Source organism: Candidatus Hydrogenedentota bacterium (assembly GCA_019637335.1).
GTDB lineage: Bacteria > Hydrogenedentota > Hydrogenedentia > Hydrogenedentales > JAEUWI01 > JAEUWI01.
The window spans coordinates 115,343-230,685 of the sequence record JAHBVV010000004.1 but is presented as its reverse complement, the minus strand read 5'-3'; the positions used below and the strand labels follow the sequence as shown (position 1 = coordinate 230,685).

The following is a 115,343-nucleotide window of genomic DNA, read 5'->3' as shown; positions in this document are numbered from 1 at the left end:
GAAAATCCTGTTGACCACCGACAAGCCGCAGTACCAGCCCGGGCAGTTCATCGAAATGCGCGCTCTCTCGCTGAACGCGGGCGATCTGAAGCCCGCCGCGGAACTGCCGATGACCTTCGAGGTGCTGGACGGCAAGGGCAACAAGGTATTCAAGGAGTCGCTGGACACCGACCGCTACGGCATTGCCTCGGCGCGCTTTCAGCTCGCGACGGAGGTAAACCTGGGCAGCTACATCGTGCGGGCGATCCTGGGGGAGGACCAGAGCGAGAAGTCGGTGGTCGTGGACCGGTACGTTCTGCCGAAGTTCGAAATTAAGGTCAGCACGGATCGGGACGCCTACAAGCCCGGCGACACGCTGAAGGGGGAGATTCAGTCCGACTACTTCTTCGGCAAGCCCGTGGCCGGCGGCGCCGCAAAGGTGACGGCGTCCGCGTTCGCGGTGAACTTCGAGACCTTTGCGGAGGTCGAGGGCGCGCTGGATGACCAGGGCCACTGGTCCTTCTCGCTGCCGCTGCCGGCGCACTTCGTGGGCACAGAGTTGGAGCAGGGGCAGGCGTCGGTGCGGCTGGAGGTGGAGGTGACGGATACGGCGGACCACGCCGAAATGAAGACCGTGATGAAGCCGGTGGCGGCGGCCGACATGCAGGTCCACGCGATTGCGGAGGGCGGGCGGCTCGCGCCGGGGGTGGAGAACGCGGTGTACATCCTGGTGGCGGAACCCGACGGCAGCCCCGTGGCGAACGCGGCGGTAACGGTGGAGAGCGGACAGCTTGACGGCGCGATCCGGGCGGCCTCCAACGCGCTGGGCATCGCGACCCTGCGCTTCACGCCGCGCGCCGGCGATACGGAACTGCGGATCGCGGTTCAGGACCCGTCGGGGCGGCGCCACGCGCACACCGCCAAGCTCTCGTCCGAGTCGTCGGGCGACGCCATCCTGGTGCGGACGGACAAGACCCTCTACCAGGCCGGCGACACCCTGCGCGCGGACGTGGTGACCACCAAACAGCGGGGCAACGTGTATTTCGATCTTGTGCGTGAGGGCCAGACGGTGTTGACGCACGCGGGCACGATTGAGGACGGCCAGGCCTCGCTGGCGATCGATCTGGACCCGGCGATTATGGGCAGCGCGGTGCTGCACGCGTACATCTTTTCGCCCACGACCGACCTGATTCGCGACATGCGGCTGATCTACATCAATCCCGCGGACCAGCTTCACCTGGGCATCGCCCTCGATCGCGAAAGCTACCGCCCGGGCGAGGAGGCGCTGCTGAACTTCACGGTGACCGATCGCGAGGGACGCCCGGCGCCGTCCGCGCTGGGCATCGCGATTGTGGACGAGAGCGTGTTCGCGTTGCAGGAGCTGCACCCCGGCCTGGAGAAGATCTACTTCACGCTGGAACAGGAGATCATGAAGCCGCGCTACGAGATCCACGGGTATCACCTCGACACGATCATCCAGGATCCCGCGCCGCCGGTCCCCCTGCCGCGAAACGAGCCGCTGCGCTGGGATGACCAACAGCAGGAGGCGGCCCGCGTGCTCCTGGCGTCGGCGGAGGCGCCGCCCGCGCCCCCGATCCAGCAGAACAGCTTCACGGCGAAGCGCGGCGCGGCGGAGGCGGCCCTGGCCGAGCGTTTCGCGGGCGATTTCGACCGGATCACGAAGGCGGTGCAGCGCTATCTCGAACGGCACAACTGGAATGTGCCGGGCGACCTCGAAGCGGTGCTGCTGCGCCAGAAGTACGTGGCGCCGCGCGACCTGGAGGATCCGTGGGGCAACCGCTACCTGCTCGACTTCAGCGAGTTTAAGAACACCGGCTGGTTCCAGATGCGATCGGCGGGGCCCGACGGCATCGCCGAGACCGCGGATGATCTTACCCCGCAGACCCCGTGGATCCAGGCGCACCTGAACCGGGGCGGTTTTGGCGGCGGCGGCTTCGGCCGCGGCGGACTGGGCGGCGGCGGTTTTGGCGCGCCCCAGCCCTCTCGGCGCGGGATCGCGCTCTTCAAGGGCGCCCGCGAGGCGGGTGTGATGATGGACGCGATGCCGGAAGCGATGCCCGCGCCCGCGCCGATGGCGCTGGAGATGGCCGCGGCGGGCGTGGCGGATTCGGACGCCGGCGGCGGCGCGCCCCCGCGCATCCGCGAGTACTTCCCCGAGACACTGCTGTTCGAGCCCGCGCTGGTGACGGACGGCCAGGGCCGCGCATCACTGGCGGTGGGCCTGGCGGACAGCATCACGACGTGGCGCATGACGGCGATGGCGTCCAGCGCGACGGGCGCGCTCGGCAGCACGGAGACGCCGCTGCGGGTGTTCCAGGAGTTCTTCGTGGATATCGATCTGCCGGTGTACCTCACGCAGAACGATCGCGTGTCGATTCCGGTGGTGCTCTACAACTACCTGGACCACGCGCAGGACGTGCGGCTGGTCTTCGAGACGGCGGACTGGTTCGCGCTCGAGGGCGACGCCGAGGTGACGGTGACCATGGCGGCGGGCGAGGTGCGGTCGATGTACTTCCCGATCCAGGTGAAGGAACTCGGGATGCACAAGCTGACCGTGTTCGCGTACGGCGAGACCATGCAGGACGCGATCCGGCGCGAGGTGGAGGTGGCGCCCGACGGCGAGCGGGTGGAAGAAAGCATCAGCGACCGGCTCTCGGCGACCGTCGACCACACAATCATGATCCCGGACGGCAGCGTGCCGGGGGCGGAGAAGATCCTGGCGCGCGTGTATCCCGGCGTGTTCAGCCAGATCGTGGACGGGCTCGACAGCATGCTCCAGATGCCCTCGGGCTGTTTCGAGCAGACGAGCTCGATCACGTATCCCAACATTCTGATTGTGCAGTACCTGAAGGCGACGGAACAGATTAACCCCGAGATCCAGATGAAAGCCGAGGGCTTCATCAACGCCGGGTATCAGCGGCTGCTGACCTACGAGGTGGATGGCGGCGGCTACTCCTGGTTTGGCGACCCGCCTGCGAACAAGGTGCTCACGGCGTGGGGCCTCAAGGAGTTCTACGACATGGCGACGGTCCACGAGGTGGATCCGAATGTCCTGACGCGGACGCGCGCGTGGCTCCTGGCGCAGCAGGAGAGCGATGGCAGCTGGAAGCCCGACGCGAACTACCTGCACGCGGAGTCGTGGGGCAATATCCAGGGCAGCGACGTGCTGGTAACGGCGTATATCGCGGATGCCCTGGTCACGAGCGGGGAGCGCGATCCGGGGCTCGCGAAGGCGATGGAGTTTATCAAAGCCCGCTGGCGCGATGCCGGGGACGCCTACACGCTGGCGCTCGTCGCGAACGCGCTGGTGTCCTGGGATAAGAGCGATCCGGCGGCCGCGGCGGTCCTCGAAAAGCTGCACGGCATGCGCGTCACCGAGGGGGACACGGCCCACTGGAAGGGTACGGCGTCGGTGACGTTTACCCACGGCGACGCGGCGGATGTCGAAACGACGGCGCTGGCGCTGATCGCGTTTATGAAAGCCGGCCGCTACGGCGACACGACGACCCAGGGGCTCACCTGGCTCATTCAGAAGAAGCAGGCGAGCGGCCACTGGGGGTCCACGCAATCGACCATTCTCGCGTTGAAGGCGCTGATTCTGTCGCTGGAACATCAGTCGAAGGATGTGAACGCGAAGGTCCGGGTTATTGTGAACGACGCGGTGGTCAGCGAGTTTGCGGTCACGGCGGAGAACGCCGATGTTATGCGGCTCGTGGACGCGGGCGCCCAGACCCGGCGCGGCGCCAACCGGGTGCGCATCGAGTTCAGCGGCGAAGGGAGCATGCTCTACCAGGTGGTCGGGCGGCATTACGCGCCGTGGAGCCAGCGCCGTCCGACGGAGGAGCCGTTCAGCATCCGCGTGGACTATGACAAGACCGAGCTCGCGGTGAACGACGTGGTCACGGCGAAGGTGACCGTGAAGAACAACATGCCCGGCCAGACCGAGATGACCATCGTGGACCTGGGGATTCCCCCGGGCTTTGCGGTGGAGCGCGCGGACCTGGAGAAGCTGGTGGAATCGAAGCGGATCAGCCGCTTCGAGGTGGCCGGACGCCAGGTGATCCTCTACTTCGAGGAGATCGCGGGCAACGCCACCCTGGAGTTCGAATACGGCCTGCGCGCGAAGTTCCCGCTGAAGGTGCAGACGCCGGCCTCGCGGGTGTACGCGTATTACAACACCGAGCTGGAGGCGACCTCCGCCCCGGTGCTGCTTGAAGTGAAATAGACGGTCAAATGGAAGGGCCCCACCCGCCAAGATGGCGCGGGTGGGGCCTTTCCGTACTACTCTCCGCCATTTTCTCGTCTCTTTTTGGCGAGAAAATGAAAAACATCCATTATAGGTAAATGAAATAAAGGCGCCTCATTAGCCGTTTGGAGTAGTTCTACACATAACTAATATATATAGTAAACCACAATACAAGGAAGCGCGGCAAAGGATCGCGGACATTCCTGTCCGCGGCAGGACGAGCGCAAGACGTATCGTGATCGATGTGTATGTGAAGAGGCGCGGTTCTACAATGCTTTCCGCTCCTGGGAACGCCGGGATTCTATTCCAAACCTCTTACGCTGCTTTATTTCCCGAGCTCCCATTGCGCGGAATGTCCGCGATCCCTCGATTCACGAACTCTTGACCGAGACATGCTATCACACCGGGCGTGTCTCATTCCGCTAAAGTGTTATGGATTCCCAAAGCGAGACGGCCCTTTCTTCATTCGTGTTCATTCGCGTCTATTCGCGGTTCAACTTTGATTGGTTTCGGCCAGAAGCTGCCCCGCGCCCCTCGTGGTGATCATTACTTTGATTGCGCCCCGGCGCCTTCCAGGCGACCGTCGCGGCTCCGGCGTCATCCGCGAGGAAGACGCTACTCCTCGGCAATCTCGCCGGTGAGGAAGTAGTCGTAGTGGCTGCCATCCGGGCCTTCCGCGCCCTCGATGTAGCTCATGTTGCCGGTGACCACAACCGCCTGACGGCCCTTCGGCGGGCCTCACCTATGCGAGCCCGAGCACCTTGTCCATGCGCGCGGCGATATCCGCAAGCCGTTCCCGGCCGCCGCCGCCCACTTCGGCGGTGGCCCAGCCGGTGTAGTTGATGGCGGCGAGTTCGCGGCGGACGGCGGCCCAGTCGATGGAACCGTCGCCAATTTCGACCTCGAAGCCCTTCCAGAGGCCTTCGTTGAGCTGCTTGTCCCGGCTGTATTCCTTAACGTCGAGCTTCTTGATGCGGTGGCCGAGCACGGGGATCCAGTGTTCGGGCCAGGCGAAGCGGACAACGTTGCCGATGTCGAAGTAGGCTCCGACGATGGGGCTTTCGAGCTCGTCGAGGTAGCGCGCCATTTCTAGCGGGCTCAGGAGAAAGTTGTTCCAGACGTTCTCGACGAGGAGCATGATCTGCTTCTCTTCCGCATAGGGGATCGCGTCGCGGATGATGGCCTGGGTCTCGGTGTAGTTGTCGGCGTAGGACTTCTCCTCGCTGACGCGCCCCGCAACCAGCAACACCGAGTTGCTGCCATAGAGCAGGGCGCGATCGATGGCGCCGGGAATGTCGTTCACCGAGCCATTGACGACGCCGTGCACGGGCAGGCCGGTGGCCTCGCTGGCGGCGCGGATTTCCTCGGGGTCGGTCTTGTCGCCCACGGTGGGCTCCACGCCGTCGAACCCGAGTTCCTGCGCGAGCTTGAACTTGTCGAGCGCGGACATGCCGTCGCCCTGGATCATGGCGAACTTCACCGCCTTCTTGATCTTGCCGGTGAATTCGCCCGCCGAGGCGGGGGCGGCGGAGATCGCGGTCGCTCCCGCGGCGGCCAGGCCGGCGGCCTTCATAAAATCGCGTCGTGAAAACGAGGTGTTCATGGGTTTTTCCTCTTGTGGCCCTGAAGTGCGCGGCGCCCTGCGCCGTTTCGGGACCCATTCTAACAGCCGCGCCGGGCGCAATACAGCCCGGTCGGGGGCGCTTGCAGCGGGCTGCGCCCGCGCCCTACCATGGGCGGAGCTTCTTCAACCCCATTGAGGTGAATGCCATGCCGCGCGCCGTCCTTATCTTGTCACTTGTGGTCGCCGCCTTGATTGCCCCCGCCGAACCCGTGGCGATCGTGCTCGAAACGGGCGCCCCCGCCGCCGTGCTGGTCCTTCCGGACGCCGCCGAGCCGGTGGTGGCGTATGCGGCGGAGGAATTCGCCGATCACGTGGCGCGCGCGACGGGCGCAACACTTGCGACTCTATCGGAAACGGACGCGGGCCGTTCTTCGCTCAATCAGATTCATATCGGGCCGACCCGCGCCGCGGCGGACGCCGGAATCGACGTGGCCGCGTTGCCCGGGGAGGCCTTTGTGCTCCGCACGGCGCCGGGCCGCGTCTTTATTGCGGCGGAACAGGGCTCCGGCGATCCGTTGAGCACCGGCGCGGCGGGCGCGCTCTGGGGCGTGTACGAGGTGCTGGAACGGTCGCTCGGCGTGCGCTGGCTCTGGCCGGGGGAACTGGGCACGGTCGTGCCGCGCCGGGCCGCGCTGATTATCGGCCCTTTCGATGAGACTATACCCCCGCGCTACCAGCAGCGGCAGTTGCGTCCCAGCCTGGGGCTGCGGGGCTTCACGGAGGGCGATCCGCGCCTGGGCTTCTCGGAGGCGCAGCGCGCGGTGTACGCGCGGGAGCAGTCCGTGTTTCTGCGGCGCCACCGGATGGGCCGCACCGAGGGCACGTATTTCGCCTCGCGGAAGTTCGGGTCCGGCCACGCCTTCGAGGGCTGGTGGGAGGAGTATGGCGCGGAACACCCGGAATGGTTTCAGCAGAATCCCGACGGGTCACGGGGCCCCGAGGATCCGTCGCGCCCGAAGCGCGTGAGCATGTGCGTGAGCAACCCGGCGCTGGCCGAGAAGGTGGTGGAGCGCTGGGCGGCGGAACGCGCGGAGCGTCCCGGCGAGCCGCTGGGCCTGGGGATCGGCGAGAGCGACGGATCGGCCATGTGCGTGTGCGCGGAATGCCGGTCCTGGGACGATCCGATGCCGGATTCGACGGCTTATCCGGCGGGGCTGGAGCGCTCCTTTGAGCCGGTGCAGGCGGGCGCGCGGTATGCGCGATTCGCCGCGCGCGTGCACGAGCTGGCCGCCAGGATCGACCCCGAGGTGAAGGTGCATTTCTACGCGTACCTGAATTATTTCTGGGCGCCACAGGACGTCACGTTGCACCCCAACATCATTATCGGTTTCGTGCCGTGGTTCCGGTGGGCGGGGTGGTTTCCCCGGACGGACGAGGAGCAGGCGTGGATCAAGGCGCAGTGGGACGGGTGGCAGCGGACTGGGGTGTCGGCCTATTACCGCCCGAACTGGTTTCTGGACGGCTACAGCATGCCGCTGGTCTACACGCGCCAGTTCGCGGACGCCTTTCAGCACTACCACCGGAACGGGATGATGGGCACGGACTTCGACTCGCTGCAGGGGATGTGGGCCGCGCAGGGGCCGAACCTGTACACGCTCGCGCGCATTCACGTGCGCCCGGACGCGCCGCTGGAGTCGATTCTGGACGAATACTACGCCGCCTTCGGGCCGGCCGCGGATGCGGTGCGGGATTACTTCCAGTTCTGGGAGAACTACGCGACGCAGAACAGCCCCGTGGCGGCAGATGCGATCCGGTCCCGGCGCGGCGGCAACTTCCGGCGCTACGCGCTCTACGCGCTCGTGGCGGACGAGCTGTACCCGCCCTCGGTGTTTCCCTCGGGCTTCGGGATGCTCGATATCGCTGAAGCCGCCTGCGCGGGCGAGGGGGATCCGGTGTACGCCGGGCGCGTACGCTTTCTGCGGGCGGGCCTGGAGCACGCGCTGAAGTGTGTGGAGACGGCGGCGATCATGAACGACCCGTCCTCGACGGCGGAAGCGCGGGGCGCGGCGCTTTCCGCGCTGGCGGCCTACCGGCAGACGGTGGAAAGCCTCGGCATCGCCAACATGGATCGCGCCGCCATCATTGAGACGGATAGCTGGAAGGAGGTCGCGGGCTTCCGCGATCCGTGGGCGAGCGCGCCTTGAACCAATCGCCAACACCCAACCGGGAGACCATTATGCGGAGATTGAATCGAATCGGGACAGGCGTTGCCTTGATCGGCCTCGCGCTGCTGTCGCTTCTTGTGGCCGGGCTGGCGCGCGCGGAGGAACGGCCCAATATCCTCTTCATCATGACGGATGATCAGGGCCCGTGGGCCTGGGGCGGCGGCGGGCATCCCGACGCGATCACCCCGAACCTGGACCGCCTTCGCAGTGAGGGCGTGCACCTGGCCAATTACTTCGTCACGACGCCCGTGTGCAGCCCGGCGCGGGCGAGCATGCTTTCGAGCCGCTATTCCACCGAGCTCGGCATCACGGATTACATCCCGCCGGACGGCGAGAACGGGCTCGACCCCGCGCTTCCGGTCTGGCCGCGCGCGCTCGACGAGGCGGGCTACCGCACCGCGCATATCGGCAAGTGGCACGTCGGAGAGTTGGACCAGTACCTCCCGAAACATTTCGGGTACGACTACTTCGCGGGCTTCCGCCACGGCCCGGGCACATCGAAGGATCCGAAGGTTGAATTTGACGGAGAGATCCGCGAGATAAAGGGGTATACGCCGGATATCCTGACGGATCTGGCGATGGATTTCATTGCTCGGGACGATAGCGCGCCGTTTCTGGTGTCATTGCACTACTGGGCGCCACACGCGAACACGGCGGTCAAGACGCCCGACGGCGACCGGACGTGGCATCCGCTGAGCGACGCGGACTGGGACCTGTTCAAGGAGCGGGAGATTACGCTGCCCGAGCCGCGCCACCCGGAGTTGGATGTTCCCCGCGCCATCCGGATGACGCGCGAATACCTGGCGAGCGTGCACAGCGTGGACCGGAACCTGGGGCGCCTCTTCGCGGCGCTCGACGCGCGCGGGCTGCGGGACAACACGATCGTGGTGTTCACCTCGGACCACGGGTACAATATGGCGCACCACGGCATCTGGCACAAGGGCAACGGGCGATGGCTGCTCGTAAACAACCAGGGCAGCAGGCCGAACCTGTGGGACACGTCGCTGCGCGCCCCGGCGATTATACGGTGGCCGCGCGGTATTGAGGCCGGTTCAACGATCAATCAAACCACCTCCAATCTCGACTGGTTCCCATCGCTGCTCTCGCTGACGGGCGTGCCGATGCCGGCGGGCGCGTTGATACGGGGGCAGGATTTCGCGCCCCTGCTGCGCGGACAGGCGCCCGTGTGGAATGACGCGTTTTTCGTGCAGTACGACCAGCGCCTCTCGCTCGACGGCTCCGGGAACCTGCGGGCCTACCGCACCCCGCGCTGGAAGCTGGTTCGGGACTACCGGAACGCGGGCCAGGACGAGTTTTACGATCTGGCGTCGGATCCGGGTGAGCTGAACAACCTCATCGAATCGGCGGATCCCGAAGTCCAGGTGGCGATCGCGGGCCTGGAGCAGGCGCTCCGCGCGGCGATGGCGCGCGTGAACGATCCCGCGCTGATTCCTCCTCGGGCAGAGTGAAATCGGCAGGGGAATCGCATTTAAACTCGACCTCGGTATATGGGCGTAAACTTGAGTCGATTTGGAACCTTGAATCAACGATAGTGAGCGTTTTGGAGCGCCGGAATCTGTGCCGGCAAGGTCAGGGATTCGCCGCAGGCGAAATGCCAGCGCTCCAACACGCGCCCCTTTTTGACATTGAAGGTGGTTCATGTGGCGCTCGGCTCGAGTTGGAAGTTTAAATGCGATTGCCCTGGTGAAATCGGGCATCGCGCGCTTTTTTTCGGTACAATGGACGTTTGGCGCGGTTTCGGACCGCGCCCGAATCCGAGAACCGTTCGCGGCCCAAGCCCGGGCCGCGGCGCGACCCCTGGAGGATAGTGTTATGAAACGAATAGCAATCTTTGGTCCGGCTGTTGCCGCCGCCCTGGCGATGTACGGTTGCGGCGGCTCCGCGCCGGAGCCATCGCCGGATGCCGCGCCTTCGCCCGGCGTGGAAGTCACGCCCCCGGCCGCCGACACCGAAATCCCGTCAAGCGTGACGCCGATGCCCTCGCCGGTGGATCTCGAGCCCGTGCCCGCGCCGGCCGAGGAGGAGGCCCCGGCCGAGGAAGCCCCCGCGGAGGAGGCTCCCGCCGAGGAAATGCCGGCGGAGGAGTCGGAAACGCCGGCGGTGGAGCCTGGTGACAGCGAGGCGGCCGCGCCATCGGTCGATCTGGAGACACTCGCGCTCAAGATCGATCCGGTCTGCAAGATGACCCTCGAAGGCATCCCGATCGTGGGTACGGCGGAGCACGAGGGCAAAACGTATGGGTTCTGCGCGGCGCTCTGCAAGAAGAAGTTTGAGGAGGACCCGGCCGCCATGCTGGCGCGCCTGGCGCCGAAGCCCGAAGGCAGGCGGGACAAGTGAGCGCCGCGGGCCGGCGCGGCTGAACGCGTGTATACAAGGCCGCCCGGCGCCCTTCGGGCGGCCTTTTCCATCCGAAACGAACGAGGAGAACAACCGATGTTTCGCATTCCGCTTTTGCTTGCCCTGACGGCAATGCTTGCCGCGCCCGCGCTCGCCGAACCCACCTACGCCGAGCGGCTCGGCTGGAACGCCGGAGACCGGGTGCTGATTATCCATTCCGACGACGCCGGGATGTCGCTGGCGAACAACGAGGGCACGCGCGAGGCCATGGAATACGGCCTGGTGACTTCGGCGAGCGTGATGATGCCGTGCGCGTGGGTACCCGGCTGGCTGGCCTACACGAAGGAGCGCCCGGGCATCGATTCGGGCCTGCACCTGACGCTGACCTCGGAATACGACGAATACCGCTGGGGCCCGGTGGCCGGCAAGAGCCAGGTCCCCGGCCTCACCGACGAGCAGGGCTGCCTGCCGGACAATGTGCGGCTGGTGGTGGAAAACGCCACGCCGGATGAAGTGGAAACCGAGATCCGCGCGCAGATCGATCGCGCGGAGACAATGGGCCTGCCGATCACGCACCTCGACTCGCACATGGGCACACTGTTCCGCCCGGAATTCATCGATCGCTTCGTGAAAGTCGGGATCGAGAAGCAGATCCCCATCCTGATGGCGCCGCGGGCCGGCGACTTCGCGAAAAAAGTGTGGGAGGGCGGCCTGCCGGTGCTCGATCACATTCATACAGACAGCTACAACTGGAAGACCACCAATATAGATGAAAAGGTCGCGCATTTCGTGGACGCGATTCGCAACCTGAAGCCCGGCGTCACCTACATGATCATCCACTGCACGAAGCCGAACGACGTGATCGGGAAAATCAATGGCAACCGGGACTTCTTGTATGGCGATTACTTCGCGATGATTGACCCGCGCACCAGGCAGGCCATCGAGGACGAGGGCATCATCCTGACGACCATGAAGGAACTCAAGGCCCGCCGGGACAAGGTCGGGAAATAACGCAACCACACGAAAAGCGCGCGGTCCGGAGCGCCCGGGAGGGCCTCCGGGCCGCGTTTTTTTTGGAAGGGGAGGGGGTGCGGATGCGCTGGCACTTTTCCTCACCGCAACCAAAATGAGGATCACCACGAAGGGCACGAAGACCACAGCGCAGCTTCTGGCCGCAATGGAAAAAACTTGAACCGCGAATAAACACGAATGAACGCGAATTGTATGGTGGTTCAAGGCGTAGCGATGATGAATGTAGTGGACTCGGGATTCCCGCTCTTCCGGCCCGAAGGGCCAATGCAGCTTCGGGGCGTTTCCTCATAACAACGCCGACAGATTAGGCCGAATTTCGAACCTGCGTTCCGGCTGCGTAACCTGATTTGTATGAATGGATTACCGCGTGACTTTCCAATAAACTTGGTAAAAAACAAAAAATGACGGATAGTGGTACGAAGGAAAGACGTTGGAGAAGGATCGATATTCACGCGAAGCCGCCGGTACGCTCCAACGACCGGAATCAATTTCAATCCGTGTCATCAGTGTAATCCGTGGTCAAAATTCCTGACCCCGGCCAGCGGCTATTCCCGGTGCATTCGTGTGCATTGGTGTTCATTCGTGGTCAAAAATGCGCGCTCATTCAACCACCCACTCCATCCGCGTGCAAAGGAACACCCTGTGCGTACTCTGCGGTTGAAGCCCCTCTCCGTTTCTCTTCGCGGCCTTTCGTGGTGATCCCCTCTTCGGTTGCGGCCAGACGCTGCCCTGCGTTCTCCGTTTTCCCCGGGGCTTTTCCGGTGCGGCGGGTATGGTTTATGATACGTGGAGCAGCAGATCGTAAACCGGAAGTAGCAGCATGCCCCGTATTTCGCACATGGCCCAATTGCGATGCGCCGCCCTGGCCTTGCTGGCGGCGGGCGCTGTCTCCGCGCCGGCGGATCCGGTTTCCTATAACCGGGATGTGCGGCCGATTCTTTCGGAGAATTGCTTCCGCTGCCACGGGCCGGACGCGCGCACGCGGGAGGCGGGGCTCCGCCTGGACGCACGGGACGAGGCGCTGGCGGTCCTTGCGCCGGGCCGTCCAGAGGCGAGCGAACTGATCCGCCGGATTACCGCGACCGACCCGGCGGACCGCATGCCGCCTGAGGTGACGCACAAGGCCCTGGGCGCGGCGCAGATTGAACTGCTGACCCGCTGGGTGGCCCAGGGCGCGCCCTACGAGCGGCACTGGGCCTTCATTCCACCGGTGGCGCCCGAAGTTCCGGCGGTGCGCGACACGCGCTGGCCGAAGAACCCCATCGATAACTTCATTCTCGCGCGGCTGGAGGCGGAGGGGCTCGCGCCTTCGCCAAGGGCGGACCGGGCGACGCTCCTGCGGCGGGTTTCGCTGGATCTGACCGGCCTGCCCCCGACGCCCGGGGCGGTGCGCGCGTTTGATCGGGACACGGATCCCGACGCCTACGCGCGTGCGGTGGACCGTCTGCTGGCATCCGAGCGCTACGGCGAGCACATGGCGCTCGGGTGGCTGGAGGCCTCCCGCTACGCGGATACGGACGGGTACCAGAACGACCGGCTCCGCTACCAGCACGTGTGGCGCGACTGGGTGATCGAGGCGCTGAACGAGAACAAGCCATTTGATGCGTTCGTCATCGAGCAGCTCGCGGGCGATATGCTGCCGGACGCGACCTTGCGGCAGCAGATTGCGACGGGCTTCAACCGCAACCACCGGATCAACTCCGAGAACGGCTCCATTCCGGAGGAGTGGCATGTCGAGAACGTCGTGGACCGGGTGGACACGGTGGGGACCGTGTTCCTGGGGCTGACAATGGGCTGCGCGCGCTGCCACGATCACAAGTACGATCCGATTACCCAGCGGGAGTATTTCGAGCTCTTCGCGCAGTTCAACAACGTGCCCGAGTGGGGCGTCGGGCCCAACAACGGGAACAGCCCGCCCTTTATCCGGGTGCCGAACAGCTGGCCGGACCTGGCGCCGGCGGAGGATCGCCTGATCCCGCCGGAGCCTGTGAAGCTGAACCGGCGTCCGGGTTCGGTGGACCGCCCGCAGGCGGGCAACCCGCTGACGGTGATGGTAATGGCGGAAATGGAAACGCCGCGGCCGACGTATCTGCTGAACCGGGGGCTGTACAGCGATCCCGACACGAGCGAGGTGCTGGCGCCGGGCGCGCCCGCCGCTCTGCTGGGGCCGGGCCAGACGCCGCCCGCGAACCGGCTGGAACTGGCACGCTGGCTGGTGGAGCCATCGAATCCGCTGCTCGCGCGCGTGACCGTGAACCGCTTCTGGCAGCACTTCTTCGGGACGGGGATCGTGGCGACGCCGGAGAACTTCGGGTTGCAGGGCGCGTTTCCCTCGCACCCGGAACTGCTGGACTGGCTGGCCACCACCTTTATCGCCCTGGACTGGGACGTGAAGGCCTTTCACCGGATGCTGGTCACGAGCGCCGCGTACCAGCAGGATTCGCGCGTGCCGTCGGGGACCGCGGCGCGCGACCCGAAAAACAGGCTCCTGTCGCACATGCCGCGCGTTCGGCTGACCGGGCAGCAGCTGCGCGATCAGGCGCTGTTCGCGAGTGAATTGCTGGTGGAGCAGGTCGGGGGCGCGTCGGTGTTTCCGTATATGCCGCCCGGCCTCTGGGAGTCGGTGAGCAACGCCAAGTATTACCAGAGCTGCGGGGACGACCTGTACCGGCGCAGCCTGTACACCTACTGGCGCCGCACCACGCCGCCGCCGATGATGACGGGGTTCAACGCCGCGAACCGCGAGGTCTGCATCGTGCGGAATGAATTGACCAACACGCCGCTGCATGCCTTGACCGTCATGAACAACGTAGTCTTCGTGGAGGCGGCGCGCGTGATGGCGGAGCGGATGATCGAAGAGCACGCGGGGCTGGAAGCGCGCGTGGCGGCGGGATTCCAGCGCGTGCTGGCGCGGCGTCCCGACGCGGTGGAGCTGTCCCGGCTGTGCGACGCCCACGCCGAATTCCACCGGGCCTTTTCGCGCGACCCGGATCGGGCGCGCGCGCTGCTGCGCACCGGCGACCGGCCCTACCGAACGATCTTCGACGAGGTCGAACTCGCGAGCATGACGATGGTGGCTTCCGCGATTCTGAATCTGGACGAGGCCATCATGCGCAATTGAACCGGGCGGCGCGCCGCCCCGGGAGTACCTGGTATGCACACGGAATACACGCGGATGAGCCGGCGGGCCTTCTTTGGCCAGGCGGGCGCGGGCGCGATGGCGCTGGCGGCACTGCTGGACCGGGATTGCGCCGCCGCCGCGGCTTCCCACGCCGATCTCCCGCATTTCGCCCCGAAGGCCCGCCGCGTCATCTACCTGTTCCAGTCGGGCGGCCCGTCGCAAATGGACCTGTTCGACTACAAGCCCGGCCTGCGCGACCGGCGGGGCGAGGACGTGCCGGCGTCGGTGTATCCCGACGAGCGGAAGACGACGATGTCCTCCGGCCAGACGAACTTTCCCGTGGCGCCGAGTATTTACAACTTCCAGCGGCAGGGCGACGCGGGCATCTGGATGAGCGAACTGCTGCCGCATACGGCGAAAATCGCGGACGAGATGTGCCTGATCAAGTCGATGCACACGGAAGCGATCAACCACGATCCGGCGATCACGATGTTTCAGACGGGATCGCAGCTGCCGGGCCGCCCGAGCATCGGCGCCTGGCTGGCCTACGGGCTCGGATCGGAGAACGAGAACCTGCCCTCCTTCGTGGCCATGAATTCACGCGGCAAGGACCAGTCGGGCGGGCAACCGCTCTACGACCGACTCTGGGGCAGCGGATTCCTGCCGTCGGAGTACCAGGGCGTGAAATTCCGGAACCAGGGCGACCCCGTGCTGGACATTTACGATCCGCCGGGCGTGGACCGCGCGATGCGGCGGACGCTGCTGGACGCCGTGCGGGATTTGAACGCGCGCCGCCACCAGGTGGTGGGGGACGCGGATATCCACGCGCGCATCACACAGTACGAGATGGCGTTCCGGATGCAGGCCTCGGTGCCGGACCTTACGGATCTCTCGGACGAGCCGGAATCGACCTTCGCGCTCTATGGCGAGGAGGCGCGGCGTCCGGGGAGCTACGCCTACAACTGCCTGATCGCGCGGCGGCTGGCGGAGCGCGGGGTGCGCTTCGTGCAGTTGTTCCACCAGGGCTGGGACCAGCACGGGAGCCTCCCGAAACGGCTGCCGGAGCAGTGCCAGGACACCGACCAGGCGAGCGCGGCGCTGGTCGTCGATCTGAAGCGCCGCGGCCTGCTGGACGACACGCTGGTGGTCTGGGGCGGCGAGTTCGGGCGCACGGTGTACTGCCAGGGCGAGCTGACGGAGAAGAACTACGGGCGGGATCACCACCCCTCGTGCTTCAGCATGTGGCTCGCGGGCGGCGGCGTGAAATCGGGCTTGAGCTATGGCGAAACGGATGATTACAGTGTGAACGTGACGGAGAATCCGGTGCATGTGCACGATTTGCACGCCACGCTGCTGCACCTGCTCGGCATTGACCATACGCGCCTGACCTACAAGTATCAGGGCCGCGACTTCCGTCTGACGGATGTCCACGGGCGGCTGGTGCGTGATATTCTGGCGTAAGTGTGGGCTCGCCAAAGCTCCGGACCCCTGCGTGATACAATACCCCATGGTCCGCGAAAAAAGACGGCGCCGCGGACCGAAGAATGTCGACCGAACAAAGGGAAAACTCATGATCCATTGCGCGTATCGTATCCATGTTTGTTTGCTCGCGACCGTCGCCGTGCTGGCGGCCGGCATTGCGGCGGCGGCCGAGAAATCGGACGCGCAACGCGCGTGGGAGGCCCGCGTCGGCGAGAAGGCGAAGTCGAACCCCGCGTTTGCCTGGGTGGAGGACGATCCGGCGCTGCCGCGCGTGTTGTTGATCGGGGATTCCATCTCGATCGGGTATACCGTGGCGGTTCGCGAGGCGCTTGCGGGCGCGGCGAATGTGCACCGGATTCCGGTGAACGGGGGCGACACACGCCGGGGCCTGGAAAACCTCGACGCGTGGCTCGGCGAAGGGAAATGGGATGTCATCCATTTCAACTGGGGCCTGCACGATCTCAAGCGGCTCAAGGACGGCCAGCTGGATGCCTCGTCGGAGCGGGAAGTGGCGCTGGAGACCTATGCGGCCAACCTCCGGACGCTGGTGGAGCGCCTGAAGGCCACGGGCGCCACGTTGATCTGGTGCGCGACGACGCCGGTGCCCGAGGGGGCGGCGGGCCGGATTCCGGGCGACGAGGTGGAGTACAACGCGGCGGCGGCGGCGATCATGGCGGAAGAGGGCGTGCGCGTGAACGACCTGTATGGGCACGTGAAGCCCGTGCTGGACGCACACCAATCGCCGGCAAATGTGCACTTTACCCCGGAAGGATCCGCGTTCCTTGGGAAACGGGTGGCCGAGGTGATTCGCGAGGCGCTGGCGGGCCGCTAGTACGCTTCGGCGTCCACGGCGTGGTCGCGGAGGTCGGAGAGGTTGACGAACTCGAGCGCCGAGATGTGCGTGGCCTCCAGGACCACCGGCGGCGCCATGCCGGCGTCGAGGGCTTCCTTCCAGCGCATCGCGCAGAGGCACCACTGGTCGCCGGGCTTTACGCCGGCAAAGGCCATCTCGGGGCGCGGGGTGCTCAGGTCGTTGCCGCGGCGGCGGGAGAATTCGAGGAACTCTTCTGTCGCGCGTATACACACAATGTGCAGCCCCAGGTCTTCCGCGCCGGTGTTGCAGCATCCGTCCCGGTAAAAGCCGGTGAGGGGGTCAAAGGAGCACGGTTGCAGGTCCGTACCCAGCACATTCTTCGCTCCAGCCACAACAATTCTCCCAGCGGCGCCCCCGGACGCGCTGTGCCGCTTGAAAAGGTTTTCCGCCGCCGACAACAGCATAGCCCAGCGGGGCCACAAGCCGCAAACGCGGGCGGCGGCGCGTCAGTTCAGGGAGCGCTGGAGCGCCACCACCACGCCCTGCAGGCTTACGGCGCGGGCCGGGAACACCATGGTGTCCATCGCGGCGTTCGCCGGGCGCAACTCCACACTCGCGCCGCGCGGGTAGTAGTGCTTGACCGTGGCCTCATCCTCGACGAGCGCGACGACGACATCGCCGGCGCGTGGGCGGCGCTCCTGATCGACGATGATGATGTCGCCGTCGAGGATGCCGTCTTCTATCATGGAGTCGCCGCGCACGCGCAGACAGAAGGCGCGGCGCTGGGCGAGGCCCGCATCGACGGGCACATGGCCTTCAATGTTCTCCTCCGCCAGAATGGGCACGCCGGCCGCGACATTGCCCACCAGGGGCAGCACGCCGACTTCGCTCTGGTAGAGGCCGGCGGCGGCCTTCTGGGTGATGGTGATGCCGCGCGCCTTCGACGAGGACCGCTCGATGTAGCCCTTGCGTTCGAGCGCCACGAGGTGGTCGTTCACGCCGTTGGTGGAGGCGATCCCGAATTCCTCGCCGATCTCGGCGATGGTGGGGGGCATGCCGCGATCCCGTATACACTCGATAATGTAGTCGAGCACGTCGCGCTGCCGCCGTGTGAGCTCCTTGGCCATGGGGTGATTCCTTCCTGGGAACAAACTGAAATCATGTTCAGCCTTATTGAACCATGTTTGGCGCCCGGTGTCAAGTTATTGTCGCCTCAGGGCAATCGCATTTAAACTTCCAACTCGAGCCGAGCGCCACATGAACCACCTTCAATGTTAAAAAGGGCGCGTGTTGGAGCGCTGGCATCCTTGCCGGCACAGATGCCGGCGCTCCAAAACGCTCACTATCGTTGATTCAAGGTTCCAAATCGACTCAAGTTTACGCCCATATTCCGAGATCGAGTTTAAATGCGATTGCCCTGATTGTCGCCGGCAATCCATCGCGCGCCTGTATTCCGCGCACGAACCTGTTACGATACGGAAGTTGCCCGCCCCGTGGGGCCACGGGCCCAACCCGATGGAGACCGATAGAATGACCCGATTGCTATCCTGCTTCGCCGTATCGTTCCTCTTGCCGTGTCTCGCGCAGGAAACGCCCGCGCCCGCCGAGATCTGGAGCCCGGTCGTGCTGGGCGAGCGCACCGGCGGCGCCATTCTGTTGCCGGACGGCACGATGAAGCGGTTTGTCTCGGAAGGGCTGGGCGAGAACCTGTACCGGAATTATTCGCTCACGTCGTCGGACGGCGGCTTGACGTGGGGCGATAAGACGTTTGAGTTCGAGGGGAAGCGCGCGAACCTTCCGCTGCTGGCGCAGGATGGCGAATACCACCTCTTCCCGATGGAGGTGCGCCACGAGGGCGAGGGCCGGCGCGAGATCGCGGTCAATTACTTCATCGATGTGTGGCACGTGCGAACTTCGAATGGCGGCACGCAGTGGGAGCCGGCGCAGCGCATCTTCGAGGGCTATGTCGGGTCGATCAATTGCGTCCTGCAATTGAAGTCCGGCCGCATTCTGCTGCCCTTCGCGGAGTGGATCGGCGGGCGACCGCAGGGCCCGCCGTTCGGCGCGAATGTGAGCACGTGCATGTACTCCGACGATGGCGGGGTGACGTGGCATAAGTCGCCGGCGCAGCTGACGGCTCCGCGGCACACGGACTACAACGGCAGCGGTTACGGCGCGTGCGAGCCGGTGCTGATCGAGTTGAAAGACGGGCGCGTGTACATGCTCGCGCGCACGGAGACCGGGCGCCTCTACGAGTCATACTCGCACGACGGCGGCGTCAACTGGGAGCCGCTGCGGCCGTCGCGTTTTCTGGGGACCGATGCGCCCGCGGCCTTCCTGCGGCTGCCGGACGAGCGCATTCTACTGTTCTGGAATGGCTGCGAGAAGCCGGGGCGCGTCGGAAAGGACGGGGTCTACGGCGGGCGCGACATCGTGCACGCGGCGATATCCGACGACGAATGCCAGACGTGGCGGGGCTTCCGCGAGGTGTACCGCGATCCCACGCGGAACGATACGCCGCCGCGCACGGGCGACCGGGGCACGGCCTATCCAATGCCGTACCTGGCGCCGAATGGCAAGGTTATCGTGATGACGGGCCAGGGCCGCGCGGGCGCGACGTTCACCTTCGATCCCGACTGGCTGCTGGAGACGGACGCGCGAAATGCCTTCGAGAACGGTCTGGAGGACTGGTCGGTGTTCAAGCCCTTCGGGCCGGCGGAGCGCTGGTGGCGGGATCGCGTACAGGGCGCCGTGTTGGTGGATCACCCGGAGCGTGACGGCGCGAGGGCGCTCTGGATCCGGCGTCCGGACGAGAAGGATGGCGATGGCGCGGTCTGGAACTTCCCAATGGGCGTCGCGGGCGAGGTCTCGTTGCGCCTGAAACTCCACGAGGGCTTTGGCGGGGCGCGGATTGCGCTGATGGACCGCTTTTTCGATCCGGCGGATCCGGCGGGCGATATCGAGGCGCCGTTTACGCTGAACATTGAGCCGGATGGCCACATTTCGATCGCCGACAAACTGACGCCGGGCCAGTGGCACACCCTCAAGTTCGCGTGGAGCCTGCCCGAGCGTACCTGCGTGGTTTCGGTGGATGGCGAGGAGACTGTGTGGATCGGTCAGGCCTACCGCGAGCCGCTGGGGGTGAATTACATTCGTGTGCGGTCGCTGGCGGAGGGCGTGGACAACGCGGGGCTGCTGCTGATGTCGGTGGAGGCGAAGGTGGCGGAGTAGCGCTCAGAAACCACGCGACCGCAGCGACATGTGCCACGCGATTCCGCCTCAGGCGGATTCGTGTGCCCGTCGTCCAAAACGCACAGGCCAGCAAACCACGCGCAACTTCAGCGGCATCTCCACAATCCAAACCACAAACCGCGCGCGGATTCATACCTCGCAGGACGCGGGCTTCATCTTGCTCCAGGCACACGAACAGGCGTTGCCTGATCGCGTGGCACAGTTGCGTATCCCCAATACGGGAAAAAGGGATGTGCCACGCGATTCCGCCTCAGGCGGATTCGTGTGCCCGTCGTCCAGATCGCACAGGCCAGCAAAACCCACGCAACCTCAGCGGCATCTCCACAATCCAAACCACAAACCGCGCGCGGATTCATACCTCGCAGGACGCGGGCTTATCGTTGCTCCAGGCACACGAACAGGCGTTGCCTGATCGCGTGGCACAGTTGTGTGTCCCCAATACGGGAAAAAGGGATGTGCCACGCGATTCCGCCTCAGGCGGATTCGTGTGTCCGTCGTCCAGATCGCACAGGCCAGCAAAACCCACGCAACCTCAGCGGCATCTCCACAATCCAAACCACAAACCGCGCGCGGATTCATTCCTCGCAGGACGCGGGCTTCATCTTGCTCCAGGCACACGAACAGGCGTTGCCTGATCGCGCGGCACAGTTGTGTGTCCCCAATACGGGAAAAAGGGATGTGCCACGCGATTCCGCCTCAGGCGGATTCGTGTGTCCGTCGTCCAAAGCGCACAGGCCAGCAGAATCGGCGCGCCGTCAGCGGCTTGTCTCCAATTAGAACTCCAAACCGCGCGCGGATTCATTCCTTGGCGAACGCGGGCTTCATCTTGCTCCAGGCACACGAACAGGCGCTGCCTGATCGCGTGGCACGTTCGTCGGCCCGTCGTCCGGTGCGCGGGAGGCAATGGATCGCGTGGCGCGTGCGTGTGACTCTTCTCGCGATTGATGCGTCGAACCTGGGCTACCCCGTCAGGGACTGGACGAAAAGCTGTTTCTTGTTGACGCGATCCCGCGCTATTTCGACGAGATGCTGGTGGTGGGTGAAATAGATGACCTGGGTGTGGCGGGATACTTCGGCGAGAACCTCCAGAGCGGCGGCCGCGCGCTGGTCGTCGAAATTCACGAGGATATCGTCGAGTATAAAAGGTAGGGGCGCATGCCGTTCGAGGTGGCGCTCCAGGCTGGCGATGCGCAGCGCCAGGTAGAGCTGGTCCGCTGTCCCCTCGCTCATGCCCTCGACGCGGACGGGCGTCCCGGAATCCGCGCGCACGCCGCACAGCACGTGCTCATCCTTTTCCGTCACATCGGCGCGGAGTTCGGCGAAGGCGCCGAGGGTCAGTGTGTGGAAGATCTGGCCCGCGCGCGCGAGCATCGGCTCCTCGTTCGCGGCGCGGTATTGCTCGATCGCGGTGCGCAGCACGTGCGCGGCCAGCTTCAGGCGCGCGTAGGACGCAACGTCCTCTTCCAGCCCAGCGATAACGGACTGCGCCTCTTCCTCCAAGGCGGCGGCGGTGTCGCGCCCGTCCATCTGGCCGAGTTTCGCCTTGCGATCGCCGATGCTTTCCTGCAACGCAAGGCGCTCGCCGTCCAGATCGGCGATCGTATCGGCCAGTTCGGGCAGCTTCGCGCCAATGGCGTCGGCATCCGCGCCGTCGGCCATGGCGAGGAGCGCCTCCAGGCCCGCGCCCGCGGAGAGCGCGAGCAGGCGCGCCTCGATCTCCCGCAATTCGGACTCAAGTTGGCGTCGGGCCTCCGAGGCCTTCTCGGCTCCGGGCAGGTCCTCCGGATCCGTAACGCCGGCCTCCGCACAGAGCGCCTCCCGTTCAGCGTTTACCTGCGCCAGGGTGATCTCGGCCTCGCGCATGCGCCCCGCCTCCGATTCCCGCTGCTTTTCGAAGCCATCGCGCGTCTGGCGCGCGGCGCGGGCTTGCTTGAGGGCCGCGTACAGCGCCTGGACCGCCGCCACGGCGTCGCCGCCGGTGCGTTCCGGTGCGGCGGCCGCGAGCAGCTTCCGCACATCCTCCTCAAACGCCGCGCCGTCGCGCCTGATCCGCGCGATGCGCTCCCGGTATTCGTCCGCCTTCTCCGCTTTCCCGAGCAGGCCGTTGATGGCGTCCACCACGGCCAGGACCTCGCCCGGCGAGGCGGTTGCTGAGAGGCCCAGCGCCTCCGCGAGTGCGCCCCATTCGGTCTGCCATTCGGCCAGCCGCTCCTCCGCCCGGTTGCGGGCGTCTTCCGCCTCGGGAATCGTGTCGCTTTCAAGTTTCTCCAGCTGGCGCGCGGTCTGGTCGCGCGACTCGCGCGCGGCCCGCTGCGTTTCGACCCATTCCTCGGCGCGCGCGATGGCGTCCGCGATCGCGCATCCGCCGGGCAGGGGTGGCGCACCGGCCTCGGCGAGGGCGGCGTCAATCGCCCCACAGGCGGCCTCGGCGGTGGCGGCGAACGCGCGCGCGGCGCTTTCCGCGTCGCGGTGCGCCTGGATGTCATCCAACAGATCCGCGTGCGCCTGCTTCCACGCGGCCATTTCCTCGGGGGACCGCGGATCGATGGCCGCCGGGGTCCACGCCGCTTTCCACGCCACCTCGATCGCTTCGAGCGCTTGCGCCTCTTCGGATTCCGCCGCGCGCGCAGCATCCAGGCGCTCGCCCAGGCTTTCGATGGCCGACTCAAGCTGCGCCCGCGCGGCGACGCGATCGGCTTCGTTTCGCAGGCGGTCCGCCACCACATCGGCGCTTTCCACCAGGGCGGCGTAGGCGTCCGCGAGGGTGGCCGCATCGGGATGCGCCTCGCGCGCGCGCGCAAGCCAGTCGCGGGCTTCGGGGGAATCAGCCTTTTCCGGCGGTATACCGGCCTCCCACGCTTCGCGGGCGAGTTTCCACCCGGCCTGGCGTTCGCGGCGGACGCCTTCGAGGGCGTCGAGCGACGGCGCGTCGTGGGCCCGGCGCAGCGCCGCAAGCTCGGACTCCGCCTGCCGTAACTCCGACGCCAGGGCTTCCGACGCTTCGCGGCGGGCGTCGCACAGCTTTCGCGCGTCCCCCAGATCGATACGGAACCGCTCGATGGTGGCGGCGGACGGAACCGGCAGCGCCTCCAGCGACGCGCGGTCGCCGGACCACAGGCCGAGCCGCGCGATCGCCGCGTCGATGGCGGCCGCGAGGTCGCGGGCTTCCCGCGCCCGCGCATCCCGATCCCGTTCCGCGGCGGCGTCGCGCGCGGCCTGCTTCAGGGCGCGCTCGGCGGCGGCGGTATCCAAAACCGGCCCGTGCTTCTCGAGGGCTTCCGCCGCGCGATCGCGCTCCCGCCGCCACTTCTTCAGGGCGTCATCGGCGGCGGCGAACTGCGCCTTCAGGGCTTCACCGGCGCGCGAGAGTTCGTTGATGCGCTGCGCCTGGCCCGGGGCGAGCCGCAACTCCTCCACCTGATCGAGGGTCCAGTGGGGGCGCAGTTGTTGCAACTCGCGCGCAGCCTCGGCTTCCAGGCGCGCAAGCGCGGGCGCCAGCTCGCGCTCCACGTCGGCCAGCGCCTTCTGGACCTGCGCGCGGCGTTCGTTCAGTTCCTCGATGGGCTCCTCATGCGCCAGCAACACCGCATCCACAGCGATCCCCGCCAACTCGCGGTCAAGCTCTTCGAGCGCCTTCCGGGCGGCATCGTGGCTGGCCTGCGCGTGCGCGGCCTCGGTCTGGCAGCGCTGGCGGCGCTCGGAAAAATCCTCGGGCAGCAGGACAGCCCCGGCGAGTTCACCGAGACGCGCCCGGCCGTCCGCGCGCCGTGCGACAAGCGGCAGGGCGTCGTGGAGCCGTTTCAGGCGGGCCTCCTCCGCGCGCGCGGCCGCCAGGGCCGCGCCGATCTCGTCGCGGCGCGATTCCAGGTCGCGGAGTTCGGCGTCGAGCGCCTTCCAGTCTTTCGTGGACAGCTGCGCCGCCTTGATCTCGCTCCGTAGGTTTTTTAACGCGCCCAAGGCGTGGTTGACGCGGGGTTTCTTCCCCAGGGGGCTGAAGAGATCGGCGGCGTCGCTCTCCAGGCGGCCGAGCAGCTCCCGCAGGTGGCCGAGGCCCGCCGCGGCGGAGAACAGCGCCTGGCCCACGTCGCCGTGGCCCTGCACCAGCGCTTCCCCGCCGCCCACGAGCTGGGCGTGGGACAGGCCGAAGAAATTCTCGAATGCCGCCTGGTCCACGCTGCCGAGGAAAGCGTCCAGCGCGCCATCGGGCAGCGCGTCGCGTTCGTCCGCAGACAGCAGCGTATTCTTGTTACCCTTGCGGCGGACGAAGGCCAGGGTGTCCTTTCCGTTGTCCAGCGTCGCGCCGATCCGGAGGTTGGCCATGGGATGCTGAAAGTCGTCGCCGGTCCGGGCGGGAATTCCGTAGAGCAGCTGCGTGATGGCGCGGAGCGCGGTGCTTTTTCCAGCCTCGTTTGGGCCGTAGATCAGGTGGAGGCCTTCCTGGCCACCCGACAGGTCGATCGTACGCCCGGTGAAGGCCCCGAAGGCCTGGAGGTGGAGCTCGCGGATCCTCATGCGCCGCGATCCATCGCGAGCCACGCGGCCCGCACCAGGGACTCCGCCTCATCGAGCCACGCGGCGACGCAATCCGGATCGTCCAGCGGCGCCTCCGCGCTCCATTCGCGGGGCAGCTTATCCCGGAGCGGCGCCAGGACCGCCGCCGCCCGCGCGAGGGCCTCGGGATCGGCTTTCATCGCCGCCACAACCCCGGCCAACTCCGCGAGGGGACCGCCATCGAAGGCCGAGGTATCCACCGCCCGTTCGGGGCGCGTCCGCACCCGGACCTTCTCGATCCAGACCCGGTCGCCGCCGTAAACGTTGGCGATGCTCTGGATGTCGTACACCAGTTGCGGGGTATCCGCCGCGAGTTCGCCGTGCGCCGGGCTTTCCCCCGTGAAGATCACGCGGGCGGCCAGGAGGCGATCGTCGCACTCCGCCAGCGCGGCTTCGAGGCGTTCCTGAAACAGGTCGAGGCAAGCGGTGGAATCGGGGCATTTGGAGACGTCCACCGCCAGCTCGGCCCACCGGAGGACGTCGAGCGCGCGGAAGTCGACTTCGTGTTGGCCGCCGTCGTGCACGGTCACCAGAAGGCAGCCTTTCTTGTCCGTTTCGCGGATGTGGCGGCCCTGGATATTGCCGGGATACCAGATCGCGGGATCCGCCGCGCGCACGCACTGGAGCTGGTGGATGTGGCCGAGCGCCCAGTAGTCGTAGCCGAGGTGCTGGAGCCCCTCCACGGTGCAGGGCGCATACGTATCGTGGCCCTCGTAGCCCGTGAGGCTGGTGTGGAGCAGGCCGATGTTGTAGCAGCTCGGGATCGCCGCGGGGTAGGCGGCGGTCAGGTCCTGCGTCACCGCCTTCGTGGCGAAGCCCTGGCCGTGCAGCGCCACACCGAGGTCGTCCAGGCGGATGGTCTTCGGCTTCCGCACCGGAAAAACGTGGACGTTCTCCGGCAGCCGGACCCCTTTCGTCATCACGCTTTCCGCGTCGTGGTTTCCCGCAATGAGAAAGACGGGGATATTCGCTTCGCGGAGGCGTCCCATCTGTTTTGCGAAGAAGAGCCCGGTGTTGTGGTCCTTCCAGTCGCCATCGTAGACGTCGCCGGCGATCAGGAGGAAGTCGACTTCCTCTTCCAGCGCCACGTGCACCAGGTTTTCCAGGGCGCGCCGGGTCGCCCCGCGGATCGCTTCGGCCGGGGCGCCCTCATAGCGTCCGAGCCCGCGCAGAGGGCTGTCCAGGTGGATATCCGCCGCATGGATAAAGGTGAACATGCCGGTTACTTTACACGGCGCGGCTTCGCGCCGCAACCGGAAATGCGGGAACTCGGATAGCCTTACGCGGCGGCGCCAGGCCATCTCACCGGCTCAACACCCGTTCCCAGCCCCGAATATCATGCGTTCAGCGCAAACACCCTGTTCTTCGCCGGCCGGCTGAAAGGCTTTGAATAGTGGTAGATTTCGGTGGCGTCGGGCCCGTCCGGGTTCACCCGGGTGGGCTGTTCGACCACCCAATCGGCGAAGTGCGGCGCGTTAAACGCCACATACGCGAGTTGCAGCCGATCGATGGGCGCGGGGTAGTCCCGCGTGAAGTCCGGGTAGGCCACGGGGCCCGTGTCGACCTGGTAGCGCTTTCCGTCCAGATCCACGTTCATCGTCTTGGTCGGACACTCAATCACGGCGCGCCATTTTTCGTCCGCGCTCCAGATTTCCGTCTGCGTCACGATCGGGATGGCCGCCGCGGTCGCGTCGCGAATCGCCTCCCACGAGTCGAGCTCAACCGCGTTCGGGACCTCCCGCAGCTTCAGTTCGGGCGCGCCCCAGTAGGCGTCCACCGGGCTCACGGTCCGGTAGCGATCGCTGAGCCGCACGGGACGCCGGAACACCAGCCACTCACCGTCGCCGAGAATCGGAAGGAAGTCGTAGTTGTCCTCGTGGAAGAGGTCTTTTTCCGCAAAGGTGTGCTCGCTCTTGCAGGAACCGCACTGCAGAAAATCCGTGAAGGCCCCGGTTTCGGTGTTTATCACGCGCGTCCGGCTTTCCACCCAGAAGCGAACCGCGTTGAAGGACGCTGTATTGCAAATGAACGAGCGCCCGTAGTCCAGCGGCGTCATCGCGTCCGGCGCGGAAGCCGCCGCCGCGCTTGCCGGTTTGCCGGCCAACGATAGGACGCCAGCGGTGAGGGCCGATTGCATCATCTCTCTGCGCGATGGTTTCACGGTCAATTCCCTCAGTTGATTGCCTTGCTTTCGCCCGATGAGCTTACTCACATTTATCGACAGGCGTCGGGGCTACACAAGGTGACGATGTACGATGGAAGATACGGTCTACCTGCGGATATCGTAGCAATTTCCCGGGATTGGTACAATGACTCCAACGGCGCTGATGGTCGGCTGCGTGATGAGCATTCACAATGCGGCAATTTCCCCGACTCGTTTAACCCGCCATTGACAACTACAAATATTTTCAGTATCCTATCGCTAAGGAGAAAGCTTGTGGCACAGGACTCAACGATTGAGTGGACAGATGCAACTTGGAATCCGGTGACTGGCTGCACAAAAGTTAGCGCCGGGTGCAAGTTTTGCTACGCTGAAAGAATGGCAAAGCGCCTTCAGGCTATGGGCAAGCCTCAGTATGCAGCGGGTTTTCAACTGACGCTCCAACCGCACGCTCTCAAACTCCCATACAAGTGGGTGAAACCGCGGTTCATATTCGTCAACTCAATGAGCGACCTTTTTCACAGAGACGTCCCTCTCGACTACATCCGCCAAGTCTTTAAGGTTATGAATGATTGCGCGCAACACCAATTTCAGGTGCTGACGAAGCGCCCCGAACGGGTAGCAGAATGTGCGGATTCACTTGAGTGGACGCCAAATATATGGATGGGTACAAGTGTAGAGGACGAGCGCGTCGTTGGAAGAATAGACCACTTGCGATCAGTACCCGCACAAGTACGCTTTCTTTCAATCGAGCCGCTAATAGGTCCGCTCCCTACGCTCCTACTAGATGGAATTGACTGGGTAATCGTTGGCGGTGAATCGGGACCGGGCGCAAGGCCTATGGCGGAGGACTGGGTCATCGCCATTCAAGAGATGTGCATGGAAAGTGGCGTACCGTTTTTTTTCAAGCAGTGGGGTGGGCAGAATAAGAAAAAAACTGGTCGACTTCTGCTTGGCAGAACCTGGGACGAGATGCCGGTCCAATTGACGTACTAGAAAAGCACCGGGGAGAAATCAATGGCTGATGACTTCGACACAATTTGGGAGGCGAAGCGGCACACACTCGCGAAACACCAGATTCTACAGTCATACTTAGGCGCTTGGGTAGCGATACTCGGTCGCGAAGTATCAAATCGTAGTCCTTCAACGAAGGAGCTACGGGTTTTTGATGCATTCGCAGGGCCGGGAGTATACGAGAACGGTGAAGCAGGAAGCCCCGTGTTGGCGATAAATACAATCTTGAACCACGAGGCCGAATTGAAACGTCCAGTCCGTTTGACGTTCATAGAGGAGGACGCTAAACGATGCGCCACGTTGCGACTTCAGATCGCAGCCCTACAAGAAAAGATTGACGCGTGCAGCTCCATCCAGTCGGTAAAGTGTTTCGATGGCGATTGCATTTCACTGCTTGATGAATGGATTGACAAGATAGATAGTGAATCAAAGGAGTTGGGACCCGCCTTTTTCTTTCTCGATCAATTCGGATACTCAAAGGTTCCGATGTCGATGATCCAAAAGATAATGCGACACAACATGTGCGAATGCCTGCTATTTCTGAATTGGTCGCGATTTGGAGTGTATCTAAGCGACAAAACAAAGTGGCCAACATTCGATAAGGCTTTTGGAGGCGATGAGTGGAGAGCCGCGTTAGAAGTTCCATCGCAGGATTCCGCCCGTACGATGCAAGCTTCATTCAAGAAGGCCCTACAAGACAAGGCCAAAGTTAAGTACGTGTGGCATTTCGCGATGTGTGACGATCGGAACCAACTTACGCATTGGCTATTCTTCTGCACAAATCACATCCGTGGTCTCGAAGAAATGAAGAAAGCGATGCGAAAAACAGACGCGACAGGCGCCTTTTCGTTTTCGGACCGCGTAGACCCTGCCCAGTTTCAGTTACTCGACTACTATGACGAAACTGCCTTGCGCGAAGATATTCGGAAGCGTTTCCGCGGCGAGACCGTATCAGTAAGTGAAATTAGACACTTTGTAACACTTTAGCGGACTGAAGTGGACTTTGCGGGTAGCGGTGGCAGCGAGCCCGTCTCGAGGAATTGTTTGAGGGCATGGCTGATGGCGTCGACGGGATTGTGCCCGCGCTTTTTGAGGGTGAAGAAGACGCTCATGAGCAGGGCCTGTATGTCGGCGCCCGTACCGCTTCGGTTTCCGTAGCTGTTCTTGCGCAGGAGGACGGCGGGGCGAATGGAGCGCTCGGCGAGGTTGTTTTCGAAGGGGACGCCGGGCCGGTCCAGAAAGGTGAAGAGTTCGTCGCAGTGGCGTTTGAGGCGTTTGACAAGGCGCCGCGCCTGCGCGTCTTCCCAGGGCATGGCGTTGAGTTCATCGAGGCGCTTGGATAGCAGCGCGCGTCGCGAAGCGTAGGCTTCGGGCGTGTGTTCATCCTCGCGCCGGGAAAGGCGGATGGCGTCTCCGAGCAGGCGCCGCAGCTTTTTAGCGAAGGCCGCCCAGTCCTCGCCGGGCGACTTGTAGCGCTCGACGTGTTCGAGATCGCGCAGCAGGTGCACCAGACACTTCTGCGCATGGGCGCACGCCACGGCGTTGTAGGGCCCCCAGAAGTCGGCCACCAGCGTGCCCGCGAACTCCTCTATGAAAAACTTCTTCAACGCGGGCTGACCGCGCGACTGGTCGATCAGAAAATAGCTCAGGTCGCTGCTGGCGAAGCACCAGAGCCAGTGGGTCTTTCCATCCACGCGCCAGCCGGTTTCGTCGGCGTTCAGCACCGAGGACCTGAGCGCTTCGCGCTGGATTTCCTCGTGCCAGGGCAGGAGTATTTCCGCCAGGCGCCGCCACATGTGCAACAGGCCCCCGGGGGTGACCTTGAAGTAAAGGTGGAAGTTGAAAACGTCCGCGATCTGCGCGAGCGAGTTGCCAAGGCAGTAATGGAGCCAGGCGCTCAGCACCAGCGCGCGATTGCCCACGGTGGCGCCCGGCAGGGCCGCGCTTACCGGGGCTTCAACCTTCTTCTTGCACCTGGGACACCAGTCCCGGTGGATGACATGCTCGGTCACTTCCGGCCTGGTTTCGGGGATATCCTCGGTGTAGCGCGTCCGCGTTTCCTCGCAGCGGTTGAGGGAGCCGCCGCAATCCGGGCAGCAGGCCGCGCGGTGCGCCTCGCTGCGATCGATCTCCTCCGGGGCCGGTCGCCGGCTGCCCGCGTGGCCCGCTTTGCGACCGGGCTTCTTCTTGCCGCGACCGGAGGACTGGGGCTTGGTGTACACCGGCTTCGCGCCCGAAGGCGTCGAGGGCGTGTTGTGGGCGATCGCGGGCAGGGCGGCCTGGTGCTCGGCCAGCATCTTCGCCTGCGCAAGCAGCGCGAAGATTACAGATTCTTCGCCGCGAAGGAAAATCGCACGCGCCGCCTCTTCCGTCAGCGAGGCCCCAAGGGGAATATCTTGCAACAGCGAGTTCGCCATGCGCACACTATCGCATACCACATGCTGTGCGTACAACACGCGACAAAACTACATATAGATGCTTCAGACGGCTAAAGTGTTACTTTTTTTTTCTTCGTGCCCTTCGTGCCCTTCGTGGTGATCAATGCCTTGGTTGCGGCCCAAGGCTGCCCAGTGCCCTTCGTGGTGATCATTTCTTTGGTCGCGGCCAGGGGCTGCCCCGTGTTCGTTCGTGGTTGAAAAACCTCTTCGCTTCCGACGGCTAAACTGTCACGAAATGTAAATGCGATTACCCTGCCCCCGCATACAAACCGGGCGCCCGCGGTGGGGCGCCCGGCAATGCATGACGTTTCCAGTGGCCGATTATTCGGTCTCTTCGATGAAACCGTAGTACAGCCCCATGTAGTAGGGGAGCAGAAAGACCGTGCCGCTTCCCAGGCTTCGCCCGTTGCCGCCGTAATCGAGGTTCCACGGGTCGGTGTTCCAGTGGTGGAAGAAGCGCTCGGACACCGGGAGCACCTTGCCGTTGTTCCGGTAGCCCCGGTTGATGGGCCGCGCGGCCTCGGCGGGCTCGAAGGCCGCCTGACGGTTCAGCCGGACGATGTCGAGCCGGTGGCTGTTCTTGTGCGCCCAGTTGAAGCGGTCCAGCGGGAAGTCGTAGAGCGTCGCCATGCTGTCTTCCAGCCAGCCGTCCCACGGCGGAATCGGGTGGATGCCGTAGGGATTCCGGTAGAGCACATCGCGCCCGAAGGCGGCGTAGGCGAAGTTGAAGAAGGGATTCATCTCCGGCTCGGTCAGGATGTACTGCGAGTAGAAGGAGTAGAGCATGTCGTGCTTCAGCTCTTCGTTCTTCGTGTACTTGACCAGGTTGTAGTAGCACATCACCGCCATTTCGTCGTCCGACTGGTTGCCGGAGCCGACGCCGCGCTGGATCTTCGTGACCATCGCGTTGGTGTCGTAGGCGTGCTCTTCCATGAGCTTGTTGATGTGATCCGTGTATTTCTGGTCCCCAAGCATGTGCTCCGCCACGGTGAGGTACGAGAGCATGCTGAGGGACTTGAGCCCGCGCTCGGACCACCAAACCCAGTGATGGTTAAGGGCCTCCGGGCTATAATCCGACCAGCGGGTCGGCGTGCCGTCGTGATCGGTGAGCGTGTAGTTGTGCGCAATAATGTGATCGGTGAGGTCGCGCACCACCTCGCGCACCCGTTCCTTCTCCTCTTCGGTATCCGCAACCAGGTCGTAGTAAAGCGGGTAAAAGTAGTAATGCCCGTCAAGCTCGTCGGAACTCGTGTCGCTTTTCCAATACCACTTGCCGTCGCCGCTCTTCGGCCAGCGCGGCTCGTAGACCTTCCAGGCGGAGTCCTGGGTCTGCTGGTGCTGGCGATCGCGCTCGATGCGCCCCTCGTTCGGATCCGGAAGGTCGGTCGACAGGATGGTGCGGGCCACATAGCCCTTCGGCGGGCGGATATCGCCGGTCTGGGTGACTTTCTGCAGGAAGCGCAGGGCCTCAAAGGCGCGTTTGGCGCGGTCCTTCGCCTTGGGATCGCCGGTTGCGGCGTAGGCATAGCACTCGCCCGCGCCATACATCGCCGTCCAGAGGCCGTCGTTGTCGCTGTCGTGGTAGTGAATGACGCTCGTGTCGCCCGGTGTATCCGTGCTCACCTCCGAAACATACCCGAAGGGCGTGCGGCGGATATACTTCTCCATCGCCTCTTCGTAGATCTCGGCCTTCTCGGCGAGCGTCATGGGGACGCGGCGGATCGCGCCGACGCCGTTCGCGGTGGCGAACCAGGCCGTGCCATCGGCGTCCACGGCGACATCGCGCACGTCGTCGTTCGGCAGCCAGCGCTGGCCCTGGCGGTAGGACCACTTTCCGTCCTCCAGGCGGATGGCGCCGATTCGCGTGCCGAACCACATGGCGCCGTTCGGGGCGGCGGCCACGCTGGTGAAGTCATTGTAGGGGAGACCCTCCTGGCCCGTGTAGAAGGTCCAGGAATCGCCGTCCTGGCGACCAATGCCCGCGAGCGTGGCGAACCAGAGGCGGCCCTGGCTGTCGAAGGCCGCGCCGCGCACGTCGTGGGTGGCCCAGGTGCGGCCCAGGCCGTCCGTCACGGATATCGCCTCGAAGCCATTTCCGGTCTCGCGGTAAAGTCCCGTTTCTGTCGCCGCAACCAGATAGCCTTCGGGAGACTCGGCCAGCTGCCGCGCGGCTCCGGGGACCAGTTCGACGGCTTCGGCGCCCTCGACGCGCCGGAAGAGCCCCCGATCCGAGGCGACGACACGGTGATCGTCGCGCCAGACCGCGTCGTTGAAGAGGTGCTCCTGGGTGGAGTACGGGTCCGCCTTCCAGGCGCCATCCTCGAAGCGCGCGGCCCCCTGATCGGTAACGGCGACAACCGCGCCCTCGACAATGGCCAGGTGGGCCACATTATTGGAGGGCAACCCGTGCTCCGTGGTGTACTTCTCGGCAACGTCCTGGCCGAACCGACCGGACTTGGCCGGAGGATTGTCGGCGTGGACCGCCGCCGACACCAGCAGGGCCGCCAGCGCGGCGGCGCCCGCGATTCGCGTGCGTATCATGGCGTATGAACTCCTTTCGCTATGAGGGAACCCCGCACGGAACCGGCGGAAACGAAATTCAGCCGGTACCATTGCGCCCAGGGTGGACGCGCGGGCCTGTCGTTTATAGCATATTCACGAGAGCCTGGGAAAGACGGTCAACACATGAAAATAGCCCGCCGGGGACGTTTGCGGGGTCCACCGGCGGGCTTTCTCGTACAGGATAACTGGCCTACAGCGCGGACAAGGGCACGATCCAGCAGCGCACGCGCTCGCGCTGGTAAGTATACGTAATCACAACATCGCCCGAAGTCGTCTGGATGATGGCCGGGTAGGAAAACTCGCTCCGGAGGTCGGGATCCGCCTCCAGGTGCGCGACCGTCTTCCAGGTCTTGCCATTGTCCTCCGACATCGCAAGATCCAGCGGCGTGCGTGCGGCCCAGTTGCCGGCGACGGGGTTGTAGACCAGCAGGATGCGCCCATCCTCCAGGCGCACGGCGTCGAAGCCGCTGTTGTTGTTGGGGAGGCCCGAATCGTAGACCGGCGTCCACGTCTTACCGCCGTCCGAGGAATCGGTTCGCCAGGCGTGGCCGCTCGTGGAGCGCATCAGGGCGTGGACCTGCCCCGGTTCGGATTCCCAGAAGGTCGGCTGAATGATGCCTTTGCCCGTCAACTTCGCGGGATCGAACTCGAAGTTTGCGGAACGTTCCCAGGTCTTGCCCTGATCGCCTGATCGGTCCGCGAAGGCGTTCCAGCCCTGGTGCTCCGTCGACGCGGGGGCCAGCCAGGTCCCATCTGAAAGGATGATGGCCTTATTCTTGACCGGGCCGCGGCCACCCTTATCACCCGGGACCAGCTCCACCGGGTCGCTCCAGTCCCTGCCGTTCTCGCTCTGCATCCAGTAGGTTTGCCAGAAGGGGATTTCGGGGCCCACCTTGAAGAACAGATGGATCGTCCCCGCGTCATCGCGGAAAAGCACCGGGTTCCAGTGCGGCGTGTCGTTGATCTTCGCGGCGCGCTGCGGATCGGTCCATTTTTTGCCATCCCAGTTGGCGTACCAGATGCCCACGTCGTCGTCCTTCTCCGCCGTGCCGCCGAACCAGGCGGCCACGAGGCCGTCCTTCGTCTCGGCGACCGTGGAGGCGTGGCACTGCGGGAAGGGGCGTTTCGCGCCGAAGACGAAATTTACGGCGCCGCCCGCGTCGCGCACCTTGTTCGCGAATTCCAGCGGCCACAGCCCTTCCGCGCCCGCCGGATGCGTCCACCCCGCCATCATACCCCCCGCCGCAAGCGCCAGCGCGCCGCGCCGGACCAAATCAAACATGCGCATACTCCTGTTTCCTCTCTCATTCTCGTTTAATGCCTTTCCGGGCGGGAGTCGCCCGGCCCGGGACCAATCCGTATAATACGCACCGCCCGCGCGGGATGTAAACGCGCCTGCGGGGTGCAACAAGATACAGGCGGGAGGCGCCAGCCCATGGACCACGAACCGAAGTTGCCGCGCATTCGCGTTGCCGCGATCATCGTCGAAGATGGCCGGATCCTGCTGGTGCGGCATCAGAAGGACGGCCAGTCGTACTGGATGTTGCCCGGGGGCGGCGTGGACTACGGCGAGACGCTGGCGGAAGCGCTCCGGCGCGAGTTGCGGGAAGAACTGAACATCGAGACCGCGATCGGCGCCCTGATGCTGGCCAACGACAGCATCCCCGAGGATCGCCACCGGCATATCGTGAACCTGTACTTCGCCGCGCGGATCACCAGCGGCGAACTGCGGACCGGGGGAGACGCGCGTGTCGTCGAGGCGGCGTTCCACCCGCTGGACGGCCTGGAGGACCTGCCGGTGCGCCCGGTCTTCCAGACACTTCTCAAGACAGCCATCGCCGAGGCCAGCGAATCGGCGCTGGATCCCTACCTCGGAAATCTCTGGGTGGATTGAGTACCGTTACTCGGGGATGAGCCCGATTTCATGGATGACCCAATCGCTTTCCGGGGCGTCCGCGGTCTGCTCGATCCGGAGCATGCGCCCGGAGAAGGGCCGCGCGAAATCGATAGGGGTCACGCCCGGCGCGCCGACGCCCTCGGCAACGGGCTCGCCTGGAGGGGCGCCCGCCTCGTACAGGTAGACCCGGAACCCTCTCGGGAAGGCGTCCGGCGTGCGCGCCGTGTCCAGGACAATTCCCCGGAGCGCAATGGAACGGTACAGGTCAATCTCAATCCACTGTCCGGGGGTTTGCCCGCCCGGAACCTGCCAGAAGGTGTCGGTCCGCCCGTCGGCGGCGCGGCGGGCCTCATCGGCGGCGGCGGACGCCGTTGCGCGGAAAAACTGCCGCCGGATCGCCAGGGCCGCGACGTTCGCCTCCGCGCGCACCTCGGCGTTCGCGCGCAGCCGCTCCGCGAGGTCCAGGGCCGCGCTGCTTCTCAATTCGCCCAGGCCCGCCAGGACCGCGCGCTTGATCCCCGGCGTGTCGGACAGCGCGAGCGCACGCTCGAATCCGGCCACGCGATCATCCACCGGCGCCCCGGTGTCCAGCCGCAGCATGCGGATGAAGCCCTCAAGCGCGGCGTGGCGCCTGTCGGAGTCGCTCTCGTCCGCCGCGATCGCGTAAACCGCTTCCCGGGGCGCGGGCGTCCGCCAGCCGCAGAGCGCCCGCACGGCGGCTTCGCGCACGGGCGCCTCCGGCGACCGCACCGCGTCCCGCACCAGCGAAAGCAGGCGATCATCGCCCAACTCGGCAACAATTGCCAGCAACGAGGCCCGAGCATCCGGATCCGGCGCGGCGCGGAACACGTCATGAAGCGTATCGGCCCGGGCGCCGGTTGCGGGAATGCGCCGAAGCACGTGAAGGAGCGCGCGCCCTCCCTCGGAGCGGGATTCCTCCTCCCGCGCTTCGAAAAACAGCGCGACCATGCGGGGGAGGGCGTCCGCGCGGGCCAGCGCGCCCACAGCTTCCCAGGCGCCGCGCCGCACCTCGTCCGTTTCGTACGCGACGGTATCCAGCAGGATCGGGACAGCCTCGACGGCTTGCCGCGCCGCGAGCAGGGATGAAATCAGCGCCTTCTGCTCGGGCGTTGCTTCGTTGAAGGCTCTCAGAAGCGCGCCGTTGGAGCCGGCGTCCGGCAGGCGCGCCAGGCTGGATCGCGCGCGGTCCCCGGCCTCCTTGTCCGCGCCCGCGGCAATAGCCAGAAGCGCGGGAACCACCGTCTCATTGCCCAGCGCCCCGAGGGCGTCGATGGTGGCGAGGCGCACGTCCTCGTTGTCACTGCGCAGGCCGCCAGCGACCACATCGAGCGCGGCGGGGTCGCCGCGATCCGCCAGGGCGCCCAGCAGCGGGACCTGCGCCTCCGGCGGGACCGCCGCGAGCAGGCTGACAAAGCGCGCGGTGGACGGCGCGCCCCCCGCGTTCCGGATGGCGCCGCGCGCGGCCGCCATCCACACCGGCTCCGCGGAAAGGTACGCCTCCGCGATCATCGGCGCGGCGTCATCCTCCAGAAGTCGTGCGCGCCCGGCAAAGGCCCCCAGGCGCACGGGCAGGGGACGTTCGGTAGTGAGCAGTTTGCTGTACAGGCGGTCCGCATCCAGGACGCGATCCCGCGCGGCGTACCACTCCGCGCAGGCGAGCAGCGCGTCATAAGCCGCCGGGCGGAGCGTGTCGGGCAGCGAAGTCGCCGCCTCCCGTAATGCCGTTTCCGCCTCCGGTCCGCCGATACGTCCCAATCCGGCGATAGCCGCGCGCACGGTGTCGGGATCCTCCCGCGCGAGCAAGAGCACGAGCCTGGTGATTGCGTCGCGACCGCCCCGGGCGGCCAGGGTCCCGGTGAGCCCCGCGGCGGCAGGGCCCTCCGCCGATTCCAGGGCGGCCCAGATAGCGTCGTTGATTTCGGCGCCGGGAATCTTCTCCAGCGCATAGCGCGCGGCGGTCCCGACCTCGGGGTCGCCAAGCCAGGCGATCAGCGCGCCGGCCTGCTCCGTGCCGCCGATCAGGTAGAGCTGGCGGCAAGCGAAGACTTTGCCGGCATAGGTCCTCGATTCGTCGGAAAGTAGCCCGGCCAGCGCGCTGGCCAGGTCGTCCCGCGACACGGGGTCGCCCTGCGCCGCCAGCACACGTTCCCTCAGATATTCCAGTGGGGCGGGATCATCGCCGTAGTCCCACGCCCGCGCCTGCGCAAGCGCGGCGTCGAGCGAGAGGGCGGGCGGTTCCGGGGACTCCTGCGCGGCGGCGCCCGCGACGAACAACAACACAATCAACACTTGGCCTGTGAAGTATGCGCGGGGAATCATGTGAGCACCCACGGGCCGCGCATCGGGCGGCTCAGGAGGCGGTTGGCCTCGGGATCGTTTACGAAATGCTCGCCTTCCGGATTCCACTCCAGGCGGCGTTTCAGCCAGTAGGCGATGTTGCCAAGGTGGCAAACGGTGGCGGTATGGTGGCCGATTTCGGCGTTGCAGACGCAATCGCGGCGGGTTCGTATGCCCTCCAGCCAGTTCTCGTGGTGGTCCCGGCTCCGGTAGAGCCGCACCTCGCCGGCGCCGATCAAGTCGTATTTCAGTGACGCGGGATCCGTTTCCAGGTACTGCTCCCGGTTGACGCGCACCGCCCCGCGATCGCCGATCCATTCCACGGCCCCGCCCGGTCCGCTTCCCCCGGCGCCCCCGTGGTACATGCGGACGCCATTGGCGTAGCGGTACGTCAGCCGCTCCGCGCCGTTTACCCCGGGGGGCGTGATTTCAACCGGGCCGGTGTGATCCGTCCCAAGCCCCCATTGGGCAATATCAAAATGGTGCGCGCCCACATCGGTCATGCCGCCGCCCGCGTATTCCCGGTAGTGGCGCCAGCGCGGCCAGCCGTCGTAGGTCGCCGGCGGGCAGAGCACCGCGCTGTAGGGACGCCAGGGGCAGGGGCCCAGCCAGAAGTCCCAGTCGAGCCCTTCCGGTTGCGGGTCGGCGGGGAGGTAATCCTCCGCGGGCGGCCCGCCCACGTTCACATGCACGGAGTGGACCTGCCCGATCCGCCCGTTGCGCACCAGTTCGCAGGCGAAGCGAAAGTTGGCGTCCGAACGCTGCTGGCTGCCCACCTGAAGAATTCGCCCGTAACGGCGCACCGCGCGCACGATGGCCTGGCCCTCGGCAATCGTGCGGGCGAGGGGCTTCTCCAGGTAGATGTCCTTCCCATTGCGCGCCGCTTCCACCGCGTTGAGCGCGTGCCACTGGTTGGGCGTGGTAATCACCACCGCGTCGATATCCGGGCGCGCGCAGAGTTCGCGGAAGTCGTTGTAGTGTTCGCAGGACTGGTACGCCGTCTCGGCGAAGCGCGCGGCGTAGAAATCGTTCGTTTCGGCGGCGGCCCGCTCCCGGCGGCCTCGCTCCACATCGGCCACGGCAAGCACCTGGACCGTGTCGCGCCCGCGGAAACTTTCAAGGAGCGTGCGGGCCATCTTTCCCATGCCGATGAAACCGAGGGCAATGCGGTTCGACGGGGCCACCGCCCCGTCCAGACCCAGCGCGCGTCCGGGGACAATGGCCGGAAAGGCGCAGGCCGTGGCGGCCAGGCTGCGCTTCAGGAAGTGTCGGCGCGAGGGCGGCGTATACTCGGGCATGCGTGGGGTACTCCGTTGTTTTCGGCGAACGGATTCGTTGCGTCGATGCACCATTCGACCACGGAACACGGGAAAAGTTCAACGCGCCGCGTATTTTGTTTGACATGCCGCGCGGGCGCCCGTATACTCGCCCTTGCCGGTCGCCCCTGTGCGGCCGGTCCCGTGCGGGCGCAGGGAAGACGGTGTGAATCCGTCGCAGTCGCGCTGCTGTAACCGGGGACGAACGCCGCAATAGCCACTTTCCGCAAGGAGGGGAAGGCGCGGCGTGTAGGCCGATCCGGAAGCCAGAATATCTGACCCGCAACGGGGGTTTTGCAACAATTCGCGGGAAAGTTGTTGCGGGACAGGTCTCATGTGCGGTTCCTGCCCCTGATCCACTTCCCACACCCCTGGTACAGGTGTATTGCACCTGGAGCATTCGGGGGTGTCGTGTCTCCATGGGGAGGCGGGCCGCCGCGCGCGGGCCCTTTTCCCGTGGCGGCGCGATGGCCCCCCGAGAGAAAGGAACCTCCCATGCGCACCCTTCTGACCACCCTTTGCTTCCCCCTGGCCCTCGCGGCCGCCCTCCTGGCCCGGCCCTGCGCCGCGCGGGAATTCGTCGCCTACGAGAATTTCCCGCAGGCTGCGGAATTCGCGTTCGGCGTGACGGGGACGGCCTTGCCCGACGGGCGATTGCTCGTCTGGAATGGCGACGCCATTTTTGTTCAGGCGGACATCGATGCGGACGCCTTCACGCCAATCGCATCGGGCTACGCCGGCGATCCGGGCTTCATCACGCTGGCCCCCGACGGCGCCACGGCCCTGCTGGGCGCGGGTTTCAGCGGAAATCTGTACACCTTCGACACCCAGGCGCCGGCCGACTTCGAAGAAGGCGCCATGGTGGCGAACGCGGCGCATTACGACGGACTTTTTCTAACCGACCGGCTGGTCTTGCTGGACGCCGGGGTCTTTGGCGAGCCGAGCGAACTCGTCATACTGGACTTGCAGGCCGGCAAATCGCGGATGACTCCCGTGGTGCGGAAATCCGAGAAGTACCGCGCAGAGAAGGACACCGTGGTCGTGAAGCCAGAGGGCAGCTATTCCGCGACGCTGGCGAAATCGCCCGTGGACACGGACGCGCTGCTCGCGATGGACGGCAACACGGGCGAGTTGCGGCAATTCAGCATCGCGGCCCTGATCGCGGCCCATGAGGGATCGGCTACGCTCGACTGGGAAGCGGACGGCGCGCTGCTGTCGGCGGAAACGCCCTTCCTAACGGGCGGCATCGCGGGCGTGACCGATGCCGGGGCGCTGGTGAACCCGGGCGCCGGGGCGGTCCGCCTCTACAGCCCCAAGGCCGCGAAGCAGGATTTCACCCACACCCTCGACGCCACACTCCAGCCCGTGGCGCTGGAGAGCGCGTATTACACCGTGATCTTCAACGCGGCCACCAGCGGTATCAATATCCGGGTGGGCGACTTCACGCCGGGCTCCGAAATCAACGGCGCGGTGTTTCGGTACGACGCTGGCGGCATGGGTGGCGAAGGCGAAGGTGAAGGCGAAGGTGAAGGCGAGGGTGAAGGCGAGGGTGAAGGCGAAGGTGAGGGAGAAGGAGAAGGCGAGGGCGAAGGTGAAGGCGAAGGTGAAGGTGAAGGCGAAGGTGAGGGTGAGGGTGAACTCCCGGGCCTGGAGGAAATTGCGCGGGAACTGCGCGACGCCTTCGCGAGCGCGGACGCCAATGCGGACGGCTTCCTGTCGATCGCGGAGGCGCGCTCGGTGATTGCTGGACTCAATGACGCCGTCTTCGAGGTGCTCGATACCAATAACGATGGACTGCTCAGTGAATCCGAGCTCGATGCGCGCATCCCCCTGGCGCCGGGCGGCTGCCAGTTCCTGCGCGGGAAGTCTCTGGACGACCTGCGGAAACACATCGCGGACGTCTTCCTGTTCGGCGTGATCGCGATGGTCCTGGGCTGCTGGGGAAGCGCCCGCCGCGGCGTTCCCGTGGAATAAGATCTGACGTCCAAAACCACGCTGTTGCCCGCTGGAGTGCGGGCAACAGCGTGGGGCGGGCGGACAAGGGACGGACTCGCGCTGGTGACCCTGATCTCGTATCGCCAGACAGGCGTCCAGGGGTCGGCGCGCGTGTTGTCCACGCGAGCCAGAAGGCGCGTGCCCGTCCCGGTAGGGGTAGCACGCATTGGCCTGATGCTACCGCGCGAAATTGCGCTGTGCCGGCCCAGTCTCTCGTGGAACCTGAAGGAAATGTATGAATTCGCCCGGCATTGGCGCCATCCTTCCGCAGGGGCTATAATCCCCGCACGCCATGGAAAACCCGACACCAACAGCACCGCCCCGGACGCCACCCGGCCCGCGTTTTTATGCGGGCGCGATGGCGATCTACCTGGGGACCGTATACGGGCTGAGCCTGTGGGCCGCGGGATGGCGAGGGGCGGTGGAGGCGCTCGGCGCGCACCCGGAAATCCCGGGTTTTACGCGCACGGTGCTCGACGCGCTGGGCGCGCTGACCGGAACCTCGCTGCTGGCCCACGCCATGGTGGCCGTTCCCCTGATCTACGCGTGCATGCTGGCGATCTTCCACGTGACTCGCCTGCTCGTGAAGGGACCGATCTGGCTCGGGTCGCTCGCGGGGACCTCCTTCATGGCGCACCCGGTGAAAACCGAGGCGTTGTTTGAAGCCAACGGCGTCTATTACCTCGCCGCGGCCCTGATGGCGCTCCTTTCCGTATTCGCCTATCTCCGGGTGATCGAGCGCCCATCCCCGGCACGTATCGCCGCCGCGCTCGCGATCTTCGCGTTGGCCGCGTTTCCGTTCGCAATCAACGCCCCGCTATTTGGTGTGCTCCTGCTGCTGGAGTTCTACCCCGCCCGCCCGGAATCGCGAAACTGGCTCCGGCTGGCGCCCTTTCTGGCCGTGGCGACGCTGGCGAATGGCCTTCACATCGAGGCGGTGTACAGCACCCTGCCATCCCCCGTTGCAATGGCCGCGCCGCTGATTCTGTTGATCTACCCCATCGGCCTGCTGCCCGAGACCGTGGCGCACCTGCACGCGCACCCGATGATCGCGTGGAGTTGGGGCCTGTTTGCGCTGGCGCTCGCGATCATCGCGTTTGCCTGCGTGAAAAACGGCCCGTTTCGGCTCTGTCTACTCGCGATCCTGGCGTTTCGCTTCTTTCCTGGCGCCGAGCCCATCGACTACACGACGCTGGCGGGCGGCGCCCAGCTGCTGATTCCGCTCGCACTGGCTTGCATAGGGCTTGCGGGATTTTCCCGCTGGCTGATGCGCTTCGAGCCATGGGGCGCGCCGGTGGTCGCGCTGACCACCATGCTGTGCGTCGTGCTGTTCGTGCTACAGATCATTGCCCACCGGGATTGGCCGCATCTGCGCGACGCCCAACTGCCCAGCGTCGAGCGGCCCGCCGCGAACGGGTCCGCCCTATGAGCCGGGTACGCTTCACGGTAGCGCTCGTCGCGCTTGGCCTGCTGTTGTGCCCGCTCGAATCGCGTGCCCAGGAAAACCTGGCCCCCATCCTCGAGCGCGGCTATATCGCGCACTGGCTCGTCTGCGGGCCCTTCCCGCCCGATGTCCCCGGCGGCATTCTGGGGGCGGTCGCTTCCGGCGCGCCCGTGTTGGGCGACACGGACCACATGGCGCCGCTCGGGGGTATCGCCCGCACGCGTCCGGACCATCTGCTGCGCGTGACGGCGCCGGATGGGGGAGAGGCCATCTGGCAGCGCGCCGGAACCACGGGTCCCGAGCTCGACCTGAAACCCTTCTTCCCCGCGCGGCAGGACGGCATCGCGTACGCCGCGTTCTACACCGTCGCCGACCGGGCGACCGCCATCTTTCTCGACGTGCAGTCGCCGCTGGGCGTGCGGATGTGGGTAAACGGCTTCCCGGCGCGCGCGTACGAGCCGGCGCCCCCGGACGCCGCGGGCGTCACGCAGGTCGCGGTGCGGCTGCGCGCGGGAAACAACCTGGTGGTGATGGAGGTTCCGGGGGCGGATAGCGACGCGATCGCGCGGGCGCTGAACGTAACGTCGCGGGAACTGGCGGCGACAACCTTCGCGAACCGGCCCCGCCTGCGCAACACAAGCGGCTTCGCTATCTCGGCGCGCGTCCGGCCCGCGGAACCGCTCGGCAGCCTGTATTACGTCCCGGAACTGGAAGAGGCGGGCACGTTCTCGGGCGGCGCGGGCGACGCGCGCCAGGACACGTGGCTCACCCTGCACAACCCTGTGGATTCCCAATCCGAACCAGTGGACCTGATCGTGTCCACGCCCGCGTCGGCCATTCCGGACCTGATCGAGGTCGCGCCGATCGATGCGCTGGGAACCGTCCGCGTACCGGTTCCCGTTCCCGTGCGGGGCCTGGCGGACGGCGCCGCCGCGCAGGTGACGGTCCGCATGCACAGCGGCGGCGCGGAGGCTTCGTTCCGCGACGCCATCACCGTGCGTTCCGGCGCGGACCAGCCGGGAATCGTGCGGATCATCACCGGGCACACGCTGCACCGACCGGAAGGAGAAGCGGCGTCGGAAAGCACGGCGCGCTCGCTCGAAACCTATCGGAATCAGGTGCTTTTCCTGCGCGAGGGGACGGGATACGGGTTCGACCTGGGTCACCCGTCCGCGTGGCACGCGCCGTACACCGCGCATCCCGAATTGCGGGCGGACCTGCTGGCGGCGGCGCAGCGGGGGGCCGTGACGGTGCGCGCGCGCTACGCGCCGGTCGACGAGCGTATCGCGGGCGGCCTGTTGCTGTGGCGCAACCTGCAAATCGGGCTCTCGATGAATCAGGGCATGCTCAAAAGCGCCACCCCACATTTTCTGGCGTGGAACGCGCCGGGATTGGCCCCGCAAACACCACAACTCCTGCAACACACGCCGATCCTGGGCCTTATCGGCAACGCCGGACGGGCGGGCCTCCCGCCGCTCGCGCGCTACCTCGACCTGCACGGCGGCGCGCGTTATCTCCGGCACAAACAGCCTTCCCCGGGCCCCGCAAACGTCGAGGATTTGCAGGACCTGGCCGCCGTGCAGCGGCGGGAATTGCTCGCCCTCGGCAGCCCGGGCGATGTACTCGTCGTGGATAGCGCCGTGAATCCGCCCGAGCCCTTCTACCGGGGCGCGGTGGCCAACCTGGCGCGCTCCTTTCCCCGCATCGTGCTGGACGGAGGCGGGGGCGCCGCATTTTTCGATGAAATCGCCGCGGGCGGCCCGGCGCTGGAAACGGCCATTCCGCCGGCCTCGGCCTACCTGAACACCGGCTATACGGGCGACCTGCTGTCCTGGCCCATGCTCAAGCGCGCGCAGGCGCGGTCGGAACGGCAACTCGCAACCGCCGAGACCCTGGCCACCTTCGCAAGCCTGGAGGGCGCCGTGTGGCCCCACGCGGCCCTTGACGTCGCGGCGCGGCAACTGGCGTTTTACAGCACTCCCGCCTACCTGAGCGCGCCGGCAACGCGGGACGACGCGCTCGATGCGCTCGCCGGCTTTCGCGAGGTCGCGGAAATCGCGGGGGAGACTGCGGGCCGCAGCCTGGCGTACATCGCGGAGAAGATTGACACCGCCGGCGCGGTTCCCCTGAATGCCGGCCAATTTGAGGCCATCGTCGCCTTCAACCCCACGAGCCAGATCGCCACGCTGCCGGTACGGGTGCGACTGCCCGCCACGCCCAACGCCGGGGTGATCGTACTGGATGGCGAGGGAACGCCCGTGCCCGCCGCCGTGCGCCCGTACCAGGAAACCGCGATGCTGGAGTTCATGGGACAGAACCTGCCCGCGCTGGGCCACGCCACCTACTTCATGAAGGTGGAAGGGCCACCGTCCGCGCCGGCGTCAGGCCGTGAACTCCAGATCGAGAACGAGTACCTGGCGCTCTTCGTGGCCCCCGCCACGGGAGCCATCGCGCGGATCGAGGACAAGCGCACGGGTGCGCGCCTGGAGGCCGGGCCGCTGAATGACATCGCGTTCCTGGCGTCCAACGACCTCGAAAACAATGGCGGGCGCGACCTCCATACGACCGGCCCCGCCAGCGAGACCTTGCCGCCGCCGCTTTCGATTACCTCCGAACACACCGCGTTCCGCGAGACCATCGTGGTGACTACCCCCATGCGCGGCGGCCTCCTGGAGCGGCGCTACACGCTTGCGCTCGGCCAGCCATGGGTGCATTGCTACACGCGGCTGCGCGACGTCGACCTGCGCGGGCGCGCGGCCTTTGCGGCCTTCACATTGCCGCACGCGGGACGCGGACTGATCGCCGGCGAACGCTTCGGCGCGATCAGCGGCGCAAGGGGGCACACGGACGGGGTCATCCAGACGGACCGCACCGACAACCGTACCGGCAGCGTGGTGTATCCCGCGCACCGGTGGGCCGCTGTCGCGCCGGGCGACGCCATCCAAGTTGGGCCGGACCGCGTCTTCCCGCTGGAGCCCGCCGTGTTGGTGTACGGCGACGATCCCGTGCTGCGCGGAGCGGCGGAGGGGCTCCAGGCCGCTTTGATCCGCCGCGCTATCCCCGCCATACTGCACCAGGCGCCGCCCGAGAAACCCGACTTTCTGTGGACGGACGCCACGAAAAAGCAGGACCTCAACGCCTACCTTCACGACGGCTACCGCATGCGCGTCGTGATCGGCAGCCCGGAGCAAAACCCGGCGGTGCGGGGGTTGCTGGCGCAGGCCGATCCCGAGATGGTGGCCGCCTTCGCCGAACGCATCCCGCAGGGCGCGCGGCTCTTCCTGCGCGATGCGGAGGTTCCCAATGGTTTTGAGCCCGCGCCGTCAATGATCCTCGCCGGGATCACGCCCGCCCAGACCGCGACACTGGTGAACGCGCTCGCGGACGCCGTGAAGGACGGACGGCGCTACCTGCTTCCGCCATCGGCCTGGGCCGGATTGCCCGCCCCGCGCGAACCCGAGGGCGGGTGCGCCATCCTCTTTCCGGGCAGCGCCGGTGTAACCTGGCAGCGCGACGGGCGTCTGCTCGTCGGCCTGGCGCACCGCACCGCGCTCGAACGGACGCCGAGCGGGGGGCAGCTCGCCGCGCTGATGCCGGAATTGCAGTTTGAGTATGCTATCCATCCCTTCAGCGGGGACTGGCGTCGCGCACAGCTCCATACCGCCGCGGAAGCCGCCTTCACGGCGGCCCCCGCCGTCCTGACCGGTATTCACCCCGGGCCCCTGCCCGTGCGCCGCTCCTGGTTTGGCGTGTCCGCGCCCGGGCTGCACCTCACCGGTTTCAAGCCCGCGGGTTTTCCCCACGCAACCCAAACGCGCGATCCGTTTCATCCGCGCAACGGATTCGCCCTGCTCGCATGGGAAACCGCGGGCGAGCCGTGGCAGGGCGAGATCACGAGCGCCTTCCCAATGCTCGAAGCCCGGCGCGCGGACGCCTTCGACATGCAACGGGAGCCCCTGACCGCGGCGGGCCACGCGGTAACGCTCGAAAGCCGGGGCTTTCAGGTCCACCCGATCTGGCTGCTTCCGGGAAATGCCGCGCCGCCGGACGGGCTGGCCGCGACGGGGCGCACGGAAGACCCGCATGGGCCGATACCCACGCGCTACTGGGATGAACACCGGGGCGCCGCGCCGATCCAGCACATGCCGCTGAGCGTGCTCTTGCGCGGATCGCTCGATGGCGATCACCCGATCATTGAGGCCGTGATCAGTAACCACCTCAACGACAAGACCATCGAGGGCAGCGCGCGTCTGATGTCGTCGGCCGGCATCAGCTTCGGCCCCCGGGAATTCCCGTTTTCCCTGGCGCCCGGCCGCCAGCATGTTGAGCCGATACACGTCGCGTTTACGCCGGAGGCAGGGACGGACCGCGCGCTCGCCCTGGAGGCGACGTACGAGCGCCAGACCGCGCGCGATGTGCTCGCCGCCACGGACACGCCCGCGGTGCTGACCCTGAGCCGCAGCGGCGCACAGTTGCGCGCGGAGATTCGAAACAATGGCGGACTTGCGGTGCAGGGCGTGCTCGACGCGATTGTCTCGCCTGCGCATTGGCCCGAGACCGGCCGTTTCCCCGAGGTTTCCGTTCAACCCCGGCGCCAGGCGGTGAATGTGCCGCCCTACAAGTCGCAAACGCTGCTGTTCACCCTGTCCGACCCCGCCGCGCAACCGGAAGTCTGCGCGCGTCTTTCGGCGAACGGCGCGGCGCAGTACCAGTTTTTCCCGGCGGGCCGGGCCGAGACCAACGCCCCCGCGTCAACCACGCCGCCCCCGCCGCGCGGCAGATAGGGCGTGCGGCGCTTCGCGCGTTCGGCGGCGGGTTTGCGCGGCCGGCATGCCCCCCGCTAGGATCGGACCTTTGGCAGGCGGCGCGCCCGCACAATCGGCTTCACGCACCCAACAACACACCGCTACCCGCGACCTCACGGGAGTTTCCAGGAATCCAATGAATCTCAAGGGAATCGCTGTCTACCTGTCGCTCAGCTACCTGCTGGTCTTCCTCTTCGTCTTCATTGGCCACGCCGAGGGCGCGCTCTCGATGGCCTCGCCGAACCTGTTCCAGTTTCTGCTGCTCGCCGCGCTCATGGGCATACCCGCGCTCTGCGCCGCAATCGCGCGGCACTTCTGCCCCGACAACGCCCCGGCGCCGCACCCCATCTGGCCGGTCCGCTTCGACACGGTCGCGCGCGCCACGCTGCTGCCGATCGCCGCCTTCGCGATCACCTACCTGATCGCAACCCTCGCTGGCCTGACCTATCCCCAGTGGAATCTGGCGGGCCTGCTCAACCGCGTTTCCGATCAAATGCCCGCGCCCCTGCCGCCCGAGGCCGAAGCGGTGGCGCCCGTGGCCGCGCTGGTTTTCTACCCCTTGATCAGCATCGCCGTCGGCGCGACGCTATTCGCCCTGCTGGCGCTGGGCAGCGAAATCGGGTGGCGCGGCTACCTGCTCCCCCGGCTGATGCCCGCCGGGCGCATTCCGGCCTATGTCCTCACCGGTCTCCTCTGGGGGATCTGGTTTGTCCCTTTCCTGCTCGCCTGGTATCGGGAGACGGAAACGGCAGGCGGCCTGGAACCCCTGCTCCGGGCGCTCGCGCTGGCCATCGTGCTCGGCGCGGTGCTCGGGCAGATCGCCGATCGCGCGCGCAGCCTCGGCGCCGCCGCGCTCTGTCTCGGCGCCTTTGCGGGCCAGGCCAGCGGCATCTGGGGCCATCTCTTCCAGCAGTCAAGCCCGCCGTGGACCGGCGCGGCCGGCTGGATTGCGATCGGCGTCTGGGGGCTGCTCGCGTGCATGCCGGGCCTGTATACGCCCCGAAAACCAACCACCGAACCGGCTGCGGAATCCGGCGCCGCGTTGTAATTTCAGGCCCCAGCCCCTAGAATACCCGTTTGACCACACGCAGACCCCACCGTACGGGAGCACACCTTCATGAAAAAGAACCACCTCACACGGCGGCAATTCCTCGGCAAGTCCGCCGCCATCGGCGCCGCCTTTGCCGCGCCGGCGATCATTCCCTCCTCGGCCCTTGGGCTCGGGGGCAGCACCGCGCCCAGCGAGCGCATCACCATGGGCGTCATCGGCAGCGGCCTCCAGGGCACGTCCAACATGACCGGCTTTCTCGCCTTCAAGGACGTGCAAATGATCGCCATCGCCGATGTCGACAAAGCCCACCGCGAAGCCGCCGCCGCGATCGTGAATAGGAAGTATGGTAACAGCGATTGCGCGCTCTACAACGACTTCCGCGAATTGAATGATCGCGACGACATCGACGCCGTGATTATCGCAACGCCCGACCACTGGCACGCCCTGAATGCGCTGGACGCCGTCAGGAAAGGGAAGGACGCGTATGTTCAGAAGCCGCTCGCGTGGTCCGTACAGGAGGGACGCGCGCTGGCCGATGCCGTGAAACAGCATGGGCGAATCCTCCAGACCGGGAGCCAGCAGCGCTCCGAGGGCGGATTCCGCCGCGCCTGCGAGCTGGTGCGCAATGGGCGTATCGGCGCGCTCAAATATGTCAACATCGGTATTCCGGGGAACAACCGCGAATGCGGGCCGACCTGGACGCCGGAGCCGGTTCCGGAGGGCTTCGACTACGATTTCTGGCTCGGGCCCGCGCCGTGGGCGGAATACCACCACCAGCGCTGCCACTACGAGTTCCGTTTCATCCTCGATTACTCCGGCGGACAGGTCACCAACTTCGGCGCGCACAACCTCGATATCGCGCAGTGGGGCCTCGGCATGGACGACTCCGGGCCGGTGGAAGTCTATGGCAACGGCGTCTTCCCGGAGTCGGGCCTGTTCACCACCGCGACCAAGACCTATTTCGAGTGCCGCTACGCCAACGGCGTGGAGCTGGTCTGCAAGACGGGCAAATTCGGGATGACCTTCGAGGGTACGGAAGGCACGATTTATGTCGACCGCAAAACGATCAAAGCCTGGCCCGAGGAAATCCTCAAGGAAAAGATCGGGAAGGACGAGGTCCAGCTCTACAAGAGCGACGATCATTACCGGAACTTCGCGGACTGCGTAAAGAGCCGCCAGGATCCCATCTGCACGGCGGAAATCGGCCACCGATCCGCGACGGTCTGCAACATCGGCAATATCGCGATGCGCCTCGGCCGCAGGCTCGCGTGGGACCCCGTTGCCGAGCGTTTTCCGAACGACGAGGACGCCAACGCGCTGCTCGGCCGCGACATGCGCGGCGAATGGGCCCTGTAGGGGACTGGCTCGGTTTGCAGTTCGCGCGCGTACGGCGCATGCCGCCACGCGATCGCGGACCAATCCGTGCCTGCTCCGAAAATAAGCGACACAGCATTACCACAACCGCCTCACACAAACCAGAGGACGCCAAGATCAAACAAGGAAGCGTCAAAGGCTGGGAGCGCAGGCGTCCCCGCCTGCCAGGCGGCGAAGCCGCCGTCTGTTTTTATCCTTAAAGGCTGACGCAATGCGTCATAAAAGGCTGTACCCCGAAAAATTCTAAAGCATACCGCCACACCCGTCTCGCGGCGGGCGACCCAACAAACGAAAACCTCATAAGGCAACGATACAATGGCAGAACCCATCTGGCAAGACCTCTTCGACGGCAAGACCCTGAATGGCTGGACCCAGCGGAACGGCAAAGCCCAATACACCATCGAGGACGGCGCCATTGTCGGAACAACCGTACTCGGGGAGCCGAACAGCTTCCTCTGCACCGACACGATTTACGGCGATTTCGTCCTGGAACTCGAGTTTCTCGTGCACCCCAAAATGAATTCCGGCGTCCAGATCCGGTCGAACAGCTACGCGGAGTACAAGGACCACCGCGTCCACGGCTACCAGGTCGAGATCGATCCCTCCGACCGGGCGTGGACCGGCGGCATCTACGACGAAGCCCGCCGTGGCTGGCTGTACAACCTGGAGAACAAGCCGGAAGCCCAGAAGGCATTCAAGCAGGACGGGTGGAACCACTTCCGCATTGAATGCCGGGGAACCTCCATCAAGACCTGGGTCAACGGCGTGCCCGCCGCGGACCTGGAAGACGGCATGACCGCCCGCGGCTTCATCGCGTTGCAGGTCCACAGCACGAAAGAAAAGGATCCCATGCAGATCAAATGGCGCAACATCCGCCTGCAGGATCTGGATCGCGCCTTTCCCGAAGCGAAACCCGAAAGCGAACAGCGCAAGGGATAAGGCCCACGTACGGCGATAGAAGAATCAGCCAGTATCGTCGAGTATCGCATTCCGATATACTTTATCCGTCTGAAGCAAGGCGTTCGCCGATATGAGATGCCTTATTTACAATGGCCGTATTCGTCATTTCCGCGAAGGGGATGTCGATTTAACGTGTGCGGTGAGCGCATTTTCTGCAATTCTGTGCTAACGCCCTATGGCGTCATTCCCGCGAAGGCGGGAATCCAGTGGAATTCGGAGGTTTGTGCGTTCGCGTCGCTGGATCCCCGCGTTCGCGGGGATGACGGATCTGCTCATTCCTTCCATAGTGTAGGGTGAGTTAAGTAAGCCGACAGCCCCTTTCGTGGGGATGACGGTGTTCGATCACCGAGAGCCGCCGCCGTCGGGTGCGACGAGGGTGACTTCTTCAGACGGCTAAAGAATAATCGCATTCCCAGTCTTCGACAGGATTAGCAGAGTTTCTTCCAATCGTGTCAATCATCTAAATCGTGTCCAATTCAAAACTCGCTGGAGCTTTCCGCTATGCAACGCGCTCGCAGAACACTTCGGGTGGCTTTGATTGCCGCCGCAACACTCGGATGCGTACCGGCGCTCGCCGAACCCGCCCAGCCCATCGATATCGGCGATCGCCGGGAACTCTTCATAGACGATCATCTCATCGACGCCATGGAGAACGTCCAGCTCCTGGTGCACGCGCCCGAACCGCAAGAGATCGCGGTGCACTGCGACGCCCCCTGGGACGGCAACGGCGGCGGCTACTTCACCGTGCTGCACGACGCGCGAGAATCCGTCTACCGCATGTATTACCACGCCTGGCAGATTCCCACCGGTATCGAGCCGGGCGGCCCGCTGACGATCGCCTACTTCGAGAGCGAGGACGGCATCACGTGGACGCGCCCCAACCTGGGCCTGGTCGAGTTCAACGGCTCCAAAGAGAACAACATCATACTGGACACGATGGCGGATGGCGGCGGCTGTCACGATTTCTCGCCGTTCATCGACGCGAACCCCGCCGCGACGCCCGAGGGGCGCTACAAGGCCACGGGCGCCGGCGCAAAGACGGATGCTGGCGTCTTTGCATACCAGTCCCCCGACGGCATTCACTGGTCGCCGATGTCGGACACGCCGGTGTTCGACAAGGGCGCCTTCGACTCGCAGAATGTGTCGTTCTGGTCCGAGACCGAGCAGCAGTACGTGCTCTACTACCGCGTCTTTTCCGGAGGCGGCTACAAAGGCACCCGCCTGATCAACCGAGCCGTATCCCCGGACTTCCTCACTTGGACCGACGAGGGAACGATTGCCTTTCCCGAAGGGGAGGGCCCGCAGCCGCTCGCCCAGTTCTACGTCAACCAGATCATGCCCTACTACCGGGCGCCGCACCTCTACATCGGTTTTCCCGCCCGCTACGTGGACCACGGACTCACCGAATCAACCCCGCTCCTTCCCGAATGGGACCTCCGCGAGAAGCGCATGACCGTCTCCCCGCGTTACGGCACCGCAACGACCGACTCGGTCTACATCACGAGCCGGGACGGCCGGAACTTTCGCCAGAGCAACGATGTCTTCCTGCGCCCGGGACTCAAGACCCGCCACAACTGGTCCTACGGCGACAACTACATCGCCTGGCACGTGGTGGAGACCGCGTCCACCCGCGACGACAGCCCCCGGGAGCTTTCGCTCTACGCAACGGAATCCTACTTCACCGGGCGCGATTCCCGGCTGCGCCGCTACACCCTGCGCATCGACGGCTTCGCTTCCGTCCACGCAAAATCGCGGGAAGGTGAATTCACGACGAAGCCGTTCACCTTTTCGGGCAGCGAACTTTCGCTCAACGTCGCCACGAGCGCGGCGGGCATGGTGCGCGTCGAAATTCGTGACGCCGAAGGGAAACCGATACCCGGCTTCGCGCTGGACGAGTGCGACCTCGTCTACGGCGACAGCCTCGACCGCCGCGTGAGCTGGAAAGGCAACCGCGACGTGTCCCGCATCGCCGGCCAGCCGGTGTCCCTGCGCTTTGTAATGCGCGAGGCGGATGTCTACGCGCTGAAGTTCGAATAGGCGCCGCCAACCAGGATCGCGGTCGTTCCCCCCGGCAAAAGCCGCCGCGGACAAGGGACGTACCCGCGCACACACGCCCGCTCCTGGAATGCGCACCCCGGCGTCAACCATATCCCCGCCATCCAATCGGCAAGCGCGCCAGAGCGGGGGTACGTCCCGGCCGGGGTAGCCCCAGCACGCGCCCTTCCTCACATTGCAGGTTCGTATGGCGCTCGCCGCGTGCTGGAAGTTGAGTAATTCGTAATACGTTAGCCGTATGAAGCAATGAGCAGGAATGATTCCAGGCGCTTCGGTAATCTACGAGATAGCACGGCTAAGGGATCGCGGGCATTCTTGCCTGCGGCAACGCCTGCGTTGACTTTCAACGGGCACGGCTGATCTGAAATAGAATCGCGGCGTCCCCGGCAATGGAATCCAATGGGCACCGGGGGCGATACAAAAGCGCGGTGATCGCATAAAGTGGTTCATCCGGTCTTGGCGTACTTGGACCGATCATTAATGTCTGGCCGAACGAAGATAACCCCAGTGTCTACATGGGCGGCCAACGTGGGTTAGCCTTCCAGGCTGACGCAGCGCGTGCGGCGCCTTCGAACGGCCCATCAACGCCACAAGACGCGGCCCCGGACTCCCAAGGCGATACGATACTTCCTTCATTCGTGACCAATCGCGGTTGAACTCATCAAACTCCTTCTCTATCCGTGCAATCCGTGTAATCCGTGGTCAAAACTTCAGATCGCGGCCAAAGGCCGCGCTGAGTCCATTCGCGTTCATTCGCGGTTCAATCAAATCTTTTGTGTTCTCTGTGCTCTTTGTGGCCCCCGATCCAATCCCTCCCGCGCATCGACCCCGCATCCCGACTCGGCTCCATTCCAAACTCATTGGCATGCCCCCCTTCAAAAACTTCCTCTCTTCGTGACCTTCGCGCCCTTCGTGGTGATCATTTCTTTGGTTGCGGCCAGAGGCTGCCCTGTGCAAATCTGTAGGAAAGCCCTGCTCTTCAAGAAATCAAAGGCCGACCTGCTATCGTTCCGTTTGAGTCTTCGAACCCGGTCAATAGTCTCTCTTATTCGTGTGAATTCGTGTTCATTCGTGGTTGAAAAACTTCTTTGCTTCAGACGGCTAAACGGTTACGAAGTTGAAATGCGATTGCACCGCGCCCGTAGCCTTTTCGTGAAGGCGAACGCGCCGGCGTAGTTTTTCCCGGGGGATGGGAGTGTGAACCATGCCTGTTTCGTTTCTCGCGCGTTGCGCGATCGTCGCCGCCCTGCTCTGCCCGCTTTCATGCCCCGCCGAGGCGACCGGCGCCACCGGCCCCGATCCCGCCACTTTCCGGGATCCCCCGGTCGACTGCCGCCCGCACACGCGCTGGTGGTGGATGGGCAACGCGCTGTCGAAGGAGGACATCACCTTCCAGCTCGAACAGATGCGCGCGCAGGGCATTGGCGGGGTCGAGCAGATTACCATGGGGCCGGTCTATGAAAAGGGCAACGTGGACTATCTCTCGCCCGAATACCTGGATCTCGTCCGCCACGCCGTCTCCGAAGCCAAACGCCTCGGGATGGAGTTCTCCCTCAATTTTGGCGGCCCCGGCTGGGTCATCGGGAACGACTGGGCGCCGCAGGAGGACCGGAGCCAGAACATGGTTCCCACGGCGATCGAATTGCGCGGGCCGGGACGTTTCGCGGGGCCGCTGCCGGTTGAGGTGGAGGCCCGGAGTGGGGGATTCGGCGTTTCCGGTAAGGAAATCACCGCCGCGGACCGGCTGATTGCCGTGGTTGCGGGGCGGATTGCGGACGGGAGCCTGGATCCCGATTCCCTCGTGGACCTCACCGCGCAGGCGGAAGGCCATAGCCTCGCGTGGGAGATTCCCGAGGGCGACTGGCGGCTCATGGCCTTCTGGCTCACCTACACGGGGGATGGAAACGCCATCGACCACTTCAACACCGGCGCCATGGAGCGGCACTGCGCCGTGGTGGGCGGGAAGTACAAGGAGGCCCTCGGCGCGGACTTCGGGACCACCGTGGAGTCCGTCTTCTGCGACAGCTTCGAAGTGGCGCTGCTCCCGGGCGGCATCTACTGGAGCGGCGGCCTGCTGGACGAGTTCGAGGCATTGCACGGCTACGACCTTCGCCCCTGGCTGCCCGCGATCTGGTGGGAAGTGGGGGACCTGGCGCCGCGCATCCGTTACGACGTAAACGCCTTTCTCCACCACGCCGGCATCGAGCACTTCTTCAAGCCCTTCCTGGCCTGGTGCGAGGCGAATGGCGTGAAGGGGCGCATCCAGCCCTATGGCTTTCCCACCGACATCCTCGAAGGCGCGGGCATGACCCACCTGCCCGAAATGGAAATCACGGCGGGGGAGAAGGACACCGTGCCGTGGTTCGACACGCGCATCGGCCCGAGGGAATACACGGCGTCCGGCGCGCATCTCTACGGGCGCAATGTCATCACGGTGGAGGCCTACACCTACATCCACTGGGAACCCTACCGCGCCACGCTGGAGGAGCTCAAGATCGCCAGCGACACCTTCTTCCGGGCGGGCGCGAACAAATTCTACAACCACGGCTACGTCGCCACGCCGGAACGCGACATCGCGCCGTCGCGTGGGTTCTTCTCCGGCGCGCGCATCAATCACGAAAACACCTGGTGGAAGTATTACCACCACCTCGCGGACTACGTGGCGCGCACGTCATACCTCATGCGACAGGGGCATCCCGTGGCGGATATCGCGATCTATTCGCCACTCGCCAGCCAGTGGACGAAGGACGTCCTCAACGCCCGCAAGTGGACCCGCGGCTTCGAGTGGGGCGCGCTCGGGGGCCTCCTGCACGCCAACGGCTACGACTTCGACCTCATCAACGACGATGTCCTGCAGGGCCGCGCCGTATTCGATGGGCAAGCCATTCGCGTCGGGGATCTTGCCTACCGGATGCTGCTCCTCCCCAATATCGAGGCGATGCCGTTGGATTCGCTGGAGCGCATCCGTGTCTACGTCGAAGGCGGCGGCGTGGCGATCGCCCTCGAACGCGCGCCCGAATTCGCCACCGGACTGCGGGATCACGCCGCAAACGACGCCCGGGTTCGGTCCATCGCCGCCGAACTGTTTGATACGCCGCGCGGCCGGGACGCCACCGCGCCCCGGCGCGTGGGGGACGGCCAAACCTACCACATCCGCGAGGTCATCGACCGCTCCGACCTCCTGAGCCTCCGGGCCAGCGTGTTCGACCCCTTCGTCAATACGCTGCGGCGGCATGTGACGCCGGACTTCGGCATCGACTTCGTCCGCGAGGATCTTCGCGAAAACAACGGGCTGGTCTACGAACACCGCCGCGCTGGCGAGACGGATATCTATTTCGTCGCCAATATTCAGGACCGTCCGGTGGATATGCGCGTTGCGTTTCGGGTTTCCGGAAAGGAACCGGCGGAATGGGACCCGTTCCGCGGCGCCGTCACGCCCCTGCTTGAATTTGAGCGCCAGCACGAGACGACGGTGCTGCCGTTGCGGCTCGGCGCCTGGGGCTCGACCGCCATCCGCTTCACGCCCGACACCGGGAAGCCCCACCTCGCGCGGAGCGACCTGGCGCGCGTTACGGCGGTCGGCGAACAGCGGGTCGAGGGCCTGGCCGACCACAACGGCGTGGTCAGCGCGACATGGCCCGACGGACGAACCGCGCAAACATTGGTTGAGGGCATCCCGGCGCCACTTGCCCTGGGCGGCGCGTGGCGGTTGGTATTGGAGAGCCCGACGTTCTCCCGCTACGAAGCCACCCTGGAGCACCTGGAATGCTGGACGAAGCGCGCCGAAACGAAGCACTTCAGTGGCACGGGCGTGTACGAGCTCGACTTTACGCTCCCGGATCGCTATCTGGATGAACGTCTCATTCTGGAACTGGATCTGGGCGCTGTGGGCGGCGTCGCGGAGGTCGAATGGAACGACAAGCCCGCCGGCGTCGTCTGGATCCGGGATCAGCGACTGGATGTGACGCCGCATGTCCGTTCCGGTTTGAATCAGCTTCGGGTTCGCGTAACCAACACCCAAATCAACCGAATTGCCGGCCTTGATCGCCTGCCCCCGGTTCCCGAACCGCTTCAAGCGCGCTACGGCGCCGGAAAAAACGACGACGGGGACGGCGCCAGCACCCTCCTGGGCTTCGCGCCGCTTCCCCGCTCCGGAATGCTGGGTCCGGTGCGTCTGATCCCCGGCCAGCGGATTCATTTCAACACGAAATAATCCGAAGATCCGGCGCCGCAAGCCTTTATAAATTCCTTCGAGTTGAACATAATATTATCGATACGCGCGGTATACGCGATATGAATCTACGGAATTATTGTTTTACCAGCTATAATGACTGTTTTTATTTTTTTTATTGACGAATAGGGACTTCCCTGCTATATTGGAAATCACGAAGACGGTGGCTGCGACGGAAGCGGGAAGTTGGGTCAGCTTCCCAAAGGTCGAGCTCAACGGCGTGGGTGCTGTCCTCGTGCGTAGAGAGTCAGTTTCCTTGTGTTTCATACCCCTTTTAATTTAACGAGGAGAGAGCAATGCGTAGAAAAGGTTTTACTTTGATCGAACTGCTGGTGGTTATCGCGATCATCGGCATCCTGGCGGCGATTCTGCTGCCGGCGCTGGCCCGCGCCCGCGAGGCCGCACGGCGCGCAAGCTGCCAGAACAACCTGAAACAGTGGGGCCTCGTGTACAAGATGTACGCGAACGAGTCCCAGGGCGAGAAGTTCCCGCGGATGTCCACGGGCGTGGAGCGCCTGCCCTGTCAGAGCGCGGGTGATCCGGGCGCCGTTGGCAGCGCCTGCGGCCCTCACAAGATGTTGAGCGCGCCCCAGGGTGTGTTGATCTATCCGGAATACATTGCCGACCTGAACATCTACTGGTGTCCTTCCGGTGTGGATTCCCACCAGAACCCCGACAACTTCATGTGTCCCTCGGGCGGATGGTGCCGCTCGCCGATTGATCAGACACTGGGCTGGGGCCTGAATGCGACGCTGTTCGACGACCGCAATTACATCTACGTCAACTGGCTGGCGGATAACACCCACACCTTGGATACCATGCGTTACGTTTGGTCGACGTGGCGCAGCGCTTTCCCGGGAACGGTGGATGCCGCATCCCGTGCGGCGTGGGTGAATCTTGCGAGCAACGACATCCGTTTCGGTTCCGGCCACCCCTACGGCAATACGGCGACCCTGGCGGCCGCCCAAGCCTACTTTGACAGCGTCGAAGCACAGTACAACGCGGTCGGGGTCAGCAAGACGCTCGTTCAGGGCAGTGGCGGAAGTCGCGATTCGATCCTGGTGCTCCGTGAAGGCGTCGAGCGCTTCCTGATAACCGACATCAACAACCCGGGCGCGAGCGCCAAGGCCCAGAGCGAAGTCTTCGTCATGTGGGACCGGATTGGTGTGAGCGGCCGCAGCAAGGATGGCTTCGCCCACATCCCCGGCGGCATCAACGTACTCTACATGGACGGCCACGTGTCGTTTGTGAAGTACGAGGCGCCGGACGGCGACATCGGCGACGGCCGCACCGCAATCATCGGTCGCGCGACCTGATGCTGGCTGGTTAGTTTGACCGTGAACTGGAGTAGTTGAGCGTGGCGCGCGCCCGGGCTGGGCGCGCGCCCGTTTTTTTCACCGAAGTGCGGCTCCCCGCGGGGATGCCGGGCCGAGCTTGGCTCAGGGAACTGGAGGCGCAATGAAAACGCGTTGGACGTGGGTAATCGTACTGGCCGCCGTGGCCGCGGGGTGCAATAATCTGAACGAAAAAAGCGCTCCGGCGGTTTACCAGCCAATGGACGATATCTATCAGGCCGCCGCCGCCGGCGACCTGGAAGCCGTGCAATACTTCATCGCGGCGGGTGACTGGGACCACAACCTGATCAACCACGAGGGCATGACGCCGTTGCACGCCGCCGTAAAGGGCGGAAACGTCGACATTGTGGTGCTGATGGTGCAGCAGGGCGCATTTATCGAGATGACGGACACCTCGCGCAGGACACCGCTGAAATACGCCCAGGAGCTTGGTAAGACAGAAGTCGCGCAAGTGCTACAGCAGCTCGGGGCGACCCAGTGAGGGCGCCATCGCCGGGATTGACGCCAGCGATCCACCCACTTATACTTGAGGGCGCTTGCCTTGGCGGCGCCCAAATGCAGGGCGTGGGTTGATGTTTCGTCAACCGGGCCACCTGGCCCGATGAAAGAGTCCGTGTTACCATCGCATGGTAAGCAAGGCAAGTGCGGCGCCGGCTTCGGCCGGCGCCGCCTTTTCACGGCTTTCGGACGGGAGATTCTCGCGACATGGCATTCTGGTCCTGGCTGACCGGCGGCGGGCGCGCCCCCGGGGAACTGGCCGAACGCATTGGCCTGCCCCTCGCCGATCTGGAGGCGGTGAAGGTCGCCTACCACACCTTTACCCTGCCCAAGCGCGGCGGCGGGACCCGAACGATCAGCGCGCCCGATCCCGAACTGAAGGCCGCGCAGCGCCAGATCTATCAGCGCCTCCTCAAGCGTCTCCCGGTGCACCCGTGCGTCACCGGATTTCGCCCGGGCTATTCGATCGCCAGCAACGCGGCCTGCCACGCGGGACGCGCCGCCGTCATCCGGATGGACATCCGCGATTTCTTCGGCAGTACCGATGCAAAGCGCGTCCGGCGCTATCTCCAGCGGATGGGCTGGAACCGCGCGGCGGCCAAATTGCTGGCCCGGATCTGCACCCACGAAGGCGGCCTCCCCCAGGGCGCGCCGACGAGCCCCGCGCTCAGCAACGCCGTGAATTACCGACTCGACGCGCGCCTGGACGGCCTCGCGCGGAAGCATGGCGCGGTGTATACCCGCTACGCCGACGATCTGACCTTTTCGCTCGCGGAGGACCGCCACAACGACATCCAGGCTATCCTCTACCACACCAAGCGGATTGTGGCGGAGGAGGGCGGCTACAAACTGCACCAGAAGAAGAAGCTCCGCATCCGGCGGCGCCACCAGCAACAGCAGGTGACCGGGCTGGTCGTCAATGAACGCGTTGCGTTGCCCCGGGCCACCCGCCGCTGGCTGCGCGCCGTCGACCACCGGCTGCGCGCGGGTAGCGGGGCAACCCTGACCCCCCAACAACGCCAGGGATGGGCCGCGCTGGAGCAGATGGTCGCCGCGCACCAGCCACCCCGGTCGGATCCCGCGTAGCCCCCCGGCAGCGTTATTCTGCGCCGCGCACGGGCTGGGCGAGGCAGGCGCGGAGCACGTCCGCAAACGCGCGCTTCTCCACAAAGTTGTTCATGGTCAGCCGGTTGATGACTTCGTGTACCGATTCTTTCGAGTCGCGGTAGAGGTTTGGCGTGCCCGGCCACGGGTACGCGTATTGGTAGACGCCCCAGATGGAACCTTCCTCGTCGTCGTTGACGTATTTCCAGGTCCAGGGCGACCAGTGCCAGCCGTTCTCGTTGAACATGGTCAGGAAGTGGCGCATTCCCTCGATATCGTTTTCCGAATCGCCCATCGTGCTGAATTCGCCGAGATAAATGGGAACATTGCAGCGATCCTGCTCCATTTTCCCGAGCCGGAGCACTTCCTTCGCGCGCTTGACGTGATCCGCCGCACCGGCGTTCGTCGTGAATAGGGGATCGGCCCCGGAGTAGAAGTGAAACGAGTAGACCACATTCGCCCAGCCCAGATCCGATGGTTTCGGGAAGAATCCGGTGGGGGACCACTGCTCGAACTCCAGCTTGTAGCCATCTTCCATTACGATAATCGTATCCGCGTCAACCTCGCGAATGGCGTCGTAGATAAGGTCGTGGGCCTTGGTCCAATCCTCGACGCCCTCCGCGCTGAACGGCTCATTGAGCGCGTCGTAGGCGAACACCGTCGCATTGCCGGCATAGCGCGCCGCGATGTGCTTCCAGAGCGCCGCGGTACGCTTTTGAAATTCCGCGTTCTTGAAAAACTCGCCCCGGCTCAGTTCCCCGGTGTGGTCCCAGGGGCTCTGGCCGCCCACCGCGCCGTGAAAATCGAGCATGGCGTAGAGGCCGTGCTTTTCCGCCCAGGCAACGGCCTTGTCAAGGTAATGAAAGCCGTAATCGTGGTACTGGTAGGGCGTGGCGTCGTTCTCAAACCAGCGGTACCAGAAAGGTATGCGGACAAAGTTGAAGCCCATGGCCCGCGCTATCTGGAAATCGGTCTCGGTGATCCAGGTGTCGTGAAAGTGGTTCCAGATGGCCGCCGCGCCGAAATCGCCAAAGCGTTTCCGCAGGAGTTCATCCATTTCGTGCGCGGCGAACACGCTCGGCTCTTTCTCGAATAGCGCCAGATAGCGTTTTACCCCTTCGGCTTCGGCGTGCTTTGGCAATTCGGCGTGAAGTTGGGCGATGTAATCGTTAATATTGTGCTCATCGTCGAGAAACTCGCCCACCACGGCCATGGCCGACTTCAAGCCGTCCAGAATACCCGCCTCCTCCGCCAGGCGCGGCAGATGATCGTGCCACTCCATCTCGATGCTGGGGATCCACGTTTCCATCATAAGCCAGCCGCCGAAGTTTGTGCCCCGCAGCGACACCACGTCGCCCCCGCGCGTGACGATGTCTTTCCCGCGCACCGTCAGCGGTTCGAGCGTAAGAGCGGGAATGGCCACGAGGAGGGAGAGCAGGAAAAGCAATTTGCGTCGCATGAGGGTCTACTCCTGTTTGAACGGCCCCGAGGGGCGAAACACAAACGTTACGCCAGGCGGCGTGAGCTGCGCGGCGCCTCAGAATCATAGCAACGGCGGCCTTGTCTCATTCAATGGGCAGGGCTGGCAAACCTATTTCCAAAGCTATCATCCCGAATCCGTCATCAAAGTCTGGCATATAGCGCCGGTAGTCTGGCGGATTGTTCCCCGTTTTACACGTCTCCATATCGAACAAGTCATGTGCTAGAATTGCCTTGTAAGACTCGGAGGAGAATCATGCAATACGACGGACACGTGGAAAACGGAGTCATTGTGCTGGATGTGCCCGCGAAACTCGAGAATGGCACACGGGTGCGGATTGAATTACTTCCGACCGTCTTGGAAGGAAATTCGTCGCGTGCGCTGCGGGGGACGGCCTATCGCTATGATGCCCCATTTGAGCCCGCCGAAGAGGTCGATGCCTGGGACTCGGTTCGGTGATATTGCTCGACACGCACGTGTGGGTCTGGTGGGTCCAAGGCGATAGCCAACTTTCACGTGGGGCGATCGGGGCCTTGGATGCTGCACAGGACACGGGCATTGGGGTTCATATCATTTCCTGTTGGGAAGTTGCCATGCTCCACGCGGGAAACACGGTTGACTCTGCCCTGCCCCTTGGACGAATGGCTCGACCAGGCCTTGCAGTATCCCGGCGTGCAACTAATACCGTAACAGTTTAGCCGTCTGAAGCAAATAAGATTTTCCTAATTCTTTAGCCGAACGAAGTACAGTGGCCAAACCATAGCGACTTGCTGAATAAAGGCTACGTGCAACTATGGAGCGCCGGCGGCCCGCCGGCAGATTGCGCCCCCGGCGCAATACAGCGTTCTGGAAACGCTACCGTTGCATCAGAAGCCGCGTGTCCTCGGAGGACTCCGGCAACGTGTTCTTGCACCTTCGGTGCAATGCAGGCGAACCACTGGCGCTCCTGCAAAACGGCTCCAATAGTAAGATCACATCCTGTTCCGCACTTCATTCCGCTAAAGTGTTACAGATTTTCAACCACGAATGAACACAAATTCACACGAATAAGAGAGACTATTGACCGGGTTCGAAGATTCGTAATTCTTTCGCGGAATGAAGCACCCACCGTTTTGTAGGCGAATCTCCGTCAAGACGGGCGTGAATAGCAGGATCGTGGACATTCCTGTCCGCGGCAAAGTGAGCCCGGGAAATAAAGTGACGTACGTGGTTTGGAATAGAATTCCGGCGTCCCCGGGAGCGGAAAGCATTGTGAACCCGCGCCTCTTTACATACACATCGAGCACGATATGTCTTGCGCTCGTCCTGCCGCGGACACGAATGTCCGCGATCCTTTGCCGAGCTTCCTCGTTATTAACGGTCCGTTCGTGCTGTTTACACGCGTTGCTGCTTCAGGCGGCTAAAATGTTACCTGATTCCATTGAGTCGGTCGGTAGCCGTAAACGCAAGTCGCTTGCCCGGCGAGATACACCGCGATCCGGCGGATCGAATGCTTGTTGCCGCCGCTATCGATCTCGCATGCCCCCTGGTGACCGCGGACAGGAAGATTCTAGACTACAAGCATGTTCGGTCCCTCCATCCCGTGGAGTTCGAAGCCCGATCAAGGTAGCGTTCTGGGTCCATATAAACCCATCCACAAACCTGTGGACGAGATCCTGCGTGCTGATACTGGTGAAATGGCCTCCGCAAGTGACGATTGAAAGCGTTTTGGTCGACTATCCGTTCTATTGGTAACTTGCCCGACATGATAGTCTGGCATATAGCACCGGTAGTCTGGCGGATTGTTCCCCCCAGGTTATGTCCCTATACTGTCTTCGGGCGGCGATTAGGGTGTACGCCGCACAGGGTGACGAGGTGCAGTATGACGAGAATGCTTGAGCGGCGCGCGTCCGTGCTGGCCGCCCTTCTTCTGCTATTCGGAGTGGCCCTGGCCGCTCGCGCACAGACGGCGCAAAAAGGGGCCAGCACCGAACTCGCGCCCGACCAGAAGCTACGCATCGACCGCATCGAGTACCGCCCCGCGCGCTGGGAGACGGAGGCGCTGCGGGAAATCGAGCAGGACACCCCGAATCAGGGCGGCCTGATACACATTTACCTTACGAACACGAGCGACGAATCGCGGCGGCTGCGCTATTACCGGCTGAACGGCAAGGACGAGTCCCACTGGCTGCTCGGGCGTTTCCTGGCGTGGCACCGCTGGTACGACACCAACCTGCGGCCCGGCCAGAGCACCGTGCTGGAGGTAAACGCGGTCAGCGCGGAATTCGCGGAGGGAAATCCGCTGTCCGTGGCGATTGTCGACGGCACGTGGGAGCCCGTGGGATTCGGCGAAACGGCGCTGCGGCCCGATCCGGTCCGGGTGGCGTCGATCGTCATGCCGGACAACCTCTCGGAGATGACCTTCCACGTTCGCTACACGGGGACCGGCAGTATCCGGTTCACGTCGGCGGAGGTATTGAACCACACGGTCAAAAACGTGACGTGGACCGCCGCGGAGGGTCAGGGGCCGGCGCACACCATCGGGACGCTCGCGCTCGATAAGCCCATGGCCCCTTCCGAGCTGCTGATCCTGCGCATCGGGGTGGAGGAGAACGGCGAGACGCGCCAGGTGTATGCTCACCGGCGCGCGCATACGAGCCGCTTCCCGATTGGCGCGTGGAGCGGCGATGAATCGACCTATGCGTTCCAGCGCCGCATCCACATCGACACCCTGGTCCAGGGTGGGCGCAAGGAAGATCCGTTCTACGCCGAGCTCGTCCCCAAATATGGCCTGCACACCATGGTCCACGCGAGCGGCGTGGGGGCGGCGGTCGACACGCTGCGCAGCCTGGGCGGCCACCCGGCGGTCACCTGCTGGATGCTGTACGATGAGCCCGACTGGTCGATTCTCCCGTCGGACATGCTGCTCAAGGATCAGAGCACCAAAAGCATCGATGCCAGCATCCCAACCATGATCACGCTCTGCCGGAACGTGAAGTTCTTCGAGTATGCCTCTATCCCGGATATACCCTGCCACGATCACTACTGCGTCGGCGCACCGACCAGCAGTGTGTGGCCGCATATCTACGGCACGCGGCTGGAGGAGACCGGGTACTACACCCGGGATCTGAAGGAGGCGTCGGAACCGAAACCCATCTGGGTCTGGTCGCAGGCCATCGCCGACTGGGATCAGCGCCCGAAACGCTACTGCCCGACGCCGGACGAGATCGCGGCCCAGCTCATGTTCAACCTGGGGCGCGGCGCGAAGGGGATCCTCTGGTTCAACTTCAGCCAGAAGGAAGCCGATCGTTTCCCCGACGCCGTGGAGGCCATGCGCGACTGGGGCCGCGTGATGCGCGTGGTGCGCGACGACCTGCTGCTTGCCGATCCGGTGGCGCTGCGCACCACCGCGCCGGACCAGGTCGACGTGGCGCCCCTGGTCGCGCCGGACAAACTGCTCCTCTGCGTGACCAACCAGAACTACGAAATTCACCCGGAGTCGTATCCCTTCACGCCCCACGAGAATGTCACCATCGAAACGTCGCTGCCCGCGTGGATTGATCCCGCCCGTGTCGTCGCGGTGACACCAGAGGGCGTCACGCCCGTCGAGTTCGAGCGGACGGATACCGGACTGCGCATCGCGCTCGGCGAACTGCGGGTCTGCACGCTCCTCGCGGTGTTGAACGATGCCGCGGATGAATCGGCCTACCAGAAGGCGTACGAGGTTGCTATCACCGGTGAGTCCGCCACCTTTGAATGATCGGCGCCGCCAGAGACTCCCAATGCAATCCACTTCTTCGAAAATACATAGGCGGGACGCCTGTGCCACATCCCTTCGAGGGTACTCTTACGAACCAACGTGAAGCGTCCAAGGAACGTGGCACAGCCGTCCCGGCTGTGTACCGGTTGCGAAGCAACCGGCTTTTCATCCTTAACGAGTGACGCAACGCGTCACGAACGGCTGCTCTGAAAAAACACGCCTCAGCATCACCACAACTGCCTCATACAAAACAGATTACAGCATCCAAAAAAAGGAAGCGTCAAAGGCTGGGAGCGCAGGCGTCCCCGCCTGCCAGGCGGCGAAGCCGCCGTCCATTTTCATCCTTAACGAGTGACGCAACGCGTCACGAAACACGGTACCGAATCGAGGAGAGGAAAATTGAAAACCCGACATCATGCAATCTTGCAAACGGGCGCGGTTGCGCCGCTGCTTCTCGTCTGCTTCACGCTGCACGGCGCCTCCCCCTCGGACGCAATCGAGAGCTGGGTCAGCACCCCCGACCTGCGACATGCCCTGGCGCCGCAGCCGCCCCTGGAGGCCGGTGGCGAAGCGGACGTGGGCGCGCAGACGATCCGGATACACCCGAACACCACCTACCAGCGCATACTCGGGCTGGGCGCGTCCCTGGAGCACACCACCTGCGCCAACCTGTGGCGTTTGTCCCCAGAAAAGCGCGCCGAGGTCATGGAACGCCTGGTGTCCCGCGAGAACGGCATCGGCATGAACACCATGCGCATCTGCATGGGGACGCCGGATTTCACGGGGGACCCCTGGTACACCTACAACGACATGCCGCCGGGGGAGAAGGACCCGGAACTGGCGCATTTCTCGATTGAGAAGGATCGCGCCTACATTCTGCCCGTGCTCCAGCTCGCGCGGGAGAAGAACCCCGAGTTGTTGTTCTACGCCTCGCCCTGGAGCCCGCCGGGCTGGATGAAGACGGGCGACGACCACATCGGCGGGCATCTGTACCCGCGCTATTACGATGCCTACGCGCGGTATTTCGTGAAGTTCATCCGCGCCTACGCGGCGGAAGGCATCCCCATCTACGCCGTCACGGTGCAGAACGAGCCCGGCGTCAACAAGCGCGACGATGTCCGCAGCTGGTGGTATCCCTCGTGCCAGTGGTCCCTCGTGGAGGACGAGGATACCTGGTGGCCGGTGAACCGCGACATCATGGGCCTGCCCGAGCGCGACTTCATCCGCGAACACCTCGGCCCCACCTTTGACCAGGCCGGTATCAGCACAAAGATCTGGTGCTTCGACCACAACTTCAACAACCTCTGGTACCCGCGCAACATTCTGAGCGATCCCGAGGCCGCGAAATTCGTTGACGGCACGGCGTTTCACCCCTACGTCGGGGAGCCCGAGGCGATGGGAGAATTCCTGAAGGAATTCCCGGATAAGCCGGTCTACCTTACCGAAGGCTCGACTTTCGGCCTGAAAGGCGCCGCCGACATTATCGCGTTCTTCCGCAACGGCGCCAGCTCCTACAACGCCTGGGTGACCATGATCGATTCCAACGGCGGGCCGAACAATGGGCCGTTCGTAGCCACGGAGACCTGTATTGTGCTGGACGCGGAGACGTTGGAGGTGCGCTACAATTTCGATTACTACATGTACGGCCAATTCATGAAGTTCATCGAACGGAGCGCGGTGCGCATTGACTCCGGCGAGAACCTGCCGGACATACAGCACGTCGCGTTTCGCAATCCCGGCGGCGCCATCGTGTTGATCGCGGTGAACCAGTCCGAGCGCGATATCCCCCTGACGGTATCGAGCGGCGGAACGCAATTCAACGCCACGGCCGCCGCCCGGTCGGTAACGACGTACCGCGCGCCCGCGAACTAATCAGTGCCCGGCGGCCACCTCGGCGGCCTGCGCGCGCAAATAGGCGCTCACCGAACGGTAGAGGCCGTCCGAGTGCAGGTCGTGCGCTTCCAGCTGCTCGCTTCGGGTCGCCTGCTCGCTGAATACGTCCGGAATGCCGATGCGGTGAATGCGCAACTCCTGGAGGCGGCCGGCATTCGCGAAATGCTCCAGCACGGCGGATCCGAATCCACCGTCGAGCGTGTTCTCTTCCACCGTAATGATGGGGCGATCGATCAGGCTGTCCAGCAGGGCCGCATCGAGCGGCTTGACGAAGCGCGCATCGGCGACGCCCACGGAATAACCTTCCCCGGCGAGGCGCTCCGCGGCCTCGATACAGGACTTCAGGCACGGCCCCAGGGCCAGGAAGGTGGCGTCGGTTCCCTCCCGCAACACCTCGCCCCGCGCGATGTCGCGCCCGTCCGCCGCTCCGATGGTGGGGGCGCTGCCGCGCGCATAACGAATCGCGATCGGGCCGTCCTGCTGGAGCGCCCAGCGCAGCATCAGGCGCGTATCCACGTCGTCGCGCGGCGCGAGCACCTGGAGGTCCGGAATGCACCGGAGGAAGGAGATATCGAAGGTGCCGTTCTGCGTGGGGCTGTCCTCGCCCACAAGCCCGGCGCGGTCAATCGCGAAGACAACCGGCAGCTTCTGAATACACACATCGTGGATGAGCTGGTCGTAGCCGCGCTGGAGGAATGTCGAGTAGATGGCCGCCACCGGGCGAAGGCCCTTCGCCGCCATGCCCGCCGCCATCGTAACCGCGTGCTGCTCGCAGATTCCCACGTCGAAAAAGCGATCGGGGTAGGCCTCCTCGAAGCGTGACAGGCCCGTGCCCGTCGGCATCGCCGCCGTAATGCCCACCACGCGCTCGTCCGCGGCCCCGGCCTCCAGCATGCCCTCCACAAACGCGTCCGTGAAGCTGCGGGCCGGCGGCGCCTGGCTTTCGCGCTCGTTGGGAAGGGGCTCGCCCTCTTCCTCCGCCGGCTTGATGGCGCGCGGGGAGACGCCGTGGTACTTGAGGGGGTCTTCTTCGGCGGCTTTGAGGCCCTTGCCCTTTTCCGTCCGGCAATGCAGGAGGATCGGCCCGTGCATGCTCTTGATACTCGTGAGGCATTCGATCAGCAGGGGCAGGTCGTGCCCGTCCACCGGCCCCAGATAATTCACCCCGAGCTCCTGAAAAAGCGCGCCCTTGGTGATGTAGCCCTTCACCGACTTCTCGATGTCCTGAATCGCGCGGGTCATGCGGTTGCCGATAACCTTCTTTACGAAGCTACCGGCGTCTTCCTTCGCCCGCTTGTACGGCTCCGCCATGATAAGGCGATTGAAATACTTGTTCAGCGCGCTCGCGTTCGGCGAAATGGACATCTCGTTGTCGTTCAGGATCACCAGCATGTCCAGACCCAGGTGCCCGGCGTGGCTGAGGCCTTCGAGCGCCATCCCGCCCGTTATCGCGCCATCCCCAATCAGCGCGATCACCGAATAGTCCTCGTTCAGCCGGTCCCGCGCGACCGCCATGCCGACCGCCGCCGATATCGAGGTCGAAGAGTGGCCCGTCCCAAAGCAGTCGTAGGGGCTTTCCGAGATTTTGGGGTAGCCGCTGATGCCATCCTTCTTGCGGATCGTGTCGAACACGTCGCGCCGACCGGTCAGTAGCTTGTGCGGGTAGCACTGGTGCCCCACGTCCCAAATCAACTGGTCGCGCCCGACATCGAACACGTAATGAAGCGCCAGCGTCAGCTCCACCACCCCCAGGGGGGCTGAAAGGTGACCCCCGTTGTGGTTCACTACGTCCAAAACGCGCGCGCGCAACTCCCGCGCCAGCTCTTCGAGCTCGGCAATGGAGAATGCTTTAAAATCGGCGGGGCTGTTGATCGAGTCGAGTAGGGACATGGTCGGTCTATATGGTTCCGTTGGTTATCGGCTACCTGCAACGAATTCATATCCGGCCCGCGAAAAAGGTTCCGAACAAAGGCGTTCTGGTGTCCCGGGAACCCGGTTTGGCCTCGTCCGAAAGCACGCGCCGCAGGCCCGGCGCAAAGCGCGAGTATACCACAGCGCAATCCAGCGGGACCACAGCCGCGCGATTCCGGAGCCGCGCCGCGCCGGAAAACCCAGGTCCAGCGCGAAGCCGTTGACCTTCCCATCCTGCTCCCGTAGACTGCGTGTGGCGGGGGCCTTATGGGCGTCTTTGCGGGAGAATTCACTTGAATCCGGCTTCCGCGCGCATTATAATGTATTTGGAATGCATGTTAAAGCCGCATGCCGGTCGGGAACACCAACCAGATACGGGGAGATTCGCCGCCATGAAACGCATCCTGTGCACCGCCGCCCTGGTACTCGCCTCAACCGCGCTCGCAGAACTCCAGTCGGTCCAGGCCGGCGGGGAGATCCGCATCCGTGGCCGCTTCTGGAACGACAACTACAGCAACGCCATCGCCGGCCCGGCCACGCCCCGGTATGTTGGATACAGCTTCGCCAACCGCCCGCTCGGCCCTTTTGGACTGAACAGCCGCTTCGATTTCGACAGCGCGGGCAATGATCTGGCCTTCGTCGAGCACCGCACCCGCCTGAACGTCAAGGCGGATTTCACCTCGGACGTTTCCGCGTTCGCCGAATTCGAGAGCTACGATCTATGGGGGCAATCCTTCCGTAGCAACGTTATCAGCGGCGCGGACCGGGCCGCAGCCAACGGATCGGCCGACCTGTACCAGGCCTACATTGAGACGCGCAAAACGTTCGGACTTCCGCTCCGCGCGCGCCTGGGACGCCAGGAAATGCGGCTCGGGAAGGGCTGGCTGGTCGACGACATCGCCACCGCCATCATCGGGCGCTCCTTCGATGGCGTCCGCCTGACATGGACGCCAGCGGACTTCGAGGTGGACGCGTGGTGGATGAAGCTGAACGAGACCATCGCGGGCGATGAGGATCTGGACTTCTACGGCGTCTACGGAACCTGGAAGGGCCTCGATAGTGTCAAGCTCTCGCTGTACTGGATGCTGGTCCGCGACGGAAACGAACCCGTGGACACAACCCTGGGGCCGGCGGGCGAGTGGTTCGAAAGCCTGCTCGGCCTCGACGACTACCGGGCCTCCTGGCAGCACACCGCCGGCGCGCGGATCTGGGGCAGCCACGGCGCCTTCGACTACGACTGGGAGATCGCCTACCAGTTTGGCAATGCGGACCACGTGGGCGGGCTCTTCACGCCGGTAACCTACGGGGATACGGACGCCGACTACGGAAACTTCGCCACAGACCTCGAAGTGGGGTATACGCTGGACATGGCGTGGAATCCGCGGATCTATGTGGGCGGCGCCTGGTTCCAGGGCGAGGACAACCGCGAATTTCGGTGGGAAGACGTCCTATTCCCCGGCGAGGGCCGCGCGAGCGTGAGCTTCAACCGGCTGTTTCCGGGAACGCCCTACAGCCTGAACCTCGGCATCACCCAGGAACTCTCCAATTTCTGGCAGATTCGCGCCGGCGCGACCGCGAAACCGACCGAGAAGATTACGCTGGGCGCGAAAGTCGCCTATTTCGAAATCGATGAACCCTTCGAAACCCCCGTGCTCTTCTTCTACCCGGCCTGGACGCGTCCAAACGACAAGGAGCTTGGCTGGACCACCTTCCTGATGGCGAAGTACCAGTATAGCGCCGATCTTTCGCTCGCGCTGGTCTGGGAGCACCTCTTCGTCGGTGATGGACTCGAACAGGGCCATTTCTTCGCGCGGAACGGCCTTGAACTGGTGGCCGGCACGGACAACGACGACGCGGACTATATCCACTTCGATCTGCAGCTGAAATTCTAGCGCACGGCTCATTCGGTTTGAAGGTATATCGGCAACGATGACGGAAGATATGAGTCGATCGCCCGGATCTCGTTTCCGGACGGCGATGTTATGAGCGGATAGAAGATTCCTTGGAGCTTGTCTGTAGCGCAGACGGTATACTCGGCAGCAGAACTGGATGCCAACGCATTCTTTCGGCCCGAAGGGCCAATGCAGTTTTCAGCCCTGGGCATCGCCCAGGGATTGAGCGGTAGGTTTCTTATACGCCCTGAAAGGGCAGCGCAGTTGAATTTCGGAAGCGCTGCACTGACTCACCACTGCGCTGCCCTTTCAGGGCGGGGAAGGCGGTGTCCCCGTGTTCCCCGGGCGTTGCCCGGGGCTGGGAGCTGCACTGGCCCTTCGGGCCGAAAGACCAGTCGAAACGATTTCGCCAACAGAGGCTCCAACCGGCATACATTGGGGGTTCCGGATAATTCGGGCACAAAAAACGCCTGTGAATAATCCCGTGCGCTCAAAACGGATGAATCTAAAGCACGATACGCATCCCACCCGCAATGTAGGTTACCCCTCCCGCCTGTCCAGCCTACCCCTCTCGCCGCGCGCGGGTAAGCTGAATTGCGCCGGGAATCAGCACAACCGTCGCCGGTAGATAGCCTACGAATTCCCCGTCGATTTCCACCTCGACCGCTTCATCGGCGCTGGCCTCGACGCGGGTCGCGCGCAGGTATGTCACCACGTCGCGCCGCTCGCTCAACCGCCCGGTGTAGAGCTTCGGCAGCGTGCGCAGGGCGTCCAGAAATCCGATCGGACCCACGTGGAAGCAATCGAACTGGCCGTTGTCCAGGCGGGCGTGGGGGGCGAGGTGCAATCCGCCCGCGTCGTAGCACCCTTTCGCCACGGAAAAATCCAGCGCGGGGCCGTCCAAGCGAATGGAGCCGTCCAGCGTGATGTGCATTGCCTTCGCGCGATAGCGCGCCAGCATAACCAGGATCGCGCGCAGATACGACAGGAAACCGCCCAGGGCCTTGCTGTGCTCGTTCACGTAGCGGCACGCGGCCCCGCCAATACCGAAATGCGCGATGTTCAGGAAGTAGAAGGTGCGCGCCGGCCCGCCCGGGTCCGTGGCGCAGGTCAGGCAACCGGCATCCGCCAGAACGGCCTCCGCGTCCCGCAGCGCCGCGATCCCGCGAAGTCCGGGAGCAATCCCCAGCACTTTGGCCAGGTCCGATCCCGTGCCCATCGGGAGCACCGTGAGGCGCGCGGCGGGGTTGATAGCCTGGCCATGCTCGAACCAGCCGTTCACCACTTCAAAGTGCGTCCCGTCGCCACCCGCCGAAATCAAGTGGTCGTAACCCGCGCGCAACAACTCCCGCGCGAGAATGCTGCCGTGGCCCGGATACTCGGTCGGACAATACTTCAATGGACCCACCGCGTCCCGCAGCGCGCCCTGGCAGGCGGCCCAGCGGCGCTCACAGCGGCCGTGCCCCGCGCGGGGGTTCACGATGGCGGCGGTCTTCATGGGTCGAGGCTCAGACCCGCACGTCGGAGGTAATCCCCGCGCGGCCGGCGTTGCGCGCCAGGATGGGATCGATCTCGCCCGCGATAAACTCCACCACCTGCATCGGCGCGCGGCCGACGAGCTCCTCGAGATCGATGCAGTCCTGAATCTCTTCCAGGGTCATGCCGATGGCGGGATCGCCGGCCAGGCGTTCGAGCAGGTCGTTGTCCTTGCCCTCCTGCTTGACCACCGCGCCGGCCGCGTGGCTGTGGGTGCGGATGACCTCGTGAAGCTCCTGGCGATCGCCGCCCTTCTTCACCCCGGCCATGATGATGTTTTCGGTGACCATGAAGGGCAATTCCGCCCAGAGATGCTTCTCGATGACCTTCGGATAAACCGCCGGGTTCTCCATGACGTTCAGGTAGAGATTGAGCACGCCGTCGGCCGCCAGGAAGGACTCCGGCAGGCTCAGGCGGCGTATCGCGGAGTCGTCCAGCGTCCGCTCGAACCACTGGGTGGCCGTGGTGAACTCGCTGTGCAGCGGCTGCACCATCAGAAAGCGGGAGAGGGCGCACGCCCGCTCGCAGCGCATGGGATTGCGCTTGTAGGCCATGGCCGAGCTGCCCACCTGGGTCTTTTCGAAGGGCTCCTCGATTTCCTTGAGGTTCTGCAGCAGGCGCATGTCCGTGGCGAACTTATGGGTGCTCTCGCCGATGCCCGCGAGGACGCGCAACACGAGCGTGTCCACCTTGCGCGGGTAGGTCTGGCCCGTGACGCCGTAGGAGCTTTTGAAACCCAGTTTCTCCGCCACGAGCTGGTCCAGCTTGCGCACCTTTTCCGAATCGCCGTCGAACAGCGCCATGAAGGAGGCCTGGGTGCCCGTCGTGCCCTTCACGCCCCGGCAGCGCAGCCGCGCCAGGATGTCCTCCAGATCTTCCACGTCCATAGCCAGGTCCTGCGCCCAGAGGCACGCGCGCTTGCCCACCGTGACCACCTGCGCCGGCTGGTAGTGGGTGAAGCCCAGCGTGGGGAGGTCCTTCCACTGAAGCGCGAAGTCCTTGAGACGCGCCAGCACCGCCACCGCCTTCGCCAGAATAATCTCCAGCGACTCGCGGATCTGGATTAGATCGGTGTTGTCCCCCACAAAGCAGCTCGTGGCGCCCAGGTGGATAATGGGCTTCGCCTTCGGCGCGATCTCGCCCAGCGCGTGAATGTGCGCCATCACATCGTGGCGCGTCTCCCGCTCGTAGGCCGCCGCCTTCTCGAAATCGATGTCCTCCAGATGCGCCTTCAACTCCGCAATCTGCTCATCCGTAATATCGAGGCCCAGTTCCTGCTCCGCTTCCGCCAGCGCCAGCCAGCAGCGGCGCCACGTGGAGAATTTCTTCTGCGCGCTCCAGATCTCGGCCATTTCGCGCGTCGCAAAGCGCTCCACAAGGGGGGAGGTGTATACGTCGTTCATGAGAAACCTTTTTAAAATGAATTGCATCTATCTTGGACTTCGTCAAGTGGCTGAACGCTTGAAAGCTGTGTATCCGAGTCCACGCCGTCCACTCTGTCCACTCCGTCCACTCTGTCCACTCTGTCCACTCTGTCCACTCTGTCCTTGCTGTCCTTGCTGTCCTTGCTGTCCCTGTGCCTCAGCCTTGCGCCGCGTCCATCGCGTGCAAGTCAAAGCCCGCACCGTTGTCCAGCGCCGCCACCGCCGTCACGGGGTTCGTCCGCTCGGCAAAAACGCCCTGACCCAGGATAAACTCGCAGGCCCCGGACGCGCTGGCCGCGTCATACGCGCCGGACTGCGCCAGGGAAATGCTGTTTTCCTCATAGGTCGCCACATAAAAGAACCTGCCCGGCTCCAGCGGCAACCGGCGCACTTCGACGCCGTCGTGCCGGACCACCGCCAGCCAGCCCGAACCGTCGCGCTTGTCGGCCACCGCGCTGATTCGCGGGGTGTTGTAGTCGTCCTTCTCAAAGTCCAACGCCAGGCTCGTCAAGGCCAGCGCATCACGCACCGGCATGCCCTGGGCAATCTTCTCGGCGATGGGGTCGGTCTGCGATCCGTTGGTCACGACCGCCACCTGGCCGCCGCACACGACCTGAACGCAGTTATACGCAATATACGGATTCTTGTGGATGTCGCCCTCGTGGCCCGCCTTCGGCACAATGGCCACCTTGTTTTCGCCGGCCACCGCCGTGCGGTTGGGAAAGGAACGGCTGGAGACGCGATATACCGCGCCCAGCTGGCCCGCGGGCGTCTGCACAACACTCACAATGCGTCCGATATACATGGAATAAGGGCTCCTCTTCGGAAAAATGGGGGAAATGAGCCGGTAGTATAACGAATGGCGCGCCGGGCGCGCTAGCTGGCGCATGAGGGCAACCGCATGTAAACTCGATCTCGGAATATGGGCGTAAGCTTGAATCGATTTGGAACCTTGAATCAAGGAAAGTGAGCGCTTTGGAGCGCCGGCATCTCTGGCAAGGTCAGGGATTCGCCGCGCTCAACCCCACCGCTTCAGCGGATGGGTGCGCGCCGCCAGCGGCAGCGTCACCCGCCCGCCCTGGACGCAGGCATCAAAGGCCGCCTGGATCATCTCCCAGGACGCCAGGCCGTCGTGCACGCTGTATGCGGGCCGGCGGTCTTCCTCGATCGCGGCGATGAGGTCGTCCGTGATGATCCGGTTGCGCGCGGCGGGCGGTATGGCCGGTTCGACCGCCGGGCTGTCCGGCAAGGGCCGCCACGTCGCTTCCTTCCCGACCGGCGCCCAGGACGATTCGTCCAGCCAGCCCACACGCACCGTCTCATCCCCCTTGGGAATGCGAATCGAGAGCACGCCACGGCTCCCATAGAGGTCGATGCCGAAGCGCCCGCCATTCCCGTCTGGATTCTTCATGGAATCGAAGTATCCGACCGCCCCGCCCGGGAAGCCGTACATGGCGTGGACGCGGTCGCCCACAATCGGCCCGAGGGGCTCGGTGGCGTCGCGGACATCCGCGGGGGTGGCGGCGCGGCCATCGACGGTGATATCGGCGGCGCACCACTCCGGTGAAGCGCCCATGAAGAAACGCATCAGGTCGAGCACGTGCGTGCCGAGGACAATCAGGTCCTCGCCGCCGGCGCGATGGTCTTCCTTGCCGCGCCCGCGGGCCTCCAGTACGGTTCCGATGAGTCCTTCGGAAACCAGATTCTTCGCGCGCTGGACCAGTGGCATGCCGCGAAAGTTATACGCGATGGCCCACTTCAGGTTTTTCGCGTCGGCCGCGGCTATCATTTCGTCGCCGGCGTCCAGGCGGTCGCAAAGGGGTTTCTCAATAAACCCGTGGGCGCCGACCTCCGCGCAGGCCAGCAGGTAGTCCCGGTGCTTCACCGTGGTACGGGGCCCGATGGCGACGAGGTCGGGCCGCTCCTTGTCGAGCATCTCGCGATAGTCCGCGTAAGCGCGCGCCGCGCCCACTTCGTTGCCGTAGCGCGCCCGGCCCTTCTCGTCGGGATCCGCCAGCCCCACAATAGCCACATCCTCCCGAAAAGCAAAAGCGTTATGAATCTGGTGCCCGTAACCGCCCAGGGTGCTGTCGCCGATGATACAGGCCTTGTATTTCTTCTCTGGTGGCCCGCCCGCCGTCGCGGCTGCCGCAAGACCAGAGGACGCCGCAAGAAATCCCCGCCGGCTGAGATGCATCTCGATACCTCCCCGTTGTTCAAGGTCGATGGCGCCAGCATACCCGGGACGCCGCGACGCGTCAAGGCGTTCGGGAGTGCTCGGGAGGCGCAAGGGCGTATGCCGTGCGTCGATGTTCTCGGATCGGACAGCAAGCGCCAAAGAAAATATTCTCTCACCCCCTACGACTCCGGGGGGCGCCACCCTCAAGCGGGCCGCTTCAAGCGGACATCAGCTTGTGGGTGACGGGTCGTCAACTCGTATCGCTGCGTTTCCTCCTGCGCCCCCGCCGCCAAAAGCAGTCAAGCCTTGTGAGAGCGCCGCATTCCTGAAAGGTATGGGATTCGCCAGAGGCAAAAATAACGGCGCTCCCAAAATCTTGTGAGCGAGTGCTATCCGGTCCCATAAATTCCGAAACTGACTTGACGGCATTTCTCTCACCCTTCACTCTTCACCCTTCTCAATTCACCCCCGTCGGCGGCTTCTCGCCCCGCAGCACGGCAATAATATTCTCCGCCGCCAGGTTGGCCATGGCCGATCGCGTTTCCAGCGTGGAGCTGCCGATGTGGGGGAGGAGCACGATGTTCTCCACCGTCAGCAGGTCGGGGTGTACTTTCGGCTCGTCCTCATAGACATCCAGCCCGGCCGCGAAAATCTCGCCCGCGTGAAGCGCCGACGCCAGCGCCGCTTCGTCCACCACGGGACCGCGGGTCGTGTTGACGAACACCGCGCTTTTCTTCATGGCCTTGAACGCCTCGGCATTGAAAACGTGCCGTGTTTCGTCCGTCAGCGGGCAGTGGGGAGATACGATATCCGATTCCGCCAGCAGCGTGGGGAAGTCCACATAGGCGACACCGAGTTCCCGCTCCTCGGCCTCGGGCAGCCGCGTCTGGTTGTTATAGATCACCTTCATGTTAAACGCTGCCGCGCGCCGGGCTACCGCCTGGCCGATGCGCCCCATGCCGTAGATGCCCAGGGTTTTGCCGTAGACGTCCACGCCAAGCATGAACGTGGGGGACCAGCTGGACCACGCTCCGGACCGGAGAAAGCGTTCCGACTCGCTCAAGCGCCGCGCGGTCGCGAGGATCAGCGCAAAGGCCAGGTCCGCCGTTGTCTCCGTGAGCACATCCGGCGTATTCGACACCGCGATGCCCCGCGCCGTGGCCGCCGGCACGTCGATGTTGTTGTAGCCGACCGCCATGTTCGCCACGATCTTAAGCTGCGGCCCCGCCGCGTCGAACACTTCCGCGTTCATCGCCTCCGTGAGCATGGAAAGCACCGCGTCCGCCCCCTTCACCTCCCGCAGCAGGACCGCCCGCGGGATCGGTTGATCCTCGGGGTAAACAGTCACATTCTCGGCCCCAAAGGCCCCATTCAACTGGGCGATGGCGCTCTCCGGCGGACGGCGGGTGACGAAAATCCTGGGCATGGAGACCTCCGGGGGCTTGTGTCTTGAGGGTAACGCCGCGTAGCGTCGCACAGGCCGCCCGGACAGTTCAAGGCGCGCCCGCCCAGGGGCGATCGCGTTTAAACCCGCTCGTGGCGGATGGGCGTAAACTCGTGTCGACTCGAAACCTGGATTCAAGGAAAGCAAGCGTGTTGGAGCGCCGGCATCTCTGCCGGCAAGGTCAGAGATTCGCCGCGGGCGAAATGCCAGCGTTCCAGCACGAGTCCTATTCTAAGTTCGAAATTCTTCAAACGGCCATCGGCTTGTGCGCAAGATTTGAAGTGCGATTGCCCTGGCGGGACGCCCTTTGAAGCGCCCGCGCGCGGACGCGTATACTACGGGCCGGGGCGCGGGACGCAATATCCGGCTGCATGTGGTAGTTCGCCGCGCCCCCGCGGGCTGCGTGGCGCTGGCCCGGCTCTCGCGGTATACAAGCAACCCAACACGGAACCCATGGACGAACCGGCGCATTCGGAACAGACTGTCGCGCGGCGCGTGCGCGTGCGCACCGAGGCCGCGCCCATACTCCAGCGAATGGTCGAAGCGCAGCTCATCGATCCGAAGGATCGCCTCCTGGTCTTCGGGTGCGGGCGCGGGGTGGACGTGTCCTGGCTGCAACGCCGCAAGTTCGACGCCCAAGGCTACGACCCCCACGTCCCCTTCGGCTTCAGCCAACTCCCGGCCACCCGCTATGACCTCGTCATGATGGTCTACCTCATGACACGCCTCAAAAGCGACGAGGCGCGCCGCGCCGCCATCGCGCAGGCCTTCTCCTACGTGCGTCCCGGGGGCAGCCTGCTCGTCGCAAGCCGATACTGGACCCGCCTGCCCACAGGCGGCGCGCCAACGCGGGAAGACGCGCTCGCCTACTTCAAGGAACTCTTCTCCGCGTGTGATTGTGATCGCGTCGAATTGCTCGACGTCACCTCGGAGGACAACGCCATCGCGGTAACCGCGCGCCGCGCCGGGATCTACCAGCCCCGATTCCCGATTGCCTGGGTGGATAGCTACGACGAGATGACCGCCCTCTGCGCGCGACTCGCCGCGGAGCCCATGGTCGCGCTGGACGTCGAGACGACCCTGGAGGAACCCCGAACCCTCTGCACCATTCAACTCGGCATCCCCGACCAATCCTGGATTATTGACGCCCTGGCCATGCCCGACCTGGCCCCCGTAAAGGCGCTGATGGAGAACGAGGGGGTGGAGAAGGTGATTCACAACGCCTTCTTCGAGGAACAGATGCTCGGAAAGCACGGCATACGGATCCACAATGTGTTCGACACGCTCCACTCCTCCCGGAGCAAACACAAAAAATCCGTGGGACTGAGCCACAAGCTGGGCGATGTCTGCGAGCGGGAGTTGGGAATCTACCTGGACAAAACGAATCAGACGTCCGATTGGACGCTGCGACCGCTGGCGGAGGATCAAATTCTATACGCCGCGATTGACGTGGAGGTATTGGTGGATCTGTATCCAATATTCAAGCCGCCGAAGCCCCCGGAAAACCTCGAACTCTTCGGCTGAACAACGATAATTCAGGCGCTGAGCGGCTGCTTCTCGTCCGCGCGCGCGCGCTCCGCGCGAATGTCCGCCCGGCAGGCATCCAGGCAATGCGGACAATACGTGTGGCTGGCGTCGGCGCGGCCTCCCTTCCCGTCAAAACGCCACCCGTTGCCCCACTTGACCATCTTGCATACACAACATTGAATTATCATGGCCTGGACCTCCGTGTCCTCGTGTTCATTCCAATAAACTCTATCGGCGCTTCCCGACAATACTTGAGCAACGGCCCCGCAAAAGGACGAACATGGAATCGCTACCCCACATCGACAACACCCCCGAATCCGAACGGGAGTGGCACCAGGCGCTCATTAACCTCGCCCGCTACCTCCGCAGCCCCGAGGGATGCCCTTGGGACCAGAAACAGACCGCCCTCTCGTTCGCCCGCTATCACGTCGAGGAAGGCCGGGAGTACGTCGAGGCCCTGGAGCACGGGGACGCCGCCCACGCCCGCGAGGAATGCGGAGACGCACTCTTCACCCTGCTCGCCAGCGTCGCCGCCGCCGAGGCGGAAGGCCTCTTCACCTTCGAAAGCGTGCTCCAATGCGCCCACGAAAAAATGGTGCGGCGCCACGACCACGTCTTCGGCGAAACCCGCGCCACCACCCCCGAAGAGGCGATCGAAGCCTGGAACCAGGCCAAAGCGCGCGAACGCCGCCCACGTGAGGACTGAACGCCGCGCCGAGTCGCCAGAAGCGCGAAATCTCACGCCGGTGAATGCTATACTGCACCTCGGGAGAGCGAAACACGGGAGTGTACCTGGCCGGAATCCACGTTTTCCCGGTTTTACGGCAAATCGTGTCCAGCAAAGCATAGAATTCCCGGCACAGATACAATACAAGCTCGAAATTCGCGAAAAAATGGTGTATGATACCGTCAAGAGGCGCTGGGCGCGCGCTCCGCGCGTGGTCGTGTCTGAACTGAGGAAAGGGCAGTGTATGAGATTTAAGGTCGAAGGAATCATCTCCGCCATGGTCACGCCGTTTACGGCGGGCGGAGAGTACGTGGACTACGACAAAGTCGGGCCAATCGCGGAGCACCTGGCGTCCCGCGGCGCCGAGGGACTGTTCCCCTGCGGCACCACCGGCGAAGGCCACCTGTGCACCACCGAGGAGCGAAAGACCATCCTCGAAGAAGTGATCGCGGCGGTTACGAAGAAGACCAAGGTCATCGCGCATACCGGCGCCATGGACACCGCCACCACGGTGGAGTTGACGCTCCACGCGCAGAAGTCGGGCGCCGCCGCCGCCGCCGTGGTTGCGCCATGCTTCTACGGCTACGACGACAGCGCGCTGTTCACCTTCTACAGGACTGTGGCGGACGCGGCATCGGGCTTCCCGATTCTGCTCTACAACATTCCCAGCTGCGCGAAGAACGCCCTCTCCGCCGAACTCATCAGCAAGCTGGCGGACGCCTGCGAGAACATCGTTGGCATTAAGGACAGTTCCGGGAGCATGCCCTTCATAACCCGCCTCATCGGACAGAGCAAGAACGGCTTCGCCGTCATCAACGGATCCGACGAGCAGGGCTACCAAGCCATCCTCGCCGGTTCGAAGGCCGTGGTTTCCGGTTCCTCCAACGGCTACATCGATCTCTACGCCGAGATCTACAAGCAGCTGCAAAAAGGCAACCTCAAAAAGGCCTGGCAGGCACAGGTTCGCCTTGAGCGGGCGTGTCGGCTGTTTATCTACGGCGGCGGCCTGGCCGGGCTCAAGGAAATTATGCGCCACCGCACTGTCGACGGCGGCTGCGTCCGCCCGCCCCAGCGCGAGCTCACGGCGGTCGAGAAGAAGAACATCGCCAAAGGCCTCGAAGAACAGGGCCTGATCTAGCGCAACAACCGCACAATCAATTGAACGACGTCCAATCCCCCAGAGTCACTCTCCCGGGGGATTTTTTTCACCCGCCAACCACGCGCCGCCCGCCACACCCACCTCGAAAGAAAAGTGGCACAGCTCCATGACGCGCCACGCGATCGCGCCCCGGCGCGTTCGTGTGCCCGGATCTGCGCGTTCCGAAACCCACCGGCCTCGAACCCGCGTTTCACGCCACCGTCTGTACGCCCTTGACCCGGGCGTACACGAGCTTCCCGGGGGCCAGCGCGAGCGCGTCGCGGGACTTGGCGGTGATCAGGGCGACCAGACCGGGGCCTCGGGGATCGCCGGGCGGGCCGAGGTGCACGAGCATTTGTCCGGGGCCCGCCGCCTGGATTTCGCGCACCTCGGCGGGCCATTGATTGAGTACACTGCTTTCCGGATCGTGGTGGAGGCCGATGGAGACATCCCGGGCGCGAATCTGCACCCGCACGGTTCCCCGGGAAGCGCCCGGCATCCACAGCGGACCAAAGGGCGACTGGCCTTCGCTCAGGTGGTAACCGGCATCGTGGCGCACCTGCGTGACTTCCAGGAGGGCCATGGCGTCGCCGCCCTCCTCCGGCCGGTGAGCCAGCCGCTCCAGGAAGGGCCCGGTCGCGCCGGCGTCCGTCGCGTGGCCCGCCTCCACGCGCACCACGGTATGCGCCAGGCGGGCGAGCTCGCGGACGTTGTGGCTCACGTACATCACCGGCACACCGAGCGCATCGTGGAGCCGCGCGACGTAGGGCAGGACCGCGGCGCGGCTCGACTCGTCCAGGCTGGCGACGGGCTCGTCCATCAGCAGAAGCCGCGGGCTCGTCAGGATGGCTCGCGCCATGGCGACGCGCTGCCGCTCGCCGCCCGAGAGCGCAGCCGTGCTTCGGGAAAGGAGCGCCGCGATGCCCAGGCAATCCACCGCGTCGTCGAAGGCAACTTGGCGCGCGCCCGGCGGTACGCGCCGCAGCCCGTACTCCAGGTTGCCGCGTACGTCGAGATGCGGAAAGAGACTGGGTTCCTGAAACACATAGCCGGCGCGCCGCTTGTGCGCCGGCACGCACACGCCCGCGCGCGAATCGAGCCAGGTTTCCCCGCGCATCCGGATGTGCCCGCGCGCGCGGCGCTCCAGTCCGGCCACGGCCCGGAGCAGGGTGGTCTTGCCGGATCCCGAGGGGCCGAACACCCCGATCACGCGCACCTCGGGCACGTCAAAGCGCGCCGCCAGTTTGAAGCCGGGCAGCTCCAGGTTAATGTCGACGGTGAGCCCGCTCATGGCGCGGGCCTGGCGTTGCGGTTCAATGCGTACACGAAGAAAAGCACCGTAAAGGAAAAGGCCACCAGCAGGCCGGCCATACCGTGCGCGGCGGCGAAGTCGAGGGCCTCCACGCGCTCGTATACCGCGATGGACACCACCTTGGTCTCCCCTGGAATGCTTCCGCCGAGCATCAGCACGACGCCGAACTCGCCCACGGTATGCGCAAAGCCGAGCACCGCCGCCGTGAGCAGTCCGCGGCGGGCGAGAGGCAGGGAGACCGTCAGGAAACGGTCCAGGGGCGAAGCGCCGAGGGTGGCCGCCACTTCGAGCGGGCGCGGCCCGATCGCGGCGAAGGCATTCTGGATCGGCTGCACCACAAAGGGCAGTGAATAGACGACCGACCCGATGACGAGCCCGGGAAAGGAGAAGACGAGCCGCTGCCCTCCGAGCGATTCCCAGGCCCCTCCGATCCAGCCCTTCGGTCCGAGCAGCACGAGAAGGTAAAAGCCGAGCACCGTGGGCGGAAGCACCAGCGGCATCGCCACCAGGGTCTCCACCACCGTCCGCGCCCAGGTGCGGCGCCGTTCGAGCCACCACGCCAGGGGCGTGGCGATCAGCAGCAGCAGCACGGTCGTGACCGCGGCCAGTTTCAGGGTGACGCCAATTGCCTGCCAGTCCATCGTTGCTACCGCGCCGGTTCGGGGACGCGATAGCCCGCCGCCTCGATAATCCCGCGCGCCTCCGGCGATTGGAGGAACACCAGGTAGCGCCGCGCCCCGTCCGATCCGGCGCCCGCGCGCAACAGCACCGCGTCCTGGCGGATCGGATCGTACAGATCGTCCGGCACGCGCCAGTAGTGCGATGCCGGCCGGTCGAGCACCTGCGACAGGGCCACGAAGCCCAGCTCCGCGCTGCCCGTGGCGACAAACTGATACGTCTGGGTCACATTGTCCCCCAGCACGAGTTTCGGCGCCACGGCATCCCAGCCAACCAGCCGCTCCAGGGCCTGGCGCGCCGCGGCGCCGTAGGGAGCCAGTTCCGGCTTGCAGATCGCCAGGCGTGTAAATGCGCCCGCGCGCAAGGCCCCCGCGCCGCCTTCCATCCCGTCGGGACCGAACAGCACCAGGGCGCCCAGTGCATAGGTGAACCGGCTGCCGGCGACCGCCGCGCCCTCGGTCTCCAGCCGAGCGGGGCGTTCCGCGTCCGCCGCCAGCAAAATGGCGAAGGGCGCGCCATGCGCTATCTGGCTGTACAGCGCGCCGGTTGCCCCGTAGCTTGATTCCACCGGAATACCTGTCTCCGCGGTAAACCGCGCGGCCAGCGTTTCCTGAACCGACGTGAAATTTGAGGCCACCGCCACACGCACAACCTCATTGCCGCCGGACGCCGCGCACCCCCCCTCAACAACCCCCAGCAGGACGAAAATGACGCAGGCGCCCGTCGCGGTCGCTGCCGCGCGGCGAAGCGTGTGTATGTGTTTTGGAAGTATCACGTTTCGTCCAATTCAACAAAGTGCCTGGCATAGCTGTAAGTCAACGAGAGCCCCCGGGGACTCCCGAGAACCCGCCCCGAAATCTCAAGAGGAACCACGGGCGCATCCTCCCGCAGCGTATCTCCGGCCCTCAAGCTCCGCCGCGAAGGCTTGCGGGCGCGGCGATTCACTTGAACCCCGGCAGTCAGGGGCGCCATTTGATCCTTACATGCGTCATGAACGGCCGCACACACCGGGCGCGCCCATGGACTCGGCTGAACTCTATCACTCCTTCGCAGGCGAAGGCTACCGGGAGGCCCGCACGCACAAAACGTCGGGCCGGTTGACTCACAACCCATGGAGCCAGAGAAGCCGCCGCGCGCGGCGCGCCGGCCCGCGCAAGCAGCCTGGACGGCGGGGCGGCTCCCTGGCGAGTTGGGAATGCGCCGGCGGCTGTTGTACACTTTCCCGGACGCGCCGGCGGGGCGTGTATGCATGGCCCCGGGACGCGCCCCGGCATGGAGGCGTGGGGGCGGCCAGGTCACTTGCAGCGGGAAAGGATCGATCGGTTGGAGAAGCGGCCAGGCGCTAAGACGATCATCGGTTGGTCGGAGTATATCTCCTTTCCGGATTGGGACATTCACGCGCTGAAGGCGAAAGTGGACACGGGTGCGCGAACGAGCGCGCTGCATGTGGAGGATCTGAAGGTCTGCGCGCCGGGTTGGGTGGAGTTTTATGTCGTGCTGACGACGAAGGGCGCGAGGCACCGGCGCCGGGTCCGGGCGGAGGTGGTGAAATGGGCCCGGGTGCGCTCGAGCACGGGGGACTACCGGCGGCGCTGTTTCGTGAAAACCCACGTCAAAATCGGGACGACGCTCAAGGAAATCGAGATCTCGCTGGTTTCCAGGGAAAAAATGCTGTTTCGGATGTTGCTCGGGCGGAAGGCCCTGGAGAAGGATTTTGTTGTTGATGTCAGCAAGCGAAGTATGTTGGGCAAGCCGCGGCCGCGCCACGATGCCGGGCATGGCGGCCACGTTGCCCTCGGGGCGCATGAGCCGGAGTAAGGGCGGCGCCGCGCGGATTCCGGCCGCATGACCAGGCGCCGGGCTTTCGTTATCGCGGGCCAGCGGGTCCCGCTGGGGGAGTCCCGCACGATCTCGCTCAAATTCAGCGAGTCCTACCTCGGTTCGCCAGCGGTGGTGCCAATCCACGTGATTCGCGCGAAAAAGCCAGGACCGCGCCTGCTGCTGACCGGCTGCGTGCACGGCGACGAACTCAACGGTATGGGAATTATCCGGGAACTCCTGTACGACCAGCCCCCGAAGCTGATGTGCGGGTCGCTGGTCTGCATTCCCGTGGTCAATGTCTACGGACTGGAACACCACACGCGCTACCTGCCCGACCGCCGCGATCTGAACCGCGATTTCCCGGGAGCGGAGCGCGGAAGCATCTCAAGCCGGTTGGCCCACGTGATTTTCAACAAGGTCGTGCGCCAGTGCGACCTGCTCGTGGATTTTCACAGTGCGGCCGTCCGGCGCACCAACTACCCCAATATCCGCGCGGACCTCACCGTCCCCAAGGTGCGCGCCCTCGCGCGCTCCTTCGGCTGCGAATTGATCGTGAACGGCAAAGGCCCCGTGGGTTCCCTGCGCCGCGCGGCCACGGCGGCCGGCATCCCCTGCATCATCCTCGAGGCGGGCGAGGTCTGGAAGATCGAGTCCAGTGTCGTCGAGGTGGGGGTGCGCGGCGTAATGAACGTCCTGAAAAACCTCGGGATGGTGCGGGGGAAGGTCACCCCGCCGCGCTACCAGACGCGCGTCGACCGTACAACATGGGTGCGCGCGGAGCGGGGGGGCACACTCAGTTTTCACGTGAACCCGGGCGACCTGGTGGAAAAGGGCCAGTTGCTCGCGTCGAACTACAACATCTTTGGCGATGAGCGGAACCAACTGGTGTCGCCGGGGGACGGGATCATCCTCGGCATGACCACAATGCCCGTGGTCAAGCCGGGTGACGCCGCATTTCACATCGCGCTCATTTCCCGGAGCCGGCTGCTGCGGATCCGCAAGAAGATCCAGGAAAGCTCCTCGCGTGACTTGTTCAATCGGGTCCACGCGGACCTCGCCACGAACGTGCACCAGGTGTAGGCGTCGCGGCCCCGATCAGGCGCCCACGTGCAGCGCGCGAAAGGCGTCCCGAGGATGCGCGTGGCCGATGGCCGCGAGCGGAGCCGTATTGATCCGCTCGGCGACGTCGCGGGGCGCGAGACGCTGGGTTTCGAGATAGTGCGCCGCGAGTTCCGCAAGATCGGCAATCGTGCCGCGAAGAACGGGGTTGAGGGGCCGCGAGTATTGAATTTCGCCACCTTGGATATCGATCAGGCGGCGGTACAGGAACTCGAAGCCATCGCCGATTATCTGGTCCCGGAGATGCCCAAAAAGCGCCGATTCAAACGTGTTTTTCCGGTTTATACGCTGGCCGGAAAAAAGCACCGCGTACAGGGATGCGGTGTTCAGCGCCACGATATGGGGCGATCGCGCGGCCGGGAAAACATGGCAGGACCAGTCCGCAAACGGATTGGCGTTCAGGGGATGCATCTCCGCCGGCGAAACGCCTATTCGCTTGCCCAGTTCCGGTGTCAGCCGTACGATCATCGCGCTCTATCCTCTCCCGCCGCCACTGTAACGCATGGCCGCGCCCCGGTTCGACCCGAAATCATGATAGATCGCTTGTATGGCGCGGTTCCGCGCGCTACACTTGCGGGATGATTACACCGGGATCGGGCGCGCTGGCCGCCCTGATGTTGATAGCGGCCCCCACCCTGCTCGTGGGAGACGGCCTCGTCGATGAGCGCTTTCCCGATTCGGGGGAGCCGGGCGGAACCGTGCGCGTGGCCGCCGCGCGCGGCGAGTCGGAATCTATCCAGCTCTGGATAGCCAACGATGGCGAAGACCGTGTGCTGACCGGCTGCGAGCTCGTATGGCGCAACGAATTCTCGCCCGAAGCGAGGTTCTACCGACGGCCAACCGGCCCCGAACAAGGCCTGGCGCCGCTGGACGAGACCCCGCTTGCGCCCGATGCCACGCTGCGCCTCCTCGCGCGGTTTACCGTTCCAACGGACGCCCCCCCGGGCCCGCGAAGCGGTTCCGCCATCGCGACCTTTTCGGACGGACGCGAACTTCGCGCCGAAATCCTGCTGGATGTGTTCGACTTCGCCATTCCGGAGCAGCCGGTAATGCCCGTGCTGATCGGATTGGATCGGGCGGCCTTTCAGCGCGCGTGCGGCGTGGATGAATCGCTGGAGCGCTGGGCGCCCGCATACGCCGCGCTGGCGGAGGCGCGCGCCGGGTTTCAGGTATGGCCGGAACCGGAACCGCCCGCCGCTCAATTCTACGATTACGCCAATATCGGCGCGATCAAAACCCATCTCGGACACGTTTCGGCCCTGAATGGCGTACCGGCGATTGAACTGGGCGGGCAGGCGGGCGATCTCCTGCGCAACTGGCCGTCCCCCGTGCTGGATTCGCCCCAGGACCCCCTGCAACTGCTCTTGTTCAGCCTCATGGGCGCACTCGGCCAGGCCGGCTGGAGCGGGGAAACCCTCCTGTTGCCCGCCGCGCTCCCGCCGCGAGACGCCTGGCAGGACGTGCGCAGCGCAAACGCGCGTGTTCGCCGGGCCGACGGCCGCTACACCCGATTGCTCGCCGCGCCGCCCCATCCGTTTTTCGAACGCTACACCGACATCTGGGCCCTGCCGCCCGGTATCGCGCCATCGGCCATCACCCAGCTTCGCGAGGGCTGGTCCATCCTCCGCTACCACCAGCCCGATTTCGAGACCATCGCCGGGTCCGCCGGAACCCAGGACCCCACCGGCACGTACGAGACCCGGCCCGCGGATGCCTTTGACCAATGCGAATTGAGTCCCTGGCGCGGCGGCGGAGCGGGGGAGGAGCCCCCCTGGCTCGAAGTCCAGTTCCGCGACCCAACGCGCCTGGAGCGCCTCGCAATTATCTGGCAAGGTGACGCGCCCGGCCCCCCGCCCCGTGTGGAGACCGCCTACCACCCCGGGACCTTTAGCGCAGCCACGGTCCGCTGGGAGAACAGGCTGACGCTCTCCGAGGCCGGGCAGCCGATTCGTCATGGCGTGTTCCGCTACGCGCGGGACTGTATCGGGCTGCGCCTCGTCTTTGACGGGGCGGAGCGGGAAGTCTCCGTTGCGGAAGTCCTCCTCAACCAGGATGGGCGGGAGACCGAGAAACAGCCCGCCCCGCCGGTGTCCCCCTGGGTCGACCTGCGTTTTTCCGGCGCGCCCTGGCGGGGGGAGGGCGATCTGGCCCCGCGGGTGCTTCCGTGGCTCTGCTGGGTGCGGGGCTTTACGGGCATCCTCGGCCCCATCGCCGAGCCCGGCGGCGCGCCGGCACTGATTTCCTGCGCGCCGGGAGGACTGGCGCCGGGGGAGGCGCTGTTTGAATTGGCCGATGGGTTGGAGGATTTGGCCTACCTTCGGGCGTACTGGATCGGGGCGCACGCCGGTGACTTCACGCCGCCCGATCACGTGAACCCGGGAGTTCTGCCTCCCGTCGAAGCTGACGGGGATGCCGGACACCAGCGCGCGGCGGTGCGCGAACAGCGGCGCCAGATGGGGCTCCTGTTGTCCGGAAGGGCTGTGGTTACGCGCAATTTCGGGCCGCGCCGTTGAGAATCGGGCTAAGGTGAAGCCATGGATCGCCCGGTGGGCGCCGGAGCGGATAAGGGGCTGAAAACCCGCCGGAGCAGGGCTCAGAAACCGCCGTCCCCCTCCCAGACAAGAGGCTGGCGAAGTTCCGCGGCCAGCAGCTCGCGCAACTCGAAATAGCCGTGTTCCCTGGGGAAACGCCCCTTGAATCCGGCGCGCGTGAACCGGTGCGGCTCGGGAGCCTCATTGGACAGTAGGTACACCGGAAGCGCGGAAGGAACCTCGGGGTCGCCCTGCAACATTTCGGCAAGCTCGTAGCCACTGAAAATGGGAAGTTCCTCTTCCGTAAACACCAGGTCCGGATGTTGCGAAAGCGTCATGTCATACGCATCCTTGCCATCCGCGGCCCAAATCACGGTGTGGCCCTCGCCGCTGATTTCAGACGAGAGGACCTCGTAGAGCAGGGAGTCGATGGTGGCGATCAATACGGTGGACATGGAATCCTCGGTTTCCGGCGGTGGAGAGACAACCCCGCCCATTGTACTGCCCGGAACCCCATCAGGCAAACCAGGCCGCCCGCGGCGTTTGACGGTATCCCGTATTGGACCGTACAATTACGTGGTGGCGCGGAGGTTCATCGCTTGCAATGCTGGGTACCCTACATTCTTATGGCCAGCGTATGCGCGGCAACGGGCGGCGGCCAGGGGCAGGTTGCCGCTGCGTCCGGCCTCGGCGCCGTCCCTGCCAGTGACACGGCGGCCCAGCGGCCCACCGGCGACCGGATTGTACTCAAGTCTGGCCACGCGCTGGACGGGGTTCGACTGCTGCGCAGCACGCCAATTCACCTGGTGCTGGAAATCGTTCCGGGCATTGAACCCCTGCTGATTCCACGTGGCCAGGTCGTCCGCGTCGCACAAGGCGGACATACCGTGGTGCACGCCGCCGCCGCACCCCCGGATTCACAGGCCGTTTCTTCGGAGCCCGACGTGCTGGCGGCGATCCGGATGACCCCGGAGTTCGTTGAGCGGATCTCGGCGCCCCTGGCCGAGGAAGAGCGTGTTTTCGAACGGCAGGACATTGTCAACGTAATACGCCTCGCGGGAACGCTCTGCGGGGTTGCCGTGAAAATCGAACCCGAGGTGGAGGAGCAGCCGATGGAACGGCGCATCGGCCGGTGGACGCTGCCCGCCAACGCTTCGTTTGAGGATTTCCTCCGCGTGCATCTGGCCAGTCAGGCCTCATGGCTCGAATGCACCTTCGAATCCGACCTGGTCCGAATTTCCATCGCGGAGGAACTGGATGACACCGCGCCGGGTCCGGAAACCTCCCAAAGCCCGGATCGCGGTTCGTCACAGCCACTCCCGTCGCGGGAATAGCCAGTACGCCATCACGTGGACCGCGTTGGCCCATCGCAACCGGAAAACACTGAATCGGCGGGTGTGGAAATGCATCCCCGATTCGCCTCAAAGCGATTGGAATGTCCGCCAGGGGGAGGCGCGATCGACCCGTATTCCCAATCAGTCGTCGTCAATCGCCAGACTATCCCCCAGCACATCCGAATCGCCATCTTCATCGATATCGACATCGTCCACGATCGCTTCCGTATCATCGTCGATGCCGCTGGCGAATTCCGCCTCGAACGCTCCCTCTTCAACCGCCACCTTAACCCGGGGCTTCGCCTTCCGCTTCGCGGCGCTCTTCGAAAGCGAGGGCGCGGCGGACTCTCCCTCCGGCAATGTGCCCACGCGATACAACGTTTCGCCCGGGCAATCGGGGCATTTGAAGCCAAGCTTTTCAGCGCCCCAATCGACGAACCGCTTCTCACATTTCGGACAGAAGTACTTTAACGGCATCGGAGCCAATCCTTTCTAAACATTGCCCGGACACAGCGCGGGCCGGACCTGTGCGGGGACGTATTATATCAACTCGGCGGTATTTCGCAACCCCCGATGAAAAGCACGGTCTTACCGCGAATCGGCGGAGCCGGCGGCCTCGCTTTCGCAGGAATCGTCCTTCGCGCACGGCTCGCCCGACCGGCAGCAAACCTCGTTCCCGAAGTCGTCCGTGACGGGGCCGCGGCAGCCGATCTGGCGCGCACCCATCCGGTGGCGGGCGAGCAGGTGGATCCCAATCCAGACCCCGAAAATCAATACGAGGGCCAGGATCGCAACCACGGCATTCAGAAGAACGGTGCTCATCAACATTCCTTGCAGGATGGATTACAGGTAGTGGAAGCCTGTTTCGCCCATTATACCGCAGAAATCCCCCGGGCAGGCAAGCGAAGAGCCCGCGCCACACCACAGGGGGCGGGCGCGGGCCCGGGAATTAATCAGGGGCTTGTCCGTCAGGGGGCCGGCAGGCCCTCCGCCGCCACAGTCAGCGTGGCCGGCGTGGCGAAGTCAGCCGTGAACACGATATCAAACTCCTGCTCGCCCTCGGGGAGGTTCTCGCGGATGATATGAATGGTCGTAAACGACGTCTGGCCGGGGCCGGCGTTGCCGGATGTATCGCTGAGCTCGAGCCACGCCGGGAAGGCGCCGGTATTCACCCGCCAGACCAACGTGCTCTGGCCCACATTTGTTATCCCGAAATCCTGCGAATCGGGCGTAAACCCGAAGTTGATGAAGGTCTCGTCAAGTTCGATCGCGGGGCGCTGAACATCATAGTCAATGATAATCGGGTTGAGAACCCCGGAGACATTTACGGAACCAAAATTGTACGTTACAAATATCCGGCCCCGCCGTGGACCGGGCGGCAACACGGAACGATCAACATCGATAAACATGGTCGACGGGGTGAACGTTGAGGTAACAAAACCTTCCTCCGGCGTGTTTTCCACGAAACTCAGGAAGGTGGAATCGGAACCGATCGCCGCCCGCCAGCACAGCCCGATATTCACGATCCCGTCGCAGCTGAACTCCCCGGTTATAGGGTGCGGCGCGGCGCCGGGCGGCACATGCGACCCGCCGAGATTGTAGACATCGATCTCGACCCGATCCGTCGCGTCGTCCAGCGGAATGATGAAGCTCGCGTCCGTGTCCTGGGGCGCGGGACGGGAATCGAAATAGGGAGCCGGGAACGAATTCGCCAGAAACGCGCCGCCGCTCACCAGGATGCTATCGGGATGCGTGAAGTACTTGGTCTCGAAGTTCGACGCCGAATAAACGGGTTCGACTACTTCGAAGTTCAGCGTAAACGCCTGGGTCACGTTCGATACGGTGATGTACAGCAGGTCCCCGTAGTCCGAGAAACGGAGTGGGGCGCCATCCGGCGAACTGAAGGTATAGGTGGGCGGAGCGCCGCCGGTGTCCCAATTGGAGATGAGGCCACCGGCTGTTTGCGGGGCCCGGGCGACCGACAGCGTGGGGGACTCCAGGCTGGACACGCTGATATTGAACGAAAGCCGGGTAATGTTCCGCGGGATATAGTCCGCGCGCACAACCACCACCGCCTGCCCGCCGGAGATGCCTTCGGTCTCCAGGGCTATCTGGCCCGCGCGATTATCGCCCTGTATGGTGGAGAAATCCTGCTGCGGATAGGACACGCCGGCGCTGATCTCCCCCTGCTCCGGAAGGCACGGCGAATTCTGGTCGTTGGGGTCGTTGAAGGTAAGGTTCGCTTTCACGAGCACGCTGGGCTCGCGGTTGAGCGACGAATAATTCAGGACGACCTGGTTCGCCAGATCATTGGGAAGCGACTGATCGCAGACATCGCCCGCGTCGAGCGCGCACCAGTCCTGCAATTCCGAGACGAGCGGAATCCGGATCGGTACCCCAAACGGATCCTGCGCGCCCGTGGCGCGCGAACGCGTGGAGTAGTAGTGGCCGCCGGTACTCGTCGCCAGACGGATGATCGGGTCCGTGTTGACCTGCGCGCCCCAGCCGACGATGAACAGGCGCACGCGGCGCTCAATGGCGTAGTTCGCCGCGTCGGTGACGCGCCCCAGGCTGGTGTCGCGCCCGTCGGTAACCATGATGATCCCCTTGACGTGCGCATCGTCAAACGGAATCAAGTTCTCGTTCGCATCCTGGGCGACAACAATGTCCGTGCCCGCAATAACAGCGGGGATCAGGTCCGTGGCCCCGTTGTCCTGCACATTGACTGAAGCCAGGCGGCTCTGAAGAATGGCCTTGTCGCGCGTGAACGCGGGTTCGCCGTCCGCCGGGTTGATCATCCGCACCACGCCGGACTCGGGAATGGCGTGATCGTTAAAAACACCCAGACCGACACGGAAGTGGGCCGGAAGCTCGTCGAGCAGTTGAGGTATCGCCTGAAGATACAGGGTCTTGAGCGCGTCCTCGGTAAGGCTTGCGGGATCGCCGAGCTGGCCGTCCGCAAGGACCGCCTCGGCGGATGCCCGCATACTGCCCGAGAAATCAAGCAGCACCAGCAAGTTCGCGGTGAAACGCTTCTTGAGGAACTGGTTGGTTTCCGTCAGCTCCAGGGGAACTTCGTTCTCCGAAATCCGGAACAGCGCCCCGACATCGTTCAGGCGGCTCTCGGGGAGCGGGATTATCTCCGATCGCACATTGCGAAGCATCAGCACGTTGCGCAGCAACGAAGGCACGCGGGTCGAGGGGAGGGCCGATTCAATGGTGAGCCCGGCGGCTTCCACCGTAACCGGGATCTCCAGCGTGGCCACGTTCGGATTCGGCACAGCAACACCATTCTGGATCAGGAAGGCCGAAATTATGAGGCGGCCCGAAGCGCTCTCCCCGTCCAGGCGCGAGCGATCGACGGACACGCTGTGCGGCTGGAAATCCTTCAACGCCGAGGCCGTGCCTTGACTGCTGCCCGTGGCGGGCGAAACCGCAAGCCACTCCTTGTTGGAAACGACCTGGTAGTTCAAGATGGTGCCCGGATCCCCGTCGTTGTAGATCTCGAGTATTTTTGCGTTCTCATCCTCCTGGAAGCCGATGGAACCGGGGCGCGCGCCAATAACGATAACGGGAGCAACCGAAACGGAAACATCCAGCAGGGCCCGGGGGCGATCGGGATCGTTGGTGGTGATCTCGAGAAATGTCTGCACCCCCGGGGTGGAAAGTCCCGTGCGGTTTACCCGCAGCGTCACCGTCTGCTGCACGTTCGGCTCAAGGCTGCCCTGCGATGGGTTCAGCGACGCGATCCAGCTCGGCAACGTCCCAAAGCTCCACGCGAGTGTACCGTTGCCCTCGTTCCGGATCACGAAGGTCCGCGTATCAACCGTGGCGGGCACGGCAAGCGTGGGGATGCCCCGATCATCGATGTCATCGGACTGCAATACAAAAACCGGGCTCTGCGCGATGGCCGCGGTCAGGTTTACGGTAACGGTATTGGAGGCATCGCGGGACGCCGTAATCGTAAAGCTGTGCTGCAATTCGAATACGCCCTCGGGAGCCCGCGAGCGATCAATGCGAAGAACGACTTCATCCGTTTCATCGCCGGTTACGCTGCCGCTTGCAACGCCGCCGCCGTCCGTGGGTGAGAGGGACAACCAGGCCGGAAAGCCGCTCGAATTGATCCGCCAGTCCACCGTGCCGATGCCAACGTTCCAGATGGCGACGCGGCGTTCGATCAGGCTGGTTCCAAAAACGATGTTTCGCGGAGAGGCTTCCAGCCGGGCCGGCTCGGGGCGGCTCATCGACACGGTTACCGTCTCGCGCAGCCCGCTACCGGCCGCGCCAAGCACCACTTCAACCTCGGCGGTGTAATTCCCAGGATCCACCGCATTCGGATTCGCCGTAAGCTGGATCGTACGCAACGTCGAAACGTTCCCGTTCGTCGGCGAAACACTCAGCCAGGGATTGCCCGCCGGCACAGTAATCTCGAAGGGAAGGGGATCGGAGGTCAGGTTCTCTATGACAAAACTGCTCTGACGGGTCGCCGTAATGGATCCAAAATCGACCGTGTTCGGTGAAATTGCGAACCCCGCCACATCCATGCTGACCGCGATCGTGGCGCTGAAGCCCTGGGAAGCGGACGTGACCGTTATCGTGCCCGAATAGTCACCCGGGTCGAGGCCCGCCGGGCTGGCCAGCACATCCAGGGAAACGGTCGCCAGGGGCTCGATCGAAGTGACCACATTCGCGACGGAAAACCAGGAAGGCGATCCCGACGCCGGGGCGGAAGAAATCTGGACGCTGACGGCGGTGTCGGAGGGATTTGAAATGGTGAAGCTTCGGCTCGAAGGCGCGGCAAGCGCGCCAAATTCAATGCTGCTGGTGGATACGACCAGCGGCGGCACGGACATGGTCACCGTGATTTCGGCATCGCCGCCGTTGGAGGTAACCGGCACCTGCGTGGTGTAATTGCCCCCGGGGAGACCGGCGCGATTAACCGTGAATTCAACGGAGTCCGAGCTTCCCGCCGAAACATTGCTGTTCTGGGTACGCGAAGCGGCAAGCCAGGGCGCGTCGGCCGGAATCGCGAGGGACCACGAAAGCGCCTCGGACCCCGTATTCCCAATGGTGACCTGCATGGACGTGGTCGCCGACCCGAAGGAGAGGGCGGTGGGAGAGACATTCAGTTGCGCGGGCCCTGCGGCCGCAACGCTCACGCTCACGGTCTGGGTTCCCGCATTGGAGGTTACGGTAACGGTGGCGGTCCGGGAAGTGGACTGGGCCAGCAACGCGCGGTTTACGTTCAGCGCGATCGTATCGACCTCGGTCGTGGATTCGCCCTCCACCATCTGTGCCTGCTTCGCTCCGGCAACGGACTCCAGGGTAAGCCAGGGCGCTTCGCCGGTTACCTCGGCGGTCCAGGTGAGAACGCCCCCGCCCGTATTGCGGATGCGCAGGGTCTTGGAGTCTTCGTTCACGCCGAAATTCAGAGCGAGCGGAGATACGGAGAGGCCCGGCTCCAGCGCCGTGGGGCAACCCGAAAGGGCAATCGCGGCCAGAACCAGGCCGAACAAGACTGTGCAGCGCAGTGGGCGTAGCATCCCGAACTCCTTATCTTCGTATTGACTCATTCGTGTCGCCACCATACCTTCTCTCTGTACTCCGTCTACGGGTTCGTGATCAGCGTGATCGGTATGCTTTCTGGCACGAAGAACGTGTATTCGCTACTGCTCAAATCGAATTCAACCAGGGCCGTCTCGGTCGTTCCCGGCGTCTGTCCGCTCCGATCCACCACAAAATGGACCGTCTCGGATTCGCCCGGTAGCAAGGTGCTGCGCGGGACCAGGCCCATGGCCTCGCCATACCGGATTTGCGAAGCAGGCAGCCACGCCGGCAGCGTCGCGGCGTTCACGGCCCAGTTGAAGCGGTCAAGCGTCGTGTTTCGCACGGTCAACGTGAAGGTGTTCACATTGCCGGCGATCTCGAACGGATTGGGGAGGATCGGGGTGCCCGGACGCTGATCGTCAAAGGGGAACGGATCGTTGAAATCGGGGAAGGAGTCCTCGTCGATATCGAAGGCGAAGGCGGATTCCGGATCGAAGCCCTCGATGCCACTGAGAAAACCGAGTTCCTCGGCGGGAGCCGCAATATCCGGGCGGTTGAACTCCACCGACAGGCGCCGGTTCGCGTTCGCCAGGCCTCCGGGATAGAGGAAGAACTTCGTGCCGGACGGCTGGCGCTCCGACGCGGGGGAGACGTAGATCTGGTTGTCCATGCGCATCGCGACCTGGAATTCCGGCTGGCGCGCGCCATTCCCGAAGGAACTCACGAAATCACCGAGATTCGTGAACGTCAGCTTGAGGAGATTGCCGAAAGAGCCAATGGGCAGCGAGTTTTCCTCATCCGTGATGATCCGGTAACGGCCTTCACCATCGGAGATCAGGCGCCAGTCCGCGGTCCCCACGTTATCGTCCGCAAGGATGCCGTCCGCCGCCAGCGCCACCTGCATCCGAATGCCGTCCAGCAGGGCGGCGCTCTCGGCGGGGATATCGTCGGGCGCCACCAGGTGGAAACGGAACGAGAACGCCGTCACGTTTCGCGGAACGTAGTCCGCGTATACATACACTTCGGCGCGGTAACGCTGCTCCGGGTCCACCGTCGTGAGATCTTCGAAAATACCGGCGGTGCGCAGGGAAACCTGCCCCGCGATCGGATCGCCTATGAAGAACGTACCGTCCCGCTCAAACGCGCCCTCTATCAGGCGCCCGTCGTCAAGGCGGTAGCGGCCGGAGAGCAAATACGCGAAGGGCGCCTCCTTCGGCGTCATATACGTGACGACCGACTGGTTGTTGAATTCCTCCCAGATCGTACCCGGCTCATCCCGAACCGCGGTCGCGACGTTCGAGACAGAATTGTTCGCTCCCGCGCGGAACTGGACCGCCACCGTGCCGTTGCCGTTGCCGGCGGTCACACGGAGCGCACCCTGAAGTAGTGTGCCGGGATCGGCGTCGCCCGGATTCAGGGCGACGGTAATCTGCTTCGAAGCGTTGCCAGCCACGACGCCGGTGGGTTCCGTGATCGCGCCGAGCCACGGCGAGGATCCGTCCCGGGTGACTTCATAGAAAATCGCCTGCGGGCTGAAATTCTCGATAAGGAATCCCGCGCGCCCGTTAAAGGTCCCCGATTGGGGCAACAGGCGCATATTGCTCCGGGTCCCCAGGGCATTCCGAAGATCGGCAACCGTGGAGACGCTGTACAAATAGCCGCCCGACGCGCTCGACAGTTCCAGCATATCGCCGATATTCACCGGATCGCCGTTCGGGCTGTAGGTGACCGGAAAGAGGCGCGTGCGCGTTTCTTCCGCGCGGCTCTGCACGTCGCTCAGGCTCAGGCCGGATACGTTGTCTTCACCGTCGGTGATAAACACCACCGCCCGCACGTCCGCGTCGTCAAAAGGCAGCACCCCGGCCGGATCCTCCTCGGCCAGGTCCCGCATGGCCTCCCCGAGCGCGTCGTAGATGTCCGACACGCCGAACAGGGCGGGGGAGAGCGTGAACCGGTCCAGGGCGTCGCGCAGGCGCTGGCGATCGCGGGTGAACGGCTGAATAACCCGGTCTTCCCGGGTGCGATCGCTGAAGTACATCAACTGAAGCTGGAAATTCGGGGGCAGGTCATCGATGAAGGCCCGCGCCGCCTCCCGCATGAGTTCCACCGCCTCGCCATTCCGCAGTGCGTTTTCGCCGGTGGTTCCAGCGCGGTACATGCTCCCGGTGTAGTCCAGCATGAGCACGACGTTCCCGCGGTAGTCAAAAGTCAGGAACTGGCTCGTTTCGTTCAGATCCAGCGGGATCTCGTCCTCGAAAATATCGTAGGCAAGCCGGTCCCGGTCGGCCCGGGTTTGAAGCGGCACGATCCGCCCCAGATCATCGCGGTTGCTGAATACGAATCGCAGCAGGTTCGGCGGGCGGCTGCGGTTCAGGGCCCCGGTGATGACGAAGGGTTGCTTCTCAACGCGCACCTGAATGGTCACCGGCTCCACCGTGGAGACGCGGTTGCTGAAGCTGCGATCAAAGGCCCGCACCGTAATCGTCCGCGTTTCGACATCCTCCACCAGGGCGCTGCGATCAATCGTGACCGTGACCGGCACGCCGTCGGTGTACGACTGCTGATCGGGCAGGAAGAAATCCTGGTCCGGGCCATTGGTATTGCCGCGAAGCGGCGAAACCGAAGCTATCAGCGGGCGCGCCGCATCCCGATCATCGTGCGTGACTTCGAAAAAGAGCTCCGAGTCCACGCTTCCCGTATTGACGACCCAGAACTGCTGCTGGATCGACTCAATTCCGAAATCAAGCAGGGTGGCCCGTACAACCGGCGGTTGGAGTACCTGCCTGTCCGGCGGGCGCGACAAGACAATCTGGGGAAGGGGAAGCACGTCGATGACAATCGGAACCGAGTGGAACGCTTCGCCGGAACGTACGATGAGTTCGTAGCGGCCGTCGCCCTGAATTACGCTGCCTGGCGCCGTGATACGGACCGAAACCTCACTTGCCGCGCCAACGGCGGTGCTTCCAACGATCGGCGTGGCGGCCAGCGGCGGCGTGGCGCCGCTGTCAAGGCGATCGGCCAGGCGGATGGTCCAGTTGATCGGGGTGCTGCCCGTGTTTTCGATCGTCAGTATCGACGCCGGCTGCGATGGCGCGCTGGCGCCCGCATTCGACACCCGCAGTGTCGAGGGGCTGATAAGAAACCCGGTGAGCCCCGCGCCGATGCGGAAGGTAACCCGTTCGGATCCGGAATTCGAGTTGACCAGAACCCCAAAGCTTTGACGGCCCGCCGGAAAAGTCAAGGTGACCGGCGTGCTGGACGATGCCTGGGTCGTGCCCGTACCCGGGCTGACCGTGAAGCCCGGGGGAAACGCGATGATGGTCTCCGGATCCTCGGGATCCGGGAGGTACGCCAGGCTCCAGTTCAGCGGCGCGTTTCCGTTGTTTTGGATGGTGAAGGCCGCCGACGTGTCGGTCGCCGAAAGCGATACCGTGGATGGGGACACGCGAAGCGCCGACTGCACCGTTATCGACACCGGCACCGTTACCGTGCCGCCATTGCTCGTAATCTCCACGCCGGTGTTGGTGTAGAGGCCGGAACTGAGGCCCTGCCGCGACGCCGTAAGCGTGAGGTTCTGGTTGGCCGTGCCGATAGACCCGCTCGTGGCGCTCAGCGTGAGCCAGGGGATGTCGCCCGGTGTCCACGGCGCGTCGACATTGGCGCGCGTCACCGTCTGCGCAGTCCATTCAAGCGTACCGCCGCCAAGATTTCGCAGGGAAATATTGCTGGCCGTCTGTTCCGCCCCGAAATCAATGGCGCCAGGCGTCGCGCTCAGGCTGGGCGAAAGCTCCAGCGGGCATCCCGCGACCAAGGTTGCAGCCAGGACCAGCGCCAGCTTCCCAACACGCGATTTCCATCCAGCCATTGTGCCTACCTCAATAAAAGCGTTTGTTCTCTTGCTCCCCTTGCGAGGGTGCGGGGCCGCGCCACCGGAATTAGAAATGTCGTGCGAGATCCGTCACGCGCCCGGAGCGCCGGTCTCCGTCCGCATGTCATCAAAGAGCACGTTTACACCCAGATTGATGAGGGTGAGATAGTCCTGCTCCCAGTAGTCGAGCACTTGCCCCTGGGAATCCAGGGTCGTGTTCACCGGCAATATGACGGTATCGCCCGCCCCCAGCCCGCCGTTGGCCGCGTTCGCGGTCAGGGGGGACCAGTCCACGATATCCATGTTTGGCCCCGACAGGGTCAACTCTTCCAGCAGGAAGAGCCCGGAGATCGCGCTGATCTGCTTGACCCGGTTGTTGCCGAGGTCAAGCACGCGAAGATTGATGAGGTTCTCCAGAGGCGTGATCGACACGACGCTGTTCGATCGCAAGTCGAGCACCGTAAGGTTCCTGCACCCCTCAATGCCATCCAGCGTCTGGATGTTGAGGCCCGCCGCGTTGAGCTCCGTCACGTTGAGCAGGTCCGCCTGGGAGAGAATGCCCAGCGGCTTGCCGAGCGCCGCGCGAATTGCGGAATCGAGCGCCCGGTCACGAATGAACGCGGGGCCCCCGCCTGCCAGGGGACAGCCGCTGAGCGCGAGGGCCAGACCGGCGATCACGCCGCACAGAAGGATTCTACGTGCAGATTGTCTAAGCATTTCAGCCACCTCTTCACGGCGATCTCGTCGCAACGCGGTATGTTGTGAAGTCTGGAAACGGGCTCACGCGAGCTGCGGGCGCTCCTCAATCACTAGTACACTATACCAAAAACAGGCCACGCTGGCGGCTGTGCGATTCGGCTCGCCGCCGCAGCTTCCCGGATGCGGCGATTCCAGCCAGCGGTTTCATACAGTAATGAAACGGGGCGGGCGGCGCCTCTGGCGCCGGCAGCGCCGGATCAGTTTCCAGGCCCGGACCCCGGATCATTGGGGACGGGAATCGCGCATTTCTGCTCGATGAACGTGGTGAAGGGCAGCAAACCACCAATAATGGAAAGGAATGCGTTAATCCCCTGGGCAGTGAAGCAAATGAAATCCTGTACGGCGTCGGCACGAACCGGCTGCGTCTTGGACATGCGGGTCAGGTGTTTCACGAATCTGGCCTCCAAGGCTTGTTACCGAGATTTGCGCTAGCCTGGGCGCGATTAACCATAAAGCTAGCAGTTTTGTAAACAGTTTACTAGACTCAAACGCCCTTGTCAAGTGTTCTAAAAAGGGAAAATGAATAAAAGTACCAGATGTTGTGGTGGCCTCCGCGGCATTCCACGGATCATCAACTATATCCCGGACCCAAAATAAGGGCCGGCGCGCCACGCATCCACAACGCGCCCGCCAGGGCCGCCTTCCCAGATGGCCATGCCAGTCCGCCCCGGGTCAGTTCCGGTATTGGCGCGTGTCGACGCCGTATTTGGCGACGCGCAGTCCCATGAGCCGCTCCGTGATACCCAAATCCCGGGCCGCCTTGGCCTTGTTTCCCTTGGAGTGCTTGAGAGACTCGATGATCATCTCGCGCTCGACCCGTTCCAGGCACTCTTCCAGGGTGCCCTTCATGGGGGTGTTCGACGCCTCGGCCGTCTGGAGGGTGGGAGGGAGGTGGTGGCCGTGAACAACGTCGTCGTTCGTGAGGAGCACAGCGCGCTCGACGCAGTTTTCGAGTTCCCGCACATTGCCGGGCCAGTGGTAGCTCATCAGCATATCAATGGCCGGTGTGGATATCCGGCGCACATACTTATGGTTGGCCTTGCTGTACTTCTCCACAAAGAAATTGGCGAGTTCCAGGATATCCGTGCGCCGCTCCCGCAGCGGGGGGATGTGGATCGGAAAAACGTTGAGGCGGTAGTACAGATCCTGCCGGAACCCATTCGACTTTATCATCAATTCGAGATCGCGGTTCGTCGCCGCCAGAACGCGGACATCCACCCGCAGCGTTTCCTGGCCGCCCACCCGCTCAAACTCGCGCTCCTGAAGAATGCGAAGCAGCCGAACCTGCGTCTGCGGCGAAAGATCCCCGATTTCGTCGAGGAATATGGTGCCGCCGCTCGCGAGCTCGAAACGCCCGCGGCGCTGCTGGGTGGCGCCCGTAAACGCGCCTTTTTCATGGCCGAAGAGCTCGCTTTCGATGACCGATTCCGGAAGCGCCGCGCAATTCACCCGGATAAAGGGCTTCGCGGCGCGCTGGCTGTTGTAGTGGATGGCGTGCGCCACCAGCTCCTTGCCCACACCGCTCTCGCCGCGAATGAGCACGGTCGCGTCGCTCTTCGCCACCTGGGCAATCAGATCAAACACGTCCTGCATCGCGCCCGAACGTCCGATAATGTTGGCCGGCCGGAAGCGCTCCTGGAGCTCGCTCTGCAGCCGCGAGTTCTCCTCCAAAAGACGCTTCCGCTCGTCCTGGTGTTCCTGCCGGAGCCGGACCGCCTGCGCGATCATCGAAGCGATAATCGACATGAGCCGAACGTCCTCGTCGAGGGATTCGTCGTCCGTGAAGGGCCGGTCCGCGCTCAGTGCGCCGATTACCTGGGTCTCCATCCGGATCGGCACGCAGATGTGCGAGACATTGTCCCGTTCATCCTCCCGCGAGCGGGTTCGGTTCAGGAAAAGCGGCTCCTCCGCAATGCGGGGGACCACCACCGGGCGCCCCGTCTTCACGGCCTTGCCCACCACGCCTTCGCCGGGCTTGTAGCGGCCCCGCTCCAACTCATCGCCCGAGAGCCCGTGGGCCGCTTCGATAAACAATTCGCCCGTTTCCCGATTCACGAGCGTGATCGTGCCGCGCAACATACCGGTGTGCTCGGTGATCGCCTTCAATACGGGGCCCAGCTCATCCCGCAAGTCCATGCTGCGGTCGAGGATACGGCTGATATCGAAGAGAAGGGCGAGTTCGGAGATTTCGTTGCGGATCTTGGGCGCGGCGGTGCTCATGCGGGGACTTTCCGGGAAAAGGAACTGATTTCGACTCGAACGTACGAGATCGTAGGAAAATCAGCACGGAAAAGTCAAATTTTGCCCCGGCAAGGCAAAAAGGAGCTACAGAAATCGCCAATCCTGGAGCCGTTTCTTTCCGTATGGTAGGGCGCGTATCCGGCCGGGCCTGCTCCGAAAAAACACCTCGGCATCTCCGCAACGGCCTCATACAAGCCAGATTACAGCATCTCTCCCAAGGGATCGTCAAAGGCTGGGAGCGCAGGTCGAAGACGCGCCGTGGTGGGCGTCCCCGCCCGCCAGGCGGCGAAGCGCCCGTCCATTTTCATCCTTAATGGGTGACCCGAAGCGTCAAGAAAGGCCGTTCCGGGCGACCGCCTAGTAGCCAATGCGGTCCAGGGCCCGGTTGAGGCTGTCGGAGTTCTTCAGATCGCCCGGATCGAGCGCGCCGACGGCGTTCACGGCGGAAACGGGCGTACGCGCGCGTTCGTCGTCAGCGGCAATGTGGGCCTGCTCTCGACCGGCGTCCGGATGGGTCACCCGGCCCGTCTGGTTGTCGTACAGGAACTGGAGGCCGCTCGCCGTCCGTGGCGGTGTGGGCAGAAAATTGGGATAAAGTTCGTCGAGCGACGCCGGATAGAACCCGGTTCGCGTCCCATAGTTGTAAATCGCCGCGTTAATCGATTCCATCAGCAGGTAGTCGGCGGGGGCGGGGCCGTCCGCATTCTCGAAGACCTGGCCCGTAACGGGATTGTACCCGTAGGGGCGGCCGTCGGGCAGCAGCGGTACAGCGGCGAGATGGTTCGGAACGAGTTGCTGCAAATCGCGCGGATAGGCCCCATTCTCGGCCTGATACGCCTGGATCGCGTTGCGCAGGAGCGCGATGTCCAGATCCTTCTGGGCCTCGCCCATGGTCTCCATGATCTCGGCGGTATTGTTGGCCGCCATGTCCGAGGTGATCGCCGAGGTCATCAACAGATCAACAAAACAGCCCGAAAACGAAAACACCGGTATGATAAAGATTGCCCAACGCATGCTGCTTCCTCCGCGCCGCTACCCCAAGCCCTCAAAATCTCATCCTCGCCACACGGATTAAGTTTAGCATGCGACGCCCGGAATTGCCACGAATATTTTCGTTCTTTCCCACTTATGTCGGACAGGAACGCATGCCGGGCAAATCAGGCAATTCCGGCGCGGGAATTCAAGAAAAGGTATCACTTTAGCCGAACGAAGTACGGTGGCCAATCCAAAGCGACTTGCAACTATGGAGCGCCGGCGGCCCGCCGGCATTGCGCCGCAGGCGCAATACAACTGCAGAGCGCCGGCAGATTGCGCCGCAGGCGCAATTCAGCTAGAGAGCGCCGGCTCCATTAGTAAGAACACATACTGTTCCGCACTTCAGACCGCTAAAGTGTTACAAGAAAAGTGGGGCGCCCCGCGCGCGGCGGAGACGCCGGGCGCACCGCAATCAACCCAGGGCAATCGCATTTCAACTCGATTTCGGTATATGGGCGTAAACTTGAGTCGATTCGGAACCTTGAATCAACGATAGTGAGCGTTTTGGAGCGCCGGCATCTGTGCCGGCAAGGTCAGGGATTCGCCGCAGGCGAAATGCCAGCGCTCCAACACGCGCCCTTTTTAACAGAGTAATTCTTTAGCGGAATGAAGCTGGCTTGATTCCTCGACGATACAATCCCGCGCCGCAACGGAAGTGCGGACGAATGGGAGCGCGGGCGGCCCGCCCGCAACGCGCCGGAGGCGCGAGTCTGCTAATCAGCGGTAGTCCGGCTCCAATTCTCTCGCCGATCAAGTGTGCCGATATTGCAAACGCGCCATGCACCTCCGGTGCATTGCAGGCGGGGACGCCTGCGCTCCCAGCCTTGCGCGCTCTCGTCGTAGTGTCGCGGCATGACAAGAATGGGCTGGCGCTATTTCATACGGCTAAAGTGTTACCTAACTTTGAAGGTGCTTCATAGGGCGCTCGGCTGAAATTGGAAGTCTAAATGCGATTGCCCTGGCAATCAACCGGCTTGCCGGCCACGGGCGAATTCGGATATGCTGCCGTCAGATTGGTGGGAAACCATAACATACTGGGGATCGAAATCATGAATGCTCTACACCAACTGCTGACGGGTGCGCTGTGCCTGTCCGCAAGCGCCTTCGCAGCGCCGGTCTTTGAGGTTCACAACATCTTTCCGCCGCAAGAGAAGCATGTCCACAGCAGTAGCATCGTGGAGTGTCCGAATGGCGATCTGCTCGTCGCCTGGTTCCACGGAACCGGCGAGCGCACCGCGAACGATGTGGTGATTCAGGGCGCGCGGAAAAAAGCCGGCGCCGACGCCTGGAGCCCCGTCTTCCTCATGGCCGACACACAGGACCTGCCCGACTGCAACCCGGTGCTCTTCGTTGACGCCCGGGAGCGTCTGTGGCTCTTCTGGGTCCCGGTCGTGGCGAATGGCTGGCAGCATTGCCTGCTGAAATACCGCCGGGCCGAGGACTACCAGGGCGAGGGCGCGCCAAACTGGTCCTGGCAGGATGTCATCATTCTGAAGCCGGGCGATGGCTTCCCCGACGCGATCAAACGTGGCTTCGACGAACTCGGCGCCGTGGAGGGTTGCTGGGCGGAGTATGCGCTGCCCTACGAGGAATACCTGGTGGAGGCCGCCAAGGACAAGATGAAACGCCAGAAAGGCTGGATGACGCGCAACCACCCCACCGTCCTGCCGGACGGGCGGATACTGCTGCCGCTCTATTCCGACGGCTTCAACCTCTCGCTTGTCGGCTACACCGACGACCTCGGCGAAACCTGGCATGCCAGCGCGCCCATCGTCGGCTATGGCCCCACCCAGCCCACCATCGCGCGGCGCAAGAGCGGCGAATTGGTCGCCTGGTTCCGCGACGAGGGCAACGCCCCGCAACGCGTGCAGATTTCGACCTCGAACGACAACGGTCTGACCTGGACGCCCGCAATGGATATCGACATCCCCAACCCCAGCTCCAGCCTGCAGGTGATTGCGCTTCACGATGGCCGCTGGCTCATGCTCTGCAACGACCTCGAAGAAGGGCGCGACCGGCTCGTCCTCAAAGTCTCCGACGACGAAGGCGCAACCTGGGCGAGGACGCGCCTCGTCGAACAAGCGGACGGCGACGCACAGTCCTTTGAATATCCGTCCATGATCCAGGCCCGTGACGGCATGCTGCACCTCTCCTACACCCGCAAGAGCAACGCCGGCAACACCATCGCGCACACGGTAATCGGAGTCGACTGGCTCGACGCGGAATAATAGCGAAGCAACAGCGCAACAGGCCCTCGCGCCGCCGGCCTCCGAGTCACGCGATCACGCACACCCAGGGGAGGGTATCCGCGCACACCCGCCACACCCCGGGCGCCATACCCACCGTCCAACCAGCCCCCCGCCAACGACAAAAACCCGATCGCGGAGGTGCGTCCCGGCCGGGGTCACACCGCCCTCCCCCCGTTATGTCCTGTCTTGAAGGCCCCGTTCGTCGATATAACAAGATAGGAAATGATATTCACAAAGGAGCCTTCCCATGTCCACCACCGCCGAAACCACCACCGAAGCAGAAGTCCGCACGATCATCCAGGAGCGCGACCGCGCCATTGCCTCCCGGGATGTTGACGCCATCCTGAATTTCTACGCCGATGACCTCGTCTATTTTGACGCCATCCCGCCCTTTGTCGCGCGGGGCCGAGAAATCCTCCGCCAGGGCTGGGAGCAGTGCTTCCCGCACATGCCCGAAGGATTCCGGATTGTCTCCGAAGACCTGCGCGTCTTCGCCGGCCCCGGCATGGCCGCCGCGCACTGGCTCTGGCGCTTTGTCGACCTGCCCGTCGATCACCCCGCCGCCCAGACCCTTCTCCGCGCCACCGCCATCTTCGAGCGCCGCGGCAATGCCTGGGTAATCGTCCACGAACACGGCTCCGTGCCCTTCGACCCGTACACGAACCAGGCGGTCTTTGCCCGGGAGGCATAGCGCCCCGCATTCAGGTAGAATATGCGGGGTAAGCAGCGCGGGCAGCGCAAGGGAGCCGAATGATGAAATTCATGTGTATCGCCTACGAAGAGGAAGCCCTGTTCCACGACATGCCCCCGGAGGACTGGCAGGCCCTCCGCCAGCAGACCCTTGATTACGTCCAGTTCCTGCTCGACAACCAGCGCCTCATCACCGCGCACCCGCTCCAGAGCGCCACGACCGCCGCCACCGTCCGCGTGCGCGACGGCAAAACCGCCATCACCGACGGCCCCTTCGCCGAAACCAAGGAACAGATCGGCGGCTTCTTCCTCATCGAAGCCGCCGATTTCGACGAAGCCCTCAAGATCGCCGAAAAATGGCCCTCGGCCCAACTCGGCACGATTGAAGTGCGCCCGATCGAGGAAGAACTCCGCACAGAGCGCCGCTACGGCTGAGGGGACGGGCTCCCGCGTGCCTGCTCCGAAATTTCAAAGGGAGCCATGGGTGCCACGTTCAAGCTCCGCGGCTCCGCCGCGAAGGCTTGAGCGTGCGAGACTCCAGAAGAGCGCCAACAGTCAGCAGCGGTATTTCATCATTAACGGGTGACACGAAGCGCCATGAACGGCTGTACCCGTGAAAAGCGTCAGCCGTCCCTGTAGTCCCTGCCGTCCCTGCAGTCCCTGCCGTCCCTGCCGTCCCTGCAGTCCCTGATGTCCCTGCAGTCCCTGCCATTCCCCCAACCCCATCAAGGAAACAGCGCCGCCAGAAACTCCGCCTCCGTCCCGTCAAACCGGGCCTCCGCCAGAAACTCCAATCCCCGCTGATTCCCCCACGAGTAGTTGACAATCAGCTTGCCCTCAAACTCGCAATAGTCGAAATCCGAGTTGTTCCGGTTCTCCGCCAACGCGATCTCCGCCCGTTGTTCCGGCGTCAAATTCGGGTTCGCAATCCGCTTGTCCTCGTCGCCCCACATCAGGAACGGATGCGCCGGCGTACGCTCCCAGTTTATGAGGTCCCGCGAACGCACCACGCTCTGCGCGTAGCCGCCCCGCATCGACTCGAGGTAGAAGTTGTAATAGTACCCGTCCCGGTAGCGCAGGCAATGCGGCGCCGTGTACCGGTCTTTGGAATAGGTGCACTCCGGCGGCGTCAATTCCCACGTGCGGAGGTCCTTCGACCGCGCAAACCGCGCCGTGAACCGCACCCCCGCCACTTCCTCGGGTTTGCCCACCTCAAACATCAGCAGGTAGCCCTCCGGGTCCCTGCAAAGCGACGTATTGAAAATCCCGTACCCCGGCAGGTCCAGCGCGGTCCACTGCTCCCAGGTCTCCAGGTCCTTCGACACGAACACCTCGACCTTCTCGCCATCCCAGATATCCACCGCCGTCACAATCGCCGTGTCGCCATCCACAAACGCGCTCCCCAGGTGATAGCCCCCCGCAAAGGCCGGCGTCGCCTCGCCCGTGACATGGTCGACGAAACGTGAATACGAATCGCCCGTCGTGTTGGGCTTGTACCGCTCCCGAACATACTCGTACCGGTACACCCGCCCGTTAAACACCACCGGCGTCGTCTCCACCAGGTCCACGTCAATCGTCCCCAGCTTCACAATCTTTGGGCCCTCGGCGGCCTCCGCGCGTGGGGCGAGCGCCAGGAGGAGCGCGGCGAGTGTCAGGGCAATTCGCATGGGGATTCCTTCGTAGAAGGCGCGGCGCATTGATTCGGGCGGCGCGCGCATTGCGGCGTGTCAGGGATATTGTTTAACAGCGCGGGGCCGGCGCACAAGTTTGTGGCGAGGGGGAGGGGACTCGCTTCGCTCGCCACTGGGCCATCGAATAGCATTTCCTAGCCACGAAGTGGCGGCATAACGTAGCCCAGGGCGCAGCGAAGCAAGTCCTGGGATCAAGGCCCATCCCCGCCCCATAAGTCCCGGAGGGGCGACATAGGCGCGTTCTGGATTCACGCCTCCTCCCATCGGTAAACTCCAAAAACAACACTATACTGCAATGGCGCACATCACGGGAGGCCACCATGTCACAGACACACTGCAATCTCATCTACCACCTTGTCTTTTCTACCAAGGGCCGCGTACGATTTCTTACGCCCAATCTGCGCGGGGACGTGCACCGCTACCTCGCGGGCGCGGTGCAGGGCGTGGACGGCATCCCCCTCATCATCAACGGCACCGAAGACCACGTTCACCTTCTGGTGAAATTGAGCCAGAACCACGCACTCAAGAACGTACTGTCCGAAATCAAATCCAACAGCTCCGGCTGGATTCACCGCACCTGGCCGGCGCTCTCCGATTTCGCGTGGCAGGCGGGCTACGGCGCCTTCACCGTGAGTGCGAGCCAGAAGGAAACCGTTTATCGATACGTCCAGAACCAGGAGGTCCATCACGCCAAATACACGTTTAAGGCGGAGTACCTGGGATTCTTGAAAGCCCACGAGGTGGAATACGATCCGCAGTACATCTGGGACTGAACGGACGCGGGGCCTATGCCGCCCCGTTGGGACTTTCTTAGGCGCTGTGCGCGGGTGACCCAGGACTCGCTACGCTCGCCACTGGGCTACGATATGGCGCCGCCTCGCGACTGATTCTTGCGTTGGCCCCCTTGGGTGACGGGGTGTGGGCCGAGTATGGTTTCCGCATTGCGACCCTTCGGGGTCCGCGTTTCTAAGCAGAGCGGGGGAAGGCGCGAAGGGACGTACCCCGATCGATAGCCCTGATGCACCCAGGCCCCGTCGACCGTGGCGTACGATCGCGCGGAATGTCGCACAGCCAGGTTCAAGGGGTATTTCCCCACCGGAGTCGCCAGCAGAATCCAAGCCTCACATCATAAACCCGGTTCTCGAGCGCAACCCCGACCGCAATCACCATCGGCAGCCCGAGGGTGCCACCCTCAAGCTCTGCGGCTTCGCCGCAAAGGCTTGTGGGTGCCCCGCCACGACCATCTCTTAGCCACGAAGTGGCGGCATAACGTAGCCCAGGGCGCAGCGAAGCAAGTCCTGGGATCAAGGCCCATCCCCACCCCATAAGTCCCGGAGGGGCGACATAGGCGCGTTGCGGCCCTCCGAAGCAGAGCTTGGGGGACTGCATTCCCAAGCGGAGCCTGGGAACGAGTGTATATGGCGCTGCCTCGCGACTGATTCTTGCGTTGGCCTCCATGGGGGATGGGCGTGTGGGCAGCGCATGGTTTCCGCAATGCGACCCCTCGGCGCGGATTCCTGCGCTGGCCGTTCGGTTGGGGGTACGGCTCCCATCAGGGCGTGCTGTAGGCCAGAGCGTAATCTCTCGACCACTCACCAGCAACTGGACGTCGAGCGCCGGTTTAGCCACGAAGTGGCGGCATATCGTAGCCCAGGGCGCAGCGAAGCAAGTCCTGGGATCAAGACCCATCCCCGCCCCATAAGTCCCGGAGGGGCGACACAGACGCGTTACGGCCCTTCGAAGCGGAGCTTCGGGAACTGCACTCCCAAGCGGAGCCTGGGAATGAGTGAATAACATTTCTTAGCCACGAAGTGGCGGCATATCGTAGCCCAGGGCGCAGCGAAGCAAGTCCTGGGATCAAGGCCCATCCCCGCCACATAAGTCCCGGAGGGGCGACATAGGCTTCGAAACAGAGCTTGGGAACGGGTGACGATTCGCTATGGCGAGTCTGCTTTGGTAAGAAGACTTCGATATTCCGACAAGCCTCGAGCACCCAACCAGTGAATGACGTTCTCGGCTCGCGCTGACAAGTCTTGAGACTCGCTATCAAGACACTTCCGCAACAAGCGCTTTACATCTTTTCGCCAGCTGGAGATTTCCCACCCCTGCTCATCTCCTTCCATCATTGATTTCAAGCAAATCAGTGCCGCAGGTAAGTCTTGATCCGAGCAATTGGAAAGCCTCTTCACAACTAGGTGAGCGGAACGAACTTTCTTTGAGGACTGCAAGGCCCAAACCAGTTGATCCAATGCCCAGTCTTCTTCAAATGCATCGGAAACGAACCAAGATCCAAATGCGGAGATTTCCTCTTTGTACTTGTCAACATCAGGAGCATCGTCAATAATCTTTCGTCTGTCACGCCAAAGATGCATGAGACGACTTTTCAATTTGGGCAGTTCGTCCTCCGGGCACCCGTTAGAGAATTCGCCTGCATAGTCAATGGCTTCGCTTCTTAGCCGGTCTTCTGCATTCTTGAAAAATTGAGACAGCATGCCCTCGATATTGGCGTTCTCCAGTATTCCCCATACGTAGTAGGTGATTAGGTGCTGCCCAAGTCTTGCGCCCTGGTCGAAGCCGTCAGCGTTCTCATCAGGTGATGGGGCCAGATGCTCGACCGCGTATCGATAGACTGGTGCGAGTACACCGAGTAATTTAGTGCTTGGTTGGCAGAAATACATGAAGGCACTCCATGCGCTTTCCTCGAGAGTAGTTCTTCTGCTGATCCCAAAGATGTTCGATACATTAGCTCTTGTCCACCCCTCATCTAGCCAAATGAGTTGCGGAATATACTGCCCATAGTTTGAGCGTATCGCGGGTGAGGGGTCCTTTTTGGGGTCCAGGTGACATTCCAAGACGGAAAACACCTCTGGTATCTGCTCAACCCAGCTGACGGCGGCTCCGTCCTCTTCTAGGCCGGCCAGACGATGCCGTTTGACCCACAACGCATAACCAATGGCGGCGCTGATTGCCCGGCCTCGGACGACGTTGAGGGATAGATTTATTGGCCCCATATTCGTTCCCCCATATTCTGCTTCGTACTCGGGCGTTGGGTCAGAGTCTTCACAGAGTGTCTCTAGAACAACCCAAACATCCTGGCGATGCTCGAACGGTATCTCCGACTCGCATGGGTTGAGCCCAGTCTCAAGCAGTGACGCAATGCGCTTTCGAGTCCAACTCCACCCGGGGTCACGATCTCCAGTATAGTCGTCCGTATCAGGTTCGTCTCCATGCTTCTCCACAACCCACTGAGCCAGTTTCAGTACTGCTCCCCAAGTGATGTAGGACGCTTTCTTGATGGCATTTTCAAGTCCTCCAAATAACGCCCGAACATAGGTCGGATCGAGCTCAATTAATTGTTCGGCCATCTGCGAAAATCTCTGACCATCGCGTTCGACAGCGGTTCTGAGCGTACGAGCCAACCCCTCTATAGTAGGCTCCATCAAATTGCTCTTCGGTATCCACGTGGATATATATTGAATGATTTCCGCGTCAGTGCGCTCACCAAGCTCTTCGGGCGTGCAAGGGCCAAGTGGTCCGAACCATGTATGGCAAATCTTCGGTGGCCTCTGAAAGGTAGCGGTACCTTCCGAGCCTACTTCTTCGAGGAGTCGACTGTACTCAACTTCGTATTCTCCAAAAATATGTTCTCGGCAGACGTGATAGCGGCGACACTTCCAAGATTTGACATATCTTTCTTTCTCCTCCTGACCGTCCGACATATAGGCCGGCAAGTCGGGCGGGCCGTTCTGAATCCAGCGAAAAAGAGTATTGCGCTCGTCTTTAGACATCGATGCAAGAGAGCCTTGCAAAAGGTTGAAGTATTCGCTCTCAATCCCACCATTTTGGAATAACTTTGGATCGAGTACGTATCTTCTGCAGAGAGCAGGAACTGATTCGGTTACTCTTGTCAATGTATACAGAGCAATGCGAGTGAAGATATTCCAATTGTTGGAATCTAGAATCTCTAGTACCTTTGCAAGATTGTTTAGGTTTTGGGACACAGCCTGCTCGACTACTTGAAGCAAGGTCTTCGCGAGTAGAACCCTGGTGTCTCCTCTGGATACTTCATCGAGCTCCTCCAGATTCGGCAATTGAAAGTCCAAATGGTCGTTCGGCTGGAGAGAGCTCGGATCTCTGTGTGAAAGCCTTATTGCCTTCGCCAGGAGGTTGGAAAACAGCCTCACAGAATCGATACCTGCCACTGCCACCAAGTCCGGCACATTGGTCCCTAGCACTTTTTCGTACCAATCTCGAAGCCTCGGCTTGGGGCGCGGGGAGGAGGGAATTCCAAACTCGGCGTCGGCATCAGCATCAGAGTTCACATCGGCATCTACAAATCTTGGATCCGGTATAATATCGAGCAATACCTGTGCAAACTCTAACGCCTGCGTGACCTCACCACCTTTCGCAAGATGGGAAATCAAAGCTCCATAATCCTCAGCAAATGTGCCTAGGTAGCTTTGCGTCTTCAACCACTCACATTCTATTCTTGTCAACGGTGCAGCCATATCTGCTGGGATCTTGAGGGCTGCTTCTACGATGTCTGCGTGAATGAATGGGTTGTCCGTTTTTGGAATTCCTTGGAAGGCGGTAAGAACTTCTTGGGGTCCTGATGCGGCTATTCGTGCCAAGTACCGAGACTCCGGCCAACGAAGCCAGTATTCGCTCCCGTCTCTTCGGATTGTTGAAAGTGGGTTGGAGAAAAAGCCCTTTTCTCGAAGCGGAAGAATCCACTCCGGTGAGGATAAATTTGAAAAGAAATAATCGTATTGACTATAGCCCTTGCCGATAAGGTCGACAGCTCTATCGATAGTGGCTTGGTTAATCATTTGATTCACCGTGCGCTATGAGCGAATCGATTTCGTCCATATCACTAAACGTTCGGGGCGATAGCCTGTCAAGCAGGAATCGTTCGAGTTCGTCTAGATATTGGGAAAACTCATCCCAGGAAGGGTCACCGCCATGATGGGCAATGCCGACGAAGTAGTCGCGCAACTTGAACCAAAGGTCCACATGGATTCTTTCTATGTCCTTCGGTAGTCGACCTCGAGCAGGGTCTAATGCGAATAGCGTCTCTGCGGCTTCGTCCTTGCGTCGGGGCATATGTACTCTTACCCAATCAATGAAAGTGTGCATCTGTGTCAGGAATTTTGAAAGAGGTCCATCAATCTCACCCGACCACTTACATGATTCTATGCAGTTGCTCTTGGACGAGACCGTTGCCCAAGCATCCTCAAGTTCCCGAACTTTGCTCCCAAGATTCTGTTTATACGCTTTTAGGTCTACCTTGAAGTGTTGAGGCAGCTCCGTCAGTAGCTCGCGAATGCCATGCGCTGCGAGAGCGAGTCTATTGCAGTTTTCGGAGTCGAGTATCTGAAGGCTGCCCAGATAGATTCTGGCCAATCGACGGTCACGATCCGTGAAGGCCTCGTAGAGTGCCCTCTGCTGCCCGCGCAGGCTCCCCACAATCGCCTCCTGAGGTTGGTGATTCAGTTTTCCTTCAGTTCTCACTAATAGCCTCCCTCTGAGATGCGACCAAGTAGTCTCCACTGTGCAAGGAACGTATACGTTAGGGTGAAGCCTTCTCGATACGATCAATTCGACTGTACAATTTGATAACTTCCCGCCGCCAGCCTCATCTTCCCATCACTTTCCACCGCAATCCCCGCCTCCGCCAACGCCCTCCCACCCTCGGTCACCACCGCACCCTCGCCGACAGGCAGCTCCAATGTCGCCGTCGTATTCGCGGGTATCGTCACGTTGCATTCCAATCCCGACTCCGTCTTCTTCCACGCCACCTTAATCTTCCCTCGAATCGAGTCATACTCGGCTTCGACCCATTCAATCGGGGCGAAATCCGGATTGCTCCCCGCACTCGGGATGCCGGGGCGGAGGATGATGTGTTTGTAGCTTGGGCCGTCGGTGTCGATGCCGGCGAGGTCGGTGAACATCCATTCGCAGACGGCGCCGAAGGCGTAGTGGCTGAAGGAGTTCATGCCGGCGACGAAGCCGCCCTCGATGGTGTAGCTGTTCCAGCGCTCCCACACGGTGGTTGCGCCGTTGACGACGGGGAAGCCCCAGGAGGGATATTTTCGGTTCTGGAGGAGGCGGACGGCGAGGTCGTGGTGGCCGGTGTCGGTGAGGGCGGGGAGGAGGGGATGGGTGCCGATGAAGCCGGTGCTCATGGCGTGGTTTTCTTCGGCGATGAGTGCGGCGAGGCGGTCGCCGGCGGCCCCGCGCTGGCCCTCGGGGAGGATGCCCACGTTGAGGGCGACGGCGTAGGCGGTCTGGGTCCGCACGGCCAGGCTGGCGTCGTCGTTCAGGTAGTTCTTGACGAAGCGGGCCTGAATTTGTCTCATCCAGTCGCGATATTTCGCGGCGTTTTCCGTCTTGCCGATGGCGTCGGCCATTTCGGCCATGCGGCTGGCGGTGTAGTAGAAGTAGCACGCATCGATGTATTCGATGGGGGTCTTGCTGAGGGAGAGCCAGTCGCCCCAGTCGTTGCCGGTGAAGACGCCCTGGAAGTCGGGCGCGAGGCTCCGGCGGAATTCCATGAAGCGGGCCATGGCGTCGTAGTGGCGCTCGATGACGCGGGTGTCGCCGTAGGCCTGGTAGACGGCGTAGGGCACGATGACGCCTGCGTCCATCCAGCCGGTTCCCCAGGAGATGCCGTCGCGGCCGTGGTTCATGGGGTGGGGCGCGTACTCGGGGTACGCGCCGTTGGGCTTCTGGGCCTCTTCGAGGTCCTGGATCCACTTGGTGAAGAAGGCGCCCACATCCGCGTTGATCGTGGCGGTGCGGGCGTAGATCTGGGCGTCGCCGGTCCAGCCGAGGCGTTCGTCGCGCTGGGGGCAGTCCGTGGGCAGTTCGAGGAAGTTGGCGCGCTGGGTCCACACGATATTGCTGAAGAGCTGGTTGACCATGTCGTCGGAGCAGGCGAACTGGCTGCGGAGCGGGGTGTCAGAATGGATGACCACGCCGGTGACGGTGTCGGGCGTGGGCGCTTCGGGCAGGCCGGTCACCTCGACGAACTGGAAGCCGTGGAAGGTGAAACGGGGCCGCCAGGTTTCGCCGTCCGGGTCGCCCTTGAGGATATAGACGTCCGTGGCCAGGGCCTTGCGGAGGTTTTCGGTCATGAGCGTGCCGTCCTGATGGAGCATTTCGCCGTGGCGCAGTTGGACGCGCGTCCCGGAGGGACCCTTGACCTTCAATTCGACCACGCCGGAGATGTTCTGGCCCAAGTCGACGATGTAGACGCCGGATTCGATCTCGTTGATGGATTTCGCGGCGATCCGTTCGATCGGGCGGATGGGAACGCCGGGGTGGGACTGGTAGACCGGCGGCTCCTGGAAACCGAGCTCGACGGTTTTGCCGCCGCCCTGATCCCAATAGGGGACCCGGATGCTGCCGTTGTCCTCGGCGTGGATGGCGGATTTCCAGGCGGCGTCGTCGAAGCCCGGCGCATCCCAGCCGGGCATTTCCAGGCGCGCGTCGTGGGTCTCGCCCATCTGCATGTCCGCGATCAGGATCGGTCCCGTAGCGGTTTTCCAAGTGGGATCGGTGATGACGATCTCCTTCGAGCCGTCGGCATACTCGATTTCGAGCTGCGCCTGGAAGGCGGGGGTCTTGCCGTAGAAGGCGCGGCCGGATTTGTTGGGGCCGTAGCCCACAAGGAGGCCGTAGCCCAGGTAGCCGCTGTACCAGCCGTCCGCGAGGATGGCGCCCCAGGTGTTGTCGCCCTGCTGGAGGCGGGTTGTGACGTCGTAGGTGTGGTAGTAGGCGCGCTGGTGGTAGTCCGGCCAGCCGGGCGCGAATAGCTGGTCGGTGATGCGTTCGCCGTTCAGGGAGAATTCGTAGATCCCGAGCGCCGTGGCATAGATGGTGGCGCGCTTTATCTCCTTCGGCGCGGCGAAGTCCTTGCGGTAATAGCGCGCGGGCGGCAGGACCATCTTCTCCTGCGACGCATCGAAGGGCGTGTCGTCCTTGAAGCTGATCCACGCCGCCGTCCATTCGGCCTTGTCCAGCAGGCCCATGGACCACGCGGCGGGAGCGCTCCATTCGCCCTGGGCGCCGTTCATGTCCCACGCGCGGACACGCCAGAAGACCTGCGCGCGGGAATGCAGCGGCGCGCCGCCGTAGGGGATGTGGAGGGTTTCGTCGCTCTCCACCTTGCCGGAGTCCCAGCGATCGGCATCGCCCGCGGCAAGTTTTTCCGGGGTGGAGGCCGCCTGAATCTGCCAGGCGGTCTGGCGCTGTCCGCGTTCGCCGGAGGTGACGATCCAGGAGAGGCGCGGGACGGCGACGTCGATGCCGAG

Annotated in this window: 73 protein-coding genes, 1 pseudogene and 1 riboswitch (2 of these 75 running past the window's edge); of the genes and pseudogenes, 38 read left to right on the top strand and 36 right to left on the bottom strand. The window is 63.9% G+C overall.

Features of this window, described 5'->3' with window-relative positions; translation table 11 throughout:
* On the top strand, nucleotides 1-4,225 hold the 3' portion of the coding sequence (locus KF886_07595; protein ID MBX3177205.1) for a hypothetical protein. Its footprint begins 734 nt before the window's first position; only the last 4,225 of its 4,959 coding nucleotides appear in the window; its start codon lies beyond the left edge, outside the window; it ends in the stop codon at nucleotides 4,223-4,225.
* A 763-nt stretch (nucleotides 4,226-4,988) separates the two neighbouring features.
* On the opposite strand, the gene KF886_07590 is transcribed toward KF886_07595, so the two are convergent.
* Complete coding sequence (locus tag KF886_07590; GenBank protein ID MBX3177204.1) at nucleotides 4,989-5,849, bottom strand: TIM barrel protein; 861 nt, start codon at nucleotides 5,847-5,849, stop codon at nucleotides 4,989-4,991.
* Between the two features lie 167 nt (nucleotides 5,850-6,016).
* Here KF886_07590 and KF886_07585 point away from each other — a divergent pair, with 167 nt between their 5' ends.
* From KF886_07585 to KF886_07555, 7 genes are all read left to right on the top strand, one after another.
* Nucleotides 6,017-8,014: a DUF4838 domain-containing protein gene (locus tag KF886_07585; protein MBX3177203.1), complete on the top strand. Its 1,998-nt coding sequence runs from the start codon at nucleotides 6,017-6,019 to the stop codon at nucleotides 8,012-8,014.
* A 32-nt stretch (nucleotides 8,015-8,046) separates the two neighbouring features.
* Nucleotides 8,047-9,504 carry a sulfatase-like hydrolase/transferase gene (locus KF886_07580; protein MBX3177202.1) on the top strand — a complete coding sequence of 486 codons (1,458 nt, stop codon included), beginning with the start codon at nucleotides 8,047-8,049 and terminating at the stop codon, nucleotides 9,502-9,504.
* Nucleotides 9,505-10,126: 622 nt separating this feature from the next.
* Nucleotides 10,127-10,393 (top strand): YHS domain-containing protein, encoded by a 267-nt coding sequence (locus KF886_07575; protein ID MBX3177201.1) that lies wholly within the window; start codon nucleotides 10,127-10,129, stop codon nucleotides 10,391-10,393.
* Between the two features lie 96 nt (nucleotides 10,394-10,489).
* On the top strand, nucleotides 10,490-11,404 hold the full coding sequence (locus KF886_07570) for a polysaccharide deacetylase family protein (GenBank protein ID MBX3177200.1): 915 nt from the start codon (nucleotides 10,490-10,492) through the stop codon (nucleotides 11,402-11,404).
* Nucleotides 11,405-12,245: 841 nt separating this feature from the next.
* Nucleotides 12,246-14,546 carry a PSD1 domain-containing protein gene (locus KF886_07565; protein MBX3177199.1) on the top strand — a complete coding sequence of 767 codons (2,301 nt, stop codon included), beginning with the start codon at nucleotides 12,246-12,248 and terminating at the stop codon, nucleotides 14,544-14,546.
* A gap of 33 nt (nucleotides 14,547-14,579) precedes the next feature.
* Entirely contained in the window at nucleotides 14,580-16,007 is a 1,428-nt protein-coding gene (locus KF886_07560) for a DUF1501 domain-containing protein (protein ID MBX3177198.1), read from the top strand.
* Nucleotides 16,008-16,116: 109 nt separating this feature from the next.
* Nucleotides 16,117-16,860 (top strand): SGNH/GDSL hydrolase family protein, encoded by a 744-nt coding sequence (locus KF886_07555; protein MBX3177197.1) that lies wholly within the window; start codon nucleotides 16,117-16,119, stop codon nucleotides 16,858-16,860.
* Here the strand turns inward: KF886_07555 and KF886_07550 are convergent.
* Together KF886_07550 and lexA are read right to left on the bottom strand one after the other, a co-directional pair.
* Nucleotides 16,857-17,306, bottom strand: a complete 450-nt coding sequence (locus KF886_07550) for a DUF2237 domain-containing protein (protein MBX3177196.1) — start codon at nucleotides 17,304-17,306, stop codon at nucleotides 16,857-16,859. The two genes, KF886_07555 and KF886_07550, sit on opposite strands and share 4 nt — an antisense overlap.
* A gap of 42 nt (nucleotides 17,307-17,348) precedes the next feature.
* Nucleotides 17,349-17,969 (bottom strand): transcriptional repressor LexA, encoded by a 621-nt coding sequence (gene lexA / locus KF886_07545; GenBank protein MBX3177195.1) that lies wholly within the window; start codon nucleotides 17,967-17,969, stop codon nucleotides 17,349-17,351.
* 403 nt (nucleotides 17,970-18,372) lie between these two features.
* On the opposite strand from lexA, the gene KF886_07540 reads away from it, so the two are divergent.
* On the top strand, nucleotides 18,373-20,073 hold the full coding sequence (locus KF886_07540; GenBank protein MBX3177194.1) for an exo-alpha-sialidase: 1,701 nt from the start codon (nucleotides 18,373-18,375) through the stop codon (nucleotides 20,071-20,073).
* A 981-nt stretch (nucleotides 20,074-21,054) separates the two neighbouring features.
* Here KF886_07540 and KF886_07535 read toward each other — a convergent pair.
* The 3 genes from KF886_07535 to KF886_07525 form a co-directional block, all read right to left on the bottom strand.
* Nucleotides 21,055-24,606 (bottom strand): AAA family ATPase, encoded by a 3,552-nt coding sequence (locus tag KF886_07535; GenBank protein ID MBX3177193.1) that lies wholly within the window; start codon nucleotides 24,604-24,606, stop codon nucleotides 21,055-21,057.
* On the bottom strand, nucleotides 24,603-25,862 hold the full coding sequence (locus KF886_07530; GenBank protein ID MBX3177192.1) for a DNA repair exonuclease: 1,260 nt from the start codon (nucleotides 25,860-25,862) through the stop codon (nucleotides 24,603-24,605). The genes KF886_07535 and KF886_07530 overlap by 4 nt, the downstream gene beginning before the upstream one ends.
* A gap of 119 nt (nucleotides 25,863-25,981) precedes the next feature.
* Nucleotides 25,982-26,806 carry a hypothetical protein gene (locus KF886_07525; protein ID MBX3177191.1) on the bottom strand — a complete coding sequence of 275 codons (825 nt, stop codon included), beginning with the start codon at nucleotides 26,804-26,806 and terminating at the stop codon, nucleotides 25,982-25,984.
* Nucleotides 26,807-27,082: 276 nt separating this feature from the next.
* Here KF886_07525 and KF886_07520 point away from each other — a divergent pair, with 276 nt between their 5' ends.
* Together KF886_07520 and KF886_07515 are read left to right on the top strand one after the other, a co-directional pair.
* Nucleotides 27,083-27,802, top strand: coding sequence for a phage Gp37/Gp68 family protein (locus KF886_07520; protein MBX3177190.1), 720 nt, complete (start codon nucleotides 27,083-27,085; stop codon nucleotides 27,800-27,802).
* A 21-nt stretch (nucleotides 27,803-27,823) separates the two neighbouring features.
* The gene (locus KF886_07515) at nucleotides 27,824-28,807 is read left to right on the top strand and encodes a three-Cys-motif partner protein TcmP (GenBank protein MBX3177189.1); all 984 of its coding nucleotides are present in this window, start codon (nucleotides 27,824-27,826) and stop codon (nucleotides 28,805-28,807) included.
* On the opposite strand, the gene KF886_07510 is transcribed toward KF886_07515, so the two are convergent.
* From KF886_07510 to KF886_07500, 3 genes are all read right to left on the bottom strand, one after another.
* Complete coding sequence (locus KF886_07510; GenBank protein MBX3177188.1) at nucleotides 28,804-30,237, bottom strand: IS66 family transposase; 1,434 nt, start codon at nucleotides 30,235-30,237, stop codon at nucleotides 28,804-28,806. The two genes, KF886_07515 and KF886_07510, sit on opposite strands and share 4 nt — an antisense overlap.
* Before the next feature lie 342 nt (nucleotides 30,238-30,579).
* Nucleotides 30,580-32,799 (bottom strand): hypothetical protein, encoded by a 2,220-nt coding sequence (locus KF886_07505; protein MBX3177187.1) that lies wholly within the window; start codon nucleotides 32,797-32,799, stop codon nucleotides 30,580-30,582.
* Nucleotides 32,800-33,010: 211 nt separating this feature from the next.
* Nucleotides 33,011-34,051, bottom strand: a complete 1,041-nt coding sequence (locus tag KF886_07500) for an exo-alpha-sialidase (GenBank protein ID MBX3177186.1) — start codon at nucleotides 34,049-34,051, stop codon at nucleotides 33,011-33,013.
* A 204-nt stretch (nucleotides 34,052-34,255) separates the two neighbouring features.
* Here KF886_07500 and KF886_07495 point away from each other — a divergent pair, with 204 nt between their 5' ends.
* Nucleotides 34,256-34,714, top strand: coding sequence for an NUDIX hydrolase (locus KF886_07495; GenBank protein ID MBX3177185.1), 459 nt, complete (start codon nucleotides 34,256-34,258; stop codon nucleotides 34,712-34,714).
* 6 nt (nucleotides 34,715-34,720) lie between these two features.
* On the opposite strand, the gene KF886_07490 is transcribed toward KF886_07495, so the two are convergent.
* On the bottom strand, nucleotides 34,721-37,057 hold the full coding sequence (locus KF886_07490) for a HEAT repeat domain-containing protein (GenBank protein ID MBX3177184.1): 2,337 nt from the start codon (nucleotides 37,055-37,057) through the stop codon (nucleotides 34,721-34,723).
* Entirely contained in the window at nucleotides 37,054-38,373 is a 1,320-nt protein-coding gene (locus KF886_07485) for a Gfo/Idh/MocA family oxidoreductase (GenBank protein MBX3177183.1), read from the bottom strand. The genes KF886_07490 and KF886_07485 overlap by 4 nt, the downstream gene beginning before the upstream one ends.
* A 121-nt stretch (nucleotides 38,374-38,494) precedes the next feature.
* Nucleotides 38,495-38,689: riboswitch (cobalamin riboswitch) on the top strand.
* A 197-nt stretch (nucleotides 38,690-38,886) separates the two neighbouring features.
* On the opposite strand from KF886_07485, the gene KF886_07480 reads away from it, so the two are divergent.
* The 11 genes and pseudogenes from KF886_07480 to KF886_07430 all read left to right on the top strand — a co-directional run bounded on the left by KF886_07480 (nucleotide 38,887) and on the right by KF886_07430 (nucleotide 59,245).
* Complete coding sequence (locus KF886_07480; protein ID MBX3177182.1) at nucleotides 38,887-40,365, top strand: hypothetical protein; 1,479 nt, start codon at nucleotides 38,887-38,889, stop codon at nucleotides 40,363-40,365.
* A gap of 379 nt (nucleotides 40,366-40,744) precedes the next feature.
* On the top strand, nucleotides 40,745-41,815 hold the full coding sequence (locus KF886_07475) for a hypothetical protein (GenBank protein ID MBX3177181.1): 1,071 nt from the start codon (nucleotides 40,745-40,747) through the stop codon (nucleotides 41,813-41,815).
* A complete protein-coding gene (locus tag KF886_07470; protein ID MBX3177180.1) occupies nucleotides 41,812-46,614 on the top strand; it encodes a hypothetical protein in 4,803 nt (1,600 codons plus the stop codon). Before KF886_07475 ends, KF886_07470 begins: the two co-directional genes overlap by 4 nt.
* Nucleotides 46,615-46,771: 157 nt before the next feature.
* On the top strand, nucleotides 46,772-47,683 hold the full coding sequence (locus KF886_07465) for a CPBP family intramembrane metalloprotease (protein MBX3177179.1): 912 nt from the start codon (nucleotides 46,772-46,774) through the stop codon (nucleotides 47,681-47,683).
* A 69-nt stretch (nucleotides 47,684-47,752) separates the two neighbouring features.
* The gene (locus tag KF886_07460) at nucleotides 47,753-49,042 is read left to right on the top strand and encodes a Gfo/Idh/MocA family oxidoreductase (protein ID MBX3177178.1); all 1,290 of its coding nucleotides are present in this window, start codon (nucleotides 47,753-47,755) and stop codon (nucleotides 49,040-49,042) included.
* A gap of 333 nt (nucleotides 49,043-49,375) precedes the next feature.
* On the top strand, nucleotides 49,376-49,999 hold the full coding sequence (locus tag KF886_07455) for a DUF1080 domain-containing protein (GenBank protein MBX3177177.1): 624 nt from the start codon (nucleotides 49,376-49,378) through the stop codon (nucleotides 49,997-49,999).
* Between the two features lie 522 nt (nucleotides 50,000-50,521).
* On the top strand, nucleotides 50,522-52,057 hold the full coding sequence (locus KF886_07450; protein MBX3177176.1) for a hypothetical protein: 1,536 nt from the start codon (nucleotides 50,522-50,524) through the stop codon (nucleotides 52,055-52,057).
* Nucleotides 52,058-53,279: 1,222 nt separating this feature from the next.
* A complete protein-coding gene (locus tag KF886_07445; protein MBX3177175.1) occupies nucleotides 53,280-56,288 on the top strand; it encodes a hypothetical protein in 3,009 nt (1,002 codons plus the stop codon).
* A 314-nt stretch (nucleotides 56,289-56,602) separates the two neighbouring features.
* Nucleotides 56,603-56,767, top strand: a pseudogene (locus KF886_07440) (prepilin-type N-terminal cleavage/methylation domain-containing protein).
* Nucleotides 56,768-57,764: 997 nt separating this feature from the next.
* Nucleotides 57,765-58,142, top strand: coding sequence for an ankyrin repeat domain-containing protein (locus tag KF886_07435; protein ID MBX3177174.1), 378 nt, complete (start codon nucleotides 57,765-57,767; stop codon nucleotides 58,140-58,142).
* 224 nt (nucleotides 58,143-58,366) lie between these two features.
* Nucleotides 58,367-59,245: an RNA-directed DNA polymerase gene (locus KF886_07430; protein MBX3177173.1), complete on the top strand. Its 879-nt coding sequence runs from the start codon at nucleotides 58,367-58,369 to the stop codon at nucleotides 59,243-59,245.
* A 13-nt stretch (nucleotides 59,246-59,258) separates the two neighbouring features.
* Here the strand turns inward: KF886_07430 and KF886_07425 are convergent, their stop codons facing one another.
* Nucleotides 59,259-60,722: a cellulase family glycosylhydrolase gene (locus tag KF886_07425; protein MBX3177172.1), complete on the bottom strand. Its 1,464-nt coding sequence runs from the start codon at nucleotides 60,720-60,722 to the stop codon at nucleotides 59,259-59,261.
* Between the two features lie 276 nt (nucleotides 60,723-60,998).
* Between KF886_07425 and KF886_07420 the strand changes: the two genes are divergently transcribed.
* From KF886_07420 to KF886_07410, 3 genes are all read left to right on the top strand, one after another.
* Nucleotides 60,999-61,202, top strand: coding sequence for a hypothetical protein (locus tag KF886_07420; protein MBX3177171.1), 204 nt, complete (start codon nucleotides 60,999-61,001; stop codon nucleotides 61,200-61,202).
* A 1,402-nt stretch (nucleotides 61,203-62,604) separates the two neighbouring features.
* On the top strand, nucleotides 62,605-64,482 hold the full coding sequence (locus tag KF886_07415) for a hypothetical protein (GenBank protein ID MBX3177170.1): 1,878 nt from the start codon (nucleotides 62,605-62,607) through the stop codon (nucleotides 64,480-64,482).
* A gap of 399 nt (nucleotides 64,483-64,881) precedes the next feature.
* Nucleotides 64,882-66,354: a glycosyl hydrolase gene (locus tag KF886_07410; GenBank protein MBX3177169.1), complete on the top strand. Its 1,473-nt coding sequence runs from the start codon at nucleotides 64,882-64,884 to the stop codon at nucleotides 66,352-66,354.
* On the opposite strand, the gene dxs is transcribed toward KF886_07410, so the two are convergent.
* Complete coding sequence (gene dxs, locus KF886_07405; GenBank protein MBX3177168.1) at nucleotides 66,355-68,265, bottom strand: 1-deoxy-D-xylulose-5-phosphate synthase; 1,911 nt, start codon at nucleotides 68,263-68,265, stop codon at nucleotides 66,355-66,357. It abuts the gene before it with no gap.
* A 413-nt stretch (nucleotides 68,266-68,678) separates the two neighbouring features.
* Here dxs and KF886_07400 point away from each other — a divergent pair, with 413 nt between their 5' ends.
* A complete protein-coding gene (locus tag KF886_07400; protein MBX3177167.1) occupies nucleotides 68,679-70,178 on the top strand; it encodes an alginate export family protein in 1,500 nt (499 codons plus the stop codon).
* 562 nt (nucleotides 70,179-70,740) lie between these two features.
* Here the strand turns inward: KF886_07400 and KF886_07395 are convergent.
* From KF886_07395 to KF886_07375, 5 genes are all read right to left on the bottom strand, one after another.
* A complete protein-coding gene (locus KF886_07395; protein ID MBX3177166.1) occupies nucleotides 70,741-71,676 on the bottom strand; it encodes a diacylglycerol kinase family lipid kinase in 936 nt (311 codons plus the stop codon).
* Nucleotides 71,677-71,686: 10 nt separating this feature from the next.
* Nucleotides 71,687-73,117 carry an adenylosuccinate lyase gene (locus tag KF886_07390; GenBank protein ID MBX3177165.1) on the bottom strand — a complete coding sequence of 477 codons (1,431 nt, stop codon included), beginning with the start codon at nucleotides 73,115-73,117 and terminating at the stop codon, nucleotides 71,687-71,689.
* A gap of 178 nt (nucleotides 73,118-73,295) precedes the next feature.
* The gene (locus KF886_07385; GenBank protein MBX3177164.1) at nucleotides 73,296-73,943 is read right to left on the bottom strand and encodes an IMP cyclohydrolase; all 648 of its coding nucleotides are present in this window, start codon (nucleotides 73,941-73,943) and stop codon (nucleotides 73,296-73,298) included.
* Between the two features lie 213 nt (nucleotides 73,944-74,156).
* Nucleotides 74,157-75,335 (bottom strand): Gfo/Idh/MocA family oxidoreductase, encoded by a 1,179-nt coding sequence (locus KF886_07380; protein MBX3177163.1) that lies wholly within the window; start codon nucleotides 75,333-75,335, stop codon nucleotides 74,157-74,159.
* A gap of 439 nt (nucleotides 75,336-75,774) precedes the next feature.
* Nucleotides 75,775-76,743: a D-glycerate dehydrogenase gene (locus tag KF886_07375; GenBank protein MBX3177162.1), complete on the bottom strand. Its 969-nt coding sequence runs from the start codon at nucleotides 76,741-76,743 to the stop codon at nucleotides 75,775-75,777.
* Between the two features lie 471 nt (nucleotides 76,744-77,214).
* Between KF886_07375 and KF886_07370 the strand changes: the two genes are divergently transcribed.
* Nucleotides 77,215-78,285 (top strand): hypothetical protein, encoded by a 1,071-nt coding sequence (locus KF886_07370; protein MBX3177161.1) that lies wholly within the window; start codon nucleotides 77,215-77,217, stop codon nucleotides 78,283-78,285.
* A gap of 11 nt (nucleotides 78,286-78,296) precedes the next feature.
* Here KF886_07370 and KF886_07365 read toward each other — a convergent pair whose 3' ends face one another.
* Nucleotides 78,297-78,476 (bottom strand): hypothetical protein, encoded by a 180-nt coding sequence (locus KF886_07365; GenBank protein ID MBX3177160.1) that lies wholly within the window; start codon nucleotides 78,474-78,476, stop codon nucleotides 78,297-78,299.
* A 92-nt stretch (nucleotides 78,477-78,568) separates the two neighbouring features.
* Here KF886_07365 and KF886_07360 point away from each other — a divergent pair, with 92 nt between their 5' ends.
* Nucleotides 78,569-78,994, top strand: coding sequence for a nucleotide pyrophosphohydrolase (locus KF886_07360; protein ID MBX3177159.1), 426 nt, complete (start codon nucleotides 78,569-78,571; stop codon nucleotides 78,992-78,994).
* A 265-nt stretch (nucleotides 78,995-79,259) separates the two neighbouring features.
* The gene (locus KF886_07355) at nucleotides 79,260-80,153 is read left to right on the top strand and encodes a dihydrodipicolinate synthase family protein (protein MBX3177158.1); all 894 of its coding nucleotides are present in this window, start codon (nucleotides 79,260-79,262) and stop codon (nucleotides 80,151-80,153) included.
* A 211-nt stretch (nucleotides 80,154-80,364) separates the two neighbouring features.
* On the opposite strand, the gene modC is transcribed toward KF886_07355, so the two are convergent.
* The 3 genes from modC to modA are packed head-to-tail and all read right to left on the bottom strand — an operon-like array spanning nucleotide 80,365 to nucleotide 82,852.
* Nucleotides 80,365-81,444 (bottom strand): molybdenum ABC transporter ATP-binding protein, encoded by a 1,080-nt coding sequence (gene modC, locus KF886_07350; GenBank protein ID MBX3177157.1) that lies wholly within the window; start codon nucleotides 81,442-81,444, stop codon nucleotides 80,365-80,367.
* Entirely contained in the window at nucleotides 81,441-82,106 is a 666-nt protein-coding gene (modB, locus tag KF886_07345; protein ID MBX3177156.1) for a molybdate ABC transporter permease subunit, read from the bottom strand. Before modB ends, modC begins: the two co-directional genes overlap by 4 nt.
* A gap of 5 nt (nucleotides 82,107-82,111) precedes the next feature.
* Nucleotides 82,112-82,852 carry a molybdate ABC transporter substrate-binding protein gene (gene modA, locus KF886_07340; protein ID MBX3177155.1) on the bottom strand — a complete coding sequence of 247 codons (741 nt, stop codon included), beginning with the start codon at nucleotides 82,850-82,852 and terminating at the stop codon, nucleotides 82,112-82,114.
* A gap of 614 nt (nucleotides 82,853-83,466) precedes the next feature.
* On the opposite strand from modA, the gene KF886_07335 reads away from it, so the two are divergent.
* Entirely contained in the window at nucleotides 83,467-83,961 is a 495-nt protein-coding gene (locus KF886_07335) for a RimK/LysX family protein (protein ID MBX3177154.1), read from the top strand.
* A 27-nt stretch (nucleotides 83,962-83,988) separates the two neighbouring features.
* Nucleotides 83,989-85,044, top strand: coding sequence for a succinylglutamate desuccinylase/aspartoacylase family protein (locus tag KF886_07330; GenBank protein ID MBX3177153.1), 1,056 nt, complete (start codon nucleotides 83,989-83,991; stop codon nucleotides 85,042-85,044).
* 15 nt (nucleotides 85,045-85,059) lie between these two features.
* Here the strand turns inward: KF886_07330 and KF886_07325 are convergent, their stop codons facing one another.
* Nucleotides 85,060-85,551, bottom strand: coding sequence for a hypothetical protein (locus KF886_07325; GenBank protein ID MBX3177152.1), 492 nt, complete (start codon nucleotides 85,549-85,551; stop codon nucleotides 85,060-85,062).
* A gap of 110 nt (nucleotides 85,552-85,661) precedes the next feature.
* On the opposite strand from KF886_07325, the gene KF886_07320 reads away from it, so the two are divergent.
* Nucleotides 85,662-87,596 carry a hypothetical protein gene (locus KF886_07320; protein ID MBX3177151.1) on the top strand — a complete coding sequence of 645 codons (1,935 nt, stop codon included), beginning with the start codon at nucleotides 85,662-85,664 and terminating at the stop codon, nucleotides 87,594-87,596.
* An 80-nt stretch (nucleotides 87,597-87,676) separates the two neighbouring features.
* On the opposite strand, the gene KF886_07315 is transcribed toward KF886_07320, so the two are convergent.
* The gene (locus KF886_07315) at nucleotides 87,677-88,069 is read right to left on the bottom strand and encodes a response regulator (protein MBX3177150.1); all 393 of its coding nucleotides are present in this window, start codon (nucleotides 88,067-88,069) and stop codon (nucleotides 87,677-87,679) included.
* 144 nt (nucleotides 88,070-88,213) lie between these two features.
* Between KF886_07315 and KF886_07310 the strand changes: the two genes are divergently transcribed.
* Nucleotides 88,214-88,948, top strand: a complete 735-nt coding sequence (locus KF886_07310) for a hypothetical protein (GenBank protein ID MBX3177149.1) — start codon at nucleotides 88,214-88,216, stop codon at nucleotides 88,946-88,948.
* Between the two features lie 141 nt (nucleotides 88,949-89,089).
* Here the strand turns inward: KF886_07310 and KF886_07305 are convergent, their stop codons facing one another.
* The 8 genes from KF886_07305 to KF886_07270 form a co-directional block, all read right to left on the bottom strand.
* Complete coding sequence (locus tag KF886_07305) at nucleotides 89,090-89,425, bottom strand: FYDLN acid domain-containing protein (GenBank protein MBX3177148.1); 336 nt, start codon at nucleotides 89,423-89,425, stop codon at nucleotides 89,090-89,092.
* A gap of 111 nt (nucleotides 89,426-89,536) precedes the next feature.
* Nucleotides 89,537-89,770 carry a hypothetical protein gene (locus tag KF886_07300; GenBank protein ID MBX3177147.1) on the bottom strand — a complete coding sequence of 78 codons (234 nt, stop codon included), beginning with the start codon at nucleotides 89,768-89,770 and terminating at the stop codon, nucleotides 89,537-89,539.
* A 146-nt stretch (nucleotides 89,771-89,916) separates the two neighbouring features.
* On the bottom strand, nucleotides 89,917-94,491 hold the full coding sequence (locus tag KF886_07295) for a VWA domain-containing protein (protein MBX3177146.1): 4,575 nt from the start codon (nucleotides 94,489-94,491) through the stop codon (nucleotides 89,917-89,919).
* A gap of 65 nt (nucleotides 94,492-94,556) precedes the next feature.
* The gene (locus tag KF886_07290) at nucleotides 94,557-98,360 is read right to left on the bottom strand and encodes a hypothetical protein (protein ID MBX3177145.1); all 3,804 of its coding nucleotides are present in this window, start codon (nucleotides 98,358-98,360) and stop codon (nucleotides 94,557-94,559) included.
* 93 nt (nucleotides 98,361-98,453) lie between these two features.
* Nucleotides 98,454-99,080 (bottom strand): leucine-rich repeat domain-containing protein, encoded by a 627-nt coding sequence (locus KF886_07285; GenBank protein MBX3177144.1) that lies wholly within the window; start codon nucleotides 99,078-99,080, stop codon nucleotides 98,454-98,456.
* A gap of 239 nt (nucleotides 99,081-99,319) precedes the next feature.
* On the bottom strand, nucleotides 99,320-99,514 hold the full coding sequence (locus KF886_07280; GenBank protein MBX3177143.1) for a hypothetical protein: 195 nt from the start codon (nucleotides 99,512-99,514) through the stop codon (nucleotides 99,320-99,322).
* Between the two features lie 280 nt (nucleotides 99,515-99,794).
* A complete protein-coding gene (gene nifA, locus KF886_07275; protein ID MBX3177142.1) occupies nucleotides 99,795-101,342 on the bottom strand; it encodes a nif-specific transcriptional activator NifA in 1,548 nt (515 codons plus the stop codon).
* A 378-nt stretch (nucleotides 101,343-101,720) separates the two neighbouring features.
* On the bottom strand, nucleotides 101,721-102,377 hold the full coding sequence (locus KF886_07270) for a hypothetical protein (protein MBX3177141.1): 657 nt from the start codon (nucleotides 102,375-102,377) through the stop codon (nucleotides 101,721-101,723).
* A 1,070-nt stretch (nucleotides 102,378-103,447) separates the two neighbouring features.
* Between KF886_07270 and KF886_07265 the strand changes: the two genes are divergently transcribed.
* The 3 genes from KF886_07265 to KF886_07255 all read left to right on the top strand — a co-directional run bounded on the left by KF886_07265 (nucleotide 103,448) and on the right by KF886_07255 (nucleotide 105,772).
* A complete protein-coding gene (locus KF886_07265; protein ID MBX3177140.1) occupies nucleotides 103,448-104,626 on the top strand; it encodes an exo-alpha-sialidase in 1,179 nt (392 codons plus the stop codon).
* Nucleotides 104,627-104,894: 268 nt separating this feature from the next.
* On the top strand, nucleotides 104,895-105,338 hold the full coding sequence (locus KF886_07260) for an SgcJ/EcaC family oxidoreductase (GenBank protein ID MBX3177139.1): 444 nt from the start codon (nucleotides 104,895-104,897) through the stop codon (nucleotides 105,336-105,338).
* A gap of 62 nt (nucleotides 105,339-105,400) precedes the next feature.
* Nucleotides 105,401-105,772: a YciI family protein gene (locus tag KF886_07255; GenBank protein MBX3177138.1), complete on the top strand. Its 372-nt coding sequence runs from the start codon at nucleotides 105,401-105,403 to the stop codon at nucleotides 105,770-105,772.
* Between the two features lie 290 nt (nucleotides 105,773-106,062).
* Here the strand turns inward: KF886_07255 and KF886_07250 are convergent, their stop codons facing one another.
* Nucleotides 106,063-107,004: a hypothetical protein gene (locus tag KF886_07250; protein ID MBX3177137.1), complete on the bottom strand. Its 942-nt coding sequence runs from the start codon at nucleotides 107,002-107,004 to the stop codon at nucleotides 106,063-106,065.
* A gap of 344 nt (nucleotides 107,005-107,348) precedes the next feature.
* Between KF886_07250 and tnpA the strand changes: the two genes are divergently transcribed.
* On the top strand, nucleotides 107,349-107,801 hold the full coding sequence (gene tnpA, locus KF886_07245; protein MBX3177136.1) for an IS200/IS605 family transposase: 453 nt from the start codon (nucleotides 107,349-107,351) through the stop codon (nucleotides 107,799-107,801).
* Between the two features lie 1,164 nt (nucleotides 107,802-108,965).
* Here tnpA and KF886_07240 read toward each other — a convergent pair.
* The 3 genes from KF886_07240 to KF886_07230 form a co-directional block, all read right to left on the bottom strand.
* A complete protein-coding gene (locus KF886_07240) occupies nucleotides 108,966-111,857 on the bottom strand; it encodes a hypothetical protein (protein MBX3177135.1) in 2,892 nt (963 codons plus the stop codon).
* A complete protein-coding gene (locus KF886_07235; protein ID MBX3177134.1) occupies nucleotides 111,850-112,539 on the bottom strand; it encodes a hypothetical protein in 690 nt (229 codons plus the stop codon). The genes KF886_07240 and KF886_07235 overlap by 8 nt, the downstream gene beginning before the upstream one ends.
* An 83-nt stretch (nucleotides 112,540-112,622) precedes the next feature.
* Nucleotides 112,623-115,343, bottom strand: partial view of a glycoside hydrolase family 78 protein gene (locus KF886_07230; GenBank protein MBX3177133.1) — the 3' portion only. The gene runs 69 nt beyond the window's last position; 2,721 of the gene's 2,790 nt are visible here — the last part of the coding sequence; the start codon falls outside the window, past its right edge; it ends in the stop codon at nucleotides 112,623-112,625.

Coding starts and splice junctions, on each gene's coding strand:
- KF886_07320 (MBX3177151.1), top strand. CDS start 85,662: ATGATTACACCGGGATCGGGCGCGCTGGCCGCCCTGATGTTGATAGCG.
- KF886_07265 (MBX3177140.1), top strand. CDS start 103,448: ATGAATGCTCTACACCAACTGCTGACGGGTGCGCTGTGCCTGTCCGCA.
- KF886_07270 (MBX3177141.1), bottom strand. CDS start 102,377: ATGCGTTGGGCAATCTTTATCATACCGGTGTTTTCGTTTTCGGGCTGT.
- KF886_07315 (MBX3177150.1), bottom strand. CDS start 88,069: ATGTCCACCGTATTGATCGCCACCATCGACTCCCTGCTCTACGAGGTC.
- KF886_07390 (MBX3177165.1), bottom strand. CDS start 73,117: ATGAACGACGTATACACCTCCCCCCTTGTGGAGCGCTTTGCGACGCGC.
- KF886_07260 (MBX3177139.1), top strand. CDS start 104,895: ATGTCCACCACCGCCGAAACCACCACCGAAGCAGAAGTCCGCACGATC.
- KF886_07330 (MBX3177153.1), top strand. CDS start 83,989: ATGACCAGGCGCCGGGCTTTCGTTATCGCGGGCCAGCGGGTCCCGCTG.
- modC (MBX3177157.1), bottom strand. CDS start 81,444: ATGAGCGGGCTCACCGTCGACATTAACCTGGAGCTGCCCGGCTTCAAA.
- KF886_07555 (MBX3177197.1), top strand. CDS start 16,117: ATGATCCATTGCGCGTATCGTATCCATGTTTGTTTGCTCGCGACCGTC.
- KF886_07420 (MBX3177171.1), top strand. CDS start 60,999: ATGCAATACGACGGACACGTGGAAAACGGAGTCATTGTGCTGGATGTG.
- KF886_07550 (MBX3177196.1), bottom strand. CDS start 17,306: ATGCTGTTGTCGGCGGCGGAAAACCTTTTCAAGCGGCACAGCGCGTCC.
- KF886_07380 (MBX3177163.1), bottom strand. CDS start 75,335: ATGCATCTCAGCCGGCGGGGATTTCTTGCGGCGTCCTCTGGTCTTGCG.
- KF886_07490 (MBX3177184.1), bottom strand. CDS start 37,057: ATGATTCCCCGCGCATACTTCACAGGCCAAGTGTTGATTGTGTTGTTG.
- KF886_07495 (MBX3177185.1), top strand. CDS start 34,256: ATGGACCACGAACCGAAGTTGCCGCGCATTCGCGTTGCCGCGATCATC.
- KF886_07570 (MBX3177200.1), top strand. CDS start 10,490: ATGTTTCGCATTCCGCTTTTGCTTGCCCTGACGGCAATGCTTGCCGCG.
- KF886_07455 (MBX3177177.1), top strand. CDS start 49,376: ATGGCAGAACCCATCTGGCAAGACCTCTTCGACGGCAAGACCCTGAAT.
- KF886_07460 (MBX3177178.1), top strand. CDS start 47,753: ATGAAAAAGAACCACCTCACACGGCGGCAATTCCTCGGCAAGTCCGCC.
- KF886_07575 (MBX3177201.1), top strand. CDS start 10,127: ATGCCGGCGGAGGAGTCGGAAACGCCGGCGGTGGAGCCTGGTGACAGC.
- KF886_07505 (MBX3177187.1), bottom strand. CDS start 32,799: ATGATACGCACGCGAATCGCGGGCGCCGCCGCGCTGGCGGCCCTGCTG.
- KF886_07400 (MBX3177167.1), top strand. CDS start 68,679: ATGAAACGCATCCTGTGCACCGCCGCCCTGGTACTCGCCTCAACCGCG.
- KF886_07485 (MBX3177183.1), bottom strand. CDS start 38,373: ATGCCCGAGTATACGCCGCCCTCGCGCCGACACTTCCTGAAGCGCAGC.
- KF886_07250 (MBX3177137.1), bottom strand. CDS start 107,004: ATGCGAATTGCCCTGACACTCGCCGCGCTCCTCCTGGCGCTCGCCCCA.
- nifA (MBX3177142.1), bottom strand. CDS start 101,342: ATGAGCACCGCCGCGCCCAAGATCCGCAACGAAATCTCCGAACTCGCC.
- KF886_07475 (MBX3177181.1), top strand. CDS start 40,745: ATGGCGATCTACCTGGGGACCGTATACGGGCTGAGCCTGTGGGCCGCG.
- KF886_07385 (MBX3177164.1), bottom strand. CDS start 73,943: ATGTATATCGGACGCATTGTGAGTGTTGTGCAGACGCCCGCGGGCCAG.
- KF886_07560 (MBX3177198.1), top strand. CDS start 14,580: ATGCACACGGAATACACGCGGATGAGCCGGCGGGCCTTCTTTGGCCAG.
- KF886_07515 (MBX3177189.1), top strand. CDS start 27,824: ATGGCTGATGACTTCGACACAATTTGGGAGGCGAAGCGGCACACACTC.
- KF886_07500 (MBX3177186.1), bottom strand. CDS start 34,051: ATGGCGGGGTGGACGCATCCGGCGGGCGCGGAAGGGCTGTGGCCGCTG.
- KF886_07435 (MBX3177174.1), top strand. CDS start 57,765: ATGAAAACGCGTTGGACGTGGGTAATCGTACTGGCCGCCGTGGCCGCG.
- KF886_07585 (MBX3177203.1), top strand. CDS start 6,017: ATGCCGCGCGCCGTCCTTATCTTGTCACTTGTGGTCGCCGCCTTGATT.
- KF886_07370 (MBX3177161.1), top strand. CDS start 77,215: ATGGACGAACCGGCGCATTCGGAACAGACTGTCGCGCGGCGCGTGCGC.
- modB (MBX3177156.1), bottom strand. CDS start 82,106: ATGGACTGGCAGGCAATTGGCGTCACCCTGAAACTGGCCGCGGTCACG.
- KF886_07360 (MBX3177159.1), top strand. CDS start 78,569: ATGGAATCGCTACCCCACATCGACAACACCCCCGAATCCGAACGGGAG.
- KF886_07465 (MBX3177179.1), top strand. CDS start 46,772: ATGAATCTCAAGGGAATCGCTGTCTACCTGTCGCTCAGCTACCTGCTG.
- KF886_07480 (MBX3177182.1), top strand. CDS start 38,887: ATGCGCACCCTTCTGACCACCCTTTGCTTCCCCCTGGCCCTCGCGGCC.
- KF886_07295 (MBX3177146.1), bottom strand. CDS start 94,491: ATGCTACGCCCACTGCGCTGCACAGTCTTGTTCGGCCTGGTTCTGGCC.
- KF886_07425 (MBX3177172.1), bottom strand. CDS start 60,722: ATGCGACGCAAATTGCTTTTCCTGCTCTCCCTCCTCGTGGCCATTCCC.
- KF886_07445 (MBX3177175.1), top strand. CDS start 53,280: ATGCCTGTTTCGTTTCTCGCGCGTTGCGCGATCGTCGCCGCCCTGCTC.
- KF886_07300 (MBX3177147.1), bottom strand. CDS start 89,770: ATGAGCACCGTTCTTCTGAATGCCGTGGTTGCGATCCTGGCCCTCGTA.
- tnpA (MBX3177136.1), top strand. CDS start 107,349: ATGTCACAGACACACTGCAATCTCATCTACCACCTTGTCTTTTCTACC.
- KF886_07535 (MBX3177193.1), bottom strand. CDS start 24,606: ATGAGGATCCGCGAGCTCCACCTCCAGGCCTTCGGGGCCTTCACCGGG.
- lexA (MBX3177195.1), bottom strand. CDS start 17,969: ATGGCCAAGGAGCTCACACGGCGGCAGCGCGACGTGCTCGACTACATT.
- KF886_07240 (MBX3177135.1), bottom strand. CDS start 111,857: ATGATTAACCAAGCCACTATCGATAGAGCTGTCGACCTTATCGGCAAG.
- KF886_07590 (MBX3177204.1), bottom strand. CDS start 5,849: ATGAACACCTCGTTTTCACGACGCGATTTTATGAAGGCCGCCGGCCTG.
- KF886_07430 (MBX3177173.1), top strand. CDS start 58,367: ATGGCATTCTGGTCCTGGCTGACCGGCGGCGGGCGCGCCCCCGGGGAA.
- KF886_07290 (MBX3177145.1), bottom strand. CDS start 98,360: ATGGCTGGATGGAAATCGCGTGTTGGGAAGCTGGCGCTGGTCCTGGCT.
- KF886_07530 (MBX3177192.1), bottom strand. CDS start 25,862: ATGTTCACCTTTATCCATGCGGCGGATATCCACCTGGACAGCCCTCTG.
- dxs (MBX3177168.1), bottom strand. CDS start 68,265: ATGTCCCTACTCGACTCGATCAACAGCCCCGCCGATTTTAAAGCATTC.
- KF886_07305 (MBX3177148.1), bottom strand. CDS start 89,425: ATGCCGTTAAAGTACTTCTGTCCGAAATGTGAGAAGCGGTTCGTCGAT.
- KF886_07415 (MBX3177170.1), top strand. CDS start 62,605: ATGACGAGAATGCTTGAGCGGCGCGCGTCCGTGCTGGCCGCCCTTCTT.
- KF886_07365 (MBX3177160.1), bottom strand. CDS start 78,476: ATGATAATTCAATGTTGTGTATGCAAGATGGTCAAGTGGGGCAACGGG.
- KF886_07540 (MBX3177194.1), top strand. CDS start 18,373: ATGACCCGATTGCTATCCTGCTTCGCCGTATCGTTCCTCTTGCCGTGT.
- KF886_07255 (MBX3177138.1), top strand. CDS start 105,401: ATGAAATTCATGTGTATCGCCTACGAAGAGGAAGCCCTGTTCCACGAC.
- KF886_07580 (MBX3177202.1), top strand. CDS start 8,047: ATGCGGAGATTGAATCGAATCGGGACAGGCGTTGCCTTGATCGGCCTC.
- KF886_07470 (MBX3177180.1), top strand. CDS start 41,812: ATGAGCCGGGTACGCTTCACGGTAGCGCTCGTCGCGCTTGGCCTGCTG.
- KF886_07395 (MBX3177166.1), bottom strand. CDS start 71,676: ATGAAGACCGCCGCCATCGTGAACCCCCGCGCGGGGCACGGCCGCTGT.
- KF886_07355 (MBX3177158.1), top strand. CDS start 79,260: ATGAGATTTAAGGTCGAAGGAATCATCTCCGCCATGGTCACGCCGTTT.
- KF886_07565 (MBX3177199.1), top strand. CDS start 12,246: ATGCCCCGTATTTCGCACATGGCCCAATTGCGATGCGCCGCCCTGGCC.
- KF886_07450 (MBX3177176.1), top strand. CDS start 50,522: ATGCAACGCGCTCGCAGAACACTTCGGGTGGCTTTGATTGCCGCCGCA.
- KF886_07510 (MBX3177188.1), bottom strand. CDS start 30,237: ATGGCGAACTCGCTGTTGCAAGATATTCCCCTTGGGGCCTCGCTGACG.
- KF886_07325 (MBX3177152.1), bottom strand. CDS start 85,551: ATGATCGTACGGCTGACACCGGAACTGGGCAAGCGAATAGGCGTTTCG.
- KF886_07285 (MBX3177144.1), bottom strand. CDS start 99,080: ATGCTTAGACAATCTGCACGTAGAATCCTTCTGTGCGGCGTGATCGCC.
- KF886_07375 (MBX3177162.1), bottom strand. CDS start 76,743: ATGCCCAGGATTTTCGTCACCCGCCGTCCGCCGGAGAGCGCCATCGCC.